Annotated in this window: 72 protein-coding genes, 1 tRNA gene and 1 pseudogene; 36 read left to right on the top strand and 38 right to left on the bottom strand. The window is 73.2% G+C overall.

The window, feature by feature from the left end; translation table 11 throughout:
- The 7 genes and pseudogenes from ACGFYY_RS31755 to ACGFYY_RS31725 all read left to right on the top strand — a co-directional run.
- Positions 1-375 (top strand): annotated as a pseudogene (locus tag ACGFYY_RS31755) (urease subunit alpha); the annotation flags it as partial.
- A 106-nt stretch (positions 376-481) separates the two neighbouring features.
- The gene (locus tag ACGFYY_RS31750) at positions 482-1,495 is read left to right on the top strand and encodes an agmatine/peptidylarginine deiminase (RefSeq protein ID WP_393714694.1); all 1,014 of its coding nucleotides are present in this window, start codon (positions 482-484) and stop codon (positions 1,493-1,495) included.
- An 87-nt stretch (positions 1,496-1,582) separates the two neighbouring features.
- Positions 1,583-3,256, top strand: coding sequence for an ABC transporter substrate-binding protein (locus ACGFYY_RS31745; RefSeq protein WP_393714692.1), 1,674 nt, complete (start codon positions 1,583-1,585; stop codon positions 3,254-3,256).
- Positions 3,253-4,215, top strand: a complete 963-nt coding sequence (locus tag ACGFYY_RS31740) for an ABC transporter permease (RefSeq protein WP_393714690.1) — start codon at positions 3,253-3,255, stop codon at positions 4,213-4,215. The genes ACGFYY_RS31745 and ACGFYY_RS31740 overlap by 4 nt, the downstream gene beginning before the upstream one ends.
- Positions 4,212-5,066 carry an ABC transporter permease gene (locus ACGFYY_RS31735; protein WP_393714688.1) on the top strand — a complete coding sequence of 285 codons (855 nt, stop codon included), beginning with the start codon at positions 4,212-4,214 and terminating at the stop codon, positions 5,064-5,066. The genes ACGFYY_RS31740 and ACGFYY_RS31735 overlap by 4 nt, the downstream gene beginning before the upstream one ends.
- On the top strand, positions 5,063-6,094 hold the full coding sequence (locus ACGFYY_RS31730) for an ABC transporter ATP-binding protein (RefSeq protein WP_393714686.1): 1,032 nt from the start codon (positions 5,063-5,065) through the stop codon (positions 6,092-6,094). The genes ACGFYY_RS31735 and ACGFYY_RS31730 overlap by 4 nt, the downstream gene beginning before the upstream one ends.
- Positions 6,084-6,908, top strand: coding sequence for an ABC transporter ATP-binding protein (locus tag ACGFYY_RS31725; RefSeq protein ID WP_393714684.1), 825 nt, complete (start codon positions 6,084-6,086; stop codon positions 6,906-6,908). Before ACGFYY_RS31730 ends, ACGFYY_RS31725 begins: the two co-directional genes overlap by 11 nt.
- A 9-nt stretch (positions 6,909-6,917) precedes the next feature.
- Here ACGFYY_RS31725 and ACGFYY_RS31720 read toward each other — a convergent pair whose 3' ends face one another.
- Positions 6,918-7,586, bottom strand: coding sequence for a TetR/AcrR family transcriptional regulator (locus ACGFYY_RS31720; RefSeq protein ID WP_393714682.1), 669 nt, complete (start codon positions 7,584-7,586; stop codon positions 6,918-6,920).
- Positions 7,587-7,744: 158 nt separating this feature from the next.
- Between ACGFYY_RS31720 and ACGFYY_RS31715 the strand changes: the two genes are divergently transcribed.
- Entirely contained in the window at positions 7,745-8,902 is a 1,158-nt protein-coding gene (locus ACGFYY_RS31715) for an agmatine/peptidylarginine deiminase (protein ID WP_393714680.1), read from the top strand.
- A 169-nt stretch (positions 8,903-9,071) separates the two neighbouring features.
- Entirely contained in the window at positions 9,072-10,889 is a 1,818-nt protein-coding gene (locus ACGFYY_RS31710) for an ABC transporter ATP-binding protein (protein ID WP_393714678.1), read from the top strand.
- A 28-nt stretch (positions 10,890-10,917) separates the two neighbouring features.
- Here the strand turns inward: ACGFYY_RS31710 and ACGFYY_RS31705 are convergent, their stop codons facing one another.
- The gene (locus ACGFYY_RS31705) at positions 10,918-11,856 is read right to left on the bottom strand and encodes an alpha/beta hydrolase (protein WP_393714676.1); all 939 of its coding nucleotides are present in this window, start codon (positions 11,854-11,856) and stop codon (positions 10,918-10,920) included.
- Between the two features lie 407 nt (positions 11,857-12,263).
- On the opposite strand from ACGFYY_RS31705, the gene ACGFYY_RS31700 reads away from it, so the two are divergent.
- Entirely contained in the window at positions 12,264-13,001 is a 738-nt protein-coding gene (locus ACGFYY_RS31700; RefSeq protein ID WP_393714674.1) for a carbonic anhydrase, read from the top strand.
- Positions 13,002-13,132: 131 nt separating this feature from the next.
- Positions 13,133-15,094, top strand: a complete 1,962-nt coding sequence (locus tag ACGFYY_RS31695; protein WP_393714672.1) for a flavin monoamine oxidase family protein — start codon at positions 13,133-13,135, stop codon at positions 15,092-15,094.
- Between the two features lie 28 nt (positions 15,095-15,122).
- Here ACGFYY_RS31695 and ACGFYY_RS31690 read toward each other — a convergent pair whose 3' ends face one another.
- Complete coding sequence (locus ACGFYY_RS31690) at positions 15,123-17,108, bottom strand: NAD-binding lipoprotein (protein ID WP_393714670.1); 1,986 nt, start codon at positions 17,106-17,108, stop codon at positions 15,123-15,125.
- A gap of 125 nt (positions 17,109-17,233) precedes the next feature.
- The gene (locus ACGFYY_RS31685) at positions 17,234-17,815 is read right to left on the bottom strand and encodes an isochorismatase family protein (RefSeq protein WP_393714668.1); all 582 of its coding nucleotides are present in this window, start codon (positions 17,813-17,815) and stop codon (positions 17,234-17,236) included.
- 115 nt (positions 17,816-17,930) lie between these two features.
- Between ACGFYY_RS31685 and ACGFYY_RS31680 the strand changes: the two genes are divergently transcribed.
- A complete protein-coding gene (locus ACGFYY_RS31680) occupies positions 17,931-18,491 on the top strand; it encodes a DUF6434 domain-containing protein (protein ID WP_393714666.1) in 561 nt (186 codons plus the stop codon).
- Here ACGFYY_RS31680 and ACGFYY_RS31675 read toward each other — a convergent pair.
- Positions 18,391-19,635 (bottom strand): MFS transporter, encoded by a 1,245-nt coding sequence (locus ACGFYY_RS31675; RefSeq protein WP_393714664.1) that lies wholly within the window; start codon positions 19,633-19,635, stop codon positions 18,391-18,393. The genes ACGFYY_RS31680 and ACGFYY_RS31675 overlap by 101 nt on opposite strands.
- Positions 19,636-19,689: 54 nt before the next feature.
- On the opposite strand from ACGFYY_RS31675, the gene ACGFYY_RS31670 reads away from it, so the two are divergent.
- Entirely contained in the window at positions 19,690-20,442 is a 753-nt protein-coding gene (locus ACGFYY_RS31670; protein ID WP_393714702.1) for an AraC family transcriptional regulator, read from the top strand.
- On the opposite strand, the gene ACGFYY_RS31665 is transcribed toward ACGFYY_RS31670, so the two are convergent.
- Positions 20,427-20,990, bottom strand: coding sequence for a dihydrofolate reductase family protein (locus ACGFYY_RS31665; protein ID WP_365265279.1), 564 nt, complete (start codon positions 20,988-20,990; stop codon positions 20,427-20,429). The genes ACGFYY_RS31670 and ACGFYY_RS31665 overlap by 16 nt on opposite strands.
- Between ACGFYY_RS31665 and ACGFYY_RS31660 the strand changes: the two genes are divergently transcribed.
- Entirely contained in the window at positions 20,884-22,146 is a 1,263-nt protein-coding gene (locus ACGFYY_RS31660) for an enoyl-CoA hydratase/isomerase family protein (RefSeq protein WP_393714662.1), read from the top strand. The genes ACGFYY_RS31665 and ACGFYY_RS31660 overlap by 107 nt on opposite strands.
- 4 nt (positions 22,147-22,150) lie before the next feature.
- On the opposite strand, the gene ACGFYY_RS31655 is transcribed toward ACGFYY_RS31660, so the two are convergent.
- Both ACGFYY_RS31655 and ACGFYY_RS31650 read right to left on the bottom strand, forming a co-directional pair.
- Positions 22,151-22,843, bottom strand: coding sequence for a TetR/AcrR family transcriptional regulator (locus ACGFYY_RS31655; protein ID WP_393714660.1), 693 nt, complete (start codon positions 22,841-22,843; stop codon positions 22,151-22,153).
- Positions 22,844-22,910: 67 nt separating this feature from the next.
- Positions 22,911-25,172: an excinuclease ABC subunit UvrA gene (locus tag ACGFYY_RS31650; RefSeq protein ID WP_365265285.1), complete on the bottom strand. Its 2,262-nt coding sequence runs from the start codon at positions 25,170-25,172 to the stop codon at positions 22,911-22,913.
- 96 nt (positions 25,173-25,268) lie between these two features.
- Between ACGFYY_RS31650 and ACGFYY_RS31645 the strand changes: the two genes are divergently transcribed.
- Positions 25,269-26,033, top strand: coding sequence for a TetR/AcrR family transcriptional regulator (locus tag ACGFYY_RS31645; protein ID WP_393714658.1), 765 nt, complete (start codon positions 25,269-25,271; stop codon positions 26,031-26,033).
- A 13-nt stretch (positions 26,034-26,046) separates the two neighbouring features.
- On the opposite strand, the gene ACGFYY_RS31640 is transcribed toward ACGFYY_RS31645, so the two are convergent.
- The 10 genes from ACGFYY_RS31640 to ACGFYY_RS31595 are packed head-to-tail and all read right to left on the bottom strand — an operon-like array spanning position 26,047 to position 46,263.
- Entirely contained in the window at positions 26,047-26,970 is a 924-nt protein-coding gene (locus ACGFYY_RS31640; protein WP_365265289.1) for an SDR family oxidoreductase, read from the bottom strand.
- Between the two features lie 9 nt (positions 26,971-26,979).
- Positions 26,980-28,242 (bottom strand): MFS transporter, encoded by a 1,263-nt coding sequence (locus ACGFYY_RS31635; RefSeq protein ID WP_393714656.1) that lies wholly within the window; start codon positions 28,240-28,242, stop codon positions 26,980-26,982.
- 22 nt (positions 28,243-28,264) lie between these two features.
- Entirely contained in the window at positions 28,265-29,527 is a 1,263-nt protein-coding gene (locus ACGFYY_RS31630) for an alkaline phosphatase family protein (RefSeq protein WP_393714654.1), read from the bottom strand.
- A gap of 47 nt (positions 29,528-29,574) precedes the next feature.
- Positions 29,575-30,588, bottom strand: a complete 1,014-nt coding sequence (locus ACGFYY_RS31625) for a galactokinase (RefSeq protein WP_393714652.1) — start codon at positions 30,586-30,588, stop codon at positions 29,575-29,577.
- Positions 30,585-32,450 carry a methyltransferase domain-containing protein gene (locus tag ACGFYY_RS31620; RefSeq protein ID WP_393714650.1) on the bottom strand — a complete coding sequence of 622 codons (1,866 nt, stop codon included), beginning with the start codon at positions 32,448-32,450 and terminating at the stop codon, positions 30,585-30,587. Before ACGFYY_RS31620 ends, ACGFYY_RS31625 begins: the two co-directional genes overlap by 4 nt.
- Entirely contained in the window at positions 32,447-33,622 is a 1,176-nt protein-coding gene (locus tag ACGFYY_RS31615) for a glycosyltransferase (protein WP_393714700.1), read from the bottom strand. The genes ACGFYY_RS31620 and ACGFYY_RS31615 overlap by 4 nt, the downstream gene beginning before the upstream one ends.
- 2 nt (positions 33,623-33,624) lie before the next feature.
- On the bottom strand, positions 33,625-34,497 hold the full coding sequence (locus ACGFYY_RS31610; protein WP_393714648.1) for an alpha/beta fold hydrolase: 873 nt from the start codon (positions 34,495-34,497) through the stop codon (positions 33,625-33,627).
- 7 nt (positions 34,498-34,504) lie between these two features.
- A complete protein-coding gene (locus ACGFYY_RS31605) occupies positions 34,505-34,825 on the bottom strand; it encodes an acyl carrier protein (protein ID WP_365280173.1) in 321 nt (106 codons plus the stop codon).
- On the bottom strand, positions 34,815-39,446 hold the full coding sequence (locus ACGFYY_RS31600) for a beta-ketoacyl synthase N-terminal-like domain-containing protein (RefSeq protein ID WP_393714646.1): 4,632 nt from the start codon (positions 39,444-39,446) through the stop codon (positions 34,815-34,817). Before ACGFYY_RS31600 ends, ACGFYY_RS31605 begins: the two co-directional genes overlap by 11 nt.
- Complete coding sequence (locus ACGFYY_RS31595; RefSeq protein WP_393714644.1) at positions 39,439-46,263, bottom strand: SDR family NAD(P)-dependent oxidoreductase; 6,825 nt, start codon at positions 46,261-46,263, stop codon at positions 39,439-39,441. Before ACGFYY_RS31595 ends, ACGFYY_RS31600 begins: the two co-directional genes overlap by 8 nt.
- A gap of 568 nt (positions 46,264-46,831) precedes the next feature.
- On the opposite strand from ACGFYY_RS31595, the gene ACGFYY_RS31590 reads away from it, so the two are divergent.
- The 3 genes from ACGFYY_RS31590 (at position 46,832) to ACGFYY_RS31580 (ending at position 50,471) form a co-directional block, all read left to right on the top strand.
- Entirely contained in the window at positions 46,832-47,725 is an 894-nt protein-coding gene (locus ACGFYY_RS31590; RefSeq protein WP_393714642.1) for a LysR substrate-binding domain-containing protein, read from the top strand.
- Positions 47,726-47,813: 88 nt separating this feature from the next.
- Positions 47,814-49,121 carry a putative Ig domain-containing protein gene (locus tag ACGFYY_RS31585; protein WP_393714640.1) on the top strand — a complete coding sequence of 436 codons (1,308 nt, stop codon included), beginning with the start codon at positions 47,814-47,816 and terminating at the stop codon, positions 49,119-49,121.
- 84 nt (positions 49,122-49,205) lie between these two features.
- Positions 49,206-50,471: a cytochrome P450 gene (locus ACGFYY_RS31580; RefSeq protein WP_393714638.1), complete on the top strand. Its 1,266-nt coding sequence runs from the start codon at positions 49,206-49,208 to the stop codon at positions 50,469-50,471.
- 15 nt (positions 50,472-50,486) lie between these two features.
- Here ACGFYY_RS31580 and ACGFYY_RS31575 read toward each other — a convergent pair whose 3' ends face one another.
- The 3 genes from ACGFYY_RS31575 to ACGFYY_RS31565 form a co-directional block, all read right to left on the bottom strand.
- Positions 50,487-52,085 carry a molybdopterin-dependent oxidoreductase gene (locus ACGFYY_RS31575; protein ID WP_393714636.1) on the bottom strand — a complete coding sequence of 533 codons (1,599 nt, stop codon included), beginning with the start codon at positions 52,083-52,085 and terminating at the stop codon, positions 50,487-50,489.
- Between the two features lie 127 nt (positions 52,086-52,212).
- Positions 52,213-54,591 (bottom strand): alpha-N-acetylglucosaminidase, encoded by a 2,379-nt coding sequence (locus ACGFYY_RS31570; RefSeq protein WP_393714634.1) that lies wholly within the window; start codon positions 54,589-54,591, stop codon positions 52,213-52,215.
- Between the two features lie 16 nt (positions 54,592-54,607).
- A complete protein-coding gene (locus tag ACGFYY_RS31565) occupies positions 54,608-56,284 on the bottom strand; it encodes a ricin-type beta-trefoil lectin domain protein (RefSeq protein ID WP_393714632.1) in 1,677 nt (558 codons plus the stop codon).
- A 156-nt stretch (positions 56,285-56,440) separates the two neighbouring features.
- On the opposite strand from ACGFYY_RS31565, the gene ACGFYY_RS31560 reads away from it, so the two are divergent.
- A complete protein-coding gene (locus ACGFYY_RS31560) occupies positions 56,441-57,133 on the top strand; it encodes a TetR/AcrR family transcriptional regulator (protein WP_393714630.1) in 693 nt (230 codons plus the stop codon).
- A 14-nt stretch (positions 57,134-57,147) separates the two neighbouring features.
- Positions 57,148-58,098: a serine/threonine dehydratase gene (locus ACGFYY_RS31555; RefSeq protein WP_393714628.1), complete on the top strand. Its 951-nt coding sequence runs from the start codon at positions 57,148-57,150 to the stop codon at positions 58,096-58,098.
- A 19-nt stretch (positions 58,099-58,117) separates the two neighbouring features.
- Here the strand turns inward: ACGFYY_RS31555 and ACGFYY_RS31550 are convergent, their stop codons facing one another.
- The gene (locus ACGFYY_RS31550; RefSeq protein ID WP_393714626.1) at positions 58,118-59,548 is read right to left on the bottom strand and encodes an amidase; all 1,431 of its coding nucleotides are present in this window, start codon (positions 59,546-59,548) and stop codon (positions 58,118-58,120) included.
- Positions 59,549-59,683: 135 nt separating this feature from the next.
- Between ACGFYY_RS31550 and ACGFYY_RS31545 the strand changes: the two genes are divergently transcribed.
- Positions 59,684-60,370: a TetR/AcrR family transcriptional regulator gene (locus ACGFYY_RS31545; protein ID WP_393714624.1), complete on the top strand. Its 687-nt coding sequence runs from the start codon at positions 59,684-59,686 to the stop codon at positions 60,368-60,370.
- 302 nt (positions 60,371-60,672) lie between these two features.
- Here the strand turns inward: ACGFYY_RS31545 and ACGFYY_RS31540 are convergent, their stop codons facing one another.
- Entirely contained in the window at positions 60,673-61,143 is a 471-nt protein-coding gene (locus ACGFYY_RS31540; RefSeq protein WP_365271615.1) for a universal stress protein, read from the bottom strand.
- A 190-nt stretch (positions 61,144-61,333) separates the two neighbouring features.
- Here ACGFYY_RS31540 and ACGFYY_RS31535 point away from each other — a divergent pair, with 190 nt between their 5' ends.
- Positions 61,334-61,699: a hypothetical protein gene (locus ACGFYY_RS31535; protein ID WP_393714622.1), complete on the top strand. Its 366-nt coding sequence runs from the start codon at positions 61,334-61,336 to the stop codon at positions 61,697-61,699.
- Between the two features lie 226 nt (positions 61,700-61,925).
- Here ACGFYY_RS31535 and ACGFYY_RS31530 read toward each other — a convergent pair whose 3' ends face one another.
- Both ACGFYY_RS31530 and ACGFYY_RS31525 read right to left on the bottom strand, forming a co-directional pair.
- Positions 61,926-62,294: a VOC family protein gene (locus ACGFYY_RS31530; RefSeq protein ID WP_393714620.1), complete on the bottom strand. Its 369-nt coding sequence runs from the start codon at positions 62,292-62,294 to the stop codon at positions 61,926-61,928.
- Positions 62,295-62,303: 9 nt separating this feature from the next.
- Positions 62,304-62,594 carry a hypothetical protein gene (locus ACGFYY_RS31525; RefSeq protein WP_365271623.1) on the bottom strand — a complete coding sequence of 97 codons (291 nt, stop codon included), beginning with the start codon at positions 62,592-62,594 and terminating at the stop codon, positions 62,304-62,306.
- A gap of 219 nt (positions 62,595-62,813) precedes the next feature.
- Between ACGFYY_RS31525 and ACGFYY_RS31520 the strand changes: the two genes are divergently transcribed.
- On the top strand, positions 62,814-63,602 hold the full coding sequence (locus ACGFYY_RS31520) for a hypothetical protein (protein ID WP_393714618.1): 789 nt from the start codon (positions 62,814-62,816) through the stop codon (positions 63,600-63,602).
- Here ACGFYY_RS31520 and ACGFYY_RS31515 read toward each other — a convergent pair whose 3' ends face one another.
- Positions 63,603-64,094 (bottom strand): hypothetical protein, encoded by a 492-nt coding sequence (locus ACGFYY_RS31515; RefSeq protein WP_393714616.1) that lies wholly within the window; start codon positions 64,092-64,094, stop codon positions 63,603-63,605.
- A 352-nt stretch (positions 64,095-64,446) separates the two neighbouring features.
- Here ACGFYY_RS31515 and ACGFYY_RS31510 point away from each other — a divergent pair, with 352 nt between their 5' ends.
- The gene (locus ACGFYY_RS31510) at positions 64,447-65,364 is read left to right on the top strand and encodes a hypothetical protein (RefSeq protein WP_393714614.1); all 918 of its coding nucleotides are present in this window, start codon (positions 64,447-64,449) and stop codon (positions 65,362-65,364) included.
- Between the two features lie 143 nt (positions 65,365-65,507).
- On the opposite strand, the gene ACGFYY_RS31505 is transcribed toward ACGFYY_RS31510, so the two are convergent.
- Positions 65,508-65,583 (bottom strand) — tRNA-Cys (locus ACGFYY_RS31505).
- A gap of 397 nt (positions 65,584-65,980) precedes the next feature.
- Between ACGFYY_RS31505 and ACGFYY_RS31500 the strand changes: the two genes are divergently transcribed.
- The 9 genes from ACGFYY_RS31500 to ACGFYY_RS31460 all read left to right on the top strand — a co-directional run bounded on the left by ACGFYY_RS31500 (position 65,981) and on the right by ACGFYY_RS31460 (position 77,664).
- Positions 65,981-67,315, top strand: coding sequence for an ABC transporter substrate-binding protein (locus ACGFYY_RS31500; protein WP_393714612.1), 1,335 nt, complete (start codon positions 65,981-65,983; stop codon positions 67,313-67,315).
- 89 nt (positions 67,316-67,404) lie between these two features.
- Positions 67,405-68,298 (top strand): carbohydrate ABC transporter permease, encoded by an 894-nt coding sequence (locus tag ACGFYY_RS31495; protein ID WP_393714611.1) that lies wholly within the window; start codon positions 67,405-67,407, stop codon positions 68,296-68,298.
- Positions 68,295-69,173 carry a carbohydrate ABC transporter permease gene (locus tag ACGFYY_RS31490; RefSeq protein ID WP_393714610.1) on the top strand — a complete coding sequence of 293 codons (879 nt, stop codon included), beginning with the start codon at positions 68,295-68,297 and terminating at the stop codon, positions 69,171-69,173. Before ACGFYY_RS31495 ends, ACGFYY_RS31490 begins: the two co-directional genes overlap by 4 nt.
- Before the next feature lie 82 nt (positions 69,174-69,255).
- Positions 69,256-72,279 carry an alpha-mannosidase gene (locus ACGFYY_RS31485; protein ID WP_393714608.1) on the top strand — a complete coding sequence of 1,008 codons (3,024 nt, stop codon included), beginning with the start codon at positions 69,256-69,258 and terminating at the stop codon, positions 72,277-72,279.
- A 144-nt stretch (positions 72,280-72,423) separates the two neighbouring features.
- Positions 72,424-73,071, top strand: coding sequence for a DUF4328 domain-containing protein (locus ACGFYY_RS31480; protein WP_393714606.1), 648 nt, complete (start codon positions 72,424-72,426; stop codon positions 73,069-73,071).
- A 146-nt stretch (positions 73,072-73,217) separates the two neighbouring features.
- Positions 73,218-75,242, top strand: coding sequence for an FAD-dependent oxidoreductase (locus tag ACGFYY_RS31475; protein WP_393714604.1), 2,025 nt, complete (start codon positions 73,218-73,220; stop codon positions 75,240-75,242).
- Between the two features lie 46 nt (positions 75,243-75,288).
- Positions 75,289-75,702: a PaaI family thioesterase gene (locus ACGFYY_RS31470; protein WP_365271649.1), complete on the top strand. Its 414-nt coding sequence runs from the start codon at positions 75,289-75,291 to the stop codon at positions 75,700-75,702.
- 136 nt (positions 75,703-75,838) lie between these two features.
- Positions 75,839-77,158, top strand: a complete 1,320-nt coding sequence (locus ACGFYY_RS31465; RefSeq protein WP_393714698.1) for an MFS transporter — start codon at positions 75,839-75,841, stop codon at positions 77,156-77,158.
- Between the two features lie 50 nt (positions 77,159-77,208).
- A complete protein-coding gene (locus tag ACGFYY_RS31460; protein ID WP_393714602.1) occupies positions 77,209-77,664 on the top strand; it encodes an SRPBCC family protein in 456 nt (151 codons plus the stop codon).
- Between the two features lie 21 nt (positions 77,665-77,685).
- On the opposite strand, the gene ACGFYY_RS31455 is transcribed toward ACGFYY_RS31460, so the two are convergent.
- Positions 77,686-78,606, bottom strand: a complete 921-nt coding sequence (locus tag ACGFYY_RS31455) for a hypothetical protein (protein ID WP_393714600.1) — start codon at positions 78,604-78,606, stop codon at positions 77,686-77,688.
- A gap of 147 nt (positions 78,607-78,753) precedes the next feature.
- Here ACGFYY_RS31455 and ACGFYY_RS31450 point away from each other — a divergent pair, with 147 nt between their 5' ends.
- A complete protein-coding gene (locus tag ACGFYY_RS31450; protein WP_365271660.1) occupies positions 78,754-79,104 on the top strand; it encodes a hypothetical protein in 351 nt (116 codons plus the stop codon).
- A 40-nt stretch (positions 79,105-79,144) separates the two neighbouring features.
- Here the strand turns inward: ACGFYY_RS31450 and ACGFYY_RS31445 are convergent, their stop codons facing one another.
- Together ACGFYY_RS31445 and ACGFYY_RS31440 are read right to left on the bottom strand one after the other, a co-directional pair.
- The gene (locus tag ACGFYY_RS31445; protein WP_393714598.1) at positions 79,145-80,119 is read right to left on the bottom strand and encodes a helix-turn-helix transcriptional regulator; all 975 of its coding nucleotides are present in this window, start codon (positions 80,117-80,119) and stop codon (positions 79,145-79,147) included.
- Between the two features lie 53 nt (positions 80,120-80,172).
- Positions 80,173-80,604: a TraR/DksA family transcriptional regulator gene (locus tag ACGFYY_RS31440; protein WP_393714596.1), complete on the bottom strand. Its 432-nt coding sequence runs from the start codon at positions 80,602-80,604 to the stop codon at positions 80,173-80,175.
- Between the two features lie 133 nt (positions 80,605-80,737).
- On the opposite strand from ACGFYY_RS31440, the gene ACGFYY_RS31435 reads away from it, so the two are divergent.
- A complete protein-coding gene (locus ACGFYY_RS31435) occupies positions 80,738-80,926 on the top strand; it encodes a DUF6381 family protein (protein WP_365271665.1) in 189 nt (62 codons plus the stop codon).
- Between the two features lie 7 nt (positions 80,927-80,933).
- On the opposite strand, the gene ACGFYY_RS31430 is transcribed toward ACGFYY_RS31435, so the two are convergent.
- The 6 genes from ACGFYY_RS31430 to ACGFYY_RS31405 all read right to left on the bottom strand — a co-directional run bounded on the left by ACGFYY_RS31430 (position 80,934) and on the right by ACGFYY_RS31405 (position 87,607).
- Positions 80,934-81,527, bottom strand: coding sequence for a hypothetical protein (locus tag ACGFYY_RS31430; RefSeq protein WP_393714696.1), 594 nt, complete (start codon positions 81,525-81,527; stop codon positions 80,934-80,936).
- Positions 81,528-81,729: 202 nt separating this feature from the next.
- Complete coding sequence (locus ACGFYY_RS31425) at positions 81,730-83,304, bottom strand: alpha/beta hydrolase (RefSeq protein ID WP_393714593.1); 1,575 nt, start codon at positions 83,302-83,304, stop codon at positions 81,730-81,732.
- A gap of 189 nt (positions 83,305-83,493) precedes the next feature.
- Entirely contained in the window at positions 83,494-84,075 is a 582-nt protein-coding gene (locus tag ACGFYY_RS31420) for a hypothetical protein (RefSeq protein ID WP_393714591.1), read from the bottom strand.
- 102 nt (positions 84,076-84,177) lie between these two features.
- Complete coding sequence (locus tag ACGFYY_RS31415; protein ID WP_365271675.1) at positions 84,178-85,179, bottom strand: SCO0930 family lipoprotein; 1,002 nt, start codon at positions 85,177-85,179, stop codon at positions 84,178-84,180.
- A gap of 128 nt (positions 85,180-85,307) precedes the next feature.
- A complete protein-coding gene (locus tag ACGFYY_RS31410) occupies positions 85,308-86,759 on the bottom strand; it encodes an NADH-ubiquinone oxidoreductase-F iron-sulfur binding region domain-containing protein (protein WP_393714589.1) in 1,452 nt (483 codons plus the stop codon).
- Entirely contained in the window at positions 86,756-87,607 is an 852-nt protein-coding gene (locus ACGFYY_RS31405; RefSeq protein ID WP_393714587.1) for a hypothetical protein, read from the bottom strand. Before ACGFYY_RS31405 ends, ACGFYY_RS31410 begins: the two co-directional genes overlap by 4 nt.
- Positions 87,608-88,206: 599 nt before the next feature.
- On the opposite strand from ACGFYY_RS31405, the gene ACGFYY_RS31400 reads away from it, so the two are divergent.
- On the top strand, positions 88,207-89,544 hold the full coding sequence (locus ACGFYY_RS31400) for a helix-turn-helix domain-containing protein (protein WP_365271682.1): 1,338 nt from the start codon (positions 88,207-88,209) through the stop codon (positions 89,542-89,544).
- A 508-nt stretch (positions 89,545-90,052) separates the two neighbouring features.
- Here ACGFYY_RS31400 and ACGFYY_RS31395 read toward each other — a convergent pair.
- Entirely contained in the window at positions 90,053-91,426 is a 1,374-nt protein-coding gene (locus ACGFYY_RS31395) for a DUF1996 domain-containing protein (RefSeq protein WP_365271685.1), read from the bottom strand.
- Between the two features lie 9 nt (positions 91,427-91,435).
- Positions 91,436-92,074, bottom strand: a complete 639-nt coding sequence (locus ACGFYY_RS31390) for a DUF4142 domain-containing protein (protein WP_234313988.1) — start codon at positions 92,072-92,074, stop codon at positions 91,436-91,438.
- Positions 92,075-92,653 lie beyond the last annotated feature (579 nt).

Here is a 92,653-nt window from a genome sequence, read left to right as displayed (position 1 = left end):
AAGCCCCAGCTCGTGCTCAAGTCCGGCTTCCCGGCCTACGGAGTCACCGGCGACCCCAACGCCGCCACCGACACCTGCGAACCGCTCGTCCTCGGACCCCTCTTCGGTGCGCACGGCGCTGCCCCGGCCGACCTCTCGGTCGCCTTCGTCAGCGGCGCCGCCGTCGAGTCGGGGACCTCCGGGGGCCTGATCACCAGGCGCCGACGGGTCGCCGTACGCGGCACCCGCGGCATCGGGCCGAAGGACATGGTCGGCAACAGCCGCCTCGGCGAGGTCGACGTGAACGCCCGGACCGGGCTCGTGACGCTCGACGGCGAACCCCTGCGCTCCGAGCCGGCCCAGCAGGTCACCCTGAACCGCCTCTACTTCCTCTAGCCGCTTCCTCCAGTCCTCCACGCTCCCTCCCTTGCCTCACCTTCGCTCTTGACTGAATTTTCAGTCGAATGGAAGACTCCCTCACACGCAAGAAATGAGACATCCGATGACCGATTTCCGTATGCCCGCCGAGTGGTCCCCGCACGACGGCTGCCTGATGGCCTGGCCCACCCGCGAGGACCTGTGGGGCAGCGTGCTCAGCGTGGTGAAGGAGGAGTACGCGAATGTCGCCCGCGCCATCGCCGCGTTCGAGCCCGTGACCATGGTCGCCCCGCCCGGCTTCGGCGAGGACGCCCGCGCGCTGTGCGGCGGCGGCGTCACCGTCATCGAGCTGCCGCTCGACGACTCCTGGTTCCGCGACTCCGCCCCGCTCTTCGTCCTCGACGGTGACGGCAACCGCGCCGGGGTGGACTTCCGCTTCAACGCCTGGGGCCGCAAGCACCACCCGTTCGACGCGGACGACCGGATCAGCGGCCTGCTGCTGGAGCACCTCGGGGTCGACCGCATCCCCTCCGACATGATCCTCGAAGGCGGGGCCGTCACCGTCGACGGCGAGGGCACGCTCATCACCACCGAGCAGTGCCTCCTGCACCCCAACCGCAACCCCGGCATGAACCGCGACCTGATCGAGGCCGAGCTGAAGTCCCGGCTGGGCGTCACCAAGGTCATCTGGCTCCCGTACGGCGGCCTGCTCGACACCGAGACCGACGGTCACGTCGACGGCGTCTGCGCCTTCGCCGCCCCCGGCACGGTCGTCATCTCCCTGCCCGCCGACCCGGACCACCCCGACCACGCCCGGATGCGCGCGAACCGCGCCGTGCTGGAGGCCACCACCGACGCCCGCGGCCGCCGCCTGGAGATCATCGAGGTCCCGCAGACCGCCTTCGCCGACCTGGCCGACGGCGAGATCGAGGTGTCGTACCTCAACTACTACGTCGCCAACGGCGGCGTCGTCGTCCCGGTCGCCGGAGTGCCCCAGGACGAGGAAGCCCTCGCCGTGATCGCCACGGCCTACCCGGGCCGCAAGGTCGTCGGGGTCCGGGCGCTGGCCATCGCCTTCGGCGGCGGCGGCGTCCACTGCATCACCCAGCAGATCCCGGCGGTGCGGACCACCGCCTGACCCGGGAAACCGGCCGCTCCCGGCGGACCGCTCCGGCGGTCCGCCCGCTCCTCCCCCCGCATCCCTCACGGAATAGAGAGCGCGACGATGACCACCACCCCGCCCCGCACCGGCAGACCCTTCCGCCGCCGGCGCGGCCGGCTCAGCCCCGTTGCCGTGGCCGCGACCGCCGCCCTGACCGCCGTCTCCCTGCTCGCGGCCTGCTCCGGACCGCCGAAGGAGAAGGCCGGCGGTGTCACCGACGTCAGGCTGTCGGCCTCCACGCCGGAGGCCCACGGCGAGATCGACTCCTTCACCTGGGCCGTCTACGCCGAACCGCCCACCCTCGACTACACGATGGCCTTCGACTACCCGCAGAACACCGTCCTGTCCAACGTGTGCGAGAGCCTGATGCGCTGGACCCCGGGCCTCACCACCGAGCCCGGTCTCGCCCAGAAGGCCTCCAACCCGGACCCCACCACCTGGATCTACGACCTGCGCCCCGGCGTGCGCTTCCACGACGGCAAGGAGATGACCGCCGACGACGTGGTCTTCAGCCTCGGCCGCCAGAAGGACCCCGACAACGCGGCCGCCTGGGCCCAGGTGTTCCAGAACGTGGCCTCGATCACCAAGAGCGGCCCGCTCCAGGTCACCGTCAAGCTCGACAAGCCCGACTCGCAGTTCCCCCAGTACATGGCCACCGCCGCCGGCGTGGTCGCCTCCAAGGCCACCGTCGAGGCGGCCGGCAAGGACTACGGCACCACGGGCGGCCTCGGCTGCACCGGCCCCTTCAGGCTCGGCACGTGGAACAAGGGCCAGTCGATCGAGCTGGAGCGCTTCGACGGCTACTGGGGTACCAAGGCCAAGTCGAAGAAGGCCGTCTTCCGCGTGCTGACCGACCCCTCCGCCCGGACGAACGCCATGCTCAGCGGAGAGGTCGACGGCGGATACCTGATCCCGACCGAGAGCTACGCCCGCCTGAAGAACAGCGGCACCGGCACCCTCTACTTCGGCGAGGGCCTGAGCACGGTCAACGTCAACGTCACCGACATGCGGGGCCCGCTCGGTGACATCCGCGTCCGCCGTGCGCTGTCCCTGGCGCTGGACCGCTCCGGGTTCGTCAAGGCCGGCCTCGGTGGAGCGGGCACCGTCACCAACTCCCTCACCACCCGAGCCGCCTGGGCCGCGGCCCCCGAGCGGACCCTGAAGACCGCCTTCGACAGCCTGCCTCCCACCGGCCCGGACATCGAGCAGGCCAAGGCCCTGGTCAAGGAGGCCGGCGCCACCGGCAAGACGCTCACCGTGGCCACCAGCTCCATCGGCCAGGACGTCTCCCTCCTCGCCACCGCCGTCCAGGCGGCCGGTACGCAGATCGGCCTGGACATCCAGCTGAAGACGATCGCCCCGAACGCCTTCACCGCCCTGTTCACCGACCCCCAGGCGCGCGAGGGCATCGACATGTTCCCGCTCACCTACTACGACTCGATCACCGACCCGCTCGACCTGCTGCAGAACTTCAGGACCGGCGCGTACATGAACTTCGCCGGCTACAGCGACCCCGAGTACGACAAGCTCGTCGACCAGGCGAGCGCGGTCTATCCGGTGGAGCAGCGGATGGACATCGAGGCGAAGTTGCAGCACCACGCCTCGGAACAACTCCTGTGGATCCCCGTCGCCGAGTGGCCCACCGCGCTGTTCATGAACAACCGCATCACCGGCGCCCCCACCACCATCTCGTACATGTACTACCCGTGGGCCGCCGACGTGGGGGCCGCTCAGTGAGTTTCGTCAGATTCGCGCTGCGGAGGGTGGCGGAGATGGCCGCCACCCTCCTGACCGCCTCGTTCGTGGTCTTCGGAGCCATGTACCTGGCACCGGGCAACCCGGCGAGCTTCCTGCTCGCCGGCCGCTCGGCCTCCCCGGAGGCCCTCGCCTCGATCAACGCCCAGTACCACTTGGACGACCCCTTCCTCATGCGCTACCTCCGGTGGCTGGGCGACATCCTGCAAGGCGACTTCGGCCGGTCGATCACCTACCGCACCGACGTCTCACGGCTGTTGGCCGACCGGCTGCCCACCACCCTGATGCTCATCGCCATGTCGCTCGCCGTGGTCGTCGCCGTCGGCCTCCTCCTCGGCCGGATCGCCGCCGTCCGCGGCGGGGCCACCGACTTCGCCGTCCTCGTCACCACGACCTTCGCCGTCGGCACCCCGTCCTTCGTCGCGGCGGTCCTGCTCCAGGGCCTCTTCGCCGTCAACCTCGGCTGGTTCCCCAGCAGCGGGGCGGGGGACGGCGGCTTCGGAGACATGCTCTGGCACCTCACGCTGCCCTCCGTCGCCCTCGCGCTCTACCTGATCGGCATGCTCGCCCGGGTCACCCGCTCCGCCATGCTCGAAGCCCTCGACAGCGACCACGTCACCGTCGCCCGCAGCCGGGGCGTCCCCGAGCGCCAGGTCATCAAGCGCCACGTCTTCCGCAACTCGCTCGGCACCGTCCTGACCACCGGCGGCCTCATCGTCTCCACGCTGCTGGTGTGCACCATCCTGGTGGAGACGGCCTTCAGCATCGGCGGCATCGGCCAGCTCCTCGAACTGTCCACCACCACCAAGGACTTCCCGACCGTCCAGGCGATCTCCCTGATCATCGTCGCCCTCTTCATGATCGTGAACCTGATCGTGGACCTCCTGCTGCCCCTGATCGACCCCAGGGTCACCCTCGGAACGAGGAGCGCCGCCGTATGACCGCCGTCCTGACCCGCCGGCCCGGCCTCTCCCGGATCCGCGCCGCCGGCTCCCCGCTCCACCTGCTCTGTCTGGTGCTCGTCGCCGTCGTCGTACTCGCCGCTCTGCTCGCGCCCTGGTTCGTACCCCACGACCCCAACGCCGTCGACCTCGGCGACGCCCTGGCCGCACCCTCCGCCGCGCACCCGCTCGGCGTGGACGCGGCCGGCCGCGACACCCTCTCCCGGCTGCTGCTGGGCGCCCGTACCTCACTGCTGGGACCGCTCGGCGTCGTCGCCTTCTCCACCGTCGCCGGCATCGCCATCGGTACCGCGGCTGCCTGGCGGGGCGGCTGGATCGACTCCGTGCTCTCCCGCAGCACCGAGCTCGTCTTCGCCTTTCCCGGCATGCTGCTGGCCATCCTGATCATCTCGATCTACGGGGAGGGGCTGCTCGCCCCGGTCATCGCCCTCGCCGTGGCCTACCTGCCCTACGTCAGCCGCCTCACCCGCTCCCTGGTCCTGGCCGAACGGGCCCGCCCGTACGTCAGCGCCTACCGGGTCCAGGGCCACTCGGCGCTACAGATCTGCCTGCGCCACATCCTGCCCAACATCGCCCCCGTCGTCCTCGCCCAGTCCACCATCAACTTCGGCTACGCCCTGATGGACCTGGCCGGACTGTCCTTCCTCGGGCTCGGCGTACCCGCCCTCACCCCCGACTGGGGCCGCATGGTCTTCGACGGCCAGACCGCCGTCCAACACGGCTACCCGCTGTCCGCGATCCTGCCCTGCGCCTTCATCGTGCTGACCGTGGTCGCCTTCAACGTGGTCGGCGAACGCTGGGCCGACCGTGTCGCCAGGAGGTCCCGATGAGCACGCCGCACCGCACCCCGAACCCCCCGACGCATCTCACGAAACCGGTGCACACCCTCGACGTCCAAGGGCTGCGGATCACCCTGCCCGGTACCGCCCGGCCCGTCCTCGACGGCGTGGACCTCACCGTCTCCGAAGGTGAGACCGTCGCCCTCGTCGGCGAGTCCGGCTCCGGCAAGAGCCTCACCTCGCGCAGCGCGCTCAACCTGCTGCCACCCGGAGCCGTCGTCGAAGGCGCCGTACGGGTGGCCGGCGAGGACGTCCTCACCATGGACGCAGACCGGCTGCGCACGGTACGGGCCTCCGCCGTGGCCATGGTCTTCCAGGACCCGCGCGCCGCCGTCAACCCGCTGCGCCGCATCGGGGACTTCCTCACCGAGAGCGCCACACTGACCGGGGCCCTGGGCCGGGCCGAGGCGACCGCGCGCGCCACCGAACTCCTGCGGGCGGTGGGCCTGGACCCGGCCGTGATGCGCAAGTACCCCGGCCAGGTCTCCGGCGGCATGCTCCAGCGCGTGGTGATCGCCGCCGCCCTCATGGGGGACCCCGTGCTCCTGCTGGCCGACGAGCCCACCACCGCGCTGGACGTCACCTCCCAGGCCGAGGTCATCGCCCTGCTGGCCGGGCTCCGCGCCCGCTTCGGCACCGGCCTGCTGTTCGTCACGCACGACCTCGACCTGGCGGCGGCCATCAGCGACCGCGTCTACGTCATGTACGCGGGCCGGATCGCCGAGAGCGGGCCCGCCGAGGCCCTCTTCGCGGGCCCGCGGCACCCGTACACGGCCGCCTTGCTGGCGTCCACCCCGCGGATGGGCGGCCCGCGCGGCCGGCTCGCCGCCATCGAGGGCCGGCCTCCGGACCTGCGTCAGGCCCTGAACGGCTGCGCCTTCGCCGCCCGCTGCCCGCTGGCCACGGAGGTCTGCGACCAGCAGGTCCCCCTGCCGGTGGCCGCCCCGGGCCGGCCGGGACACCTGGCCGCCTGCCACCACAGCGACCGGCTCGAAGGGAGCACCGTCGATGCCCGCTAACGCACCTGGACAGCCCGACAACGTCCTGGAGGTCACGGGCCTGCGCCGCTCCTACGGAGCCGTGCGCGCCGTCGACGACGTGTCCTTCGTCCTCCCCGAAGGCGGCTCGCTGGGGATCGTGGGGGAGTCCGGTTCCGGCAAGACCACCACCGCGCGGATCATCGTCGGCCTGGAGCGGGCCGACGAGGGCGAGGTCCTGGTCGGCGGCCGGAGCCGGACCGCGCGGGGCGAAGGCCGTGGCCGTACGCGACGCCTGGCCCGGGCCCGTGAGGTCCAGATGGTCTTCCAGGACCCGTACCTCTCCCTCGATCCGCGCACCGGCGTCGAGGCGGCCCTGCGCGAGACGCTGCGCCTGCACTTCCCGGGCCGTGACCACGCCCGGCGAATACGGGAGTTGCTCGACCAGGTGGGTCTGGGCCCCCGTGCCGCCGACGCCCTGCCTCGACAGCTGTCCGGTGGCCAGCGTCAGCGCGTCGCCATCGCCCGCGCACTGGCCGTCGAGCCGTCCGTGCTCTTGCTGGACGAGGCGGTCGCCGCGCTCGACGTCTCCGTACAGGCGCAGATCCTCAACCTGCTCGCGGACATCAGGGAGCAGACCGGCATCGGGTACCTCTTCATCACCCATGACCTGGGCGTCGTACGGTGCGTGACCGACGAGATCGTCGTGATGCGGCACGGCCGGATCATCGAGGCGGGCGCCACGGCGGAGGTGCTGGCCGCGCCCCGGCATCCGTACACGCGGCTGCTGCTGGACTCGGTGCCCCGCCCGGGGTGGGACCCGGAGGCGATCGCCGCGGCCCGCCGGGCGCTGTAGCGGGACCGGTCACGCCCCGGATCCGGCTCCCGCGGCAAGGGTACGGATCAGGGTCCGCAGGATCGGCTCCGTACCGCCGTCGGCGCCGAGGGAGTCCATGGCGGCCAGGCCGTCGACGGCGGCGGCCACGGCCAGTCCCAGGGAGCGCGGATCGAGGCCCGCGCCGCGTGCGCCGCCTTCGTCGCGTTCGTCGGCCAGGACCTGGAAGAGGTCGACGAAGCAGGCGCGCCAGCGTCGGTACTCGGCTTCCAGGCTCTCCCGGACCCGGGCGTCGTTCAACGCCTGCCAGTGCAGGGCGGAATGGAGGTGGGAGAGCTCGGAGCCCTCGGGCCGGCCGAGCAGGTGGACGACCCGTTCGGCGCGCTCGGCGAAGGGTCCGGGTGCGCGGACCGCCGCTTCCAGCGGCGTGATCCATTCCGGACGGATGTCCTCGATGACCGCGAGGACGAGATCGGTCCGGTCCTGGAAGTGGTAGTGGCACATTCCGTGCGAAACGCCGGACAGCGCGGCGACGTTGCGGGTGGTGAAACCCTCGCTCGTCTCGCCCGCGAGCAGGGTTCGTGCGGCGGCGATCAGTCGTGCCCGGGTCTGTTCGCCCTTCGCCGAGGCCCGTGGCCGGCCGGCCCTTGCGGGGGGAGCGGCCGGCCGGTCCCCGGAGTCCTTCGCGACAGCTGCCATGGCGTCACTCTAGCCGGCCTTCGGCTCGCGACCTGGGGCTTTCCACGATCCACCGGAATGGCCTCGTCCTAACTATTGACCGAGCGCTTGGCCAGTTTTAGCTTTCCGGTCAACCCCGCCGTCCCCGCGGGGAGTTGAGCCATCGGAGGAACCCCCACATGAACGATCACGCAGTGAACCGGCCCACGGGCGAGGGCATGGGCAGACGCCGATTCCTGGCCGCGGCGGGACTCACCGCCGCCGCGGCCGCGCTCGCGGCCACCGAAGGTCGGGCCGGGGCCGCGGCCGCGCCCCGACCGACGGCGGCGGGCGCCTTCCGGGTGCCGATCGAGGACGTCCGGCACACCCGCACCTGGATGGCCTGGCCCGACTCCACCGCCATCTGGGGCAACACGCTCGGCGGAGTCCAGCAGGACATCGCGCTCATCGCACGCACCATCGCCAAGTACGAGCCGGTCCACCTCTGCGCCAACTCCGGCAGCGCGGCCAAGGCCCGCTCGATGTGCGGCCCCACCGTCACCGTCATCAGTACCATCCCCGTCGACGACTGCTGGATGCGCGACACGGGACCCGTCTTCCGCACGAACGGATCCGGCGGCCTGGACGCCGTCGGCCTCAACTTCAACGGCTGGGGCAAGAAGCAGGCCCACTCCCGGGACAACCTGGTCGCCGGCCGGATCGCCTCCTACGTCGGGGCCCCCTTCACCGCCGCCGCCCTGGTCGGTGAGGGCGGCGCGATCGAACAGGACGGCGCCGGCACCCTGATGGCCACCCGCAGCAGCCTGATCAACAAGAATCGCAATCCCGACAAGTCGCAGGCGCAGATCGAGTCCGCCATGCTCGCCGCCTACGGTGCCTCCAAGGTCATCTGGTTCGACGGCGTCAAAGGCCAGGACATCACCGACGACCACGTCGACGCGACCTCGCGCTTCCTCGCCCCCGGCCGGGCCGCCGTCCAGATGCCCCTGGCCTCGGACAACGACGTGTACGCCAAGGACGCGCGCCAGCAGTACCAGATCCTCTCGACCTCCACCGCCGCCGACGGCACACGCATGACGGTCGACCGGATCCAAGGCCCCGACTACAACAGGATCCGCTCCTCCAACCCGGACTTCCTCGCCTCCTACGCCAACTACTACCTGTGCAACGGCGCCCTCATCACCGCCCACTTCGGCGACACGCGCGCCGACACCGCGGCGAAGGCCACCCTGGCCCGGCTCTACCCCGGCCGCACCATCGAGCAGCTGAACATCGACCGGCTCGGCACCGGCGGCGGCGGGATCCACTGCGTCACCCAGCAGCAGCCCGTCCCGTAACCGAGGACCACGGGGCCGTTCCGGAGCGCTCCGGAACGGCCCTGCCCCGTTCCCGGGCACGAACGGGTACGAGATACCGCCATTCGGGAAAAGCCTTGGACCGCGCGAAGGCCGCCACGGGACACTTCGGTTCCTGCAAGCCGTCCGCACACGAACGCACAGGGTTGTCATGGGAACGCCTGAACCGCCCGAAAAACGACCGGGCAAGGGCCCGGTACTGCTCGCACTTCGCTACTACGGACGGGAGTTGGTCCGCCTCCGACGGCTGACCGCACCCGCGATGCTGCTCCCGGCGCTGGGCAACATCGGCATCAACTACATCGCGCCCCTCATCGTCGCCAAGCTCGTCGGCCGCATCGCCGGGGGCGGCAGCGCCACCGTCGACGCGATGCTGCCGTACGTCCTCGCCTTCGCCGGCGTCCTACTCCTCGCCGAGACGCTGTGGCGCCTCGGCCTGCACTGCCTCAACCGCCTCGACGCCCGCGGCATCGAGCACCTCTACGTCGTCGGCATGGACGAACTCTTCGCCAAGGACGCCGCGTTCTTCCACGACAACTTCGCCGGCTCGCTGACCAAGCGGGTGCTGGGCTTCGCCTCCCGCTTCGAGGAGTTCGTCGACACCCTGACCTTCTCGGTCATGGGCAGCTTCGTACCGCTGGTGTTCGCCTCCGTGGTGCTGTGGCAGTACGACCCGCTGCTCGTGGCCGGACTCCTGGTCATGATCGCCGTGACCGCGCTGGGCGTGGCGCCGCTGATCCGACGCCGCCAAGGACTCGTCGCCCAGCGCGAGGAGGCCATCGCCCGGGTGTCGGGCCACGTCGCCGACAGCCTCATGAACATGGACACCGTCCGGGCCTTCGCCGCCGAGGAACGCGAGGCGGCCGAACACCGTTCGCGCGTCGCCGAGTCGCGCCGGCTCACCCTGCGCTCCTGGGACTACGGCAACCTGCGCATCGACACGCTGGTCGCGCCCATGTCCGTACTGACCAACGCGCTGGGCCTGCTGCTCGCCGTCACGCTCGGCGGGGGAGAGCACGGCGTGGAGGCGGTCATCGTCGCCTTCACCTACTACGCCAGTGCGACGCGGATCATGTTCGAGTTCAACCAGATCTACCGCCGGCTGGAGAGCTCGATGACGGAGGCCGCCCAGTTCACCGAACTGCTGCTCACTCCGCCGACCGTGGTCGACCCAACGTCGCCCGAGCCGCTACGGCCCGAGTCCTCCGAGGTCCGCTTCGAGCGGGTCACCTTCGCCCACGGCGGCGGCAAGCCGCTCTTCGACGGCCTCGACCTGAGCGTGCCCGGCGGCACGAAGATCGGCCTCGTCGGCCGGTCCGGCGGCGGCAAGACCACGCTCACCCGGCTGCTGATGCGGATGACGGACATCGAGTCCGGCCGGATCCTGATCGGCGGCCAGGACATCACCCGACTGCGCCAGGCCGACCTGCGCAGTCTGATCGCCTACGTCCCGCAGGACCCGGCGATGTTCCACCGCACCCTGCGGGACAACATCGCCTTCGCCCGACCCGACGCCACCGAGGCCGAGATCCGCCGCGCGGCCGAGGCGGCGCACGTCACCGAGTTCACCGACGCCCTGCCCGACGGCTTCGACACCATGGTGGGCGAGCGCGGCGTCAAGCTGTCCGGCGGACAGCGCCAGCGCGTCGCGCTCGCCCGGGCGATCCTGCGCGACGCCCCGATCCTGCTGCTCGACGAGGCGACCAGCGCCCTGGACTCGGAGAGCGAGATCCTCGTCCAGGAGGCGCTGTGGCGGCTCATGGAAGGCCGGACGGCCCTCGTGGTGGCGCACCGGCTGAGTACGGTCGCGCACATGGACCAACTCGTCGTCCTCGACCGCGGACGCATCGTCGAGCACGGCACGCACCAGGAGTTGCTCGCCTCGGAGGGCGCCTACGCGAAGCTGTGGCAGCACCAGTCGGGAGGCTTCTTCGACGACACCTCCGCCGTGCGCTCCGACCTCCACTGACCGCGGGGCCGGCCGGGCCGGGCCCGCCCTACGGGGCCAGGGCCCGGCGCAGGGCGCCGACGAGCGCGGCGCTCTGCCGCTGCGACACCTCGGCCGACGTGATCGCCTGAGACCCGTGGAAGGTACCGGGCCACTGGTGCAGCTCGACCGGTACGCCCGCCCGCATCAGGCGCACCGCGTGCTCGATGTCCTCGTCGCGCAGCGGGTCGAACTCCGCGGCGGCGATATAGGCGGGCGGCAGGTCCGACAGATCGGTGGCCCGCGCCGGAGCGGCGTACGGGGTGGCCTGCCCGGAGCCCAGGTAGTGCCGCCACATCAGGGAGATCCTGTCGCGGTCGTGCCAGGGCGTATCGGTGAAGTTCCGCTGCGACCACGTCTCCTGCCGGTCGTCGAGCAGCGGTTCGTTGAGCAACTGGAGGCGGATCGGCGGCCCCTGCCGGTCGCGCGCCAGCAGGGCCACCGCGGCCGATATCCCCGCGCCGGCGCTGTGGCCGCCGATCGCGATCCGGGCCGGATCGACGCCGAGTTCGGCCGCGTGCTCGTGCGCCCAGGCCAGTACGGCGTAGGCGTCGTCCAGGGCTGCCGGGAACGGGTGCTCGGGGGAGCGGCGGTAGTCCACCGAGATCACCACCGCGCCCGAGCCGATCGCGATCCGGGAGGCCCACGGGTGCTCGGTCTCCAGGTCGCCGAAGACGAACCCGCCGCCACGCAGCCAGACGACGGCCCCCTGGGCCCGGTGCGGTCGGTAGATCCGCACCGGCACGCCCGGACCACCGGGGACGGTGCGGTCCTCGATCTCCAGCCCCGAGGCGTCCGGAGCCGGCCCCGAGGCGTCCGGAGCCGGCCCCGAGGCGTCCGGAGCCGGCCGCGAGGCGGCCGGCGCGGCGAGGGCCTTGCGCGCGGAGACCGGGTCGTTCAGGTCGGTCCGGGGAAGGAGGGGCACGAATGCTTCGAGTTCGGGATCCATGCCACCCATCCTCACGCCCCCCGCCCACCCGATCACCCGACAACCGTCGCGGTTCCGAGGCCGATCCCGCGCCGACCGGCGCCCCCACCGAAGCGGACGCAGATGCGGCGGCCGGGGTACATCCCCGCGCCCGTCGGGACGAACCCGTCGGCGGCTGGAGTCACCGAGAGGCCGGCGGCTGCGGGTTCGGCGGGCCGGTGTTCGAGGAGGAGGGCCGGCGCCTCGTCCTCCTCAGAGCCTCCCGGTGGACCGGGGTACGGTCGGCGCGGACGGGATCATCACCGACGAAGGGGTGGTGCGCGAGCGGCTCGGGGTGGTGCTCGCACGGCTGCCGGCGCCCCGCTGAGGGGTGCCGCCCGAGAGCGGCATCCAAGCTTCAGGGATGGATGTGCATAGTTTGTACTGATATGAGCATCCAGACGGACGGGAGCGGCGGCCCGGGGCGGCGCCGGCTGCTCCGGGTGGTACTGACCGGCACGGTCGCCCTGGCAGCCGGACTGGTGGCCGGTTCCCCCCGTCCCCCGGAGGACCCCGTCGCCGGGGGCCCCGGGAGGGTCCGGCCCGCCGGCCCCGCATCCGCGCTCCGGGAACTGGAGACGGGGAACGCGCGCTGGCGCAGTCTGCACGAGCGGCACCCCGACGAGACGCGGACCGTACGGCAGACGCTGGTCGGCGGCCAGCACCCCTTCGCCGTCGTCCTCGGCTGCGTCGACTCCCGCGTCCCCCCGGAGCTGGTCTTCGACCAAGGCCTCGGCGACCTGTTGACGGTTCGGTCGGCCGGTGAGGTCCTGGACGAGGCGGTGCTCGGCAGCATCGCGTACGGGGTCCTCGAACTCGGCATCCCGCTGATCGTCGTCCTGGGCCACCAGTCCTGCGGGGCGGTCGCGGCGGCCGTCCGGGCCGACGAGGGCGGGCCCGCGCTGCCGGGCCACATGCAGTACCTGGTCGATCAGATCCACCCGGCGATCGACCACACCCTGCGCGGGGCCGCGCGGATCGACGCGGCGATCACCGCGAACGTCCAGCTGGTGCGGGCGCGGCTCGCCGCGGAACCCGAGCTCGCCGCCAAGGTCGCGGCCGGGGAGCTGGCCGTCGTCGGGGCCCGCTACGAACTCACCAGCCAGCGGGTGCGCCGGCTCGGCTGACCGGCCCTTCCGGCGCGGCCCGTATCCCCGTTCGTCAGCACCGTGAGGCCCGAACCCCACGTCCGGGTGATTGTTTCCCACCCGGGCGGCTTTGGGAGCTCAAGGCACCTGCGGGCCGGGAGAGTTGGTGCATGATCATCGAACCCGTGCCGGCGCCCGATCCCACGCCCGGCCCCTCCGGCGAGCCCGCGCCCGCGTCCTCCCGTCGCCCCTCCCGCCGTACCGTCATCGCCGGCGCGGCCGCCGTCGCGGGAGTCGGCGCGCTGTCGGTCGCGGCCGCGTCCGCCGGGACCCCGCCGGCGTCCTCGGGTTCCGCGCGCCCCGACTGGGAGACCTGCCTCACGATCGCCCGGGCCGTCCTCGTACGCGACGAGGACGACGAGCCCCTGGTGCCCCGTTACTCCGACATCCTGCTGAAGAACGGCCTGCCCCGGTCCCGTACCCGCAAGAAGGTGCTGATCGTCGGGGCCGGCCCCGCTGGGCTCACCGCCGCCCACCTGCTGCGCGAGGCCGGACACCAGGTCACCGTCATCGAGGCCAACGGCAACCGGGTGGGCGGGCGGATCAAGACCTTCCGCACCGGCGGCCACGAGAGGTCCGCGGCTCCCTTCGCCGACCCCAAGCAGTACGCCGAGGCCGGCGCGATGCGCATTCCCGACAGCCACCCGTTGGTCACCGGACTGATCGACAGCCTCGGCCTGAAGCGCAGGCGCTTCCACCTCGTCGACGTCGACGGCTCCGGCCGCCCCGCCTACCGTACGTGGATCTACGTCAACGGCATCCGCGTCCGCCGGGCCGACTACGCGCGCAACCCGCAGGCCCTCAACAAGTCCTTCGGGGTCCCGGCCGCCTACGAGGGCGTGCCCGCCGCGCAGATCGTCCGCAACGCCTTCGCCCCCGTCCGCAAGGAGATCGAGGGCAAGCGGGACAAGCAGCTCGTCGAGGGCTGGGCGCGCGTCATCCAGCGCTACGGGCACATGTCGATGTATCGCTATCTGACCGAGGAGGCGAAGCTCGACGAGCGGACGATCGACCTGATCGGCACCGTCGAGAACCTCACCTCCCGCCTGCACCTCGCCTTCGTGCACAGCTTCATCGGGGCCTCGCTGATCAGCCCGGACACCGCCTTCTTCGAACTGCCCGGCGGCACCGCCACCCTGGTCGACGCCCTCTACGCCCGCGTCGACGACCTCGTCCGGCTCGACCGCCGCGCCACCCGCATCACCCACGGGGAGGACGGGGTCGCCGTCGAGACCGTCTCCGAGGGCCGCGGCGGCGGCCCCGTACGGCGCGAGACCTTCACCGGCGACACGGCGATCATCACGGTGCCCTTCTCCGGGCTGCGCCACATCCCGGTCGCGCCCGCGCTCTCGTACGGCAAGCGGCGCGCGATCACCGAGCTGCACTACGACGCGGCGACCAAGGTCCTGCTGGAATTCAGCCGCCGCTGGTGGGAGTTCGACGAGGCCGACTGGAAGCGCGAGCTGGAGGCGATCAAGCCCGGCCTGTACCGCGGGTACCAGCTCGGGCAGACCCCGACGGACGGCACGCTGCTGGGCGCGCACTCCTCCGTGTCCGACCGCGGCATCTCCGGCGGTCAGCGGGCGCACTACGCAGCCTGCCGCGCGGTCACCCGGGACCAGCCCGAGGCGGCCCACGTCGTCGGCGGCGGCTCGGCCACCGACAATCCCAACCGCTTCATGTTCCAGCCCTCCTACCCCGTCGAGGGCAGCGCGGGCGGGGTCGTGCTCGCCTCCTACAGCTGGTCGGACGACGCCCTGAAGTGGGACTCCCTGGACGACGAGGAGCGCTACCCGCGCGCGCTCGCCGGGGTGCAGGAGGTGTTCGGGCAGCGGATCGAGGTGTTCTACACCGGCGTCGGGCGCACCCAGTCCTGGATGCGTGACCCGTACGCCTACGGCGAGGCCTCCGTGCTGCTGCCCGGCCAGCACACCGAACTCTTCCCCCACGTCCGCGAGGCCGAGGGCAACCTGCACTTCGCCGGCTGCCACACCTCCATCAAGCCGGCGTGGATCGAGGGAGCCCTGGAGTCGGCGGTACGCACCGCCCTGGAGGTCCACGCGACGCTCTGACCGGCGGTGGCCACCGGTCGGCGGGCTCTCAGCTCTCGGCGAGCACGATCAGCCAGTCGTGCTCGCCGAAGCGGACCCGCCGCCCCTTGTCCGGATTGAGTCGTACCCCGTACGCCGGGCCCACGGCGACCTCGGCGCGCAGCCGGTAGCCGACCGCGCATTCGCGGCGCCGCCGCGCCGACTCGACCAGGGTCGCGAACGTCACCTCGCGATCGGTGCGCACGTAGTCCGTCACCGGCTTCAGGTGGAGCTCGTTCCCCTCCGCCTCGAACAACTCCGCGAAGACGTCGGCCAGATAGGGGCTCTCGGAGATCTGGGTCATGAGGAGACTGATCAGCCGGCCGCTGACGATGAAGTCCGCGCCGGCCCGGGCGGGCGCCAGCAGCCGGTTGCCGTCGTCGGACATCTCGGTGGTGAGCGACAGCTCCCGCCCCGCCGCCTCCCCGATCGCCCGTAGGTGCAGCAGGGTGACCAGCGTCCGGTCGTCCGTCTCCGTCCCGGTCTCCGGAGCGAGGCCGAGGTCGATCAGGTGGGCGGGCGGCGACGTCGGCCGGTGGGGGACGGGCTCGTGGCCCGTCTCGCCGATGACGATCACACTGTCGTACGAGGGCACGTCCAGCTTGGCCAGCAGCTCGGGATCGGTGATGTCCCCGCTGTGGAAGGCCACTTCGAGGTGGCCGCGCTGCTTCGCGACGCCGAAGGCGCCACGCATCCGCACGACGTCGGCGAGCGAGACGACGTCCAACATGGTCCCGGGGCCGACGAACTGGTCGAGCTGCTCCACGACGAGCGGCGCGCGCCGGTTCCAGCCGAGGAGCAGCAGTCGTTCGGCCTCGGGCGTCCGGGGGCGGGCCACGACGATCGCGTCCTCGTCGACGTACGCGGAGGCGTCCGCCGGGACGGCCGTGTCGTCGTCCTCGGAGATGAGGATGATCCGGTCGTCCGCGCCGATCGGCGTACCGGGGTCCGGATTGAGCGCGACACCGCCGTCGGCGCGCAGCAGACCGACCACCGAGGACGTGGTGAACGCCGACAGGGCCTCGCCGAAGGTGCGTCCGGCGAGGCCCTGGGCGGCGGCGGTGTAGAACTCGTCGCCCGCGAAGTCGAGCAGTTCCTGGTAGACGAGGGACAGGCCGGGCTCGCGGGCGGTCTGGACGAGGAGTCGGGCGATGATGTCGTCGACGCACAGGACGTGCCCGGCGGACCCGGCGGCCAGTCGGGCGGTGAGATGGTTGCGGGTGTCGCGCACGGCGGCGACCACCACCGCCCCACCGGGCTCGGGGACCGCCGCGTCGAGGGCGAGCAGGGTCTTGACCACCTGGGCGTCACCGGCATCCCCCTCGGGGGGTAGGACGAGGACCGCCTTCGCGGTCCGCGGGCTCACCCGGGCCAGCTCCGCGGGGTCGGTGGTGCGGCCGTTGCGGCAGATGATCCGGGTCCTGCCGGTACCGGTGCCGGTGCGGGTACCGGCGCCCGCGACGGACGTGGAGGTGGAGATCTCGTCCTCCATCTCCACCTTGTCCTTCGGCGCGAGAACGGCGATGGTCGACCTGCGCCTGTTGGCGTTCGCGGCCACCAACTCCCCGACCACCGGGAAGATCTGGTCCGACCAGCCCAGCAGGACGGTGTGCCCGGACTCCAGCACGGTGGAGTGGCCGCGGCGAAGCAGCATGATGCGCCCGTTGATGCCGGTGGTGATCAGACCGACCAGCGTGGACACGAACAGCAGGGCGACCAGCGCGAGTGCCACGGAGGCCAGTACGTAGAGGGGGGAGCCGACCGCGCCACCGATCTTGAGGGTCTGCCCGACGCTGACCCATACGGCGGCGAGCCGGCCGGAGAGCGTCGCCGGGGCGGCTCGGTCGGCCCAGACGAGGACCGTGCTCGCCGGAACCACGACGGCGAGGCAGGCCAGGGCGAACCAGCCGATGAGTGCGGCGGTTCCCCCGGCCATCAGATTGTCGAACCGGTACCGCAGGCGCAGCCTCAAGGTCGTCGTGTGCCGCTGCGCCATGAGAACTCCCTCGTCTTCCGCGCTGCTAACCCACGGGAGGCCGCTCGGTTACGGGTGAACCGCCCACGCCCACGCCGATGTCCACGTCCCTGCACGCCCACGCCTCCACGTACGCCCGGCGCCGGTCAGGGCTCCAGGGCCGCGACGATCTCGGCCGTGGTGCTGACCTTGCCGATGCGCGGGAAGATCTTGCCGAAGGTGTGGGCGTGCGAGTCGGGATCGGTGTCGGCGGTGGCGTCCTCCGCGAAGACCAGGTCGTAGCTGAGCTCCCACGCCGTACGGGCGGTGGACTCGACGCCGACGCTGGTGGAGATGCCGGCCAGCACGATGTGGTGGATGCCGCGGCGGCGCAGCTGGAGGTCGAGCTCGGTACCGGTGAAGGCGCCCCAGTGGCGCTTGGTGACGACCACGTCCCCGAGGGCGGCCAGCTCGGGCGGGATCTCGGAGAACGCGGCGGGCGGGGCGGCGGCCGGACCGGGCCGGTCCACGTTCGCGGTGGGCAGGTCACCGCCGTCCGGGGACCACGCCACCTTGACCAGGACCACGGGCAGTCGGTGCGCGCGGAACGCCTCGGCCAGCGCGATCCCCTTCTCCAGGATCTCGGGGGTGGGCTTCGCGGTGGGGAGGTCGAGGATCCCCGTCTGGAGGTCGATGAGCACCAGGGCGGTGTCCCCGCCGAGAGTCAGGCGGTGAGGTGCGGCGGTCATGAGGTCTCCTCCGACAAGGCGGGCATATGGCCCGAACCTACTAGGGGGTGTCCTGTCGATCCCCCCGGGCCTCGCCGCCGCTTTCCCCGGATTCACCCACCTCTATGATGGGAACGTGAGTACGAATACAGGGGAATCCAGGCCCGCTCCAACGTCCGCGCTGACCGGGTCGGAGCTGCTGCGCTGGTACTGGACGCTGGACGAACTGAGTTCGCTCGCACGGGAGATGGGCCTCCCGGCGGGCGGTGGCAAGGCCGCCGTCACCGCACGGCTCGCCGCCGCGCTCGACGGGCTCCCCGCGCCCACCACCCCGGCGGCGCCCGCACCCCGCCGCCCCGGGCGCCGGCTCACCGCCCCCGTCACCGGCTCGACCGTGATCCCGCCGGGCCAGAACTGCAGCCAGGTGCTGCGCGCGTACTTCGTCCGTGAGATCGGTCCCGGCTTCCACTTCGACGCCTTCATGCGGGACTACATCGCCGGGCACGCGGGCCACACCCTCGCCGAGGCCGTCGCCCACTGGCACGCGACCCGCACGCGGGCGGCCGAACCCCGGGAGATCGGCGCGCAGTTCGAACTCAACCGGTTCCTGCGGGCCTGGCACGCCCAGCACCCGGACGGGGCCCGAGCCGAGGCCCTGGCGGCGTGGCGGGACCATCGGGCCCGCCCCCGGAACTGACCGCCGGCTCCGGCAACCGCCGGGCCAGCACCCATGCCAGCGCCGGCAGGACGGCCAACGGCAGCAGGGCCGCGCGCAGCGAGGCGGCGTCCGCCACCGCGCCGATGACGGGACTCGCCAGCCCGCCGACGCTCACGGTCAGACCGAGGGTGACCCCGCTCGCCGTTCCCATCCGCGTCGGGAGGTAGTCCTGCCCCAGGGTGACCTGCAGCGAGAAGGGCACGTACAGCGCGACGGCGGCGAGCACCGCGCAGACGTACACCAGCGGCAGCGGCAGCAGCAGGATCCCGGCGACGGCCGGTACGGCGGCCGCGTAGGCCCGGCGCACGGTCGTCACCCTGCCCCACCGGTCCGCGAGCCGGCCGCCGAGCAGGGTACCGCCGGCGCTCCCCGCGAACAGGGCGAACAAGGCCACCGCGCCACCGGTCTCCCCGCCGCCCCGCTCGCGCACGTACAGGGCGATGAAGGTGCTCAGGCCGATGAAGACGACGGAGCGCAGGACCACGACCAGGGAGAGCCGCACGAAAGCCGGCCGGTCCTCGGCGGCACGCTCCGCGGCTGCCGCCGTGGCCGGGTCCGCCGGCTGCCCGCGCCCCGTCCAGCCGCCACCACGCGGCAGGTTCAGCACCGCCCCGAGCACCGCCGGAAGTGCCAGCAGCCACCAGCCGGCCGGCTCCGGCACCGCCAGGGCGCCCACCACCAGCAGCGGCGCGCAGGCGAAGCCGATGTTGCCGCCGAGCGCGAACCAGCTCATCGCCGAGTTCCCCGACCCGACCGTCGCGGTACGCACCAGCCGCGCGGCCGCCGGATGGTACGCGGCGACCCCCAACCCCGACAGGGCGACGGCGGCCACGGTGGCCGGGTACCCGGGTGCCACCCCGATCAGCGCGATGCCCAGCCCGGCCGCGCCGGTGGCCGGCGGGAGCAGCCACGGCGTCGGCCGCCGGTCGGTCAGCATGCCGAAGAGCGGCTGGGCCACGGAGGAGAGCAGCGAGGCGGCGAGCACGATCCCGGACGCGGCGGCGTATCCGTAGGCGCGCTCGGCCACGAGGAAGGGCACGAGCGCGGCGACGGCGCCCTGGTAGACGTCCACGCAGGAATGACCGGCCGCGAAGGCGGCGATGCGGAGTCGGTTGGTCTTCACCGGTCGAGAATCGCCCTCGGCGACCGGGTGGCGCTTCCGATAAATTGCCGGATGATGCAGAAAATCCGCCACATGCCGAAAGCCCCGACGAACGTCCGTGAGCTCGACACGGACGTCGGCATCGACCCCCACCGCCACGACGACCACCAGATCGCCTACGCGGGCCACGGCGTGCTGTCGATCACCACCGACGCGGGCACCTGGGTGGCCCCCGCGACCCGCGCCCTGTGGATCCCGGCCGGAACGGTGCACGAGCATCGCGCCTTCGGCCGTACCGACCTGCACTGCGTGGGGCTGCCGACCCACCTGAACCCGCTGGCCCTCGACCGGCCGGCCGTGATCGCCGTAGGACCCCTGCTGCGGGAGCTGATCCTCGCCCACACCCGGGCCCCCGCCGGGGACGAGAGCCCCGAGCGGCGCCGGCTGCTGGCCGTCCTCCTCGATCAGCTGCGCGCCGCTCCGCTCCAGCCGCTGCACCTGCCCGCGCCCACCGACCCGCGGCTCGCGGCGGTGTGCGCGCTGCTGCACGCCGATCCGGCGGATCCGAGCGGACTCGCCGCGCTCGGCGCACGGGCGGGCGCGGGGGCGAGCGAACGGACCCTCAGCCGACTCTTCCGCGCCGAGCTGGGCATGACCTTCCCGCAGTGGCGCACCCAGTTGCGGCTGCACCAGGCCCTCCGGCTGCTCGCGTCAGGGCTGCCCGTGACAGCGGTCGCGCACCGCTGCGGTTGGTCCTCGGCGAGCGCGTTCATCGACGTGTTCCGGCGGGCCTTCGGGCACACGCCGGGGAGCTACGCCCGCTCGTAGCGCAGCAGGACCACGCCGTTGCCGAAGGTGTGGGTGTCGGTGTGCCGCAGGGTCGTCGGAGCGTAGTCGAGGGTCGGGAAGAGCGGCTTGCCCCGCCCGATCCGCACCGGGTGCACATAGATCCGGTACGCGTCCACGAGGTCCTGGCGCAGGAACGAGGCCGCGAGATCGGACCCGCTCAGCGTCAGGTCGCCGCCCGGGGCCGCCTTGAGCGCGGCGACCTCCTCGGGCACGACGTCCCGCACGACCGTGGTGTTCCACTCGGCCGACCGCAGGGTGCGCGAGTACACGTACTTGGGCTTGGACCGCCAGATCTCCGCGAACTCGGCCACCGCACCGGCGTTCGCCGGATCGGCGTCGGCGGTCGGCCAGAAGTCCGCCATCAGCTCGTGCGTCACGCGGCCGCTGAGGAAACCGCCCATCGAGCGGAGCACGTCGTTCATGTGCTGGTGCAGCTCTTCGTCGACCTGGTGCCAGCCGATGTCCCGATCCGGCCCCTCGATGAACCCGTCGAGCGACACTCCCGCCATGAGCACGATCTTCCGCATGACCGAGCACGCTACGCCCCACGAGCGCCCGGCGGTGGGAGCGGCGCGGGCCGCGGTGATACTGGCCGGTGTGAAGACCGTAGACGCACAGGCCGAAGACCCGCGGGCCGAAGAAGCGCACACCGTGCTGTTCCACACCGACGGCCGGACCGGGGTGATCACCCTCAACCGCCCCAGAGCCCTCAACGCCCTCACCCACCCCATGGTGATGCGCATCGACGAGCAGCTCGCCGCGTGGGCGGACGATCCCGCCGTCCAGCAGGTCCTGATCCACGGCGCCGGTGAACGTGGCCTGTGCGCGGGCGGGGACATCCGGGCCATCCACGACGACGCCAAGGCCGGGAACACCGCCTCGGCCGGTTTCTGGCGCGACGAGTACCGGCTGAACGCCCGCATCGCCCGCTACCCCAAGCCGTACGTCGCCCTCATGAACGGCATCACCATGGGCGGCGGCGTCGGCGTCTCCGCCCACGGCTCGGTCCGGATCGTCACCGAACGCTCCCGCGTCGCCATGCCCGAGACCGGCATCGGCTTCGTCCCCGACGTCGGCGGCACGTACCTGCTCGGCCGCGCGCCCGGCGAACTCGGCACCCACCTCGCCCTCACCGGTACCGCGGTCGGCGCCGCCGACGCGCTGCTGTGCGGGCTCGCCGACCACTTCGTACCGGCCGACCGGCTCCCGGAACTGACCGCCGCCCTGGCCGGGGCGCCCGCCCACGAGGTGCTCCCGCGGTACGCCGCCACCACCGGGCCCGGTGAACTCGCCGACCGGCGCGGCTGGATCGACCACTGCTACGCGGCCGACACCGTCGAGGAGGTCGTGGAACAGCTGCTCGGCCACGGCGAGCCCGCCGCCAAGGAGGCCGCCGAGACGATCCTGGCCAAGTCGCCGACCGCCCTCAAGGTCACCCTCGCCGCGCTGCGCCGGGCGGTGGCACTCGGCCCGCTGGAGCGGGTGCTGGTCCAGGAGTTCCGGATCTCCTGCAACGCGCTGGCCGCGCCCGACCTGGTCGAGGGCATCCGGGCACAGGTCGTCGACAAGGACCGCGCTCCGCGGTGGTCCCCGGCCACCCTGGCCGAGGTGAGCGGTGCGGACGTGGAGCGCTTCTTCGTCCCGCTCGGGGAGGACCGAGAACTGCGCCTCCCGCCGCCCTGAGACCTCAGCCGCGGCTGAGCCGCGTCTCCAGGCCGTCCAGGACCCGCTGGAGTCCGTAGTCGAAGTTCTCCTCCCGCAGCTTCCGCGGGTCCCGGCCCTCCTGCGCCGCGCGCTCGGCGCGTGCCCCACCGGCGGCCGGACGCGGGCCGCCCGACCACTCCCGCTCGCCCTGCCCGCTGCGGGCGAGCAACGAGAGGTGGGCGGCCTCGCCGGTCGTGGCGCCCACCACGTAGGAGATGACCGCCCTCATGGCGGGATCCGCCTCGTCCGCCGGGAAACCACCCGTCCGGAAGAGCGCCAGCATCCGCTCCGACACGCGCGTCAGGTTCGGGCCGAGGTTCCCCGGCCCCACCCGGCCGATCACCGAGGCCACCCAGGGGTGCCGCAAGGCCATCGCGCGCAGGTCGTGCCCGCTGCGGGAGACGGCCTCGCGCCACTCGCCCGCGCTCGCCGCCCCGGGCACCTCCCACTCGCCGTACACCTCGTCGAGGACCAGCCCGATCAGCTCGTCCTTCCCGCTCACATGCCGGTACAGGGAGGTGGCGGCGGCGCCCATCCCGGTCCCGAGCTTGCGCATGCTGAGCTCCTCGACGCCCTCGGCGTCGAGGAGCCGGACGGCCGCCGCGACGATCCGGGCCCGGCTGAGCGCCGGCTGCCGCTGCTCGCGGCGGGGGCGTGTCCGCTCGTCTGCTGACATACCGCCAGCCTAACCGACGGTGCGAACGCCGTACGCGGGCCGGCGTACGGCGTCCGGTGGCGCCGCGCTACGCGCCCACGTACTCGCGTAGGTGACGGGCGGTCAGGGTGTCCGACCCGGCCACCAGGTCCGCCGGCGTGCCCTCGAAGACGACCTCGCCGCCGGCGTGGCCGCCGCCCGGGCCGATGTCGATCAGCCAGTCGGCGTGCGCCATCACGGCCTGGTGGTGCTCGATGACGATCACCGAGTTCCCGTCGTCGACGAGCCGGTCCAGCAGGGCCAGCAGCTTGTCCACATCGGCCATGTGCAGGCCGGTCGTCGGCTCGTCCAGGATGTACGTCGAGGACTTCTCGGCCATGCTGATGGCGAGCTTGAGCCGCTGCCGTTCACCGCCGGACAGGGTGTTGAGCGGCTGTCCGAGCCGCAGGTACGGGAGGCCGACGTCGGCCAGCCGGCCGAGGACCGCACGCGCCTGACCGGTGGGGAAGAACGTGTGGGCCTCCGCGACCGACATGTCGAGCACCTCACCGATGTTCTTGCCGCGCAGCCGGTAGGTCAGCACCTCGGGTGTGAACCGGCGGCCCTCGCACTCCTCGCAGACCGAGGCCACCGCGGCCATCATCGCCAGGTCCGTGTAGACCAGCCCGAGGCCGTTGCACTTCGGGCAGGCGCCTTCCGAGTTGGCGCTGAACAGAGCGGCCTTGACCCCGTTGGCCTTGGCGAAGGCCGTCCTGATCGGCCCCAGCAGGCCGGTGTAGGTGGCCGGATTTGACCGGCGCGAGCCGCGGATCGGCGACTGGTCGGCCACCACCACCCCGTCCCGGCGGGCCAGGTACCCGTGGATCAGCGAGCTCTTGCCCGACCCGGCGACCCCGGTCACCACCGTCAGCACCCCCAGCGGCACCTCGACGCTGACGTCCTTCAGGTTGTGCAGGTCGGCGTCCTTGATCGACAGGTGCCCGCGCGGGGTGCGTACCGCCTCCCGCAGCCGTGCCCGGTGACCGAGATGGCGCCCGGTGAGGGTTCCGGAGGCGCGCAGCCCGGCCACGTCCCCGGTGTAGCAGAGCCGCCCGCCGGCCGTGCCCGCGCCCGGACCGAGGTCGACGACGTGGTCGGCGATCGCGATGACCTCGGGCTTGTGCTCCACGACCAGCACGGTGTTGCCCTTGTCGCGCAGCTGCAGCAGGAGGTCGTTCATGCGGCGGATGTCGTGCGGGTGCAGGCCGGTGGTCGGCTCGTCGAAGACGTACGTGACGTCCGTGAGCGAGGACCCCAGGTGTCGCACCATCTTGACCCGCTGGGCCTCGCCGCCCGACAGGGTGCCGGAGGGGCGGTCCAGGCTGAGGTACCCCAGGCCGATCTCGACGAGGGAGTCGAGCAGATCCCGCAGGCCGGCGAGGAGCGGGGCCACGCCGGGGTCCTCGATCCGGCGGACGAACGAGGCCAGGTCGCTGATCTGCATCGCGGAGCATTCGGCGATGTTCATCCCGTGGACGCGCGAGGACAGCGCCGCCGCGGACAGGCGCGTGCCGCCGCAGTCGGGGCAGTCGGTGAACCCCACGGCGCGGTCGACGAAGGCCCTGATGTGGGCCTGCATCGCCTCGCGGTCCTTGGACAGGTACGTCCGCCGGATCTTCGTGACCAGACCCTCGTAGGTGTAGTTGGCGGAGCCGGACTTCACCTTCACCGGGCCCATGTGCAGGAAGTCGGCCCACTCCTGCTCGGTGAAGTCCTTGAGCTTGACGTCGGCGGAGTAGAAGCCGGAGTTGACCATGTTCTGCCAGTACCAGGTGTCCACGGCGAAGCCGGGGACGCTGATCGCCCCCTCGTTGAGGGAGAGTTCACGGTCCACCAGCTGGTCGACGTCGATGTCGGAGACCTGTCCGATGCCCTCGCAGTGCGGGCACATGCCGTCCGGGGAGTTGAAGCTGAAGGCGGTGGACGCGCCGATGCGCGGGGCTCCGAGGCGGGAGAAGACGATGCGCAACATGGTGGAGGCGTCGGTGGCGGTACCGACCGTGGAACGGGAGTTGGCGCCCATCCGCTCCTGGTCGACGACGATGGCGGCGCTCAGGTTGTGCAGCCCGTCCACGTCGGGCCTGCCCTGGCTCGGCAGGAAGGACTGGATGAAGGCGGTGTACGTCTCGTTGATCATCCGCTGCGACTCGGCGGCGATGGTGCCGAAGACGAGGGAGGACTTGCCGGAGCCGGAGACGCCGGTGAAGACGGTGAGTCGGCGCTTGGGGATGTCGAGGGAGATGTCGGTCAGGTTGTTCTCCCGCGCTCCGCGGACCTGGATGACCTGATGGCTGTCGGCGGCGATCTGCACGGAACTCCTCGCGTGGCGGTGTTTCGAGCTTACTTTATACACTGTACTCTATACGGTGTAGTGAGTTATTTGCCGCGCAGCATCGGAGGACCACCCATGGCGAAGGACCGCAGTGGGGCGGGCGACCCCGCCCGCACGCTGGAGCTGCTCTGGCGGGATCGGGGACAGCCGCCGGCTCCGCCCGGCCGCCGCGGCCCGCGACAGGGCCTCACCGTCGACGCCGTGGTCCGGGCGGCGACCGAGCTCGCCGACGAGGCCGGTCTGGCCGCGCTCACCATGCGGGCACTGGCCCAACGGCTGGCCGTGACACCCATGACCCTCTACACGTACGTTCCCGGCAAGGCCGAACTGCTCGACCTCATGCTGGACGAGGCGTACGCGCGGATGGAACGCCGGCCGCCCGACGCGCGCGACCCGTGGCAGACCAAGGTCACCCACGTGGCCGAGGACAATCGGGACCTGCTCGCCCGCCACCCCTGGATCGCGGACCTGGCGATCACCCGCCCGCCACTGGGGCCCGGGGTCATCGGGAAGTACGAGTACGAACTGGCCGCCTTCGACGCCATCGGCCTCACCGACGTCGAGATGGACGCGGGCCTGACCCACCTCCTCGGCTTCGTCCACGCGCACGCCCTGGGGGTCGCCGACGACGCGGCGCACAACAGCCGCCAGAGCCAGGAGGACTGGTGGGCCGTCAGCGAGCCCTTCCTGGGACGGGCGCTGGACCCCGAGCGCTACCCGCTCGCCGGCCGCGTGGGCGCCACGGTCGCCGGATACCACCCGCAGACCCTCTGGAGCTTCGGCCTCCGGTGCGTCCTGGACGGCCTGGCCCGCCTGATCGACTCACGCCCGACGCGGTGAAGGCCCGGACCCCTCAGCGATAACCCGTGGTGTCCGCCGGGCGGTCCGGGTCCTGGACCTCGACCATGTAGCGCCAGCAGTCGGGCCGGCTGCCGTCCAGGTCCGTGAAGCCGTACACCTGCGCGAGCTGCCCGCTGGAGAGGGACGCGCCGTTCCAGCGGGCCACCTCCGGATCCGCGGCGAGCGCAGCGACCGCCCGGCCCACGAACGACGGGGTCTCGGAGATCGCGAAGTGCGGGACCTTCGTGAGGGCGTCCCGCCAGTTCGCCTCCGTCACACCGAAGGTGTCCAGCATCATCTCCGACCGCAGCCAGCCCGGGGTCAGCGCCACCGCCGTCGCCCCACGCGGCCCCAGCTCGTGCCCCAGCGCGAACGCCATCCGCAGCACAGAGGACTTCGCGATGTCGTAGAAGAACGACACCCGGTAGTTGGCCGCGTTGTACTCGGCGGTGCCGTCCGTCATCTCCACCACCAGCCCGCCCGGCTCGCGCAGCAGCAACGGCACCGCGAAGTGGCTGGTGACGGCATGGGTCTCCACGGCCAGCCGCAGCAGCCGCAATCCCTTGTCCAGGTCGTGCTCCCAGACCGTGCTCTCCCACTCGAAGAGCAGCTCGCCGCCCCAGATGTCGTTGACCAGCACGTCCAGCCGACCCTGTTCCGCGTCGATCCGCCCCACCAGGGCCTCGACCTCCGCCGGCACCAGATGGTCCGCGACCACCGCGATGCCGCGGCCGCCCGCCGCAGTGACCAGCTCGGCCGTCTCCTCGATCGTCTCGGGCCGGTCGTACTCAGAGCGCCTGCCCCGGGTGCTGCGCCCCGACACGTACACGGTCGCACCCCGCGCGCCCAACTGGACCGCGATGCCCCGGCCGGCGCCGCGCGTCGCCCCGGCCACCAGGGCCACCTTGCCTTCGAGAGTTCGCTGTGTTTCCGGCATGGCCCGACCCTACGACGGTCGCCTCGCCCGGGCCCCGCCGAACACGGCGACCCCCACCAGCGACAGCAGCAGCCCCGCCGCCGCCAGCCCCAGCGCCGCGCCCGGCCCCCACAGGGTCCAGGTGGAACCGAACAGGAGGGAGCCCGCGAACCGGGCCAGCGCCTGGGAGGTCTGCAGCACCGCGAGCCCGGTCGTGCGCAGCCCGGCGGGCAGCAGCGGCCCCGCGGCGGCCATCAGTACCCCGTCGGTGGCCGCGTAGAACAGGCCGAGCGCCACGAGCACACCGACGACCAGGGGCGCCCCGGCCGGTACCGGCGCCAGGAGCAGCAGGAAGGCGCCGAGCAGCAGCACGTGCCCGCCGAGGAAGACCCGACGTCGGCCCAGCCGGTCGGCGAGCCGGCCCACCGGCAGCGCGGCCGGCAGGAACACGGCCGCCGTGCCGCCGGGCAGCAGCGGGAAGTACGCGGCCGACAGGTCCAGCCGGCGCTGGAGCAGCAGGTAGAGGAAGGCGTCGCCGACCGTGAACAGGCCGAGCACGGCCGCGGTCAGACAGAGCCCCCGCAGGCCGGGCAGGCACAGCAGGGTCCGTACCGGGGGCGGGGCGGGGCGCGCCGCCCGGGCCGGGGCCGAGCCGGCCGCCGGAGCCTCCCGGACGAACAGGGCCAGCAGCACCACGCCCAGGACGGCGACGCAGCAGCTCACGGTGAACACGGCCTCGTAGCCGTCCACCGCCACCCACAGCACCCCGAACGCGGCCGGCGGCCCCAGCAGGGCGCCCGCCGTGTCCAACGCGCGGTGCACCCCGAAGGCCCGGCCCTGTTCGCCCGGCGGGACCGATAGCGAGATCAGCGCATCGCGCGGGGCGGTGCGCAGGCCCTTGCCGGTCCGGTCGGCGGCGAGCACCGCCGCCACCGACCAGGGGGTGGCGACGGCGAGCAGGGCCGCCTTGCAGGCGGCGGACAGCGCGTATCCGGTGCCCGCGACGAGCTTGTGGCGCCGGGTGCGGTCGGCGATCCGCCCGCCGGCGAGGCGCAGTACCGCGGTGGCGCCCTGGTGCAGACCGTCCAGGGCGCCGAACGCGAGCGGGGACATGCCGAGACCGGCCATCAGGTACAACGGCAGGACGGCGGTGACCATCTCGGCGGAGACGTCCGTGACCAGGCTGACCAGCCCGAGGGCGAACACCGTGCCGGGGACGGCCCGCAGCGGGCCCTTCGGGGCGGGGGCGTCCCCGGACGCGATGTCCGAGGCCCGGCTGGTCGACAGGTACACGGATGCCTCCAGGATCGGCCGGTCAGAACCAGTTGACGGTGAGCGGGAACGCGGCGGTGACGGTGGTGCCCGTGGAGTCGGTCGCGGTCGCCGTGATCTGGACCGTGCCGCTGCCCCACGGTTTGCCGCTGATCCGGCCGGTGCCGGCGTCGACGCTCAGGCCCCAGGGCAGGCCGGTGGCCGCGTACCGGACCGGAGGTCTGCCGCCGGTGGCGGTGAGCTGGATGGTGCAGGACTGGTTGAACTTGCAGGTCTGCGGGCCGGGACTGGCCAGCTGCAGACCGCCCGAGGTCGGCGTGGGGGTGGGGGTCGGTGTCGGGGTCGGGGTCGGGGTCGGGGTGGGTGTCGGGTTCGTCGAGGTGTCGAACACCTCGGTGATCGGCGCGACGTTCGCCGCGTTGCCCGCGTGCGTCGCCGTCCCGAAGAGGTCCTCGAAGGTCCGCAGCAGATGGTGGTGGTTGAAGGCCGTCGCGTACCGGCCCGTCTTGACCTTCGCGCCGTGGAAGACGGTGGCGATCTGGTTCGAGCCCAGGTAGTTGTCCTCGTCCCAGGTCAGCACCAGCAGGCTGTTGTTGGCCTTCGCCCACTGCGCGTAGGCGTCGAGGTTGTTCCGGGTCCAGGTGTCACCCGTGCCCACCGAGCACGAGTGCATGTCGTTGCACTGGTTGGGGACCACGAAGGAGAGGCTCGGCAGGGCCGCGAAGTCGTTCCGGGGGAACTGCGCCCACGTCTTGCCCGTGTTCAGCGGTACGTTCTTGAAGGCGAACCACGGGTTGTGCTTCTGCGCGTACTGGCCGTTCGTGCAGGCCGTGGACCCCTCGCTCGGGAGATCCTCGTTGTACGTCGCGAAGGTCTTGCCGGCCGCGATCAGCTCCTGGCCGAGGTTCGGCGCCGACATCGACTGCGGGGTGTAGCAACCGTCGCCCGTGATGCCCTGGGTGGCGCCGGAGAAGAGGTTGAAGTAGTTCGGCTGGCTGGGGTGGGTCAGCGCCTTCATCCCGGTCAGGCTCGCGCCGCCGTTCGCCAACTGGTTGATGTACGGGGCGTTCGCGCTGCCGATGATCTCCCCGTACTGCTTGTTCTCGTACACGACGACCACCACGTGGTCGTAGGTGGGCAGCGCGGCGGCCGCGGCCGGCGCAGGCACGGAACCGGGCACGGCGGCCTGGGAGTTGGCCACGGTGAAGGCGCCCAGCAGGCCGAGCGCGCCGATCCCGGCCACGAGCGCCGGCCATCGGGCCCCGCGTCTCGCGCGCGCCGTCGGTGAGGGTCGAAGGGTGGGCATGGGTGTCGTCCTCCTCGGTGTCGTCCGGGTCAGGCCCCGGGGCGTGCTCATTCCTCGCGCCGGGCCGCACCGGCCACGGCGATGTTCAGGAACCGCGGTACGGGCCGCCCCCGGTCGCGGAAGTCCTCCGCCACCGCGGCCCGCACCGCCGCCGTCCGGGACGCGGGGAGCAGCACCAGCACGCTCCGCCCCGGCTCTGGCCCCGGCCCGGGAGGCCAGGCGCTCAGTGCCCCGGCCCGGCGGGCGCAGGCGACGGCCCGCGCCAGTTCCCGCGGTCGGTCCGCCGCCTCCCCGCGTACGGCGACCAGTACCAGCCGCGCTCCCGAGGCCGCCGGGTCGAAGGCGACGTGGCGCCGGCGCCGCCCGGGCCGCGCGCTCAGCAGCAGGGCCCGGCCGGCCCGGGCGAAGAGCACCGCCCGGCGCAGTCCGTCGTCCCCGTCCGGGAGTGCTCCGGCCAGCAGCCGGGCCAGCCGCTCGCGGTCCGGTCGCGCACCCGCCGCCGTGTGGACGTCGGCCACCGCCAGCGCCACGGCGCAGTCCGACGGCTCCGCCGTGGCCAGCCCGGCCGCACCCGTCAGCGAGCCCTGTACGTGCAGGTCGGTCCCGCCGAGGCCGTACCCGGCCCGGGCCAGCGCCCGTAGCACGGCGTACGGCCGGACCGCCCAGGCGGGGGCGGCGGGCGGCGGCCCGGACAGGGTCAGCGGCAGATCGCAGCTGTCCGCCGGATGGCCGAGGGAGCTGAGCCGCACCAGCCCGTCCCTACGCGGGGCCGCGGCGGCCGCCGTGGGCCAGCCGGCCGCCGCGACCAGCCCGGGGGAGCCCAGGTGGAAGGCGTACGGGGCGCTCCACACGGCGGCCGGGGGCCGTCCGTGCGCGGCCTCCAGGGCGTAGGCGACGAGGCGGTACAGCGGATCGGCCGTCGCCCGCCGGGCCAGGTCGCCCCCGGCTCGGTCGGCGGTGCCGGTGCCGCGGGCGCCGGCGGGGGTGGGTCCGGGCTCGGCCCCGGTACCACCGCCGGCCCCGGACCTCACCGCGACACCGACCGGTTCCGCGCCCGTCACGGCATGTCCTTGCGGGCCAGCATCCGGTAGGCGTTCCCGCCGTCCGTACGCCGGGCCGCCGCCGCGCGCACCGCGTCGAACGCCGCCGCGGCGGCGAAGCACGGCAGCGCGACCACCCGTACGGCGTGGGCGAGCAGCCGGGCACGCGGAGTCGACCCCGGGCCCCACGGCCGGTCCGGATCCGGGGACAGCCGCGTCGCCGCGAGGGCCACCGCGCCGAAGAAGTCATTGCCCTGGTGGGCCGGTCCGTGCTCCTCGGCCACCACGGTGAACCCCCGGTCGGCCAGCGCCTCGCGCAGATTGGCCGCGGGCATCAGGTGCTGGTGCTGGGGCTGGAACCAGGGCAGCCAGAACGGCCCGACGAGCCGGGCCATCCGCGACTCCGGATCGGGCAGCTCGATGGCCAGCAACCCGCCGGGGGCCAGGACGGTGGCCGCCGCGTCCAACTCGGCGAGCGGCTCCCGGGTGTGCTCCAGGTAGTGGTACATGCTGACCACCTCGTACTGGCCCGCCAGCTTCGAGGCGAACTCCGGGAACTGGCCCAGGTATCCGGTCTCCACCCAGCCGCGCCGCTCCGCCTCGCGCACCCCCTCGCCCATGTCGAGCCCGTCGAACCGGGTCCGCGGCCAGACTTCGCGCGCCGCGTTGCAGAAGTGGCCGTGCCCGGTGCCGACATCGAGCCAGGACGCCGGGTCGGCGTGCGGGAGGAGCATCTCGGCGCGCCCCCGGTAGGCGGCGCCCTGAGTGCCGAAGACGACGCCGGTGCCCTCGCCGCCGCGCCCGTCGTAGAAGTCCCGGTAGTAGAACTCCAGCCCCTCCAGGGTCAGTCGGGGGTTCTGGAAGACGTGCCGGCACTCCCCGCACCGCTCCAGCGTGAACCGGCCCGGCTTGCCCTGGAGCAGGTCCGGCACCCGGACCTGGACGGAGAGCCGGTCGGAGCCGCACCACGGGCAGTTCGCCCGGCGCGGTTCGAGGAACCGGTCGACGCCCGCCACCAGGTCCGCCCGGTACGCGGCTGCCCGCGCGGCCTCCGCCGCACCGTCCGACGGGGTGTCCCGGCCGGCGGCCGCGGCCGTACGCAGGCCCGCGGCGAGGGAGCGCACCGGCCGGGCCGCCGTGGCCCGACCCAGGCCGGCCGGCCGCAGCGGAGAGCGCCGACCGCCGAGGACCAGGGACGGCTGGAGCCAGTACAGCCCGGCCGCGGCGGCGCCCCACGGGCCCTGACGCGCGGCGACCCCCGCCAGCAGCGCCAGCCCGCCGAGCTGCGCGGCGGCCAGCGCCCCCGGCGGCAGCCCCTGGGCCCGCAACTCGGCGGCCCGCGCCGGCCCCCCGGGATCCCCGACCCCGCCACAGGTGAGACCGGGGGCGATGGCCAGCCCCGTGGCGTCGGCGGCGTACTCCTTCAACCGGCGGGTCAGCGCCAGGAGTTCCGCCGGACCCGGGCGCGGTCCACCCGGATCCACCTCGGCCCGGGCCAGCACCTCCTCGGTGACGAGCACGGCGAACCCGGCACCCCGGCCCGCGGCGAGCCGGTCCTGCCGGTACCGGGCCGGGTCGACCAGCCGCAGCAGCCCCAGCGCCCGCTCGGCCGGCAGGTCGGCGGGCAGCAGGTCGAGCACCCGCAGGCCCTCCGCCTCGGCGTACGCGCAGGCGGTGAGGAAGGTGGCCGGGTCCGGCTCGACCCCCCGGGCGGTGAGCAGCCGCCACCCGGCGGCGCGCGGCACCCCGGCCGCCGCGGGCGGGGTCGGCGGCAGTACCGGGATCGCCCGCAGCCGGCGCCTGGCGCGCACGGTGCCCGCGCCGAGGGCGGCCAGTAACAGGACGGAGGTCCAGGGGACCCGGGGGAGCGGGGGAGGCGTCATAGCAGTTTCTCCAACCGGTCGGCCGCGGCGGCGGCCCCGCCCGCCGCGGCGAATGAGGCCTGGATCCGGCGGGCGGCCCGGCGGGGGCCGGGGTCGTCCAGCACGGCGGTGAGCGCGTCTCGCAGTTCCTCGGCCCGGGTCCGGCCGAACCGCACCCGGACGCCGGCCCCGGCCAGGGTCACCTGCCGGGCCACGATGGGCTGGTCGTCCCGGATCGGGGCGACGACCAGCGGCAGCCCGTGCGCGAGGGCCTCGCAGACCGTGTTGTGGCCCGCGTGGCACACCACAGCGTCCAGGTGCGGCAGCAGCTCCAGCTGCGGGACGCTCTCCTGGAGCAGCATGTGGTCCGGTACGTCCCCGATCAGGGCGGCGGGCGCCGCCAGGACGAACTGGACCTGGTCGGCCAGCCGTTCGGCGGCGCCCAGCACCGCCCCGTAGAACCGGGCCCCGGCCGCCTGGTTGAGGGTGCCCAGGGACACCAGCACCCGTCGCCGCGCCGGGTCCAGCCGCTGCCAGGGGAATCCGGGCGCTGCCGGACGGGCCCCGAAGGCCGGTCCCACGAAGGCGTAGTGGGGCGGGAAGTCCGCTGCCGTGCCCACGAGTTCGGGCGTGGAGAAGACCAGCACCAGCCGCTCGGAGAAGCGCGGGTCCCAGCCCGCCCCCCTCACCGGATCCCGGGCGGCGCCGAACTCGGCGAGCAGGCCCGAGATCTGCCCGGCCACCCACTCCCCGACCTTCGGGAAGTCCGCGAAGGGCCGGGTCAGCTCGGCCGAGGTGCTGGCCGACGTCACCCACGGGACACCGAGCCGCCGGGCCGCCAGCGGCCCGGCCAAAGCCTGCTGGTCGGCGACCAGCACGTCCGGCCCGAAGGCACGGACGGCCCGGGCGACCCCCGGCACCATCGCCCGGGCCAGCGGCACCAGTGCCTCCTCCCACAGGAACCGCAGTGCGCCGACCCCCCGCAGATCGCGCCAGCTGTCGTGCAGCGCCGCGTACCCGCCGGCGCCCAGTTCCTCCCCGGCGGGCAGGATCCGGGCCTGCGCGGGCAGGAGCCGGGCCAGCGCCGAGGGCGGTCCGGTCCAGGCGATCTCATGCCCCCGGGCGACCAGTTCGGCCCCGACGGCCACGGTCGGATTGACGTGCCCCGCCAGCGGCGGCACGGTGAACAGCACCCTCACGGGACCAGCGCTCCCGCCCGCGGCCATGCCGCCGTCGCCACGCCGGCCGTCGCACCGGCGGTCGTACCGGCCGTCGCTTCGGCCGTCGCGTCGAGATGGGCGAGCACGGTCTCCCGTAGGACACCGCTGGTCTCCTTCAGGACGTCGTGCCCCAGATCCGGCAGGATCCGCAGCACGCCGTGCGGGGCGTGGTGCGCCAGTTCCCGGCCGCCCGGCAGCAGTTCGGAGTGTTCGCCGCAGACGACCAGGACCGGGCAGCGCAGCCGGGCGTATTCCGCCGCGGTGAAGACACGGCTCGCCGCGATGTCGTCGATGAGCGTGGTGCGGTTGAGCAGGGCGTCGGCGATGGCCGTCAGGTTGGCGGCCTTGCGCAGCCGCAGGGTGAGCAGCTCGGTCGGGACCGTACTGTCCTCCAGGCTCAGCGCGGCGGCCGACAGGGTGTCCACCATGTTCTCCACCCAGGCGCCGCCGAGCGGCGGTTCGAGGAGGGTGAGCCCGGTGACCAGGTCGGGCCGGGCCAGGGCGGCGTGCAGGGCGAGGGTCCCGCCGTAGCTGTTGCCGACCAGGTGGACCGGTCGTCGCCCGAGGTCCAGCGCGCCGAGCAGGGCGAAGAGGTCCCGTACGGCGCTGCGGCTGTCGTAGCCGGACCCGGGACGTTCGGTGCGGCCGTGGCCGCGCAGGTCGTAGAGGACCACCTCGTGGCCGGACCGGGCCACCGGCACGGCCAAGGGGCAGTAGAAGGACGACAGGTTGTCGACCACCAGCCCGTGCAGGAACACCACGACGGGCCGATCGGGGGCGGCGGCGCCGGCGGTGGCCGGGAGCCGCTGGACGTGGAAGCGGAGGGAGCCCGCGTGGACGAAGGCCATGACCGGCTCAGCCGGCCGACGTCGGGGAGGACCCCGCGGCGGCCCGGGCCAGGGAGGTGTGGGTGATCCGGCCGATGTGGGTGACGAGTTCGCCCACCGACATGGCCAGGATGGCGTCCATGTCCTTCTCGGCGAGGAAGCCCATCAGGTCCACCTCGGCGCCGTAGCGATGGTGGAGCAGTTCGGCGAGGGCGACGAACTCGATGCTTTCCAGGGCGAGATCCTCGTTGAAGGTCGTCTTCATCGTGATCTCCTCCGCGAGCAGGTACTCGTCGCCGACGATCTCCACGAGCATGCCGGTGATCTCGGCGAGGATGTCAGTTGCCATGACGGGCCTCCGTGAGGGGAAGGGGGACGGGTACGGGGGAGGGCGCCGCGAGGTGGTCGGTCCAGGCGACGACGTGGGCGGGCACGGTGTCCGTGGGTGGTGTGGTGAGCGATGCGGCGAGGGGTGCCGTGAGAGGTGCGGTGAGCGGTGTGGTGCGGATCGGGTACGGGTCCCCCTCGGGCGAGGTCACGAGCAGCGCGCCGGAATCCGGGTCCCCTGCCACCCGCCAGTCCCGCGGCCGGCCGCCCAGCCCGCCGCCGGCCGCCTTGGCCGCCGCCTCCTTGGCACACCACAGGGCGGTGAGCGCGGCGGCCAGGCCGGTGCCCTCACGCGCGGCCAGCCCCTCGGCCAGGCGGAGTTCGGCCGGCCCCAGGGCGATCCGGATCAGCGCGTCCGGGTCCGCCGTCACCTGCTCCACATCGATGCCGACCGGCCGGGCCCGGTCGGCGAGGGCGACCGCGATCCGGTCCTTGTGGGCGATCGACAGCCGGAAGTCGGCGGTCAGCGGGGACTCGGCCAGCGGGCGCCCCGCCCGGTCGTTGCCGATCGGCACCTCTGCCGGGAACACCGGCCCGGCCCCGCCGTCCCACAGCAGCTGCCGCAGCGCGTCCTTGGCCGCGATCCGGCCCAGCAGCCAGGGCGCCCGGGCGCGCGGCGACAGCCCCTCGTAGGCAGCCCGTTCGGCGGCGCCGAGGTAGCGGCGCATCACCAGCTCCTGGGAGGCGGGATCGTTCCAGCGGCGCCGGGCCAGGCACCAGCCCTCGGGCCGGGGCTCGCCGATCCCGCACACCTCCGGGGTGAACTTCATCGGCCAGACCCGCTCGTCGGCGCCGAAGCGGCGGTACGTCCACCCCTCGATCCGGGCCCACACCCCACCGCCCGCGCCGCGCAGCTCGATGTCGCCGCGCACGGTGACGTCCTGCACGGCACGGATCCGGGCCGTGGCCGTCACCAGCTCCCGTGCGGCGGGCGGGGGCCCGTAGAACCGGATGCGGTCCACGGTGGCCGGGAACACCAGCCGGTCGACCGGCAGGCGCAGCTGCATCCAGTGCCCGAAGAGCTGCCCGGCGGCGTCGAGCAGCGCGCCCGGGTCGGGCAGCGCGCGCAGGACCCCGTGGATGCCGTCCGAGCCGACGGACCGCACCTCGTGGACCCCGGCGAAGCGCGGGCCGTGGAACATCCACCGGTCCCGGTACAGGGCCGCGGCGCTGACCGGGGCGGGCCCGGGCTCGCGCAGCGGCGTACCGTCGGGCGCGGGCGGCTCCCCGTAGCGCTCGCCGAGCAGCACGACCACCGAGGCGTACGCGCCGAGGGCGACCCGCATCCGGCCGGGCCCGTCACCGCGGACGGTGACCTCGACGTCGACGGCCGGCTCGACCGCGAGCCACCGCAGGGCCCGGACCTCCTCGTAGCCGATGACGACGAGACCGGCTGGGGCGTGCCGTCGGGCGGCGTCGGCGGCCAGCTCCAGCATGGTGGTCATGGGCACGACGGGGAACCGGTCGGAGTCCTCCGGCCAGTCGTCGGGCTGGAGATACACGCAGTGGTCGCGTACGTAGGGGAGCGCGGCGAGGGACAGCCGCAGGGTGCGACGTCCCGGAGCCGGAGCCGGAGCCGGGGGCGAGGGCGGGGCAGCGGCCGCCGCCGGTTCCGGGACTCCCGTCGACCAGGCCTCGGTCACGGCCCGGGCGGCCGAGCCGGCGTCGGCCAGCACCGCGTCCAGGGCGGACAGCAGCACCGGCCGGTCGCCCGCGGGTCCGGCCGCCGAGGCCGTTGTCGCGGTGGACGGTGCCGGTGCCAGGAGACCGACGAGCGCGGCCCGGGCCGGCTCGCCGAGACGGACCAGCGGGGACCCGAGGTCCAGCGGCATCGCGCGCCCGGCGGGGCGCACCGGTGCCGGTGCGGGGGCCGCCGGTGCCGGCGACGGCACGGGGGCCACCGCGGCCAGCCGGTCCCACCGGGGCGCGTACCCCTCGGCCCAGAGCGCGGCGCAGGTGCGGCGCAGCGCCGCCAGGCCCGCCAGGCGCGGGGAGGAGGTGGAGACCGAGAGGTGCGGGCGCTCGCGCAGGGTGTCCTCGACGAAGCCCGGCAGACTGCCCGGACCCAGCGTGACGAAGCCACGCACCCCCTCGTCCTCGTACAGCCGCACGGTCAACTCACGGAAGCGGACCGGCTCCAGCAGATGCCGTACGACCAGGTCCCGCACGTCCCGCGGCGCGGACGGGAACGGCGCACACGTGGTGGCCGACCACACCGGGAGCCCCGCCGGCCGCAGCGGCAGCCGCCCGAAGGCGGCCCGGACCTGCCCGAGATACGGCTCCCACATCGGGGTGTGGAAACCCGAACGGAACGGCAGCTCCTGGCCGAGCACCCCGTCCCCGCGCAACCGCCCGACGACGGTGGCCACCTGGGCCGGCTCCCCGCAGATCACCGACTGGTGCGGGCAGTTGTCGTGGCTGACCACCACCCGGTCCAGGTCGTGGAGCGCGGCCCGCGCCCGCGCCGCTCCGCACCCGAGCGCCGCGTACACGAGATCGGGGACCCGGAGATCGTCGGGCTGCAACGAGTCGAGGAAGGTGTCGGCCGTCTCCTGCGGATACATGCCGGCGGCCACCATCGCCGCCCACTCGCCCAGGCTGTGGCCCGCCAGCACATCGGCCTCGACGCCCAGTTCGGGCAGGACGCGGGCGAAGAACCGGCCGGTCGCGATCGCGTCGAGGGCTCGCTCCACGAGGGACGCGCCCCGGGTCAACCGGGGCGTCGCCGACCCGAGCCGCTCCGCCACATCGTCCAGCACGGGCGCGAACTCCGGCTCGAGACCCGGGAACAGGAACGCCAGCCGGCCGCCCAGCGGCTCCGGGGTGAACCACACGTCCCCGCGCCCCCGCCAGGGCCGGCCGCGCGCCACCACCTTGGCGGCCAGCGCGAGCCGCTGGGGCGTGGGCCCGACCACCGCGACCCGGCAGGGCCCGTCGCCGCCCGACACCGGGGCGGCGGACGCCAGCCGGGCCGACAGCTGCGCCGGGGTGTCCGCACCGATCAGGAGTACGTCGCCCCCCGCGGCCGGACCGACCGGCGCGGCCGCGGCTCCCAGCGGCAGGAAGCGCCGCACCGGGGCCCCGCGGCCCGGTCCGGGGATCGGAGCGGGAGCAGGCGCGGGGGCAGGCGTCGGGCGCGAGGCCGTCGGAGCCTCCTCCAGCACCACATGGGCGTTGATCCCGCCGAAGCCGAACGCGTTGACCCCGGCCCGGCGCGGCTGCGGACCACGCTCCCACGGCTCCGCCGCGCCCACCGGCCGCATCCGGGTCCGGACCAGGTCCGGGTGCGGCTCCTCCATGTGCAGCGTCGGCGGCAGAACCCCCTCGTACACCGCCAGCGCCGCCTTGATCAGCCCGGCCATGCCCGAGGCCTGCATGGTGTGCCCGAGCATCGACTTCACCGAGCCGAAGCCGACCTCGGGTCCGCTGCCCGGCCCGGGCGGGCCGAACACCTGTGCCAGGGTGTCCAGTTCGGCGGTGTCCCCGACCGGGGTGCCCGTGCCGTGTGCCTCCAGCAGCCCCAGCGCGCCCGGCGCCCGCGGATCCAGGCCCGCCTCCCGCCAGGCCCGCTCCAGAGCCTGCACCTGGCCCGCCACCAGCGGGCTCATCAGGCTCGCCGCACGGCCGTCCCCGGCCACGCCCGTCCCACGGATCACCGCGTACACGCGGTCGCCGTCCCGCTCGGCGTCCGCCAGCCGCTTCAGCAGCACCACCCCGGTGCCCTCGGAGAGCAGGGTCCCGTCGGCCCGGCGGTCGAACGGCCGGATGTGCTCGCTGGGGCTGAGCGCCCGCAGCTGCGTGAACACGCTCCACAGCGTCGCGATGTGGCAGTGGTGGGCCGCCCCGGCGACCACCGCGTCGCAGCGGCCGGCCGCCAGCAGCCCCACCGCCTGGTCCACCGCCAGCAGGGAGGAGGCGCAGGCCGCGTCCAGGGTGTAGGCGGGCCCTCTCAGGTCCAGCCGGTTCGCGGTCCGGGCGGCGGTGAAGCTCGGCACCAGCCCGATCGACGCGTCCGGCCGCTCCGGCCCCAGCGCGTCCTGGAACGCGGACCGGACCTCCGCGATCCGCCGCTCACCCAGCTCCGGCGCCAGCTCGCGCAAGGTCTGCGCCAACTGGTGTGCCGTACGCACCCGTTGATCGAGTCGGGCGGTGGCCACCCCCATGAACCCGCCGCGCCCCAGCACCACCCCGATCCGCGACCGGTCGGCGGGCAGCCGGGCCTCGCCACCCGCGTCGGCGATCGCCTCGGCCGTCGCGTGCAGGGCCAGCATCTGGTCCGGCTCGGCCCCCTCCACGGCGGCCGGCATGATCCCGAACCGGGTCGGGTCGAAGGCGGCGAGACCGTCGATGAAGCCGCCGCGCCGACAGTAGAACCGGTCGCCCGCCACCGGTCCGGCCGCGCCGCGCGGGTCGTAGTACACCTCGGGGTCCCAACGGCCCGGCGGGACCTCGCCGATGCAGTCCGTACCGGCGAGCAGATTGCGCCGGTACGCGGCCAGGTCGGCGGCCCCCGGGAACACCGCGCCCATCCCGACGATCGCGGCATCGGTCGGGCGCGGGCCGCGCCGCTCCGCGTCACGCATCGTCCCGGCCCTCCTGCCGCGCCATCAGGACCACTTGTACGTCGCTGCCGTACGCCAGTTCGTCGAGGAACGCGGCGGTTCCCGCGTCCGGATCGATGAGCGGGATCCCGCGCCGGACGTAGGCGCGTGCCAACTCGGGGGTGACCATTCCGCCCGCCTCCGCCGCCCAGGGGCCCCAGTCGACGGACAGCACCCGGCCCGGGAAGGACTCCGCCCAGGCGTGCGCGAGGCCGTCGAGGGCGTCGTTGGCCGCGGCGTAGTCGCACTGGCCACGGTTCCCGTACACCCCGGCGACGCTCCCGAACAGGGCGAGGAAGCGGGGCGGGGGCCCGTCCCCGTGCTCGGCCGCCGCGGCGGCCAGGTGGCGGGCCCCGGTCACCTTCGTGGTGAACACGGCGGCGAAGTCCGCCGGTCCCTTGTCACGCAGCAGGCCGTCCCGCAGTACGCCGGCGCCGTGCACGATGCCGTCGAGGCGTCCGTGGCGTGCCCGTACGTCGGCCACGACGGCCTGGACGGCCCGCTCGTCGGTGACGTCCGCGCAGTGGTAGCGGACGGAGGCGGCCGCGGTGCGCAGAGCGGCGAGGGTGGCTCGTACCTCGCGCTCGGCGAGGATGCGCGAGGCCGCCGCCTCGATCTCCGCGGGCCTGCGCAGCCCTGCCGCGATCAGCGCGGCGCGCAGCGCGACCCGGTCCTGGGCCTGGTCGAACTCGTCCGCATCGGCGGGCGGTTCGGGGGTGCGGCCGATGAGTTCCACGTGGCAGCCGGTGGTGCGGGCCAGCGCCAGGGCGGTGCGGGCGGTGATGCCGCGGGCGCCGCCGGTGAGGAGGACCACCGCGCCGTGGTCCAGGGGCGGGGGGTCGTGGGGGGTGCCGGGTGCGGCGGGGGTGTGGGGGGTCGGGAGCGGGGCCGGGACGGGGAGGCGGGTGATGCGGGTGCCCTCGGCCGTGTAGGCGACCGAGGTGCTGGTGTTGTTCCCGGCTTCGCCGCCGCCGCTCAGTTCCGCCACCAGCTGTTCCGCGACGCGTTCCGGGTCTTCCTTGGGGTGGATGTCCACGGCCCGGACCAGCGTGCCGGGGAATTCGAGGGCCGCGCTGCGGGCGAAGCCGTGCAGGCCGGCGCCGGGGGTACCGGGCACGGTGACGAGCAGCAGCCGTGGCGTTCCGGTGGTCAGAGCCTCCCGCAGCCCCGGGAAGGCCTCCGGCAGCACGGGGTCGGCGGTGGTCCGCAGCGCCGAGAGGTCGACGAGGCCGTCGAAGCCCGGCTCGGCCGAGGGCAGGATCGTCGGCTCGGCGCCCATGTCCTCCAGGGCGGTCGCGAGGGTGCGGGCGATTCCCTGGCCGTCTTCGACCAGGGCGATACGCAGGCCGCGCAGGGTTTCGGGAACGCTGTCGAGCAGGGGCGCGGGGACCGGTTCGACCCGGAGTCGACTCAAGCGGGCCGGCGTCGACCGCCTCTCGGGTGCGGGTGCGGGTGCGGGTGCCGGTTCCGGTGTGGTGGGTGTGTGGGTCGTGATCCAGTCGACGATGCCGCGCAGGGTCTTGATCCGGGACAGTTCCTCGACCGCGGAGTCGGCGGCGGCGCCGGCCGGATCCTGGGGGAGGCCGATTCGGTCGGCGAGGGCGCCGATGATCTCGACCCGCTTGATGGAGTCGACGGACAGGTCCGCCTCCAGGTCGAGCTCGGGGTCGAGCATGTCCCGGGGGTATCCGGTGCGGGTCTGGACGATCTCCAGGACGAGGTCCATGACCTCCTCGGCGGTGCGGGGGCCCTGCGGTGCGGGGGCGGGATCGGTGGGGGCGGCTTTGCCGGGGCCGGGCGCGCGCCGGGGCGTCTCCTCGGGCGCCGAACGGGGCGCGGGGTCGGAATGTGCGGCGGCGGTGCGTTCGGCGTCCTGCGGGGATCGCCCCGACACACTCCCGACCCCGTCAAAGCCGTGGCGGGATCCGGCGCCCAGGAGGCCGAGCAGGACGTCCCGTTGGGCTTCGATCAATCGGCTTGTGCTGCGCAGGTATTCCAGTACGGCTTCCTCGCGTCGGTCACCCTTCTCCGTCGCCGCTTCTCGCCCGCCCGGGTGCGTGACCGGAGCCACCCGGCGGGCCGGGCGCAGGCCGCCCGGGACGGGCTCGCCCTCCGCGGTGCGGACCAGGTGGCCGTCCACGAGCCAGCCCGGCCGGCGCGGGGCGTGCTCCGGGAGACGGGAGGTGCGGCCCCGGAACAGGGCCCGCGGTTCCACCGGAACCCCCGCCGCCATCAGTTCGGCCAGCGCGGTGACCAGCCGGACCAGCCCGTGCTCGCCCGGTACGTCCAGCGCGACCACCGTGTGGGCCCGCCCGTGCAGGATCCGGCCGACCAGTCCGGAGAGGACCCGGCCGGGGCCCGCCTCCACGAAGGTCCGGACACCGGCCGCGTACATGGCCTCCACCTGCTCCACGAACCGGACCGGCTCCGCGACCTGGCGCGCGGCAAGGCTTCGTACCTCTTCGGCAGTCGGTGGGTACCGGTCCGCCGTCGTGTTCGACCAGACCGGGGTGTGGGGCGGCGAGATGGGTGTCGTCGTCAGTTCTGCCGCGAGACTCTGCGCCGCCCCGGCGACCACGGTGCTGTGGAAGGCGCAGGCCACGGGGAGGGGTTCGGCCGTGAGACCGGCTGCGCGCAGGGTCGCGACGGTCGCGGCGACCGCCGGCGTGGGGCCCGAGATCACGCACTGCCGGGGTGCGTTGTGGTTCGCCACCACGCAGCCGGCGCGGGCCGCGATCTCCCGTACCTCCCCCGGTGTGGCCGACACCGCCGCCATGGAGCCCGGATCCTCGCCGGCGGCCGCCAGGATCGCCTCGGCCCGGCGCGCGCTCAGCCGCAGCAGGCTCTCCGTGTCGTAGGCCCCGGCCGCCCAGAGCGCGGTGAGCTCCCCGTACGAATGGCCGGCCACGCAGTCCGGCCGTACGCCGAGCTCGCCGAGCAGCAGGTGGGCGGCCGCCCCCGCGAGGCCGAGCGCAGGCTGTGCCACGCGGGTGTCGGTGATCGCCGCCCGCTGTGCCGCCCGGCCCTCGGCGGTGAACGCCGCCGGGGGGAACATCGTCGACACCACCGGCGGCGGGGCCTGGTCCAGGAGTCGCCGCAGGGAGGGGAAGGCGGTGATGAGGTCGACGAGCATGCGCGGGCGTTGACTGCCCTGGCCGGGGAAGAGGAAGGCCACCTCGCCCGGGTCCGCGGCCTCCTCCCGTACGTGGACTCCCGCGCCCGGGGCGAAGGCACGGGCCTGCTCCAGGCGTACCGCCAGTTCGTCCAGGTCGGCGGCCACGACCGTGACCTGGACCGGGCCCGTGCCGGCGGCCGTCTCCGCCGCCAGGTCGCGCAGCGCCCACGGGCGTCCGGCGGCGTCGTTCTCCTCCAGCCGCGCGGACAGCCTGACCATCGCCCGGTCCGCCGCCCGCCGGTCCTCGCCGCGGAAGCAGAAGAGCTCCGCCGGCCACTCCTCCCGCCCGTGCCGGGGCTCCGCCGCGCCGGCGTGACCGGTGAGCACGGCGTGGTAGTTGGTGCCGCCGAAGCCGAAGGCGCTGACCCCGGCGATCCGCCGCTGCGCGGGCACCGGCCAGGGCCGGGCCTCGCTGTCGAAGGAGAACGGGCTGCTCTCCGCCCGCCAGGCCGGGTTGGGCGTGTCGATGTGCAGGGTCGGGGGTCGCACGCCCGTGTGGACCGCCCGGGCCGCCTTGATCAGCCCGGCCAGCCCGGCCGCGCATTTGGTGTGCCCGAGCTGGGATTTCACCGATCCCAGCGCACAGGAACCGGGTTCGGCCCCGGACGCGGTGAACAGCTCGCTCAGAACCGAGAGTTCGGTGCTGTCCCCGACGACGGTGCCGGTGCCGTGCGCCTCGACCAGGCCCACCTGCGCGGGGGTGATGCCCGCCCGGGCGTACGCGCGCTCCAGGGCCCGCCGCTGCCCTTCCGGCCGGGGCGCGGTCAGGCCGAGGGAACGGCCGTCGCTGGCGGCGCCGACCGCCTTGATCACGGCGTACACGCGGTCGCCGTCGCGCTCCGCGTCCGCGAGCCGCTTCAGGACGAGGGCACCCACGCCCTCGCCGAGCGCGATCCCGTCGGCGGCCGCGTCGAAGGGCCGGCAGCGGCCGCCGGGCGACAGGGCGCGGACGGAGGCGAACATCAGGTAGTCGTTGATGCCGTTGTGTACATCGGCGCCGCCGCAGAGGACCATGTCGCTGTCGTGGTCCCGGAGTTGGCGGCAGGCCAGGTCCAGGGCGGCCAGCGAGGAGGCGCAGGCGGCGTCCACGGTGCAGTTCGCCCCGCCGAGGTCGAGGCGGTTGGCGACCCGGCCCGCGATGACGTTGGCGAGGATCCCGGGGAAGGAGTCCTCGGTGAGTCGCGGGAGTTGCTCGTCCAGGGCGGGCGGGAGCTCCCCCAGATAGGCGGGGTGCAGGGCGCGCAGCCCGTAGGCGCCGGCGAGCTCCGTGCCGGCCTCCGCGCCGAAGACCACCGAGGTCCGGGAGCGGTCGAAGGCGCGGTCCTTGCCGTAGCCGGCGTCCCCGAGGGCCCGCGCCGAGATCTCCAGGGCCAGCAGCTGCACCGGCTCGATGCCGGCGAGCGAGGCGGGCGGGATGCCGTGCGCGAGGGCGTCGAAGGGCACCGGGTCGAGGAAGCCGCCCCAGCGGGAGGGGGTGCGCTCACCGGCCCGGGCCGGATCGGCGTCGTAGTAGAGCGCCGGGTCCCAGCGCTCGGCCGGTACCTCGGTGACGGCGTCGGTACCGGCGAGGACCATCGCCCAGTAGGCGGCGAGGTCGGGGGCGCCCGGATAGGCGCAGGCCATCCCGACGATGGCGATGTCGAGCGGGTCGGCCGCCGGTCGCCGCGCCGTCGGCCCGGAGTCGGCCAGCTCGTGGGCCCGCCGCTCCAGCAGGGCGGTGGCTCCCTCGGTGACCTGTGCGTGCAGCGCCGCGATCGTGGTGGTGTCCGTGCGCAGGGTGGCGGCCTGGCCCAGCATGAACAGCCCGTCCGCGTACTGCTGTTCCTCGGTGACCGGTTCCAGTCCGCTCCCGTCGGCGTTTCTGCGCAGGCCCTTGCCGGCGATCCGAAGCCGCCCCAGATTCAGCCGTTCCAGCTCCTCCCACACCGTGCGCGGCTCGATGCCGCTCTCCGTGAGCCTCTGCCGGGTCGCCTCGAACGTCGCGGCGTACGGGGTGTCCGCGCACCGGGTGGCGTGTCCCGGCGCGGTGCGCAGCAGCACGGTGTCCGCGCAGTCCACCGCCGCACGCTGGAAACCGGGCAGGATCGCGCCCGCCGTGACGGCCTCCTCGGTGAACAGGTAGGCGGTACCCATCAGCACCCCGACCCGTGCGCCCCGGTCGGCCAGCGGGGCCGCGGCCGCCACCGCCATGGCGGCGGAGCGTTCGTCGTGGACGCCGCCCGCGAACAGCAGGTCCAGGGCAGCCGGTTCGGGGCAGGCCAGGAGCCGTTCGATCTGCTCCTCCCACAGCGGGAAGGAGGCGCGCGGCCCGACGTGTCCACCGCACTCCAGCCCCTCGAAGACGAACCGCCGGGCCCCCTCGGCGAGGTACCGCTCCAGCAGACCGGGCGAGGGCACGTGCAGATGGGTCCGGATCCCGGCGGCCTCCAGCGGGGCCGCCTGCGCCGGGGTGCCGCCGGCGATGATCGCGTACGGCGGGCGGGCCTCGGTCACGGCCGCCAGTTGCTCCTGCCGCAGCTCGGGTGGGGCGAAGCCGAGCAGGCCCACGCCCCAGGGGAGGTCCCCGAGGCGCTCGGTCGTCTCCGCCAGCAGCCGGCGTACGTCCGGGCCCTCCATCACCGCGAGCGCCAGGTACGGGACCCCGCCCGCGCCGGCCACCGCCGCGGCGAAGGCCGCCTGGTCGCTCACCCGCGTCATCGGGCCCTGCGCGACGGGAAGCGGGCGCGCCAGGGGCCGGGCCCGTACGGCGGCCTCCAGGTGCCCGCGGACGGCCTCCCGTACGGCCTGCAGGACCCCGCCGGTGGTCCGGTACCGCGCGGCCAGGCGGGCGGCCGAGGCGCCGTCCTGCCCGACGGGCAGCAGCTGGGTCCGTAGGTCGCGGGCGCCGAGCAGGGTGTGCACGGGCCCCTCGGGCGGGGTCAGGTCGGGCCGGGCGAACACCCGGTGCCCGGCGACCGTTCGCGTCTCGGAGCCGTCCATCGCCCGGAGCGCGGAGGCCACCTCCTCGGGGAGCCCGGCCTCGCCCTCCGTGGTCAGAGCCAGCTGTACGTCGAGCAGCACCCCGGCGGCCCCGCCAGCGACGGCCGCGGCCGCCGTGTGCGGGCCGATCCCGCCGCAGGCCCGCACGGGCACCCGTACCGCGGGATCGTCGAGGAGCTGCTGGAGCAGCACGAAGGTGGTGGCGCTCCCCACCCGGCCGCCGCCCTCGTGCCCCTTGGCGACGAGCGCGTGTGCCCCGGCGGCCACGGCCGTCCGGGCCTCGGCCGCGCCGGTGACCTCGGCCCACACCCGGGGCCGCCCGGCCGCCGCGGCCCAGGCGCCGACCTGCCCGGGGGTGTGCGAGGCGGGGTCGGCGAGCAGCACGGTGTCCACCGCGGCGGGCAGCCCTTCGGGGCCGAGCGGGCAGCCGGTCGGCACCCGGACCCCGTACCGTTCGCCGTTCGCGAGCCGGTGGCCCAGCTCCGCGAAACCGCGCCGTGCGGCGTCGGCGTCCCGGCCGAGGTCGAGCAGGCCGAGGGCGCCGGCACGTTCGGCGGCGGTCACGACGGCCGGGTGGGGTTCCTCGAAGGGGCTGACGGCGACGACCAGGTCACGGGTGGGGGCGGGCTGCGGGTGGGGGGTCACGGGCGCTCCTCTTCCAATGCTGTGTGACATGGCGAAGTGCGGGACGGAAGAACGGACGGGCAGGCGCGGTGCCGAGCGGGGCGTGCGGCCGAGCGGGGCGAGCGGCCGAGCGGGGCGAGCGGGCGAGCCGTGCAACGGCGGTGCGGGGCAGGGCGGAAAGACGGGGGAGTGCGGTGGCGGTCACACGCACCGGCCGGGGAACCCGCCGCGGGTACGACGGGCTTGAACCGTGGTCAAACACCCGCAATGCCGCGTTGCATCGTGCGGTGGTCGCCCTGCACTGTCAACAGCCGTGCGGAATACGATGCTTCGCACTCGCGACGTACACGTGCCACCGGAAATCCCGCCCGGACGGGGCCCCGACACCCCCCGGCCGAGCCGGTGGCCTGCGGTGTTCTCCGCCCGGCCGGCCCGCCCCCGCCGCGCGGGCCGGCGTACCGCGTTCCACGCGGGCATGCCGTTCCGGCATGCGTAGCCACCGACCGGGCATGACCATCACGCCGGAAGCGGCCAGTTGTTCACCGGACGAGCCCTTACAGGTACAGCCTCACGCGGTTACCGTCCGGTCATGACCCCCACCCTCGCGCAGCTCCGCTACCTCGTCGCCGTCGCCGACTGCCGGTCCATCACCGGGGCCGCCGCCTCGGTCTTCGTCGCCCAGTCCGCTCTCTCCCGGGCCGTGCAGGCCATGGAGCGCGACCTCGGCGTCGAGCTCCTGGCCCGCCGGGGAAGGGGGGTGGACCTCACGCCGGAGGGGGCTCGGGTCGTCCGGCTGGCCCGGACCGTACTCAACGCGGTGGAGGCCATCGACGACATCGGGACCCCGCACGGCGGGGACGCCCGGGCGGTCCTGACCCTGGTCACCACCCCCACCCTCGCCCTCGACCTGGCCACCGACCTGATCGCGGCCTTCACCGCGCGGCACCCGACCGTCGACGTCCGGCTCCAGCAGCACGGCAGCAGGGAGGCCCTGGTGGAGGAGGTGACCCAGGGGCGTTCGGAACTGGCCCTGGTCGACCTGCCCGTCGACAAGGAGCTCTCCACCCACTTCATCCAGGAACGCGAGGTGGTGCTGATATCGCCGCAGGGCTCCCGGCTGCCCCACCCGATGCCCCTGCGCATGCTCGACGGGCTGCCGATGGTGCTGCCCACACCGGGGACCGGCCGGCGCACCGAGATGGAGGCCATGTTCAGCTGCCTGGGCGTGCGGCCGCTCCCCACGCTGGAGGTCGACGAGCGCCTCGCCTGGGTGACGGGGGTGACGGATGGTCGGGGTTCCCTTATCTGGTACCGGGACGTGGTGCTGAGGGCCTTCGGGAGCCGGGCCGAGATCCGCTCCTTCACACCGCCGTTGCTGCGGCCGGTGGGCATCGCCCATGCCCGGCGACCGCTCGGCCGGGCCGCCCGCGCGTTCATCGCGCAGGCCGGGCACAAGGCGCCGGTCCGGGAGCCGGTGCGCTGACCGGACATGCCCCCGCGGCATTGAACGATGCTCGAACGGGAGGGCATCGGGTCTGGCAGGCCGACCGATGTCCCCGCACATTGTGCGCATGTCCCGACTCCTGACACCCCCACGGGCCGCCGCCCTCACCACCGCGGCCCTCGCCACGATCCTGCCCGCGTCCGCCTGGATGGCCACCGCGACCGCCTCCACCCCCTCGACCGCCTCCACCCCCTCGCCGGTTTCTGCCCCCTCGACCGTTTCCGCCCTCTTCGCCGGCCGCGCCGCCCCCTCGGCCGCTGCCGCGGCCCTCGCGCCGGAGAGGAAGTGCACCCTCCCCGGCGGCCTCGCCGAACTCAGCGGCCTCGCCATGAGCCGCAAACATCCCGGGGTCCTCTACGCCGTCAACGACAGCGGCAACACCAACCAGGTCTTCGCCGTCGACTGCGCCACCGCCACCGGCCGACTGCTGGCCACCCTCACCGTCGCCGGTGTCGGCAACACCGACTGGGAAGGCCTCGCGCTCGGCACGGACGCGGGCGGCGGCCCGGCGATCCTCGTCGGCGACATCGGTGACAACTTCAGCGGACGCGCTGAGATCACCGTGCACCGGTTCGCCGAGCCCGATCAGCTCACGAACGCCACGGTCACACCCGTGACGTACCGCTTCGCCTACGCCGACGGCAAGCACGACGCCGAGTCCCTGCTCGCCGACCCCGTGACCGGCCGCCTCTACGTCGCCAGCAAGCTCATCGGAGCCGCCGGGAAGCTTTACCAGGCTCCGCTCCCGCCGGTGACCGGGCAGGTCAACACCCTCACCGAGGTCCGGTCCGGGCCCGTGTTCGCCACCGACGGCGCCTTCTCGCCGACGGGGGCCTCGTACACCCTGCGCAGCGGCGGTCCGCTGGGCGCCAACACGGCCTCCGTGTACGACACGGCCGGGGTCAAGCTCGCGGACGTCGCCCTCCCGGCCCAGTCGCAGGGCGAGACGGTGACGTACGCCGACTGCGCGAACCTGCTGGTGGGTTCGGAGAACGACACCCAGATCTGGCGGATCCCCCTGCCGCCGGAGGCCACCCCGGGCTGCGGCGCCACGCCGACACCCACGCCCACGCCCACGCCCACCCCGACCCCCACGCCCACTCCCACGCCCGGCGGGCTGAAGTTCACCGACCCCGGCCCGCAGACGTGCAAGTTCAACCAGCCCTGCACCGTTCAGCTCGCCACCACCGGGGGGAAACCCCCCGTCCGGTACGCCGTCACCGGACTGCCCTGGGGGTTGACCCTCGACAGCGCCTCCGGGCGGATCACCGGCAAGCCCTGGGGCAGCGGCGCCTTCCAGGTCACCGCCACCGCGAGCGATGCCACCGGAGCCACCGCGGGCACCACCTTCACCCTCACGCTCAACTGGTTCTGAGACGGGGTGAGTACGGGCTTGTCCAACCGACCCCCGAGGCCGCACTGTTGACCGAGTTTCGTCCATCAGGTCAGGAGAACCGGCTTGTCGTCCCACATCTCACCCGTCCCGCAGGGCTCGGCCCCGCACGTGATCGACCCCGTCGGCGGCTGCCCGCACGCCCTCAACGCCCGGCTGCGCGCCGAGCACGGCGCGGTGGCCGAGGTCGTGCTCCCCGGCGGGGTCCCCGGGGCGGTCGTCCTGGGACACGACGCGCTGAAGGAGTTCCTCGCCCACCCCGAAGTGGCCAAGAGCGCCCGGCACTTCCCCGCCCTGCACGACGGCACCATCCCCGCCGACTGGCCGCTGCGCGTCTTCGCCAACGCCCAGGGCATGCACACCGCGGACGACGCCGACCACCGCCGCCTGCGCGGGCTCGTCGGCAAGGCCTTCACGATCCGCCAGGTGGAACGGCTGCGGCCGCGCGTCGAGGAACTCACCACCGAACTCCTCGACGACCTCGGGCGGGCCGCGGCCGATTCCCCGGACGGGACCGCCGACCTGTACGAGCACTTCGCCCTGCCGCTCCCGATGAACGTCATCTGCGAACTGCTGGGCGTGGACCCCGAGCACCGGGGCCGGCTGCACCACCTGACCAACAAGGTCGTCATCGCCACCGACCTCACCCCGGCCGAGAAGATGGCCGCCCTGCAAGAGCTCATGGCCCTGACCGGCACGATCGCCGCCGCCCGCGCCGCGAACCCCGGCGAGGACCTCACCAGCGCGCTGATAGCCGCCCGCGAGGACGACGGGGACCGGCTCACCGAGATCGAACTGATCGGCACCATGCGGCTGATGCTCGTCGCGGGACACGAGACCACCCTCAACCTCATCGTCAACGCGGTCCGCGCCCTGTGCGCCCACCGCGACCAGCTCGCCCTGGTCCTGGACGGCAAGGCCACCTGGTCGGACGTGGTGGACGAGACCCTGCGCTGGGACACCCCGGTCAGCTGGTTCCCCTTCCGCTACCCCACCCGCGACCTGACCGTCGACGGGACCGTGATCCCGCAGGGCACCCCCGTGCTCGCCGGGTACAGCGCCGCGGGCCGCGACACGTCCTTCCACGGCCCGGACGCCGACCGCTTCGACCTCACCCGCCCCACTGCCGCCCGCAGCCTCGCCTTCGGCCACGGCGCCCACTACTGCACGGGGGCCCCGCTCGCCCGACTGGAGGCCACGATCGCCCTGGAGCGGCTCTTCACGCGCTTCCCCGACCTCGACCTCGCCGTCCCGGACGCCGAACTCCCCTACCAGAACAGCTTCATCAGCAACAACGTCCAGTCACTGCCGGTCCGCCTGTCGCGCGGCTAGGGCCTGTCTCTCGGATCAGCCCAGGGCCCGGACGTGTACCTCCACCCGGTGCCGGCCGGTCGCGCCGTCGGGCACGGTGCCGGTGCGGGTGCCCGTCTGGACGGTCCCCGTGCCGTCCGTCGCGCGGACCTCCAGGGTGTGCCGCCCGGCGGTGGCCTGCCAGGGCCACACCCACTGGCGCCAGGTGTCCACACCGTCCGACGTCCCGAGCCGCGCCTCCTGCCAGGCGCCGCCGTCCACCCGTACCTGGACCCGCTCGATCCCACGGTGCTGGGCCCACGCCACCCCGGCGACCGCCACCCGGCCCGGGGACAGGTCGGCGTACGGGCGGGGGGTGTCGATGCGCGACTGCGTCTTGATCCGGGCCTGCTGGGCCCAGGACCGGCGCACCCAGTAGGCGTCGTAGGCGGCGAAGGTGGTCAGTCGCAGCTCGGCCGGCCATTTGCAGGCGGATACGTACCCGTAGAGGCCCGGTACGACCATCCGGACGGGGAAGCCGTGGGCGAAGGGCAGCGGCCGGCCGTTCATCCCGACGGCCAGCAGCGCCGCCCGGCCGTCCATGACAGCCTCGACCGGCGTGCCGATGGTCATGCCGTCCACCGAACGCGCCACCAGCTGGTCGGCGGGCCCGCCCTCGGACGGCGGCCGCACCCCCGCCTCGCGGAGCAGGTCCCCGAGGCGTACGCCGAGCCAGCGGGCGTTGCCCGCGTACGGGCCGCCGACCTCGTTGGACACGCACGTGAGGGTGATGTCGTGCTCCACCACCGGCCGGGCGAGGAGCTGACGCAGATCCAGCTCCAGCGGCCGCGTCACCCCGTCCCCGTGGATGCGCAGCCGCCAGGTCTCGGCGTCCACGCGGGGGACGACCAGCGCGGTGTCCACCCGGTAGAAGTCCTGGTTCGGGGTGAGGAACGGGCCGAGCCCGGGCACCCGCAGATCCGCGCCGGCGGGCACCGGCGGCGCGGGCACGGTGGGGCGGGGGAGGAGGAAGCGGGCCCGGGAGGCGGTGGCGTCGGCCGAACCGTGGGCACCGAGGCGCCGCGCTCCGAGCCCGACCCCGGCCGACGCCGCCAGGACGGCGACCACCAGTCGGCCGAAGCGGCGGCGGTCCATCGCCCCGGCCCCGTCGGCCCCGTCGTGCACGGCCCCGGCCGGGCGGGTCCGTCTCCCGGCCGTGACCAGCAGGTACAGCACCCCGGCCGAGACGAGTGCGCCGACCAGCGAGGGCAGTGCGTCCCGCCAGGAGGCCTCGGGTCGGCTGAGCGCCGCCAGCGCCCCCACCAGCCCGAAACCGCCCGTGACGGCCAGCGCGGCCGGGAGGTGACGTACGGCGAGCAGCCCGGTGCCGACGGCGACCGCGGCCAGGACGGCGAGGATGCCGAGGCCGAGCACCAGCTTGTCGGAGGTGCCGAACAGTCGGATGGCCCATTCCCGGACGGCCACCGGCGTCAGGTCGACCACGGCCCCGCCCACGGCGGTGACCGGCGAGGCCTCGGGCCGACCGGCCGCCGAGGCCAGCTGCGCGGCCGCCAGCCCGGCCACGGCCGCGACGAGCCCGCTGACGACGCCCGTCGCGCGCCGCGACCGCGCGTCGCGGCTCGGGTGAGTCTCCACACGGCCAGTGTCCCGCGCCCGGCCACTCCGTGTCGTCGCCGTGCCGTCCTGCCGTCCTGGGTCTGTCGGCCACCGGGGTCGTCCGCCGCACGGGCCGGCCCGGATGCCGGGCCGGCCGTGGGATGGGTCAGCGGGTGGCGGCGGCCGTCGGTAGGGCCGCGGCGATCTGTGCGGACAGCAGGTACGGGTCACCGGTCGGGCGGTTCGGGTGACGGGTGGTGCGCCCGGCCCACTCCGCCTCGAAGGCGTGCCAGTCGATCTCCCGCGGCGCGGCCCCCTTCACCAGCGCCTCGTCCAGCGACGCGAAGTAGTGCGCCCACCGGGGTGCGTACAACTCGGAGATCAGGCCGCTCCATTCACGGTTCGCGTAGTCGTGCAGGAAACCGCCCTCGCTGGTGCTGCGGCGGCCCCACACGCTCAGCAACGAGCGGGCGTCGTACTCGTACCGGTCCTGCTCGGCCCGGTCCGCGCCCCAGGATCGGGCCCCGGAGAGCCAGGTGCCGAGGAGGAAGGCCGGGTCGGAACCGGTGGCCGCGTCCAACATCCGCATCCCGTCCTGCCACTCGGCCGTCAGGGCACGGAAGCGGGTCAGGTCCTCGGCCTCGTAGGCCGCCTTGATCCTCGGCAGCAGCACCCGTGAGTGGTTGGCGAGGGCCTGCCGGGCGGTGTCCACCAGGTCGAAGCGGTAGGCGCTGGAGCCGCGCAGCGCCGGATCCACCTTCAGCAGGTGGTCCAGGGCCCTGCGCACCGAACCGGCCGGATAGCGCATGGACTTCGGGCTCCAGTACGCCGCCCCGGCCGCGGTCAGGCTCGGCCGGGCGGTGAACAGGCTGTCCTGCGACTCCGACCACAGCCCCGAGGAGGTGCTGTACGGCCCCTTGCGGAGCTCCTCCCAGGCCGCGGTGGCCGCGGCGTCCGGGCGGCCGTAGCGGCGGGCCGCGAAGTCGGCGAACCACGCCCGCTGGTCGATCGGCCCGCGCTCCCAGGCCAGATCGGTGAAGAGGTCGAAGGCGGCCGGATTGGTCCCCGTGGCTTCCGGCAGGTAGGCGATCCCGGCGAGCGCGCTGTTCGCCTTGTCCCGCCAGGGCCCGAACCGTTCGATCCACACGGAGCTGTTCGCGCCGACCGTGGTGTGCCCGCCGAAGTTGTAGATGGTGCCCATCGCGTACGGGGCCCCGCCCCAACGCGTCTCCCGGTCCAACCGGTTGTACCGGTCGGAGAGCCCGTCCAGGATCAGCAGCTTCGAGGTGTCCACCCCGGCCAGCAGCTCCGCGGTGGGGTCGTCCTGCCAACCCAGCACCGCCCACAGCGCCCCGGGGTGCGCGGCGTGCAGCGCGCCCTGGATGGCGCGTGCGGCGGCGCCCACCTCGACAGAACCGGTCTGCCCGCCCTCGTGCAGCGGGCTCATCCGGTACATCCCGCTGTCCCCGAACACCGCGCGCTGCTCGGCGTAGTACGCGGCGGCCAGCCTCCCGAACACGGGCGAGGCGGGGTCCAGCCAGTCCGGGCGGGCGAAGCCCGCCCAGTCGCCCTGCGCCACCGTGGCCGCACCCGGGTTGCGTGCGGCGAACCCGGGCGGCACCGTGCCGAAGTAGCCCGGCAGCACGGGGGTCATGCCGAGACCGCGGAGCTGTTCGGCGATCCGCCCGCCCAGCTCGGCGCGTTCGCGCATCAGCCGCTCGGTGACCGGGCCGCCGAAATCGCTCAGGTTCTGCAGCAGCCACCAGCTCTGGTGGCCGGGGCCGGGGATCCACCGCCGCAACTCCTCGGCGGAGTAGCCGAACCCCTGGAGCGCCCGGTAGTACGGGTACTCCGCGCCGACCTGTACGAACACCTCGTTGATGCCGTGCAGGGCCATCAGGTCGATCTGCCGCCGGTGCTCCTCGAAGGAGCGGTACGGGCCGGAGTACCCGTCGTCGGTGTCGTTCAGCGCGTACCGGTGGGGCACCTGCGCGCCACGGGTGACCGGGGCGGGGACCGCCGGGAGCCGGCCGGGAAGCATGCCGATGCTGTCGCCGGGCCAGCCGATGTCGACCCCGGCGACGTGCTGGAGGTACCAGCCGACGCCGGTGAGCAGGGTGGCGCCGGTGCTGCCGCGGACGGTGATCGCGCCGGTGGTACCGGAGACGGTGAAGGTGTCGGCGTCGGCAGTCGTGTCGGGTACGAGGGTGAACTGCTCCCAGTGGCGCGGAAGCAGCCGTCGCAGGGCGTCCCGTGCGGGCGCTACGTCGAAGGTGCGGGCGCGGGTGCGGCCCGGACCCAGGACGGCACCCGGACGCCCCGCCGGGTGCGCCGCCGGGTGCGCCGCCGGGCGTGCGTCCGGGCGAGCGTTCGTGCGTGCGTCCGTCGTCGCCGCGGTGCGTGCGGGCGACCCCGCGCCCGGGGCGGTGGCCCCGGGCGCGGGCCCCGCGCCGATCAGTGCCAGCAGCGCCGCGGGAAGGGCGGCCGAGGCGAGCGGGCGCCGGGTCCTCGACCTGCGCCCGCCGTGATGCGTCGGGTTCCTCATCCGTTCGCCCGGGCCGTCAGACCGGCAGGGCCCAGGCCTGGTCGACCCGGTGGTCGCCGCAGTCGGTCAGGCGCAGTCGCTCGGCGGGGGTGGCGGCCGCCGGAGCCGTCAGGCACATTCCGCTGACCTCCTCCACGAGGGCGCCGTCGCGGCGCTGCGACCAGGTCTGACCGGGCTGCTCCTCGGGTCGGGTCGCGCAGTCGGCCAGTTCCACGACGCGGTCCACGCCCGCCGACAGGCACTCGCCGGCCAGCCGCAGGCGCGCGTCCTTGCCCACGACCCAGCGCTGGTCGGGGGCTCCGGTGCAGGCGGCCATCACCACGGCGCCGACGCCGGTGGTGTTGGCGCCGTCGGCGCAGCGGGCGCCGTCACCGACGATCTGCCCGGTCGGGACGGCCTCGGCGCAGCCGCGCGGGCTGAGCCGCCAGACTCCGGTGTCGTGCCCGGCCACCTTCCCGGTCAGTGCTCCGGAGATCTCGCGGCTCGTGCCGCTCCACAGGTCCTGGGCGCCGGCGGTGCAGTCGCCCAGGCCGATCTCGTCGAGCGGCACGTCGATGTCCCGGCTGGCGGCGGAGCGGTTGAGCACGGCGACCGCGCGGTCCCCGTTCGCGAGCGGCCGCACCAGGATCTCGAAGGTGGCGTTGGAGGAGACCACGGAGCCCTGCCGGCCCATCGGGTCCTGGTCCAGGTTGATCATCCGGGTGTTGCCGAGGGCCGACAGGCCCGCCGGGGTCAGCTTCGAGACGTCGGACGAGAGGATGAAGGGGGACGCCATCATGGCCCACAGGGCGACCTGGCTGCGGCTCTCGGCGGCGGTGAGCCCGGGGGCGCCCGCGATCAGGAAGTCGGGGTCGTTCCAGTTGCCGGGGCCCGCGTACCGGCCGAGCCAGCGGTTGTAGCCGTAGTTGCCCAGGACCGCGCTCCACCGCGAGGTGGCCGGTGCGGCCGGGTTGTAGACCTTGATGTCCTTGCCCTCGCGCCACAGCTGGCCGGTCTCGCCGACCCAGCCGAGGACCTTGTGCCAGTCGGAGCCGCCCCATTCGCCCTGCTGGAAGTAGGCGGGCGCGGAGGCCGACAGGACCATGTCCCGGCCGCTGTCCCGCAGGGCCTGCGCGACGGCGTTGTAGGCGTCGCGGTAGGCCTCCTCCTTGGTCGCGCCCTCCGGGACCCAGAGGTTGCAGCCGTCCATCTTGACGTAGTCCACCTTCCAGGAGGCGAACTGCCGGGCGTCCTGCGCGTAGTGGTCCGGACCGCCTCCCTGCGGGGAGCCGCTGCCCGGGTACTTCTCGCAGGTGAGGGAGCCCGCGTCCTGGTAGATGCCGAACTTCAGTCCCTTGGCGTGCAGATACTCGCCGAGCCAGGCCATGCCGTGCGGGAACTTCGCCGTGTCGACGACCAGACTGCCCCGCGCGTCACGGCTCTTGGTCATCCAGCAGTCGTCGACGGTCACTGTGTCGTAGCCCTTGGCGGCGAGCCCGGTGGAGACGAGCGCGTCGGCGTTGGCCACCACCTTGGCCTCGTCGATGTCGCACATGTAGTGCGCCCAGTTGTTCCACCCCATGGGAGGGGTGAGCGCGAGCGGGGTGTCCGAGGTCGCCCGGGGCTCGGCCGCCACCGGGGCGGGGGAGAGCGCGACGGCGAACAGGGCGGCCGCGGTCAGACAGGGGAGCGTCGCACGCAGGCGAGGCGGCACGGAGTCTCCTTGACGTGGGGGCAGTCGTGCGCCCAGTGCAGCGAGGTGATTACCCACTGTCAACACGCGTCGCAGATTGTCGGCCGATGACCAGCAATATGGCTGCAATCGACGTCACACGAAAGTGTAGATACGGCGTATGTTACGGTGTATCTCATGCCGCGTAGATCAGCAGCCCTGGACCGTGCCACCCCGGAGGCCATCGCCGTCGCCGCCCTGCGCATCCTCGACGAGCAAGGGCCCGGCCACCTGAGCTTCCGCACCCTCGCCGACCGGTTGGAGGTCTCGCACGCCACCGTCCAACGCCGCTGCACCGACCTCGCCGGCCTGCTCGACCTGTGCACCGAGCACCTCGCCGGGCAGCTCCCCGACATCCCCGCCGGCACGGACTGGGCGCAGGCCGCCGAAGAGCGGTTCCGCGCGCTGTACCTGCTGCTCACCGCCCACCCCGGCCTGCTGGTGCTGCGCGGCGGCAGGCCCTGGCTCGGTCGTCAGCTGCTGGCCCGGCTCGTGGAGCCCTCCCTCGCCGACAGCGTGGCCGCCGGGATGACGCCCGCCGAGGCGATGACCGTCTACCGCCGCATGTACCTGCTCACCCTGGGCAGCGCGGCCTTCGTCGACCACCGGGATCCGGCCGCGGCCACCGCCGCCTCGCGGGCGGCCCTGGCCGCGCTGGACCCCGACGATTTCCCCGTGCTCTCCGGCGGACTGCCCGACGTGCTGCCCGCCCTGACGGACCACGAGGTCTACTACGGGGCCCTGCGCCAGCTGATCGAGACCGCCCGACCCACCGGCCCCGGCCGCCCCGCCGCATCCGCCCCGGCCGCCCGGTCCACCACCCGTACCTGATGGGGAGACAGTCCATGCCCGCAGTACCGGCCCAGCAGCTCGACCACGCCGCCGTCCGCGCGGCCGCCGACCGGATCGCGGGCGGGATCCGCCCCGTGACGGTGGCGCCCGCGGCCGAATCGGGGGTCTGGTACGCGCTGGAGTACCTCCAGCACACCGGCTCCTTCAAGGCGCGCGGCGCCCGCAACTTCCTCGCCGCCCACCACGAGGCCGGTGCCCTCCCGGCCGCCGGGGTCACCATCGCCTCCGGTGGCAACGCCGGGCTGGCCTGTGCCTGGGCGGCCCGCGCGCTGTCCGTGCCCGCGACCGTGTTCCTGCCCGCCAACGCCCCGCGGGTGAAGGTGGAACGGTTGCGCGGGTACGGCGCCGAGGTGCGGCTCGTCGGCGACCGGTACGCCCGGGCGCTGGCCGCCTGCGAGGAATTCGCCGCCGAGAGCGGGGCGCTGAGCAGCCACGCCTACGACCACCCGCTCATCGCGGCGGGCGCCGGAACCCTGCTGGAGGAGATCCGGTTCGCCCTGCCCGGTCTGGACACGGTGGTCGTCGCGGTCGGCGGCGGTGGGCTGTTCGCCGGCGTCGCCACGGCCGCGCGCGAGTACGGCGTACGGGTGGTCGCGGTCGAGCCGGAGAACTGCCGGGCCCTGAACGCGGCCCTGGCCGCCGGTCGCGTCGTGGACGTGGCCGTGGAATCGGTCGCCGCCGACTCCCTGGGGGCCACCCGGGTCTCCGCGGACGCGCTGGCCGCCGCGCGGGAGGAGAACGTGACCTCGGTGCTCGTCCCCGACGCGGAGATCACGGCCGCCCGGCGCGCGCTGTGGGAGGAGCACCGGATCGTGGTCGAGGCGGGCGCGGCCACCGCGGCGGCGGCCCTGCGCACCGCGCCGCGGCCGCTGGGCGACCGGGTCGCCGTCATCCTCTGCGGGGCCAACACGGACCCCCGGGACCTGGCGGCCCCGGGTACCTGAGCCACGTACGGCGCACGACTCAGCGGGCCCGGCCTCCCGGACGCGGGTCGACCGGTGTGAGCACTCCGAGTCGGTCCTCGACGGCCCGGGCCGCGGCCAGGCACAGGTCCTCCCGGAACGCGCGCCCGATGATCTGCACCCCGCAAGGGAGCCCGTCGGCCAGTCCGGTCGGCACGGCCACGGCGGGTACGCCCACGAAGCTGGTCACGGTGCACAGCCGCATTCCGGACCCGACCCGGTCCCTGCCCGCCCGGTCACGTGACTCCAGCCCCGGTTCGACCGGCGGCTCGGTGAAGACCGGGCCGAGCAGCAGCGGGTACTCGTCGAGGAACTCGGCCCAGGAGCGGCGGATGTTCAGCCAGGTGCCCATCAGCCCCATGAACTCCTCCGCGCTCGCGGGTGGGGTCCGCTCCATCATCATCGCGATGTAGCGGTCCCCGCCCCGGCCGAGCAGCGTGCGTACCACCGGCCAGTTCGGGGCGAACTCGGTCACGGTGATCCGGCCGTACGCGTCGAGCGCCTCGTCCAGTCGTGGCACGTCCCGCACCTCGCGCACGTCGTAGCCGGCGTCGCGGAGCGCGTCGGCGGCGGTCGTGACGGCTCCGAGGATCGCGGGGTGGACTCCGTGCCCACCGGGATCCGCCACGACCGCGACCTTCACGCGTCCGGGGAGCGGTTCGCCGTACGCCGGTACCGGCACGGCGCGCGGGTCGCGCGGATCGGTTCCGGCCAACACCTCGTAGGCCAGCCGCAGATCGCCCACGCTCCGGGCCAACGGACCGTCGGTGACCAGCATCTGGGACGCCGGCCCGGGGTCGCCGGGCCCGAGCACGCGGTGGTCGGCGGGGAACCGGCCCGTGGACGGCTTCAGCGCGGCCACACCGCAGAACTGGGCCGGGATGCGCACCGAACCGCCGGAATCGTTGCCGAGTCCGAGCGCCGCCATACCGGTGGCCACGGCCACCGCGTCGCCGCCGCTGGAGCCGCCCGGGGTCCGGCCGTCGTCCCACGGGTTGACCGTGTCGCCGTACAGCTCGCTGCGCGTGTGCATCCCCGCCAGGATCAACGTGGGGAGGTTGCTGTGCCCGATCGGGATGGCCCCCGCCGCGCGCAGCCGTGCCACGGGGGGTGCGTCGGCGGACGCCACCAGGTCGCGGAAGCGCGCCGTGCCGAAGGTGGTGGGCACGCCTTCGATCGGGGTGCTCTCCTTGACCGTGAAGGGCACGCCCGCGAGCGGTCCCAGCGGGTCACCGGCCGCCCGCCGTCGGTCCAGCCGCGCCGCAGCCTCGCGGGCGCGCTCCGCCAGGAGTTGCGTGACCGCGTTCACCCCCGGGTTGACCGCGGCGATCCGGTCCAGGTGGCTGTCGACCAGTTCGACGGCCGAGACCTCTCCGTCGCGTACCGCTTCCGCCTGCGCGGCGGCCGACATCCTCCACAGGGCGTCCTGCATGGCGCTTCCCTCCCGTCCACGTTCCGATGCGCTTGCATCGGAACGGCACTGTACCCCTGGAACCGATGCGTGCGCATCGCATAAAGTGCTGCACACGCGGAGTGGTGGAGTGCTGTGCACAGGGAGGGGCCGGGCATGCCCAAGCAGGTGGACCACGCGGGCCGACGCCGCCTCATCGCGGAGGCCGTCTGCCGTCTCGCCGACGAGCGGGGGCTGGAGGGCGTGACCCTGCGCGACGTCGCGGCCCGCGCGCAGGTGTCGATGGGCGCCGTCCAGCGGTGCTTCCGCACCAAGGAGGAGATGCTCGTGTTCGCGCTCGGGCACATCGGTGAGCAGGTCATGGAGCGCGTACAGGCCCGCCTCGTCAGGAGCCCGGCCCAGTCGGCCGGCACCGCGCTGGGGCACGCGGTCACCGAGATCGCGCTGCTCCGGGAAGAGCATCGCGCCGAGGCCAGGGTCTGGCTCGCGTTCGTCGCCCAGGCGACCGTGAGCGAGGTGCTCGCGGGGACGCTCAAGGCGAACTACGCGATCCTGCACGAGGCGTTCACCCGTCTCGTCGCGGAAGCCGACGAGGACGCCGACGGAGCCGGGCGCCTCGACGCGCCGCGCGAGGCCCGCACCCTCCTCGCCCTCGCGGACGGCCTCACCACGCACGTCCTCATCGGCCACCTCACCCCGCGGGAGGCGCACGACGCCCTCCACGCCCACCTGGCCGACCTCTGGGAGCGGAGTGCGGGCTCGGTTCCCCGCGGGGGCCATCAGCCGCCTCCCGGCGGGCCGGCTTCACCTGGGACGTCCACGACGCGGAGGAACCGTGGCTGACCGGGACCCCACGACCCGACGGCGCGGCAGAACGCATGACGCGGACGCGTTGAGAGCGCGTTGCGTGGCTCTGGTCGACCTGGTCCTCACCGAGGACACGGTCTTCCTCGACTCGCTCCCCGACCGCCTGCAGGCCGACATCGTCCCGGCTCTGGGCCTGCTCGGGCAGGTCCTGGACACCTCGGACGACCCTGCGGAACTCGTGCGGGCGGCCCGGCTGGTCGAGCAGTGCGGGGTTCCCCGCGAGGAGTGCCCGCCCGAGTTGCGGGTGCTGCTCGACCGCCTGCTCCGCCGAACGCGCGTCAGTCGTTCTCGTCCGCGCCCTCGCGGACGAGAACGACCGTGCCGGCCGAGTACTGCACGACCTGCTGGCTCACCGAGCCGAGCAGCGCGCCCTTGAAGCCCCCGTACCCGCGGGTCCCGACCACCATCAGGTCCGCCTCCTTCGAGGCGTCCACCAGGACCTGAGCCGGGGACCCCTGCTCGACACGCCGGAACACCGGCACCCCGGGCGAGGTGCCGACGGCGGCGGCGACCGTGTCCGCCAGCTTCCGGCGGGCGGCCTCCTCGGCCGTCACCGCCTCTGCGTCGGCGGTCTCGGCGGCCATCGGGCCGAGGGCGAACGGATTGCGGTTCCACTCCCAGGCCATGACGGCGTGCACCCGAGCGCCCGTCATCGCGGCCTGCGCGACCGCCCAGCGCAGCGCCTCCTTCGAATGGTTCGACCCGTCCACGCCCACGACGATCAGCGGCTCGATGGTCTGCTCACTCACGGTGGGATCCTCTCGCTGCGCCCGAATAGTCGATCTCCTCCCTGTATACACGGCGTGGTGGGTCCGACCTCGAACGACGATCGTCGGGCCGGCCGACGACTTTCGAGGACAGCCCCCGACCCCGGCCCCTTGCGAGGGTGTGAGTGTCCAGGCGACCGCCGCCGGACGCGAACGACATGGAGGAACGGGCGTGGCTCAGCGCAAGGGTTGTCTGATCGGGTGCGTGGTGGCGCTGGTGCTCGGTGTGGGCCTCCTCGTGGCAGTGGTCTTCGGTATGGGGAAGGTCCTCGACATGGCCGACAAGACCCTGGTCGATCCCGCGGTCTACGAGGCCGTGAAGACCGGGGACGCGGAGAGCGAGGTCCGCGGCAAGCTCCCGTCCGGGGACAGCTTCGTCAAGGACGCCCTCAAGGAGGGCGGACCGGTCGAGCCCGAGGGCAGCGCCTGCTCCTGGTACATATCGAGCGGCGAGGCCGTGAACGGCGAAGAGACCGTGCTCCGCTTCTGCTTCAAGGACGGCAAGCTCGCGGAGAAGACCCGGTACCCGATGAAGTGACCCGTCGGTGGTCGATGCCGGGCGTCGGAGCTGCTGTCCTCCTCGACGAGGAGCTTCTCCTGGGCGGCGGCCCCGGGGACGGCGTCGAACCCAGTGCATCGGGTCCCGGGTCGGGTGACCGGGCGACCTGATCGGCATGCGCTGCGCGCCCAAGGTGGACGCCGGCCGAACCCCGGCCGCGGAGCGGACCCGCGCCCACCTCGCGCCGCTCCGGAGCCGGCTGACGTCAGTGCAGGGTCAGGCAGAAGGGGTGCCCGGCCGGGTCGGTGAGGACCCGCCACCGGTCGCCGCCCGGCTGGTGTTCAGGCCTACCCGCGCCGAGCCGCACCAGCACGGCCTCGGCCTCGTCGAGGTCGTCCACCGTGAAGTCGAGGTGCGACTGCTGGGGCGGGGACCCGTCCGGCCAGCTCGGAGCGCGGTAGCCGTCCACTCGCTGGAAGCCGAGGAACAGCCCGTCCTCGCGGGTGACCCCGGCGAATTCGCGGTCCGACCTCGGGTGCATCGCGTAGCCGGTGGCCCGGGCGTAGAAGGCGGCCAGTGCCTGGGGATCGGCGCAGTCGAGCGTGATCGCGGTGAGCTTCATCCGAAGGGGCACGACAACCTCTCACTTCCCCTTGAGCAGTTGATCGACCCGGGGGACGGACAGCCCTATCAGTACCGACACTTCCCGCAGGGTGCGCCCCTGTCGCAGCTCGCCCACGGCGGCGGTGCGTATGCCCTTGACCGCCTTCGCCACATCCGGCAACAGCTGATCGGTGAACAGCCGCGCGGCTCGTTCCCGCACCACGGGGGCCTCGATGTCGGCGAGGCACGCCCGAACCGCGCTCAAGTACTCGGCGGTCAAGACGCGCAGGTCATCGGGCACCTGCTGATCGAAAAGGGTGCTGTCGGTCATGGGGACAGCGTAAGCAGACGTGGTAGGAATTCAGGATGACCTTCCCGCTCGGCGCGTGTCGCGCCGCGTCCGGGGCGAGTCAAGTGAGCTGCCGGGACAGGGGGTTCGGGTGGCGGTGCGGCCACGTCGCCGGCAAACACCCTGCGAAGGAACGCTGTTGCGAGGAGCGGGCCGAGGCCCACCGTCCGCTCGCAGTCACCACACATCGGGAGCGCCCGCATGATCCTCGAACTCGCCGTGATCTACACGACCCGGCTCGACGCCTGCCGCGACTTCTACCGGGGCATCGGCCTCGACCTCGCGCGCGAGCGGCACGGCGACGGGCCGGAGCACTACGCGGCGACGCTCGACGACGGCGGTGTCCTGGAGCTCTACCCGGCCACGAGCCGCCCGGAGACCGGGTACCTGCGCCTCGGCCTCACCGCCCCGCCGAACGGCGCCGGCTTCCTGCCGCCGGGCCGGCACACGCTCACCGACTCGGACGGCCGTACGGTCGTCCTCACCGTCGCGGAGGCAGGACCGGGCCAGGTCCCGCCGGAGCCGCGCACCGCAGGCAGGCCGCGGTCGGCCGGCGCCGGCCCGCGCGCGTCCGCCGGCGGGCCCGTACCTCCCGAAGGGCGCCAAGGCGTCACGTACACCCAGATAGCCGAGCACTACGGCATGAGCGCCCGCTACCTGTCGGAGAACCCTCGATGGGGACGGCATCCCGGGTGGCCGGCCGCCATCGGCAAGCGCGGCAGGACCATCGAGTTCGACCCGGAGGCCATCGCCCGGTTCTTCGGCGAGCACCACACCCGGGAGGCCACCGCGCTCGAACCGTCCCGCCGCTACACCGTCGTCGAGATCGCCGAGGCGTCCGGTCTGCAGCCGGACAGCATCCGGTCCGACATCAGCCGCGGCCGATGGCCCGCTCCGGACGAGATGGACGGCGACCGGAAGCTGTGGCGGGGCGAGACGGTCACCACGCACCTGGCCGGCCGTCGCATCTACCGCAACAAGCCCAAGTGACTAACGGACGGAGGCGGCGGCCAGACGGAGATCGGCCAGGGGTCGAGCGATCCGCGCGGCGGCGCCCGCCGGGAGCCCGGCGACCCGCGCGTCGATCCAGGTGAGTACGGAGGCCCGCTCGTCGGCGTCGCACAACGCGAGGTGGAACAGCAGGTGCCGCCAGGCGCGCGCGGTGCTCTTCGCGGTGCCCGCCCGACCGGTCGCGGCCGTGAACGCGCCCCGGGCCGCGCCCTCCCAGCCGCCCCGCGGGACGATGCCCGCGTGCACCACCAGGGTGGCCAGGTCGGAGGTGGTGAGGATGCGGGCCTGTTCGATCACGGCCGGGTCGCTCACCAGCGACTGTCCGGGGCGGCCCGCACGCTCGGCGCACAACCGGGCGAAGCCCTCCCGGTCCTGGGCGTCCGCCAGGGCCGACACCGCCGCGTAGTCGATGCCGTGGTAGCGCTCGTACACCGTGCCGCGCAGCAGAGCGGCGGCGGTCCGCGCCGCCACCAGGACCTCGGGGGCCGGCCATCCCGCTGTACGAGTCGGCCAGTGGCTCCGCGGCGAACGGCACCGGCAGCTCGGCGAGCCGCGCGAGCCCGGACAGCGCCCGTACCGTCAGGTTGGGCAGCCCGGTGCCCGGGAAGGTCCGTACGCCGGCCTCGCCGATCATCCACAGGGTCGAACGGGCCTGCTCCACCGGGTCGGCGGCCCAGGGGGCGACCGCGCGGACCCAGGGCAGCTCGGTGATCCGGGCGTGGTGTTCCGGGGACCACCACAACGGGTACCGGCGACCGCGCCGGGCCCGGTAGGTCGCCGCCATCAGCGTACGGAGCGACGCGTCGGCGTATCCCCGCGCGGTGTGCGTGCAGATCAGCTGCTCCGCCACCTCGCCCAGCACCTCCGCGGAGGGGATCAGCTCGTGCTCCAGCAGCGTGTCCAGAGGCGCGCTGCGCACCGCGGCGACCGTGGCCCGTACCGAGGCCGGGAGGGCGGTTCCCGCGGGCAGCCCGTACCGTGCGGCCTCCTCGGTGGTGACCGGGCCGATCAACGGCCCGATGTCCTCGACCCCCCGGCTCACGTCGAGCGGGGCGAGCCGGCGCAGGACGAGGGCGGCCAGGTCGTGGTGCGCAGGCCGATCCGCCCGCGCGGCCCGGGTCTCGCGCAGCCGGGTGTGTTCCGCGGAGCCCGGCCGGCCGCGTCGGGCGACCATCGAGGCGACGGCCCGGCGCAGCAGTCCGGCGAGGCGGGGCGACAGCGCGCGCCCGGCGACCTGCTCCTCCAGTGCTCGGCGCAGGACGGCCGCGTTGGACCCGGGGTCGAGGTGCTTGGTGCAGCGGGTGTGCGTGGCCGCGAGCCGCCGGTACCGCGCGAGCAACGCGGCACCCTCCTCGGTGTGCTGCCCGGCTCCCCGCCCGCCTTCCTGACCGACCTCGTGGTCGGGGACCGCGCCGGCGCGCAGCCAGTGGTCGAGCAACTCGTCCTCGAAGGGCCGCCAGACGGTCAGGGCCTCGTGCTGCGCCGCGACGCCGGGACGCGGCGTACGGCGCGCGAGCATCGCGGCGACCTCGCCGACGGTACGCACGTGCATGGCGTCCGCGCCCGGAACGGGCCGGTCCGCGGGGTGCGGTGCGAACCGCGTCCCGCCCGCGAAGGGTCGTATCTCCTCGACGAGCGCGGCCGCCGCGGCGCTCTCCCCGGCACGCACCAGCCATGCCACGCAGAGCAGCGCGGCCTCCTCCGGCGCCCGCACCTCGTAGCACCCGCTGTCGAGCAGTGACCACAGCCGGGCGAGGCCGTCGTCGGTGAGGTGGTGGTCGAAGAGTCCGGCGGTGGAGAGTCCCGTGGTGGAGTGTCCCGCGGGGGAGAGTCCCGCGGTGGGGAGTGCACGGGCCGGGTGTCGGTCTGCGATGTTCTTGTCCATGGCCGGCGTGGCAGGTCCTGCCCCTGCGCCCTCCGACTGTGCAGGTCGGTGCTCTGGCTGCTGAGCTACACGCCGTTCGCGTTCGAGGCGAATCTAGACGTGCGTCCGCCGTGCGCACAACCCGGTTCCGTGGGCGGCGCTGCGGGCACGCGTCCAAAGCGGTTCGCGTGTGTGGGTAAAGCGCATTAGTGCGGACCTGTCGTGGACCGTCGATAAGAAGTCAAGTTCGACGTACAAGCGGCTTCGTCGTCGAATCAGCGCCTTGCTCGACCGTCTTTGCACTAAAGCGCATCAGTCCAGTTCGGAGCGGTGGAGATCGAGGCCCGTGAAACCTCTCCGGCACGGTCGGGCCATTCGCCACCAATGCGTCACCGGCCGGCCGTGCACCTGCCTCATTGACGAGGTCTTGCTTTCGGACGACCGTGGGCACCGCCTCCGGCGACGAGGCCGGACTTCTGCAAAGGCGGCGACGATGACCCGTTCGAACCCGACCCGTATCGCTGTTGTCCTGCTGGCGGCGGGAACCCTCCTGTCGACCACCGCGTGCGGCCTGAGCGGGGGCGCCGCCGACGCGAAGGAGGCCCGGCGGACGGGCGAGGTGGCCGGTGGGATCACCTTCCGGACGCTCCAGCTGAAGCCCACCTTCACGGCGTACGTCCAAGGGGTCATCGACGCCTTCGAGAAGCGGTACCCCGAGGTGAAGGTCACCTGGGAGGACGTCCCCGGCGACGGCTACAACGAGAAGCTCGTCGCCGACGCCCAGGCCGGAGCCCTCCCCGACGTGGTCAACCTCTCCACCGACTCCTTCCAGCTCCTCGGCGACCGGGGCCTGCTCGCCGACGTGGCCGCCCTCGACGGCGCGTCGGCCGCGGAGTACGTGCCGGGAGCCTGGGAGCAGTTCAAGCTTCCCGGCAAGGGCGACAGCGTGTACGCGTACCCCTGGTACGTGACCCCGGAGATCCTCACCTACAACAGAGAGCTCTTCGAGCAGGCCGGTCTGGATCCGGCCGCGCCACCGACCGGGGTGGAGCAGTTCTTCGACTGTGCCGAGCGGATCGCCGCCTCGTCCGGCGGCCGGTACTCCGCCTTCATGGCCGACCCCAAGGGCCGACTGCCCGGGGACTGGCAGAAGATGGGCATCCCCCTCCTCGACGAGAAGCGGGAGCGCTTCACCTTCGACACGGACAAGGCCGTCCGGTGGGTGGAGCGGATGAAGGACCTGTACGCCAAGGGCGCCATGCCCAAGGAGTCCCTCCTCAAGTCCGACGACATCAACCAGCTGTACGGCAGCGGCAAGATCGTCTTCGGTCCGGGCTCCCCGGGCTTCGTCAAGGACATCAAGAAGAACGCCCCGCAGATCTACGCCAAGACCCAGGTCGCCGGGGCCGTCACGGGCGAGCTCGGACACATCGGCATCTACGCCCAGTCGCTCGGCATCAAGAAGGACACGAAGCATGTCGACGCGGCGACCGAGTTCGCCAAGTGGGTCACCAACGGCCCCAACCAGGTGGAGTTCTCCCGGAAGGCCACCATCTACCCCTCCAACGCCCAAGGTCTCGCCGACCCGTTCTTCTCCGACAGGGGCGACGGCAAGGACGCGGAGACCCTGGCCCGTGCCGTCGGCGCCGACCAGCTGAAGACCGCCGCGCTCGACGCCAACACCCCCGTCCAATGGACCAACCAGGTCGGCGACGCCGTCGTACGGGAGATGCAGAAGGCCATCCAGGGTGAACAGGACCCCCGGACAGCGGTGCGGAAGGCGCAGGAAGCGGCGAACAGGCTCCTCGCCGCCGCGGCCGACAAATGACCGGCCTCGCCGCCGGCCGGGCGCTCAGCCGCGCCGCGGCCCACGAGCGACGTCGCGCCGCGGCCCGTCGGCGGCGCGCCCTGAGGGCCATGGAGACCGAGAGCGGCCTGCCCCACCGCCGTTGGTGGACCCCGTACCTGTTCCTCGCGCCCGGCCTCGTGATGGTGACGCTGTTCAGCCTCTGGCCGTTCGTCAACACCGTCGTCCTCTCCCTGACCGACGCCCAGATCCTGCGCGGCGGCACCTTCGTCGGCCTCGACAACTACCGGCGTGCCTTCGCCGACCCCGACTTCTGGGTCGCGACCGGCAACAGTGTGCTGTACCTCGTGGTCGTCGTCCCCTGCCTGGTGCTGCTGCCGTTGGCCCTCGCGGTCCTCGTACAGGCGAAGATCCCCGGCATCGGTTTCTTCCGCTCCGCCTTCTACACTCCGGTGATCGCCTCCGCCGTGGTCGTCGGGCTGATCTGGCAGTGGGTGCTGCGCAGCGACGGCCTCGTCAACACCGTCTTCCAGCGGCTGCACCTCGTGTCCGAGCCGATCCCGTTCCTGACGGACTCCACGATGCTGCTGGTCTCCGCGATGATCGTGACCGTGTGGAAGGGCCTGGGCTACTACATGGTGTTCTACCTCGCGGCCCTCGGGAACGTCTCCGCCACCCTCCACGAGGCGGCCGCCATCGACGGCGCGGGCCCCGTCCGCCGCTTCTTCAGCATCACCGTGCCCCAGGTGAAGCCCATGATGCTGCTGGTCGGCACCCTCTCCGCCATCTCGGCGCTGCGCGTGTTCACCGAGATCTACATCCTCGGCGGCGAGAGCGGCGGCCCCGGCGGCGGCGCCCGCACCCTGCCCTTCCTGATCCGGCAGGTCGGCCTCGGCTTCTCCGGCGAGACCGGCTACGCCTCCGCCCTCTCCATCCTGCTGTTCCTCCTGACCCTGGTCTTCAGCCTGCTGGGCCGCCGCCTGTCGAAGGGGGACGAGCGGTGAACACACCGTCCTCCGCCGGGACCGACCGGCCGGACCGGCGCACCGCCGCCGGCCGCGGGCACCACCGGATCGCCCTCGCCGGGCGGTACGCGACGCTGCTGCTGGTGCTCGTGGTCATGCTGGGCCCGATCGTCTGGCAGTTCCTGACCTCGATCCGCGGCCGCACCGAGAACGTCTACGACGGCGTGCTGCCCACGCGGCCCACCCTCGACAACTACGTCCGGGTCGCCGAGTCCTTCCCGCTGGCGCAGTACGTCGGCAACACCCTCACCGTCGCCGTTCTCGCGATCACCTCGAACATGCTCTTCGCCGCGATGGGCGGTTACGCCCTTTCCCGGGCCGCCTGGAAGGGCCGTCGGATCGTCTTCACCGTGCTGGTGGCGACCCTGATGTTCCCCTTCGAGTCCGTGATGATCTCGATGTTCCTCACCGTCCGCGAGATGGGGCTCGTCGACACCCTCATCGGCGTGTGGCTGCCCGGCGCCGTCTCCGTACTCAACATCATGATCATGCGGGCGGCCTTCCTGGCCGTGCCCCGGGAGGTCGAGGAAGCCGCCGTCCTGGACGGGGCGGGCGAATGGACCCGCTTCACCCGGGTCTTCCTCCCCGCCGCCAAGGGCGCCCTGGCCGTCGTCTGCATCACCAGCTTCATGGGCGCCTGGGACGACTTCCTGTGGCCCCTGCTGGTCCTCACGAACAGCGACCACTACACCCTCCAGCTCGGCCTGAAGACCCTGGCCGGCGCCACCACCGTCAACGACCAGCGGCTCGTCGCCGCCGGCGCGATGGCCGCGCTCGTCCCCATGATGCTGCTCTTCTTCGCCCTCCAGCGTTTCTTCTTCAAGGGCGTGGGCGAGGGAGCCGTCAAGATCTGAGCCGGACCCCGGCCCACCATCCCTACCGACACCTCCCCCGACCGACACCTCCCGACCGACCACCCTCCCTGGAGCAGCCGTCATGCACGACGACCGCAGCGTCACCGAACACCGCCTCCGCCGGGTTCTCAAGGAGCGCGTCAAGCCCGCCGTCCACTCCCGCGCGGTCCCGCTGACCGTCGAGCGCTGGGAGGCCCCCGGCGAGCCCGTCCCCGTCACCGAAGGGCTCGCGGCGGACTACGAACCCTGCGCGATCGGCGCCCCGTGGGGCCCGGCCTGGGGCACCACCTGGTTCAAGGTCACCGGTACGGTCCCCGCGGACTGGGCCGGCCGCACGGTGGAAGCCGTCCTCGACCTCGGCTTCGACCGGATGATGCCCGGATTCCAGTGCGAGGGCCTGGTCCACCGGGCCGACGGCGGCGAGGTGAAGGCCCTCAACCCGTACAACGACTGGGTCCGCGTGGCCGACCGCGCCGAGGGCGGCGAACAGGTCGAGTGGTACGTCGAGGCGGCCTCCAACCCGGTCCTGGTCGACCACGCGGCCACCTACGAGGGGGACCTGCGGACCTGCGGCGACCAGCCCCTGTACCGGCTCGCCCGGATGGAACTCACCGTCTTCGAGACGGAGGTCTGGGAGCTGGTCCAGGACCTGGAGGTGCTCCACGACCTGATGACCCAGCTCGACACCGAGGACGCCCGCCGGCACGAGATCCTGCGGGCCCTCGGCGCGGCCCTGGACACCCTCGACCTCGATGACGTGCCCGGCACCGCGGCCGCCGCCCGCACGTGTCTGACCGGGGTGCTGGCCGCCCCGGCCAACGCATCCGCGCACCGGATCAGCGCGGTCGGCCACGCCCACATCGACTCCGCGTGGCTGTGGCCCCTGCGTGAGACGGTCCGCAAGGTCGCGCGTACCACCTCCAACATGGTCGACCTGATGGACAAGCACCCGGAGTTCGTCTTCGCGATGTCCCAGGCGCAACAGCTCGACTGGATCAAGACCTACCGGCCCGAGCTCTTCGAGCGGATCAAGAAGAAGATCGCGGACGGGCAGTTCGTGCCGGTCGGCGGCATGTGGGTGGAGTCCGACACCAACATGGTCGGCGGCGAGGCCATGGCCCGCCAGTTCCTCTACGGCAAGAAGTTCTTCCTCGACGAGTTCGGCATCGATACGCAGAACGTCTGGCTCCCCGACTCCTTCGGCTACACCGCCGCGATGCCGCAGATCGTCAAGCTCACCGGCTCCAAGTGGTTCCTGACCCAGAAGATCTCCTGGTCCCAGACCAACCGGTTCCCCCACCACACCTTCTGGTGGGAGGGCATCGACGGCACCCGCGTCTTCACCCACTTCCCGCCCGTCGACACCTACAACAGCGACCTCGGCGGCGCCCAACTCGCCCACGCCGCCCGCAACTACCGCGAGAAGGGCCACGGTTCACGCTCGCTCGTCCCCTTCGGCTGGGGTGACGGCGGTGGCGGCCCCACCCGCGAACACCTCGCCCGCGCCCGCCGCCAGCGGGACCTGGAAGGCTCCCCGAAGGTCCGGATCGAGCGCCCGGACGCCTTCTTCGAGAAGGCCCACGCCGAGTACCGGGACGCGCCCGTCTGGGCCGGCGAGCTCTACCTGGAACTGCACCGCGGCACCTACACCTCCCAGGCCCGGACCAAGCAGGGCAACCGGCGCGGCGAGTCCATGCTGCGCGAGGCCGAACTGTGGGCGGCGACCGCCGCGGTGCGGGCCACGGGGTACGCGTACCCGTACGAGGACCTGGAGCGGATCTGGAAGACCGTGCTGCTCCACCAGTTCCACGACATCCTGCCGGGCTCGTCCATCGCCTGGGTGCACCGCGAGGCACGCGAGACGTACGCGGCCCTGCACGGGGAGCTCCGGGCGATCACCCTCGCCGCGCAGCAGGCGCTGGCGGGCCAGGGCACCGAGGAACTCGTCTTCAACTGCGCCCCGCACGCCCGCCGCGGCGTCCCGGCCGGCGGGGCGGGCCGCCCGACCGCACCGCGGGAGCCGGTCACGGTGGAAGAGCGGCACGGCGGCGGGCACATCCTGGCCAACGGCCGGCTGCTGGTGGAGATCGACAGCCGTGGGCTGATCGTCTCCGTCTACGACCTGGAGGCCCGGCGCGAGACGGTCGCCCCGGGCACGGCGGCGAACCTGCTCCAGATCCACCCCGACTTCCCGAACATGTGGGACGCCTGGGACATCGACGCGTTCTACCGCAACCGGGTCACCGATCTCGTGGAGCTGGACCGGCTGGAGGTCACCGGGAGCGGCCCGCGGGCGGCGACCGTCCGCGTGACCCGCTCCTTCGGGCGGTCGCGGGCGATCCAGCAGATCACCCTGCGGGCCGGGGCCAAAACGGTCGACATCGTCACGGACGTGGACTGGCACGAGACGGAGAAGTTCCTCAAGGCCGCCTTCCCCCTGGACGTGAAGGCCGAACGAACCGCCTCCGAGACCCAGTTCGGGCACGTGTACCGGTCCACCCACACCAACACCTCCTGGGAGGCTGCGAAGTTCGAGATCTGCGCCCACCGATGGATCCACGCGGAAGAGCCCGGCTGGGGGGTGGCTCTGCTCAACGACTCCACGTACGGGCACGACGTGACCCGTGACGTACGGGCCGACGGCGGCCAGACCACCACGATCCGGCTCTCCCTGCTGCGCGCCCCCCGCTACCCCGACCCGGAGACCGACCAGGGCCCCCACACCCTGCGCTTCTCGCTCGCGCCCGGCGCCGGGGTCGGGGACGCGGTCCGTGAGGGGCATGCGCTGAACCTGCCCGAGCGGGTGGTTCCCGGGGCCGGCCCGGTCGCCCCACTGGTCGCCGTCGACGCGGACGCGGTGGTGGTCGAGGCGGTCAAACTGGCCGAGGACCGCGGTGGGGACGTGATCGTCCGCCTCTACGAGTCCCGCGGCGGCCGCGCCCGGGCCACCCTCACCGCGGACTTCCCGCTGACGGCGGCCGTGGAGAGCGACCTGCTCGAACGCCCCCTGGCGGGAACGGCGGTGGGCGTCGCCACCCCGGAGGGCCGGGTCCCGCTCACGCTGCGCCCGTTCCAGATCGTCACGGTCCGCCTGCGTCGCGCCTGATCGCCCGGAGGGGCCCCGGCCCGGCCGTCCGGGCCGGGGCCCTGTCGCTTGGACGGTGATCACGACCGTGCCGTATGTTCGCGGCTGCCCGCCCGTGTCGGCGGGCTTCGTCATGTCACCGCGCCTCCAGGGGGTTTCCTCGCCATGTCCTTCGGTACCCGATCGCTGCCTCCGCTCGGACCGCCCCCGGCCCGTTCGCTGCTCCAGTCGCCCAAGGGCCTGGCCACCGCGCTCACCGTGCTCCTCGGCGTGTGCGCCGCGACCCGCTTGCTGATGGTGGCCGCCGGGGTCAACCGGTACGCGGCGCTGGACGGGGTCACGGACCCGGATCCGTCCTGGGCGCTGTACTCCGCGGTGATGGGCATGGCGATGCTCTCGATGGTTCCCACCGCCGTGGTGTTCATCATCTGGTTCCACCGGGTCCGGGTGAACGCGGGTGTCTTCGCCCCCGAGCTGTTCCGCCGGGGCGCGGGCTGGGCGATCGGCGTCTGGTTCATCCCCCTCGTGGGCCCGACCGTCCTCGCGTACGGGATCGCCGCGCGCGTGTGGGCGGCCGGTGCGGCGAAGCCGTCGGCCGGCGGACCCGCGCCCGCGCCCGCCTCCCCGGCTCCCGTCGTGGCCTGGTGCGTCGCGTTCGGCGCGGCCATGGTGACCTCGCTCGCGGTCGGCCGGGTCGCCGACGCGCGCGCCTCCGTACTGGTCGCCATGGCGTCGGACCTGCTCTACGCCGTGGCGGCCGTCCTCGCCGTCGTCTGGGTGCGCAGGCTCTCCGCCATGCAGTCACGGGCGTGAACTCCGCCACAGCGGGTGCCGGGCCGGCCCGCCGACCCCGGGGATTCCGGGGCGCGCGGGCCTCCACCCGGTTTTGCACCTAGTTGCAAAACCGGCCTCCGCTCGCTAGAACAGGTTCATCACCCCCGCGCGAGGAGGCGCCCCTCATGAGTTCCCAGAGCCGGTACCCGCACCTGCTGAGCCCCCTGGACCTCGGCTTCACCACCCTGCCGAACCGCGTGATCATGGGCTCGATGCACACCGGCCTCGAAGAGCACCAGGGCGGCTTCGAGCGGCTCGCCGCCTTCTACGCCGAGCGCGCCCGCGGCGGCGCCGGCCTGATCGTCACCGGCGGCATCTCCCCGAACGACGCCGGCCGCCCCTTCGAGGGAGGCTCCCGCCTCACCACGGAGGACGAGGCCGCCGAGCACCGGGTGATCACCGAGGCCGTGCACGCCGAGGGCGGGAAGATCGCGATGCAGATCCTCCACTTCGGCCGCTACGCCTACCACAAGGACCTGGTGGCCCCCAGCGCCATCCAGGCCCCCATCAGCCCGTTCGTCCCGAACGAACTCACCGACGCCGAGGTCGAGGCCACCGTCGAGGACTTCGTCCGCGCCGCCCGCCTCGCCAAGCTCGCGGGCTACGACGGCGTCGAGATCATGGGCTCCGAGGGCTACCTGGTCAACGAGTTCATCGCCGCCGCGACGAACAAGCGCACCGACCGCTGGGGCGGCGCCTACGAGAACCGCGTGCGCTTCCCGCTGGAGATCGTCCGGCGCACCCGCGCGGCCGTCGGCGAGGACTTCATCATCGTCTACCGCCTCTCGATGCTCGACCTCATCCCCGGCGGCTCCACCCTCGACGAGGTCGTCCACCTCGCCAAGGAGATCGAGGCGGCCGGCGCCACCATCATCAACACCGGCATCGGCTGGCACGAGGCCCGCATCCCCACCATCGCCACCTCCGTCCCGCGCGGCGCCTACACCTGGGTCACCAAGCGGCTGATGGGCGCGGTGAGCGTCCCCCTCGTCACCAGCAACCGCATCAACACCCCGGAGATCGCCGAGGAACTGCTCGCCGACGGTCGCGCGGACCTGGTCTCCCTGGCCCGCCCCTTCCTGGCCGACGCCGACTTCGTCGCCAAGGCCGCGGCCGGCCGCTCCGAGACCATCAACACCTGCATCGGCTGCAACCAGGCCTGCCTCGACCACACCTTCAGCGGCAAGATCACCAGCTGCCTGGTCAACCCGCGCGCCTGCCACGAGACCGAGCTCGTGCTGTCCCCGACCCGGACCAAGAAGCGCGTCGCCGTCGTCGGCGCCGGCCCCGCCGGTCTCGCCTGCTCCGTCTCCGCCGCCGGCCGCGGCCACGCCGTCACCCTCTTCGAGGCCTCCGACCACATCGGCGGCCAGCTCGACGTCGCCCGCCGCATCCCCGGCAAGGAGGAGTTCGAGGAGACCATCCGCTACTTCGGCACCCAGCTCGTGGAGTCCGGCGTCGAGGTCCGCCTGAACACCCGCGCCGACGTGGAGACCCTCCAGGGCTACGACGAGGTCGTCGTCGCCACCGGCGTCACCCCCCGCACCCCCGACATCGAGGGCGTGGACCACGCCAACGTCGTCAGCTACCTCGACGTGCTCCGCGACGGCGCGCCCGTCGGCGAGCGCGTCGCCGTCGTCGGCGCCGGCGGCATCGGCTTCGACGTCGCCGAGTTCCTCACCGACAGCGGCGAGGGCGCCTCCCAGGACCCCGACGTCTACTTCCGCCACTGGGGCGTGGACACCACCTACACCGGCCCCGGCGGGCTCACCACCCCCGAGCGCCCCGCGCCGCCCCGCCAGGTCCACCTCCTCCAGCGCAAGGCCACCAAGGTCGGCAAGGACCTCGGTACCACCACCGGCTGGATCCACCGCGCGGAGCTCAAGCACCGGGGCGTCGTCTCCGTCGCGGGGGCCACGTACGACCGCATCGACGACCAGGGCCTGCACATCACCGTCGGCGGCGAACAGCACCTCGTGCCCGCCGACACGGTGGTGCTGTGCACGGGCCAGGAACCGCGCCGCGACCTGTACGAGGCGCTGCGCGCGGCCGGCGTCGAGGCCCACCTGATCGGCGGCGCCGACGTGGCCGCCGAGCTCGACGCCAAGCGGGCCATCCGACAGGGCACCGAACTGGCCGCCGGCCTCTGACCGAAAGGGGATTGTGGCGGTCCGCCGGGACCGCCACAATCGCCCGGTGACGATCTCACCCGCAGACGCAGACAAGATCCTGACCGACAACTTCGCCCCCTGGGTGCTCGCCCTCGGACTGACCGTCGAGGAGACCGGGGAGCGGCACGCCGTCCTGCGGCTGCCCTGGTCCGACGAGTTGGCCCGGGACGGCGGCGGCCTCTCCGGCCAGGCCATGATGGCGGCCGCCGACACGGCCACCGTCATCGCGATCTCCGCCGCCCGCGGCGCCTACGGGCCGATGACCACCGTCCAGCAGTCCACCAGCTTCCAGCGCCCGGTGGTCGGGGCCGACGTACTGATCCACGTACGGGTCACCAAGCTCGGCAAGCGGATGGCCTTCGCCGACATCACCCTGACCCCCGAGGGAGCCACGGACCCGGCCGCCACCGCCTCCACGGTGTACGCCCTGCTCGGCTAGGGCCTGATCCGAAGGACAGGCCCTAGGTCCGGGGGAGTCGGGGCGAAAACACGTTGGCGGGCGGGGTACCGGCTCACCTACGCTCGCGCCGACGGCCGACCACGAAGGCGGCCGGACGGCACGGGGGAGCGGGACCATCTCGGCGGAATCCACACCACGCGATCTTGTTCCGCCGCTGCGGCGGAACAAGGACTTCACCGTCTTCTGGCTCGGTCAGGCACTGTCCGTGCTCGGCGGGTCCGTCTCGATGCTCGCCCTTCCCCTGCTCGTCCTCCACGCCACCGGATCCATCGTCCAGATGGGTCTGGTCACGGTCGTCTCCGGCGCCACCGCCATCGGCACCGGAGTGTTCGCCGGCTACGTGGTGGACCGGGTGGACCGCCGCAGGCTCATGATCGTCTGCGATCTGGCGCGGGCCGTGCTGCTCGGCGCGGTCCCCCTCGTCTGGTGGGTCGCCGGGCCGCAGATCTGGCTGCTGTACGTGCTGACCGCCTCGGCCGCCGTCCTGAAGACGCTGTTCGACGTCGCGTACGTGACGGCCATCCCCCAACTGGTGCGTACGCAGGACCTCACGGCCGCCAACGGGCGGCTGATGGGCACCTTCGCCCTCGGAAGCCTGCTCGGGCCGGTCGTGGCCGGCTTCCTCACGGCCGGCGTGGGCGCCGACCGGGCACTGGCCCTGGACGGCGCCACGTTCCTGGTCTCCGCCGCGAGCCTGGGCTGGGTGAGGTTCACCGCCCGCCCCGCCGGGGACGCCGCGGAGAAGCCCGCCGGGAGGGCCGGGGCCGGGATGTTGCGGGAGATGTTCGTGGTGGGCTTCCGTTTCCTGTGGAGCCATCCGCTGCTGCGTCCGCTCACCATCCAGCTCACCCTGCTGACCTTCGTCACCATGGGCGCCACCGACCTGCTGATCTACCGGGTCCAGCACGACCTGGGCCGGGACGCGGCCACCCTCGGCTACGTGATCGCCGTCAGCGGGGCCGGGTCCGTCGTCGCGGCCCTGAGCGCGGGCCGACTGCGCCGGATCCTCGGCTTCGGCACGTGCTGGCTCGCCTCGATCGCGATGATCGCCGTCGGCGTGACGGTGACGGGCGTCAGCCGCAGCGTGCCGGTGATCGCCGGGCTGGCCGCCGTGTTCATGTTCGGGATCACCCTGGGCGGGATCTGCACCATGACCCTGCGCCAGGAGGTGACCCCGGACCACCTGCTCGGCCGGGTCACGTCCGCCTTCTGGACGGTGCACAACGCCTCGGGCCCGGTGGGGGCGGCGGTGCTCACGCTGCTGGCCGCCCGTCACGGGGTCCCCGCCGTCAGCCTGGCGGGCGGGGCCCTGTGCCTGCTGGTCCTGGGTGGCGGGCTGCTGACCCCGCTGCGCGGCAGCCGCGCGGGCGCGGCCCCGGCCGGAGCGGCCGCCGCGGACCAGGAGCCGGCCGCGGGACCGTCGGCGCGCGCGTGAGCTGCCGCTCTGCGATCGTGGTCCGCAGGTAGCCGTACCGAGGAGCCCACATGTCCGGACAGTTCGAGGCGAGTGTCGAGATCGACCGACCGGTGGAGGCGGTGTTCGCCTATCTGGCCGACGGACGGCACGACCCCGAGTTCAGCCCCCGCGTCCAGGAGATCACCAAGACCCCGGACGGCCCCACGGCCCTCGGCACGGTCTTCCGCAGCACGGTCAAGGACGCCGGGATGAAGACCGGCCGCGAGTTCCGCATCGTCGGCCTGGACCCGCCCCACCTGATCCGCTGGACGGAGCAGAGCCGCAACCTCGTCACGGCGGAGGGCGGCTACGACCTCGAACCCCTCCCGGGCGGCCGCACCCGGGTCCGTATCTTCAACACCCTGGAAGGCCACGGACTCGGCAAGCTGCTGGTGGGCCTGGCCGTCGGAGCGGCCCGCAAGGACGCTCCCGACTTCGGCCGGCGCATCAAGGCGGCCGCGGAGGCGTCACTCCCCCAGCGGTAGCGCTTTCGGCCGGGGCGGACGTTAGCCGCCGAGGTCGAACACGCCCCACGCGGTGAACGGCTCGGCCTGGACGTAGATCCTGCTTCCCCTGGCGACGACCCGCCGCCGGCCGGGCAGAGCACCGTCGGGCAGGGTGAGCAGGCCGGTGTCCGTCGGTTCGACGGAGGTTTCGGTGAGCTCCCCGAAGGCGAGCCGGTCCCGCTCCTCGCCGTAGCCGCCGTAGAAGGCCGCCCGCCCGCCGTGGACGGCCACCGCCCTGGCACCCCGCACCGTGTTCGTCCGTACCTTCACCGGCTCGTCCGGCCGGTCGGGGCGGATCTCCAGGAGCGGGAAGTCGGTGTACGGGCAGGCCCACGTGACGGGGCCGGACACGTTCAGGGCATAACAGTCCATGATCCATCCGGCGCCGGGGGCGTGATCGGTCGCCCAGCGGATCTGGCCCGTGGCGCTCCAGCGGCGGATCCCCGCCGGGTTCTCGTCGAAATGCCCGGCCCAGACGGTGCCGGTCGCGTCCACGAGGAGGTGCTCGATCGCGTCCCCCACCGAGAAGGACCGGGTTTCGCGGCCGAGCGCGTCGAAGACCTGGACCTGGTCCCCGTCCTCGTACCGGCGGGCGCGGGACGCGGCGACGACGAACCCGCCGTCGGGCAGGCGGTCCAGATGCGGCCACCGGGCGCGCAGGCCGCTCAGCTCGGTGCGTTCGACGGCGCCGCCGCGATGGACGGAGACGACCAGCGCGTCGAAGGGCGGGAGTTCGCCGCCGCGCTCCGGAGCGCGCTCGGCGAGCAGCCAGTGCGCGGTGCCGAAGACGTCGACGGTACTGGTCAGGACATGACGGTCGTGCTGCACTCCGGGCAACCGGGCGTGGGGGACGAGGGCGGTCCCCCGCACGGGCCGGCTCCTGCTCTCGGAGGCGGCGGCCTGGTCCCTTCCGGTCGTCATCCGGTGATCCTCGCCGACGCCGGGCCCCGCGACAAACCCTTTGTACGTGCCGGGGAACGCGTCGGTCGTATCGTTTTCCGGCTGTCGGCCGTGATCCGTTCGCGGAGCGGCTTTCCCCCGGGCACCCCGGCTCGCTGAACTGGACCCATGCACCCCACCCAGGCCGCCCCGGACGCCGATCCCCCCGACGAGGAGGGAGAAGAGGCGTGCGAGCGGGTCCGGCGGGTCCTGCGCCGCGCCGGGTTCGACACCTCGACGCCCGCGGAGGACGGCCTGCGGGTGTGGGCGGCGCCCGAGGGGGTCATGGTGGGGTGGGTCGCACGCGAGGTGCTGCGGCCGACCGTCCAGGTCCACGGGCACCAGGAGGACCTTGCGCGGCTCACCTCCCTGACGGGGCTGCACCAGGCGCTCCGTACGGCCCTCGCCGTGATCCTGGGCGAGGCGGGCCTCGACGCCGCGCCGCACGGGGAGCACCTCGTCGTCGTCCGGCCGCGGTGAGCGCCGGCCCAGGGGGGCCGCATCAGCGCCGGCCGACGCGTCAGGGTCCGGCGAGCGTGTGCCGGGGGAGGACCCCGTACGTCCGGTGGTAGGCGGCGGCGAAACGCCCCTGGTGGTGGAAGCCCCACCGGTGGGCGACGGCCGTGACCGTGTCCCGGGTGGGATCCGCCGCGACCAGGTCGTCGTGCGCCTGTGCCAGACGGACGCGGCGCAGGTAGGCCATGGGGGTCGTACCGAGGTGGCGTCGGAAGGCGTACTGGAGGGCCCGCGGGGTGACGCCGGCGGCGGCCGCCGTCTCGGCCAGGCCGATCTCGGCCGCGGGGTGCGACTCGATGAAGGCGACGGCGCGGCGGACGGTCTCCGAGGTCGCGTCGCGGGTGTCCGCGAGGACGGGGTCGGGACGGGCATCGGTGGGGAAGGCAGCCAGCACGGTCGCGGCGAGGAGTCGGGCGGCGGCGTCGATCACCAGGGGCGCACCGCCGGCCGGCAGGGCCACGAGGCTCTCCTCGACGTAGTCGACGGTCCTCTTCCACTGGTCGGCCATGGCGGGGGAGACGGGGGTGAAGCGGGTGAAGCGCAGTGGGCGGCTCTGCCCGGCGGGGCGGCCCGCGAGTTCCTGCACGAGCGAGAGCGGCACCGTCACGGCCCGCAGTTCGGCGGAGTACACCCGGCCCGCGTAGGGCAGGTCGGGCTGCGAGATCGCCAGGACGTCACCGGGGGCGGCCCGGGTGACGTCGTCCTTGCACTCCCGGACCATGCGGCCGCCGACGACGTGCGTGACGGCCACGGCGCCGAGCGGGCCGGTGGCGTAGGAGTACTCCGTCGGCAGTGCGAGCGTGCTGAGGGAGAGCGGGCCGGCGCTGATGCGGGAGTACCGGAACGGACGGTGGGGCGCGGGCGAGGTCATGCGCAGGCTCGTCCCGTACGCCGTCCTCATCCAGTCGCGGGCGACGTCGACCTCGGTGGTCCGGAAGCTCTGTCCGCCCGGCTGTTCCGCCCGCGGCTGCTGTGGCATGGCACCGGACGTCCTCTCGCGCGGCGGGCGCGGCACGGAGGAGCAGCGCGGCCTCAGGGTACGTCGGGAGACGAGCCCGGGGCGCCCTGTCGGCGAGGTCCGGCCGGGGCGCAGTGGACGCAGGTGGTCGCCGCCGGACGGATCTCCAGGCGTTCGGGCGCAATCGTCCTGCCGCAGGCCTCACACCGTCCGTAGTCGCCCTGTTCGAGCCGTCGCAGTGCGCGGTCGAGCTCTTCGAGGTGCTCGCGCGCCTGGACCATCAGGGCGGCGACGTGGGCCCGCTCGAAGGCGGTGCTCGCCCCTTCGGGGTCGTGCTCGTCGTCGACCGCGATCAAGGCGTTCGCCGCGACGATCCCGTCGAAGTCGCGGCCCAGCGCGGCCGCCCGCGCGAGGGTGTCGGCGCGGTCCGCCGCGAGCCGGGCGCGGAAGGTCGCGAGGACGGACGGGCCGCGCTCGTCACGGTCGTGCGGGGACGCATCACCCATAGGGGTGACAACGCGGGGCCGCGAGCGCCGATTCCCCACGGTCGTCGCGTCAGGATGGGGCCCTGCGTGTCAGCCCCGCCGGGACGGGGGTAGACGCGGTGGGAACCGACCCGCCACGGCATGGAGGATCGAGATGAGCACCGACGGGCAGTGGAGCGAAGACGTCGTGAGGCTGCGGCAGGAAGCCGAGGCACTGGAACTGCGGGCGCAGCGGGCCGACGATGCCGCGGAACGAGAGCGGCTGATCGAGAAGGCCGTACGCATCCGAGGGAAGTGCGAGGAGCTGGGTGGCCCGGAGAGCGCCACGATGGACCCCATGTAGGGCGGGTTCAGGCGAGGGCGCGTTCGACGGTGGAGAGCACCCGCACCAGTGCCGGTGGCGCGGGGGCCGACGCGAAGCCGAAGCGTACGGGCGGGACGACAGGAGCCAGTGCGCCGAGGTCGGTCCCGCCGAAGGAGGCCCGCGCGGTCACGATCGGCCACAGGCCGCGCGCCGCGTACCACTGGCGGCATCCGGGGCGCGAGCTGCCCCGGGTCCGTACGCCGGTCATCAGGCGTGCGGGCACGTCCGTCACGGCCGCCCACAGCGGCCGCCGGGCGAGCGGGCGGGGGACGGCCCGCAGGAGCAGACCGAGGGCGCCCGAATGCCCGACCCGGAAGCGCAGGTCCAGGGGGCCCGCCTCGACGTCCCACGTGCTCTCGCGCGTCCGCACGCTCACCGGGGCCGTCCGCACCTCGTCGAAGTGGTAGATGCCGGCGATGTACTCCGCCGTCCGGATCGTGGGCGCCAGCAGGGTGCGCCGGCCGTCGGCGCGCTCCAGCATCACGTCACTGAACGGCCCGAAGGGTGACCGCGGCCAGTGGCCCACGATCACGCGCGTGCCGGAGCCGGTGCCGACGGCGGCGATCCAGCCGTCGAACATCAGCCGTTCGGATCTCACGCCACACACGTACCCGCTCCCCGACCGCGCCTACCCTCGGTGCCGCGCGGGCGGGGCGCACCGCCGCCCCCGGAGGGACCGGGCGCGGATCCTGCCCGGGCCACCGGCCCGGGCAGGATCCGCGGTCGATCAGCAGGTGCGCACAGCAGGTCGATCAGCAGGTCGACCCGTGACGCACCGGCCGTCAGAAGCGTCCGGGCGTGGCGGGGAACGGCAGCGGCTTGCCGGGCGCCACCGGGCCGCGCCGCTCGGCGGCGGCCGGCGGGTTCTGACAGGTCACGTCCTGGGCGGGCAGCTCGCCCGTGGTCAGGTACGTGTTCACCGGGGCGTTGGCGCAGGAGGTGGGGTCGACGAGGTAGACGCCGTGGCCCTCACCGCCCGTCGCCAGCACCATCCGCGAGCCCTTGAGGGCCTTGTGCAGACCTTGGCCGCTCACCAGCGGGGTCTGGGAGTCCCACTCGTTCTGCACCGTCAGCACGTTCGCCCTCTTGTGCATCGGCGTGGCCGCCTCGACCGGCCGGTCCCAGAAGGCGCACGGCTTGATGTTGGACGCGAAGTCCCCGTACAGCGGGTACCGGGCCTTGTCCTTCATCGCGTCCCGCTCGTACTGCTCCGTGTAGCGGGGCCAGCTGCCGGTGTCCCCGCACGCCACGGCCCAGAACACGGCGGTGTCGTTGTCCGAGGCGGGCTCGGCCGCCGCGCCGCCGGTCAGCAGCCGCTCGAGCTCCGTCGCGGTCGTGCCCTCGGGCAGCGGCCCGCCCTCGGCCGCGGCCTTCAGGGCCACGACCATCGGGGTGGCCTGCGCCGGGTAGAAGAACACCCCGCGCGTGGAGCGGATCATGTCCCCGTCGACCTTCATGCCCTCGAACTCGAACGGCTCCTTGTCGGCCCGCGCCACCAGGTCCCAGAACGTCCCGGACACGGCTTCCGGGGTGTCGCCCAGCCCGTACTCCGCCGACCGCTGCGCCGCCCACCGGGTCCACCGCGCGAAGGCGGGCTCGGCCTCGGTGGCCCAGACCTGGATCATGCCGCGCCAGATGCGCTGCGGGTCCACGCCGCTGTCGAGCACGAAGCGGTCGGTGCGGTCCGGGAACATCTGCGAGTACACCGCGCCGAGGTAGGTCCCGTACGAGTAGCCCAGGTAGGAGAGCTTGCGCTCGCCGAGGACCGCGCGGATCGTGTCCATGTCCCGGGCCGTGTTGCGGGTGGTGATGTACGGCAGTACCGATCCGGCCTTCTCCCGGCACTTGTCGGCCACGGTGCGCGCCCAGGTCACGTCGGAGCCGAAGCTCTCCGGACGGTAGGCGCGGTCGAAGCCCTCCTCGGTCGGGGTCAGTCCGCAGGTGATCGGACTGCTGGCGCCCACCCCGCGCGGGTCGAAGCCGATGAGGTCGTAGCTGTCCCGTACGTCCTTCGGCATCGCCTCGCCCATCAGCAACGGCAGGTCGAGGCCGGAACCGCCCGGCCCACCCGGGTTCAGCAGCATGGCGCCGTGCCGCTTGGCCGGGTTCTCGCTCTTGATCCGGGATATGGCGAGGTCGATCGTGCGCCCGTCGGGACGCCGGTAGTCGAGCGGGACCTTGAGCGTCGCGCATTCGTACGAGGTCGGCTGCTCGGGGCTGCAGCGGTGCCAGGCGGGTTTCTGTCGAAGGTGGTCCGCGGCCGGGGTGGCGGAGGCCTGGGTCGCGGACAGCAGGGGCACGGTGGTCGCGATGAGTCCGGCGGAGGCGAGCAGCGGTGCGAGGCGTTTCAGGCGCACGGAGCCGTTCCTTTCGGTGAAGTCGCTTACGCGTCCACCTTGTTGCACGCACCGCCCGACCGAATCATCCCGAAGGGTCGTGCCCTGTGCGCCTCACGAACGAGCTGACAACAGGACAGGTGGCCGACACGCCGCAGTCGGCCCCCGGTCGTGCGCCGGGGGCCGACGTGTGCGGTGCGGGGAGCGGTGTCAGTGGCCGCCACCCTGGCCGCCGTCGTGCCCGCCCTCGTGCTCGCCGCCATGGGTCGCGTCGGGGGTCGCGCCGGGCGTAGCGCCGGGCGCTTGACCGGGTGTCTGGGCAGGCGTACCGCCGTGCGCGTCACCGTGCGTGTCACCGGTCTCCAGGGAGCCGCCGATACGTCCGCGGAGTGCCGTCAGGGCGTCCTCCTTCGGTGCGGTGACGACCCATCGATCGCCGACCAGATAGAGCCCGCCGTACATCCGGGCCTCGGTCAGCCAGGAGCGCAGTCCCTTTTCGGCGGAGAAGGTGACCATGCGGTAGACGACCTCACCGGCCTGACAACCGCCCTGGCGCAACTCCTCGGCCTCCACGTTCACCTCGGGGGTGCAGCCGATGGCCGTGGCGATCTGTTCGAGGGAGGTCCCGGGTGCCGCCGGCGCGGTCTGCGAGGCCTCGGCCGAGGTGTGCTGCGCCGCCGCCTTCGAGGAGCAGCCCCCGCACAGCAGCGCTGCGACGCACACCGCCGCGAGGGCGGGAAGCGACGGGCGGATCCGCCGGATCCGGCGGGTGCGGCGGTCGGTGGACGGCATGGCGACCTCTCTGGCTCATCGGGGAGGGTCCGTGGCGCCCGGGCGGGGAGGTACCCGGGCACCACGCGTTTCGGGGGCGGATCCGCGGGACGCGGACAGGAGTCAGCCGACGACCTTCGCTTTCTTGCCCTTGTCGGTGATGGCGAACCAGAGACCCTTGTTGTTGTGCCCTGTGGTGTCTCCGGGCTCCTTGTCACCGGTGAAGGAGTAGACGGGCCAGCAGTCGATCGTCAATTGCTCGGTACCGTCGGGGCGCTTCACCTTTCCAATCAATTCAGGAGCGATTCCGCTTACGTTGTTCTTGTCGACGGGCTTGGCGGGCTTCCAGGTGTCCGTGCAGGCGTCCACGCAACCGATCTTCATCGGCCAGGCGCTGTCCTTGTCGAAGCGGTAGAGCGTCTTGCCCTCCCCGTCCTCGACGAGGGTTCCGAGTTCGGGGTTCTGCACGGCGGTGAGTTCGCCGTCCTTCGCCGCCGCGGCCGGCTTCTCCTCCTTCTGCTCCTTCTCGGCCCCCGCGCCCTTGCCCGCCCCGGCCGGCTTCCCGCCCGGGCCCAGGACGTGCCAGGTGCCGCCGACCCCTTCGCCGAGCGCGTCGCCGGCCTTGACGTCCTTGGCGTAGCGGTACACGGGCCAGCCGGCCAGCGTGAGTTGCTTCGTTCCGTCGGAGCGTTCGACGGAACCGAGGAGGGCCGCGTCGATACCCGCGCTGACCGAGGCGTCGTTCGCGGCGACCGCCGGCCAGGCCGCCGCGCAGTCGCCCTCGCAGTTGGACTTGGGCGGCTTCGGCGTGTCCTTGTCGAACCGGTAGAGCGTGATGCCCGCGCTGTCGGTGACCCCGGATCCCAGGCCCTGGATCTCGCTCACCTTCAGCTCGCCGGCCGGGCCGCTCTTGTCGGCGGCGCCCGCCGGGGCGGCTCCCGAACCGCTTCCGTAGGGGTCGCCGTAACCGGATCCCGCTCCGGCCCCGACCTGTTTGGTGTCGCCCACCGGCTGGACCGCGGGTGCCTTTCCCCCGTAATTGTCGGAGCCTCCGCATGCGGCTGTCGTCATCATCAGTACCGCGACCGCCGACCCGGCGAATATCTCACGACGCTTTATCTTCACGATCTCTCCTTCAGGTTCGGGTTCCGCGTTTCCTTGCCCCCGGTAATTGATACGGGGCCGGGAGCTGCGGAAGCGGATATCGCCGGGAATTTGTCAGATCGCGCCAACATTGAACCCGGCGCATTGGTTCAGTCCTGGATGCGCAGCGCGAGGGCCGGGCAGCGGCGCACGGCGCGCAGCGCCTTCTGATGCTGCGCGCGGGGGACGACCATGGACGCCTCCGCGGGGAAGCCGTCCAGGTCCAGGCGGACCACATCGGGCAGGACGTCCACGCACAGCCCGTGGCCCCGGCAGAGGGTCCAGTCGACCAAGAGCCGCTCCGGGCTCTCCTCGTCCTCGAGCAACGGAAGGGCGCCCAGCACCCGTCTACCGCAGCCGCTGCCGAGCGCATGGTCGCGGAACTCGTCCGGGAAGGTCCTGAGCGCCGAGGCGACGAAGTTCGAGGTGCCGTCCGGATGGCTGCACGCACCGCGCTTCAGCACCGCCTTCATCCGCAGCTCCAGCATCTCCAGGGCGGCTCTGCCGCCGCCCCGGATGGCGTCGTCCAGTACGTCGGCGATGGCGGGCAGCCCGCGTACGCAGGGACCGCACTGGCCGGCCGACTCCTTGGCCAGCCAACGGGTCACGCGTGCCACTTCGCCGGCCGGGCAGGTGTCCATGGGCAGCGGCAGCACCGCTCCCGCCCCCAGCCGCGCGCCGAGCCGGTCGAGGGACTCGCGCGATATCTCGGCCGCACGTGCGTTGGTCGGAGTGAGCCATTTGCCGTGATAGCCGCCGACCAGGACGCCCTGGCCCGGATCGGTGCCGCACAGTTCCAGGATGTAGGAGAGCGCGGCACCGCTCGGCGTCTCGACGACCGTGTTGCCCGCCACTGTCAGCATGATGGTGCCCGGCTCGCTGGGCAGGCCGGTCGCACGGAAGTCCAGCGCGCCGAGCCGGGCGGCGACGGCCAGCTGGGCGAAGGTCTCGGTGTTGGAGAACAGGGTGGGCACGCCGTTCAGACCGCGGTCACTCGTGCGCACCTTCTGGCCGGAAGGCAGCGTCGGGCCGCCGTTGAGGCCGTTCACGTGCGCCGTGCTCTCGCCGGTGACGAAGCGTTCGGGGAGCCGGGTGATCTGCACCCGGCGCCCGGCCGGCCCGCGTTCCGCGACGGCCTCCCGCAGCGACTGCTCCACGTCCCCCCGGGTGACGCCCACCACGACGTCCTCGGAGTTCAGCGCGGCGGCCGCCAGCAGGGCCCCGTCGAGCACCAGATGGGGGGTGTGCAGCAGGAGAGCGGTGTCCTTGAGGCAACTCGGTTCGCCCTCACTGCCGTTGACGACGACGGCGGTCTGTCCGTCCCCGGCGCGTGCCGACCGCATCACGGAGCGCAGTTTCTTGGCGAACGGGAAGCCCGCCCCGCCGCGCCCGCGGAGGTCGATGTTCTCGGCCAGGTCGACGAGCTCCTCCGGCCGGTAGCGGGGCATCTGGCCGTGTGTCGTCAAATGGGCCACGCGGTCGAGCCGCGCGGCCTGGTCGAGCCCGGCCAGCAGCCGGGGAGCGCCCACGCAGCCGAGGCTGGGGCGCGTCTCACCGCTCACAGCCACTGGTCCCGGCTGATGAGCGTCTCGGCATCCGCGGCTCCGCGAGCCCGGCTCGGAGCGTAGACGGCGGTGCGCGGAGGTTCGTTGCTCAAGGGCGGTCGGTTGCTCAAGGCCGGTCGGTCCGGTTGGGGCGGTTGGGCCTGGTTCGCGGTCACGGCTGCCGCCGCAGGGCGTGAGCCGCGCCTCTGTCGGGGCACGCCGCCCTTGACGGGTGCCGGCGCCACGGGCTGGGGGACGGGCGGCACGAAGACGGCCGCTTCCTGCATCCGGCTCCTGACCCGGAACACGAGCACACCCACGATGCCGAGCAGGGCCAGCGCGTACGCGGACGTGACCCAGGGGGCGGCCGCGCGGCCCGACTTCAGGCCGTGCACCAGTGAAGCGCCCCAGGCCGGATAGGCGGCGAAGTGCAGGACCCGCCACCACGCCGAGCCGCTCCTGGTGTTGAACACGCTGCGCACCGCGCCGGAGATGGCCACCGCGATGAAGAGGTATCCGGCCAGACTGCCGAGCCCGACCAGGACGGGCCGGGTGGCATCCGTGAACGGCACGGCCGCGGAAGCCGCGGTCGTCCGCTGTCCCGCGACCTTGATCCAGATGTGCAGGGCGAGGAAGAGGAGTCCTGACACGGCGAGGCCGCGGTGCGCGCCCTGGGCGAGCAGCCGGTGTCCCGAACCGAGGACGACCCGGTCCGTCGCGGCCAGTCCCCATAGGACGGTGGCGGTGAGCGAGACGAGCGAGAGCACGCCCGCTCCGAAATCGAGGAAGGCCCATAGTTGGGTGAAGGCGCCCGCGCGGGCAGCCACGGCGACGAGCACGATGGCCGCGCCGACGGCACAGAGCACGCCGCGGCTCAGCCTGCCGTCCTTGGGGAGGAGGGAAGGCCGTCGGACGGCCCTCCTTCCGGCCGCCGCAGCCGCAGCCGAGGCATGGCGGTTCTTGCGGCGGGCCCTGTGTGAGCTGGGCCTTTGAGGCTGGGGCAGGGGCATCCAGGTCTCCTGTGCGCCTGGGCATACGAGCACTCCACCTGGCGCTCGGTACCCGGGGGTCGTTGTCGTCGTACCCGGCAGCGCTGTGAAACTCCGCGCCGGCCGAGGGAACTTGGGGCCGGAGTGCAGCAGCATCGTGGAGCTGCACAGCAGCTCCACAGGATTTATCGAAACGTGATAATTTCTCGCACCGCGTCTCCGACGCTACGAACAACACCGGAAGATTCCCCTCCAGCGGGGGTTGCGACAGGCCACCGCACTGACCGTCATCTACGCGTCCCCGACGGTAAAGACACGGCAAAACAACGGGACCGTAAGTGGTCGGACCTCTCCAGGAGGGAGTACGAGGGCCGCAAAACCCGCGCCAGACACGGACGTTGGCGTGAGGGGCAACCTCGGCGGGCTTGTCGCTCTTCCCCCTGACAAGCCTCACCCCGGCACGAACGAGGAAAACGATGTGTGAACTTCTGAACCGCATCTGGTCCCGCCCACGTGGCGAGTGGACACGCGTCCTGCGTAGGGAACTGCCCTCGCTGGCCGCCGAGATAGTGGAGGAGCTTCTGCATGGAATTCCGGAATTTTCCGCACTTATCGATGACAACGATGCCATTGATGACGAGTTGTTCCGGCAGCGGGTGGAAGAGGCCCTCCTCACCGTCCTCGGCTACCAGGAACAGCACCGGGAACAAGCACCGGACGAGCATGATGAACAGGCCGAGAGCGAGGACAAGATCGAGAACCAGGTCAAGATCGAGAGCCAGTTCGACAGCAAGGTCGAGCACGGGATCGAGGTCGGTCTCGCGGCCAGGGACGAGTGCGAGGTCACGCACGAGGGCCGGCACGAAAGCCTCCGCGAGGAGGCGCGCGACCAAGGCCTCCGTGGGGGCCGCCTCCGCGAGGTCCGCAACGAAGGTCTGCGCGAGGCCCGGCACGAGGGTCTGCGCGAAGCCCGACAGGAGAGCCGGCACGAGGCCCGGCACGAAGCCGTCCGCGAGATCGATCGGGCACGGCACGACCTCTTCAAGACCCTCACCGATGACAGGGACGCATCCGAGATGTCCCTGAGCGAGCTCGCGGAGGCGGCCGGATGGCCTCTCCCGCTCGCCGTCCGGGCCATCGTGCCCGCCACACCGGGTGAGACCCAGCAACTCGCCGCCGTACTGGACCACTGCCTCGTCGGTATGTTCGCGGGCCGTCCGTGCCTGCTCGTCCCCAGTCCCGAACCGGACAACCGCGCCCCGTTGGAACACCTGCTGCGCGGCCGGTTCGCGGCCGTGGGCCACGCCGTACCGCTCCGCGACACGGCCTCCTCGCTGCGCTGGGCCCTGCGCCTGGCCGCGCTGACACCGGCTCGCCCCGGTGCGGAGACCAGGCCCGTCTTCGTGGACGACCACCTCTCGACCCTGTTGCTCCTTCAGGACGAGCCCCTGGCCCACGCCCTGGCCGCCCGGTGGCTGCGTCCGCTGGCCGACCTGACCCCCCGCCAGAGCGAGCGGCTGGAGGTGACGCTGCTCGCCTGGTTGGAAGGCGGCGGAGCCCCCGAGGCCGCCAAGGCGCTGAGCGTCCACCCCCAGACCGTTCGGTACCGCATGCGTCAGCTGGAGAAGCTCTTCGGGACCGGCCTGCGGGACCCCCGTACCCGCTTCGAGCTCGAGATGGCTCTGCGCAGCCGCCGGCTGATGGCCCAGGTCCGGCGCCAGCACTCCCGGGTGGGCCGCAGGGCCGCCCGCGTGATCCAGGCCGACTTCACCCCCGTGGTCGTCGGACGAATGGCTCGCGTCAACGGCCTCTGAGCCGCGAACAGCCCGGCCCGGCCCCGTATCACGGGGCCGGGCCGGGCTGTTGCGTGTGGATGCGTAGGTCATGGGAGCGTCGTGTCCTGTCCGCGCCGCGGGGCCGGGCGCTGCGTCATGTGGTACGCCGTCGGTAACGGGCGCCGTGTCGTGGGGTACGCGGTGCGGCCGGCGCCGTGTCGTGCGAGACGCCGGGGGATACGTCGGGGTACAGGCCATGGGACATGTCGGGGGACAGGCCATGGGATGCGCCATGGGACACGCCGTGGGATACGCCGTGGGTCAAGCCGTGTGTCACGCCGTGCGGCCGGCGTCGTGCCGTGGGGGGCACGACGTCCGGCCGGTCGCGGGTCATGCGTACGCCGCCGGGACTCGGCGGCGGCGTACACAGACGTGCGGTGTCGGCCCGAAGTCGGCTTCGGGCCAACACCTGTCCCGAGCCGGACGCCGGGGATGGGGGAGTGGGCGTCCGGCCCGGGAGCGGAGGAGAAATCTCCCGCTGCGGGGGTCAGCGGCAGTTCTGGCCGTTGTTGATGCAGTTCACGGCCTTGTTCATGAGGCCGTTCGACATCACGTTGATGAAGTCGTCGTGATCGGTCGCCGGCTTGTGGAGCTGCTCGGGGAAGCTGTCCACCGCGATCCGGGCGCCGGGCGCCACCCCGTAGGTGAGGCGCATCACCAGCTGCGGGATGGCCTTGAAGCCGTTCGGGCAGCGACCGTTCTTGTCCGCGAAGGCCACGTGCGTCCGGTGGTTGGCGCTGTCGACGTTCTTGCCGTCCCAGCAGCTCTGGAAATTGAAGGTGCGCACGACGTCACTGCCCTTCGGGCAGACCGGGTACTTGTCCTTCAGCTGACGGTTCTCGAATCCCGTGCAGCTCCAGGAGGCGTTGGCGTTGGCGTTGCCGTTGGTGAAGGCCTTGGCGTCACCGGTGATGATGCGCATGAAGCGGGGCATCGCCGTGACCTTGCCGACGGGGCTGCCCTTGAAGGTGATCGACACCTGCTTCGGCTTGAGGATGGTGCCGACATTGGCGTCCTGGCCACCGCCGGGGGCCTTGGCGTCCTTCTCCACCTTGCCGTCGCGCAGGCGCAGCACGGGCCAGTAGTAGGCGGACTGGTCGCCGTTGCCGCACGTGGTGCCGGAGCGGGCGAGGCTGTCGTTCGTGGAGAACGCGTCGGTGGTCTTGTTGCCGACGTAGTCGTGCATGTGGTGGGCGCCGTTGGAGACGCCGGGGGCGACGATCACGTTGTCGGGGTTGAAGTGGCCGTTTTCGTTGCGGCCGCACTGCGAGGTGAAGGAGCCCTTCGAGGCGTTCCCCGCCTGCTGGGGGTTGCGGACGTTCGGCTTGACCTTGGTGATGTTGACGAAGTCGTTCTTCGACGGACCACCCTTCTGTGCGGCGGCCTGGGCGACCGCGCCCTGCTCGCCCTTGCTCGCGGCGTCCACCTTGGCGTCGGCCGCGTCCGCGGCGGGTGCGTCCTTCATCGTGCACGCGCTCAACGACTTGATGTCCGCCTGGGGCTGGCCCGCCCGGCCCATCGCGTCGCTCATGCCCTTGATGGTCTGGTCGCGCTTCTGCTTCAGGTCGCCGAGGAGGGCGTTGCCCTTGGCCTGGCCGGCCGCGAGCTTCTTGTACGCGTCGGCCACCTGGTCGTCCAGTTTGGCGAGGTTCGCGTCGACCTCGGGCTTGGCCTGATCGGGGACCGCGGTGAGTTTCTCTCCCACGTCGGGGCAGTCGATCGTCTGTATCGCCCGACCGTCCTGGCCGGCGGACGCGTTCCCGGCGACGACGGCGACCCCGCCACCGCCCAGGACGAGCGCGGAGACCACGCCCAGGACCTTGTTCGACAGCCGTGGGCGTTTGTGGCCCTTTTTACTCATGCGATCACTTCACTTCGTCGGTTGGACATTGTCGGAGAGCGCGTCGAAGTCGACGAGTCCGGTGTCTTCGAGGACCGTGATGTGGTCCAGAACCGTGTTGTTGGCGGACGTGGCGAGGGCTCGGACCATGGAGTTCTTGGTCTGTGCCCGGATTCCGGCCAGCAGGGCGAACACCTTTCCGTGAGCGCGTCGCAGCAGCTGGACGAAAAGCCGTTCGTACTCCTCCCCACGTGCCCGGTTCATCTGGCCCAGCCAGTCCTGCTGCTGCGCGGAAGGCTGGTTGGGCAGATCGACACCGAGGGCCTGGCCGACCTGGATGACCTGTCGGTCCAACTCGGTGTGACCGTCGATCAGGTGCTGGCCGGCCGTCTTGATCGCGGGCTTGGACCCGCGCTGCTGGGCCTGACGGCCCGCGGGCAGCTCCCAGAGTCCGGCGAGCCGGACCTTGCGCACGAAGTCCCGGTCCGCGGCGGTCAGCGGTCCGTAGGCCGTGCTCAACGTTCCGCCGCCGTCGTCGTCGCCCGCCGGACCCGCCACGGCGGCCGCGGGCCGGCTGCCGAAACTGTCCACGGGGATCAGAAGCGCGATCAGGGTGAGGGCAAGGGCGGTGATGACCAGGCCGCTTCCGATCGTGTATCGCGTGGCCACCGACAAACTGCTGATGGATCTCCGCCGCAATGACGGCACTGTGCCTCCTCGCTCCAAGGGCCGGGAGGGGGTGGCGGGGCAGGAAGGTCCGCACATGGTGTGCGGCACGCACCCGCATTCCCGGGGTGTCACGGGACGCTAGTGCCGGGCGCGGCGCCGAGGCCGGAGCACATCACCATCGGACAAACATCCCGGCGACTCCGCGGAAGGCTGATATGTTGCGGCGCGCCCGCACGTTCGGCCGCGTGCTGCGTGGTGCGTGCTGTGTGGTGCCCAGTTGTGCCCTGGTGCGCCCGGTTGTGTCCTGTGGTGCCGGACGGCGTCGCACTGCCCGGGCTCACCTGCCGCCGGTCTGCCGATCGGCCTCAACTCTCTTGACGTGCACGCCTGTTCAGTGCGGAGCCATGACGCCGGCGGGCTGTGGGCGCGCACCGCGCCCACAGCCCTCCCCCTATGAACGCGTCCGCTCGCGCGCGTCCACCGGCTAGGCCGTTTCTTAGCGATCACCTCGCGGCCCAGATGTGGATGGCCGCGAGGTGGAGGGCTGCCTGGTAGGCGGTGGCGGTCTTGTCGTAGCGA

Source organism: Streptomyces sp. NPDC048331, from assembly GCF_043201215.1.
Taxonomy (GTDB): Bacteria; Actinomycetota; Actinomycetes; order Streptomycetales; family Streptomycetaceae; genus Streptomyces.
The sequence above is the reverse complement of the archived record's forward strand: the minus strand, read 5'-3'. Positions and strand labels throughout refer to the sequence as shown.

Excerpts from the sequence above, each read along its gene's own strand:
- ACGFYY_RS31610 (WP_393714648.1), bottom strand. The coding sequence starts at position 34,497 with ATGGCCTTCGTCCACGCGGGCTCCCTCCGCTTCCACGTCCAGCGGCTC.
- ACGFYY_RS31715 (WP_393714680.1), top strand. The coding sequence starts at position 7,745 with ATGAACGATCACGCAGTGAACCGGCCCACGGGCGAGGGCATGGGCAGA.
- ACGFYY_RS31400 (WP_365271682.1), top strand. The coding sequence starts at position 88,207 with ATGTGTGAACTTCTGAACCGCATCTGGTCCCGCCCACGTGGCGAGTGG.
- ACGFYY_RS31655 (WP_393714660.1), bottom strand. The coding sequence starts at position 22,843 with ATGTCAGCAGACGAGCGGACACGCCCCCGCCGCGAGCAGCGGCAGCCG.
- ACGFYY_RS31500 (WP_393714612.1), top strand. The coding sequence starts at position 65,981 with ATGACCCGTTCGAACCCGACCCGTATCGCTGTTGTCCTGCTGGCGGCG.
- ACGFYY_RS31555 (WP_393714628.1), top strand. The coding sequence starts at position 57,148 with ATGCCCGCAGTACCGGCCCAGCAGCTCGACCACGCCGCCGTCCGCGCG.
- ACGFYY_RS31445 (WP_393714598.1), bottom strand. The coding sequence starts at position 80,119 with ATGCCACAGCAGCCGCGGGCGGAACAGCCGGGCGGACAGAGCTTCCGG.
- ACGFYY_RS31480 (WP_393714606.1), top strand. The coding sequence starts at position 72,424 with ATGTCCTTCGGTACCCGATCGCTGCCTCCGCTCGGACCGCCCCCGGCC.
- ACGFYY_RS31710 (WP_393714678.1), top strand. The coding sequence starts at position 9,072 with ATGGGAACGCCTGAACCGCCCGAAAAACGACCGGGCAAGGGCCCGGTA.
- ACGFYY_RS31720 (WP_393714682.1), bottom strand. The coding sequence starts at position 7,586 with ATGGCAGCTGTCGCGAAGGACTCCGGGGACCGGCCGGCCGCTCCCCCC.
- ACGFYY_RS31590 (WP_393714642.1), top strand. The coding sequence starts at position 46,832 with ATGACCCCCACCCTCGCGCAGCTCCGCTACCTCGTCGCCGTCGCCGAC.
- ACGFYY_RS31730 (WP_393714686.1), top strand. The coding sequence starts at position 5,063 with ATGAGCACGCCGCACCGCACCCCGAACCCCCCGACGCATCTCACGAAA.
- ACGFYY_RS31745 (WP_393714692.1), top strand. The coding sequence starts at position 1,583 with ATGACCACCACCCCGCCCCGCACCGGCAGACCCTTCCGCCGCCGGCGC.
- ACGFYY_RS31600 (WP_393714646.1), bottom strand. The coding sequence starts at position 39,446 with ATGCGTGACGCGGAGCGGCGCGGCCCGCGCCCGACCGATGCCGCGATC.
- ACGFYY_RS31750 (WP_393714694.1), top strand. The coding sequence starts at position 482 with ATGACCGATTTCCGTATGCCCGCCGAGTGGTCCCCGCACGACGGCTGC.
- ACGFYY_RS31420 (WP_393714591.1), bottom strand. The coding sequence starts at position 84,075 with ATGCCGTCCACCGACCGCCGCACCCGCCGGATCCGGCGGATCCGCCCG.
- ACGFYY_RS31725 (WP_393714684.1), top strand. The coding sequence starts at position 6,084 with ATGCCCGCTAACGCACCTGGACAGCCCGACAACGTCCTGGAGGTCACG.
- ACGFYY_RS31640 (WP_365265289.1), bottom strand. The coding sequence starts at position 26,970 with ATGCCGGAAACACAGCGAACTCTCGAAGGCAAGGTGGCCCTGGTGGCC.
- ACGFYY_RS31550 (WP_393714626.1), bottom strand. The coding sequence starts at position 59,548 with ATGCAGGACGCCCTGTGGAGGATGTCGGCCGCCGCGCAGGCGGAAGCG.
- ACGFYY_RS31605 (WP_365280173.1), bottom strand. The coding sequence starts at position 34,825 with ATGGCAACTGACATCCTCGCCGAGATCACCGGCATGCTCGTGGAGATC.
- ACGFYY_RS31695 (WP_393714672.1), top strand. The coding sequence starts at position 13,133 with ATGATCATCGAACCCGTGCCGGCGCCCGATCCCACGCCCGGCCCCTCC.
- ACGFYY_RS31440 (WP_393714596.1), bottom strand. The coding sequence starts at position 80,604 with ATGGGTGATGCGTCCCCGCACGACCGTGACGAGCGCGGCCCGTCCGTC.
- ACGFYY_RS31700 (WP_393714674.1), top strand. The coding sequence starts at position 12,264 with ATGAGCATCCAGACGGACGGGAGCGGCGGCCCGGGGCGGCGCCGGCTG.
- ACGFYY_RS31685 (WP_393714668.1), bottom strand. The coding sequence starts at position 17,815 with ATGACCGCCGCACCTCACCGCCTGACTCTCGGCGGGGACACCGCCCTG.
- ACGFYY_RS31460 (WP_393714602.1), top strand. The coding sequence starts at position 77,209 with ATGTCCGGACAGTTCGAGGCGAGTGTCGAGATCGACCGACCGGTGGAG.
- ACGFYY_RS31525 (WP_365271623.1), bottom strand. The coding sequence starts at position 62,594 with ATGACCGACAGCACCCTTTTCGATCAGCAGGTGCCCGATGACCTGCGC.
- ACGFYY_RS31585 (WP_393714640.1), top strand. The coding sequence starts at position 47,814 with ATGTCCCGACTCCTGACACCCCCACGGGCCGCCGCCCTCACCACCGCG.
- ACGFYY_RS31520 (WP_393714618.1), top strand. The coding sequence starts at position 62,814 with ATGATCCTCGAACTCGCCGTGATCTACACGACCCGGCTCGACGCCTGC.
- ACGFYY_RS31690 (WP_393714670.1), bottom strand. The coding sequence starts at position 17,108 with ATGGCGCAGCGGCACACGACGACCTTGAGGCTGCGCCTGCGGTACCGG.
- ACGFYY_RS31670 (WP_393714702.1), top strand. The coding sequence starts at position 19,690 with ATGCAGAAAATCCGCCACATGCCGAAAGCCCCGACGAACGTCCGTGAG.
- ACGFYY_RS31430 (WP_393714696.1), bottom strand. The coding sequence starts at position 81,527 with ATGTTCGACGGCTGGATCGCCGCCGTCGGCACCGGCTCCGGCACGCGC.
- ACGFYY_RS31485 (WP_393714608.1), top strand. The coding sequence starts at position 69,256 with ATGCACGACGACCGCAGCGTCACCGAACACCGCCTCCGCCGGGTTCTC.
- ACGFYY_RS31395 (WP_365271685.1), bottom strand. The coding sequence starts at position 91,426 with ATGAGTAAAAAGGGCCACAAACGCCCACGGCTGTCGAACAAGGTCCTG.
- ACGFYY_RS31570 (WP_393714634.1), bottom strand. The coding sequence starts at position 54,591 with ATGAGGAACCCGACGCATCACGGCGGGCGCAGGTCGAGGACCCGGCGC.
- ACGFYY_RS31620 (WP_393714650.1), bottom strand. The coding sequence starts at position 32,450 with ATGACGCCTCCCCCGCTCCCCCGGGTCCCCTGGACCTCCGTCCTGTTA.
- ACGFYY_RS31665 (WP_365265279.1), bottom strand. The coding sequence starts at position 20,990 with ATGCGGAAGATCGTGCTCATGGCGGGAGTGTCGCTCGACGGGTTCATC.
- ACGFYY_RS31560 (WP_393714630.1), top strand. The coding sequence starts at position 56,441 with ATGCCGCGTAGATCAGCAGCCCTGGACCGTGCCACCCCGGAGGCCATC.
- ACGFYY_RS31545 (WP_393714624.1), top strand. The coding sequence starts at position 59,684 with ATGCCCAAGCAGGTGGACCACGCGGGCCGACGCCGCCTCATCGCGGAG.
- ACGFYY_RS31455 (WP_393714600.1), bottom strand. The coding sequence starts at position 78,606 with ATGACGACCGGAAGGGACCAGGCCGCCGCCTCCGAGAGCAGGAGCCGG.
- ACGFYY_RS31450 (WP_365271660.1), top strand. The coding sequence starts at position 78,754 with ATGCACCCCACCCAGGCCGCCCCGGACGCCGATCCCCCCGACGAGGAG.
- ACGFYY_RS31495 (WP_393714611.1), top strand. The coding sequence starts at position 67,405 with ATGGAGACCGAGAGCGGCCTGCCCCACCGCCGTTGGTGGACCCCGTAC.
- ACGFYY_RS31475 (WP_393714604.1), top strand. The coding sequence starts at position 73,218 with ATGAGTTCCCAGAGCCGGTACCCGCACCTGCTGAGCCCCCTGGACCTC.
- ACGFYY_RS31735 (WP_393714688.1), top strand. The coding sequence starts at position 4,212 with ATGACCGCCGTCCTGACCCGCCGGCCCGGCCTCTCCCGGATCCGCGCC.
- ACGFYY_RS31435 (WP_365271665.1), top strand. The coding sequence starts at position 80,738 with ATGAGCACCGACGGGCAGTGGAGCGAAGACGTCGTGAGGCTGCGGCAG.
- ACGFYY_RS31645 (WP_393714658.1), top strand. The coding sequence starts at position 25,269 with ATGGCGAAGGACCGCAGTGGGGCGGGCGACCCCGCCCGCACGCTGGAG.
- ACGFYY_RS31705 (WP_393714676.1), bottom strand. The coding sequence starts at position 11,856 with ATGGATCCCGAACTCGAAGCATTCGTGCCCCTCCTTCCCCGGACCGAC.
- ACGFYY_RS31630 (WP_393714654.1), bottom strand. The coding sequence starts at position 29,527 with ATGCCCACCCTTCGACCCTCACCGACGGCGCGCGCGAGACGCGGGGCC.
- ACGFYY_RS31660 (WP_393714662.1), top strand. The coding sequence starts at position 20,884 with ATGTGCTGGTGCAGCTCTTCGTCGACCTGGTGCCAGCCGATGTCCCGA.